Below are 115,343 nucleotides of genomic sequence, written 5' to 3' on the forward strand. Positions count from 1 at the left end.
TCCAAACGTCGTGATCGGCGTCATCGGTACTTCTGATCCGCTCGTCGAGCCCGCTGAGACCGGGCCGCTCGCCTTCTCGTTTGCGCTGATCAACACCACCAACACCAATGCGGACCTGTACACGGTCCAGTACGTGCCGTTGCTCCATCCGGACGCCACCAACGCTGACGACCGCATCGATCTGTCCAGCAAGGTCTTCGCCTCGGTCACGGGCACCAGCGTGGCTAATTTCTCAGGCCAGAACGCCGCTTCCGGCAATCATGATTTCTACCTGATCAATTCGCCCGATGATGCTTCCAAGCAGCTTCTGGTGATAGGTTTGAACGGTGGCACCGCCAACGTCAGTACACAGGGCTTCGGCATCAACAACCAGAGCATCAATCCGAACGAAACGCTGCAGGTCGATTTTGTGACCGGCGGTAACCTGAACGCAGGTAGTGCCTCGCAAATCCAGTACGGCAGCCATCTCGAGACCATCACGCAGGCCGGGTTCACGATCAACCAGATCACGCCTTCCAGTCCGGAATTACGGGTGGACATCAGTATCAGCGCCTTTAACAATACGGGCAACGAGCAAGGCTCGGGCTTCTTTGACGGCACTGCCACGAGTGCCGTTGACATCGTTAGCCTCAAGTTGACGGGTCAATCAGGGTTTGCTGCCACCATCACCACCGATGGCACCTATATCACGGCAGGCGGAAGCGTCACCGTCACCGGACTGAGCGGGAGCGGCAACATCGTCACCATCACCGGGCTCGATAACGTCACCACCGTCGATATCACCACCAGCAGCCCAATGGATCGGCTGCAGGTTACGGGGGTCGATGCGAACGAAGGGCTCGACATCACCGAGTTCCATTTCTCGACGACGAATACCAACGCCTACAGTGAGGAGGTAGGCTCATTCATTAACTTTGACGACGATGGGCCGACGGCGGTGATCGTGGCGACCGGCAACAGCGTGGCGATGGACGAGTCGATCGGCGAGCGGCCGGCGAACTCGGCCGGCGCGGCGGATGCCAACGACACGGCGGATGACAATGTTGCGGGCAATCCGTTCCCGCTGGGCTACGGCACGCCGATCGGGCTGCTGTCGAATGTCGACCTGGTCAACACCACGACGTCGACGGGCTCGGACAATGAAGGCGCGACGACGCATGTGACGCTGTCGATCGTGGGCGGCAACGGAACGGATTCCTTGCTGCTGACGACGGACAACAGTCAGATCTCGCTGTTCAACGAGAGCGGCGTGATTGTCGGCCGGGTGGACAATCCGGACGGCACGTTCAATGCGACCGGGACGGTTGCGTTTGCGATCTCGATCAACGATCTGGGCGAGGTTACGGTCGCGCAGTATCTGTCGCTCAAGCACCCGACTTCACCGGACAATTACGACGAGTCGGTTAATCTCGGCAGCCTGGTGAACGCGGTCGTGACCGTGACCGACGGCGATGGCGACATCGCCACCCAATCGATCGGCATCGGCAACGCGCTCCAGTTCCAGGACGACGGGCCGACGGCGGCGATCGTGGCGACCGGCAACAGCGTGGCGATGGACGAGTCGATCGGCGAGCGGCCGGCGAACTCGGCCGGCGCGGCGGATGCCAACGACACGGCGGATGATAATGTTGCGGGCAATCCGTTCCCGCTGGGCTACGGCACGCCGATCGGGCTGCTGTCGAATGTCGACCTGGTCAACACCACGACGTCGACGGGCTCGGACAATGAAGGCGCGACGACGCATGTGACGCTGTCGATCGTGGGCGGCAACGGGACGGATTCCTTGCTGCTGACGACGGACAACAGTCAGATCTCGCTGTTCAACGAGAGCGGCGTGATTGTCGGCCGGGTGGACAATCCGGACGGCACGTTCAATGCGACCGGGACGGTTGCGTTTGCGATCTCGATCAACGATCTGGGCGAGGTTACGGTCGCGCAGTATCTGTCGCTCAAGCACCCGACTTCACCGGACAATTACGACGAGTCGGTTAATCTCGGCAGCCTGGTGAACGCGGTCGTGACCGTGACCGACGGCGATGGCGACATCGCCACCCAATCGATCGGCATCGGCAACGCGCTCCAGTTCCAGGACGATGGGCCGACGGCGGCGATCGTGGCGACCGGCAACAGCGTGGCGATGGACGAGTCGATCGGCGAGCGGCCGGCGAACTCGGCCGGCGCGGCGGATGCCAACGACACGGCGGATGACAATGTTGCGGGCAATCCGTTCCCGCTGGGCTACGGCACGCCGATCGGGCTGCTGTCGAATGTCGACCTGGTCAACACCACGACGTCGACGGGCTCGGACAATGAAGGCGCGACGACGCATGTGACGCTGTCGATCGTGGGCGGCAACGGAACGGATTCCTTGCTGCTGACGACGGACAACAGTCAGATCTCGCTGTTCAACGAGAGCGGCGTGATTGTCGGCCGGGTGGACAATCCGGACGGCACGTTCAATGCGACCGGGACGGTTGCGTTTGCGATCTCGATCAACGATCTGGGCGAGGTTACGGTCGCGCAGTATCTGTCGCTCAAGCACCCGACTTCACCGGACAATTACGACGAGTCGGTTAATCTCGGCAGCCTGGTGAACGCGGTCGTGACCGTGACCGACGGCGATGGCGACATCGCCACCCAATCGATCGGCATCGGCAACGCGCTCCAGTTCCAGGACGACGGGCCGAAGATCACGGTGCCGTTTGACGGTGACCCCGGTACCGCAGGTATCCAGCACGAGACTCTGGCTAACGTGCTCAACGCGTCGGCCACCGGAGCCTTCGGGTACGATATCGGCGCGGATGCCCACGCGGCCGCGTTCTACACGGGCGGCGGTTCCGACTTTGTCGACCAGAATGGTGCACTTGCCGGCGTGCAGATCGGACTCACCGGCACGATCACAGGCGGCGGAGGAGGCAACGTCCTTACCTCGAATGTGACGCTTGCGTCGGAGAGTCTCACCTCCGCGACGTTCAACTTCACCTTCACCTACGACAAGGACCCGGCGGCAGGCGTCCAGGCGGGCACGGCGGGCGGCACGCTCGTCTTCGACAAGGTTGCCGACACCTATACCATCAACCTGACCGATCCGCTCGAAGGCTTCAGCTTCGACGTTATCCACACCAGTGAGCTCTTGTCCAAGGAGCCCACGAGCAACACGGGTCACCCGCAGATCGTGGTGGAACGGTTGCAGGCGGATGACCCGAACACGCCCGATGACGAAGACTTCTACGTGCAGTTCACGGGCAACGCGATCAACAGAGCCAACCCGTTCCGCCTGACGAACAATGGCGAGGGGTCATCCGCTGACGCCACGTTCACCGTGGGTGGTCACGAGATGGTGAGTAACACCAATGAAACATGGGTGTCTGCGACGCAGAGCACCAACGGTGTCGCCGGTGACACGATCCAGAAAGATGAACTGCTCACGTTGCGGTTCTTCAACAGCAACGTCGGTATTCAGAGCGAGGCTGTCACCCCGACAGCGACCGCCGGCACCATGGCCATTAAGTTCGACGGCATCGGCAACAGCGAGGACCTGATGCTGATCCTCGATCTGATCGACAAGAACGGTGCCGACAACATCGCCGGCACCGCGGACGACAACTCCACGATCACGCGGGCCGTGTACGTGTCAAACGCCGACATCTTCAAGGCGGGTCAGGTCCCGGCCGCCTACAGCAGCGAGTTCACGCTCGACAACAACGACGGCCTCGTGATCATCGAGCAGAACGACTACAACGCAGCCGGCGAAGACTACGTGTTGCAGGGTGCGCAGATCATGCAGTCGGGCAACGGGATCACCGGCAACAACACCGCGATCGACCTGATCAGGACGACCGGCGCTGGCGGCGCCAGCAATGCGACCACCAATCTGGTGAACTTCGACGCCGCCGACAACGACGTGCTGAAGATCACGGACATCGGCTTCACCTCGACGGTGACCGAGACGCCAGAAGCCCAGCTCGCCTTCGCCTTCCAGGTGGAGGACGCGGACGCGGATCAGACAGCGATGCAGCACATACTCGTTGACGTCGCCTAACACTTGACCAACGGGGGCAGCTGGCGTTGCCCCCGTACTGCCATTGCACGAGGTGTCATGTCGGATACCAGAGATTAAATGATGAAAACCAACGAACAGGCCCCTGCTCTTCAGGTAGTGATGAAGGAGGCCGGACGCGCCATCTGGCCACTTATCTGGTTCAGCGGTGGCATCAACGTGCTGATGCTGACCGGTGCGCTTTATATGCTCCAAGTCTATCACCGCGTGTTGTCCAGCCACAGCGTGGAAACATTGGTGATGCTTTCGCTGATGGCGGCAGGGGCGCTTGCGACAATGGCGGGTCTGGAGGTGGTGCGCGGGCGTCTTCTGGCAACCGTCGGATCCTGGATGAACGCGCGGTTGGCACCCGTTCTCCTGACCGCATCGGTAGAATATGCCGCTTCAGCGCCTGGCCAAGTCAATGCCCGTCCGCTGCGCGACCTTGATCAAGTACGGAATTTCTTCACCAGCCCCAGCATTTTCCCGATCCTTGACGCGCCTTGGGCGCCACTGTTTTTCGGCGCCATATTTTTCATGCACCCTTGGCTGGGTTGGTTGGCGCTGGGCGGCGGGATCGTCCTATTTTCGTTGGCATTGCTGAACGAATGGCTCACACGCAAACCGTTGACCGAGGCAGCAAGCGCACAGTCGCGGGCATACGGCCAGGCCGAGGCGGCGATCCGCAACGCCGAGGTCATTCAGGCAATGGGGATGTTGAAGCCACTGCTGGAGGGTTGGAAGGCGCATCAGGACCAGGCAAACAGAGGACAAGTGCTTGCTGCCAACCGTGGCGGCGTCATCGCGGCGATCGCGCGTTGTCACCGGCTGGCCCTGCAAATGGGCATTCTGGGCCTTGGGGCTTATCTCGTACTTCGCAACGAGGCTTCACCGGGAATCATGATCTCCGCCTCAATCCTGATGGGTCGGGCTTTGTCCCCGGTCGAGCAGGCGATCGGCACATGGAAGGCCACGGTGGGAGCGCGTGCCGCTTATCGGCGTCTCACCGCAGTTGCCGGTGAGCACCCGGAGGCCACGCCGGTTCTGCCATTACCGCGACCGAAAGGTAAGTTCGAGGCCGACAACATTGTCCTTGTCCGACAGGGAGGCGAGCACATCCTGAAAGGGATCAGCTTTCGCCTCGAGCCGGGTGAAGCAATGGCGTTGATCGGCCAGAGCGCGGCTGGCAAGACGAGTCTGGCGCGAATATTGGCCGGTGCCTGGCGTCCGTCCGCAGGGCGTGCGTTGCTGGACGGCATGGACGTTGCCCAATGGGCGGCGGAGGACCGTGGTCATTATGTCGGTTACTTGCCGCAGGATATCGAGCTCTTCGCCGGTACCGTTGCCGAAAACATCTGCCGCTTCACCAAGCTCAGCCCAGTGATCTTCGACAAGGTTGTCAAGGCTGCGCAGCTGGCAGGAGTTCATGACCTCATCAAAGGCCTGCCGAAGGGCTACCTCACCGAGATCGGCGAATCCGGCGCGGTGCTGTCAGGAGGACAGCGCCAGCGCATTGGGCTCGCGCGAGCACTCTACGGCGACCCGGCCCTCATTATCCTCGACGAGCCCAATTCTAACCTCGACCGCGAAGGTGAGGACGCATTGATCGCAGCTCTCAGCGCAGTCAAGGCGGCTGGCACGACCGTTATCCTGGTCGCGCACCGACCGAACATCATGGAGACAGTTGACAAGATATTGGTCCTCAACCGGGGCCAACAAGACCTCTTCGGTCCACGTGACTATGTCTTCAATGAACTCGCCTCGCGCATCCGCAAGGTAACTCAGATGCCAACGATAGTGGCGAACTAAGCAAGGAAACGGAAACAGCCATGAAGGATATGAAGGTCGTTCCGTTGCCCGTTTCGCCACCCGCCGCCCCAGTTCCCCTGCGTCTCACAGGTGTGACGCTCACCGGCTTCGCGATCATGTTCCTGTTTTTCGGCATGGCCGGGGGTTGGGCGACGATTGCGCCGTTGGAAAGCGCCGCAGTGGCACCGGGCGTCATCAAGGTTGCCGGCGACCGCAAGCTCATCCAGCACCTCGAGGGCGGCATCATAGCAGAGTTGAACGCCGCCAACGGTGATATCGTCAGGGCGGGTGAAATCCTCGTCCAGCTCGACAACACACAGGCGACGGCGAAGCTTGATCTGATCCACAATCGGATAGCAACGCGTGAGGCGCTGGCCGCTCGTCTGCGGGCTGAGCGGGATGGCAAGGTCGAGATCGAATTTGATCTGGGGCTGCTCGCAAACCCCGCTAAAGCCGCAAGGGACGCGGTGGCCTCACAGCGTGACGTGTTCGCAGCAAAGCACCACAACTTAAAGGACGAGCGGGAAATCCTCAACCAGCGCCGTCGCCAGACCGAGGAAGAGATAACGGGACTGGAGGAGCTTATCATCACCGAGGACAAGCAGATTGAGGCGATCGAGAGTGAAACCAAAGACCTTGAAAGTCTCCTCAAGCGCGGGCTAGTCACCCGCGAGCGGAACCTGATGCTCAGGCGGCAACAGCGGGAGATCGAGGGGGAGCGCGCGACCAACGTCGCGGCGATCGCTCGTGCCAGAAGCGCCATGGCCGAGATTGACATGCAAATCCTGAACCTCAACACGGTGCGGCTGAACGAGGCGGTCCAGGAATTGAGCAAGGTCGAGGCGGAGTTGTTTGACCTCAGACAGGAAGAGCGTGCCGCCAAGGACGTGCTTGCCCGTACCAACGTCGTTGCACCAGTCGACAGCATCGTCATGGACCTGAAGGTCCACACGACGGGCGGTGTCGTGAAACCCGGTGAGACACTGATGACAGTCGTGCCCCTCGGACAGCAACTCGTGGTCGAGGCCATGGTCAGGCCAGAGGACGTCGAGACGATCGCCCCTGGACAGCGCGCACGCGTCAGTTTCCCGGCCTTTGCCCGCTACAATCTCCCTCCACTCGACGGCGTCGTGGAGATCGTGTCGGCTGACCGGATGGTGGAGGAGCGCACCGGGGCACCCTATTTCGCCGCGACCGTGTTGATCGATAAGAGCGAACTCGCCAAGCTGGAGGGCCGTAAGCTGCTGCCCGGCATGTCGAGCGAGGCGATGATCCGGACGGGTGCTCGCACCGTGCTTTCTTATCTGGCTGAGCCTATCACACAGAATCTCCGCCGAGCGATGCGCGAAAAATAGTTTCGCGGTATATTTCGTAGCCGAGCCTCGAAGAATGGATCGATGATGCCATAATTTCTGGGCTCGCCTCCTTGGCCCGTTTTGCTCGCGTTTTTCGTCGAGATATCGACGCCGTCTGCAACGCCATCGACCTGCCCTGGAGCAATGTTCAGGCGGAAGGTCAGATCAACCGCCTGAAAATGATTAAACGTGCAATGCATGGCAGGGCAGGCCCTGAACTTCTTGGAGCAAGGATGACGCCGATCAAAATGGCCGATCTCCACACAAAGTGAGGCAGACCCCGTGCCTGCCGCCCAAACCCTGCGCCAGGCCGATGCGTTAGCGGACATGGTGGTGGAGGAATTACGACGCCGACGTATCCTTATGCCGGCGCGCGCGGCACTCGAAGCCATCACGCATGTGGCGATAAGGCGCGGTGTTCGCATCGCTCACCGGGCCTTGGCTGGCGGACTGTCAGAGGTCCAGAAGGTCGAACTGGACAAACTTCTCGACCCGCGTGAGGGGACGGGTGTGACCGTTCTTGCCTGGGCGAGGTCACCAGCATTGTCGCCAGCCGCCGTCAACCTCGACAGGATCGCCGAGCGCATTCGCCTTCTTCGGTCGCTGGCCCTGCCGGTGACGTTGATGGAGCGCATTCCGGCCAAGGTCTTCAATGAATTCGCCGCAGAGGGGATGCGGATGAGCGCGCAGCATCTGCGCGACCTCAACACCGAACGCCGGCATGCCGTCCTGGCCGCGGCGGTGTTGCACCTTTCCCGCCATCTGACCGACGGCGCCATCGACATGTTCAAAAAACTCATGGGCATCTTGACTCGGCGAGCCGACAACCAGGCAGCCGCTCGCGTCACCCGGTCTGTCCGGGAGGTGCAGAAGCCGCTGAAGGACGTCTCGAAAGCTTGCCATGCGATCATCGAGGCCAGGGAGAAAGGCGAAGATATCGCCAAAGCGCTTGAACAGGTCATTCAGTGGCCGGTCTTCGCGACCAGTGTCCGGGCGGTCGATACGCTGATCGCGCCGGATGTCATCGACGGTAAAATCGAAATGCTCCAGCGCTATCCGACGATCCGGAAAATGGCGCCGGAATTTCTCTCTACCTTCGTGTTCCGCGGTCACGCCGTGGCGGCGAATCTCTTGCGGGCGCTCTCCGTGGTCGCGGATCTCTATCGTACCGGCAAACGGACGATACCGGACAACGCTCCCATTTCCTTCGCACCGAAAGGCTGGATGCCCCTTGTTCTGCAGGATGGCAAGATCGATCGCAGGGCTTACGAACTCTGCCTGTTCAGCGAGCTGAAACGCCGGCTCGATGCCGGTGATGTCTGGGTCGAGGGAGCCAAGCGCTTCCAGTCCTTCGAAAGCTTCCTCATCCCCACGCCGACATTCGAGCTGATGCGCGAGGAAGGCCCGCTTCCGGTTGCCGTCGATACCGACGTGGAAACTTACCTCCACCAGCAACGGCAGATCCTGAACGACGGACTGAGCGACCTTTCCCGTCTGGCCGCAGCCGGCCAACTCGACGATGTCGAATTGACCGGGGCGGGCTTCAGCGTCACGCCGCACAAGGCCATGTTTCCTGACATCGCGAAGTCACTGAAGCCGAAGGTGGAAAGCCGTCTGCCTGCGATCCGCATCGCCGATCTGTTGCTTGAGGTGGACGCCCGCACGGGATTTTCCAACACCTTCACCCATCTGCGCAGCGGTCGGACGGTTGACAACAAGCTTGCGCTCCTCACCGCCATTCTGGCGGACGGCATCAATCTCGGCCTCACCAGAATGGCGGATGTTTCCCCCGGAATAACCATGCGCCAGCTCGCCTGGGCGCACGACTGGCATATTCGCGAGGAGGGTTACACCGCCGCGCACGCCATTCTCGTCAACGCCCAGAGGCAATTGCCTCTCGCAAAGCTGTGGGGCGACGGAACCACATCATCCTCCGATGGTCAGTATTTTCCGACAGGAGGGCACGCCGAAGCGATCGGCGACCTCAACGCCCGCTATGGCCCCAATCCCGGAGCGAAATTCTATCGGTTCACCTCCGACCAGTATGGCGCTTTCTACATCATCGCCATGAACGCCAACGCGAGCGAGGCCATTTATGTCCTCGATGGTCTTCTCTATCATGGTAGCGATCTCGCCATCGAAACCCACTATGTCGATACCGGCGGGGTCAGCGATATGAGCTTCGCCCTCTGCCATCTCGTCGGCTTCCAGCTCGTGCCCCGGCTACGTGGTCTCAAGGATCGCAGGCTTTATCTCTTCCCAGGCGACACACCTCCCGAAAACTTGGCATCGCTCGTCGGCGAACCCATCAATGTCGAGCGGATCAAGGCAAACTGGAATGACATCCTGCGCCTCGTCACGACGATCCGCTCCGGCCAGGTCCGGCCTTCGACCCTGCTGGCGAAGCTGTCCGCATTCCCGCGCCAGAACGGACTGGCGCTTGCGTTACGCGATATCGGGCGCATCAATCGGTCCATCTTCCTGCCCCAATAGTGGCAGAGCCCCGAAATGCGCAGGAACGCGACCGCCGGACTCAACAAGAGCGAAGCTCAGAACACCTTGGCCCGCGCGCTGTTCTTCAACCGTCTCGGAGAACTGCGGGACAGGACCTTCGAGAGCCAGTTCTATAGGGCGTCAGGACTGAACCTTCTGATCAATGCCATCGTCTACTGGAATACGCTTTATCTCGAACCAGCTTTCGCCGAGCTCAACCGGGAAGGCATCGCCACGCCGCCCGACATTATCAAACACATCACCCCGCTCGGGTGGCAGCATATCAGTCTCACCGGCGATTACATCTGGACCCCGACGGACAGCATCGATCTCAGGCCACTGCGGCGCGAAACATCTATCCTCGCAGCGCGATCACCGTATGTTCTCAAAAGTCGGACAGATTCATCACTTTCGTGTCGTGATGCCAGTACGTCCTCGCGCAACACCGAGCCGTCGGACGCAGCTATCAGAAGCGCTTCGCGAAGCGCATAGAGAGGGCTTGTTCCGATGTCGCCGTAGACGACACCGAGCGCGCCAAGCATCAAGATTTTAAGATTCGGCTGGCCAGACGAGTCTTGGGCTGTCGGTTGCGTGGGATCGGCGCCGCTGTCAGCGTCGGCGTTGGCCATAAGAACTACTCCATCCAGAACTGGCGGGCCGCGATAGTTCTACTGCAACGCATAAGCAACTGTTTCGTTGCCGCAACCCGGTCATGATCCATGCGCGCGCCGCCTACCAGCCCGAAGCCTTTAGGAACCGATGTGCTATTTTCCGATACCGCCTTGGTAGGCGGAAATCAGAAAGGGTGCGGTGTCTCTGGCCGCGACTGAATCATGCTCAATCGCCTTCGCCGCACAAAGATCATCGAAGATGCTCTGAAGAAGCCGCAATGGGATTGATTTTTACGCTGTTTTCGAGATCGCGAAGGCCCACGTAAAGCTGTTTGACAAAGTCTGAAATTAGGCATGAAGTCATTGTCCGAGACGGGGCACCATAGGCAGCTTTGTCTATCGCGCTCCGCCGGGTGATGAGACGATGGATGCTGCGCGGCACAACGAGCCCGATCAGTCGAGTACCGCCCCGATATTGAACGGCGCGGACGGGTTCGGCTCGTTGTTCCACGTCAAACTTTCGCATGCACCAGACAGAAGCCTCGCGGTTGGCCACCCAGCCGCTTGTCTGGCCGCTGGTGGCACCCCCCGATTGCGCTATCGTGCTCCTCCAACGTCTGGTTCAACTAGCAAGCAGCAATCCACGTCTGAGCTGCGCTCGAGCGACCTTGCGCGGACGATGGAAGAATGCCGTAAAATAAAATCGAAAGGCAACTGCCATGCCCGATGACAGCAAGCATGAAGGCGGAGTGATCTACCACATACCCGGCCAGGACTATTTCGACATACGCGGATTGAGGCGCCACGCCGGCGCCTTCTCGCTTTGGGCTCTTGGCGTCGGCGCCGTCATCTCCGGTGACTTCTCCGGCTGGAATCTGGGCTTTGCTGTCGGTGGTTGGGGTGGCATGTTTATCGGCACCATCCTGATTACCGTCATGTATCTCGGCCTTACCTACTCGATTGCAGAAATGAGCCCGGCCCTGCCGCACACCGGCGGCGCGTATTCCTTCGCACGGACGGCCTTCGGTCCGTGGGGCGGTTTCATCACCGGCGTGGCGGAAAACATCGAATACGTGCTGACACCTGCCGTCGTGGTATTCTTCATCGGCTCCTATCTGACCGGGATCTTCGGCACTCCGCTCGGCTTCCAGCCGGCTTGGTGGCTAATCGGCTACATCGTTTTCGTGGGCCTGAATGTGCGGGGGGTGGAGCTCTCATTTAACGTGACAGTGATCGTCACACTGATCGCCCTTGCCATTCTCGCATTCTTCTTCGTGAGTGCCGTCCCGTTCATGGACTTCGGCAAATATGCAATGAACATTGGCGTCGATCCCACGACCGGCACAGCCGTCGAACTTCCGGACGGCGGCGGGCCGTTTCTGCCGTTCGGCGTCTACGGCGTTCTGGCCTCGATGCCCTTCGCCGTCTGGCTGTTCCTGGCGATCGAGCAACTGCCGCTCGCCGCCGAAGAATCGGTTGACCCGAGACGGGACATGCCACGAGGCATCATGCTCGGCATGTTCACGCTGATTGCGACAGGCTTCCTGGTGCTTATCATCAATCCGGCCATTCCAAGCGGCGCGTTCAAGCTTGGCTCGTCGGGCGAGCCTATCCTCGACGGCTTCCGTGCCATCTATGGAACGGGTTGGGCAAAGATTCTCGCACTGTTTGCCGTCGCAGGACTGATTGCCAGCTTCCACGCCATTATCTTCGCCTTCGGCCGGCAGATCTATTCGCTGTCGCGCGCCGGCTACTTCCCGCATTTTCTGTCAGTGACCCATGGCGCCCACAAGACACCGAACACGGCGTTGATCGCCGGTTCACTCGTCGGCTTCCTCGTCATGCTGGCTGTGTGGTTCACCCAGGGCGGCGAGCAGGCGGGCTCCTTCATCGGCGGCGTGCTTCTGAACATGGCCGTGTTCGGCGCGATGTTCTCTTACCTGTTGCAAGGGCTGACGTTCATCCAGCTTCGACGCGCCTTCCCGAACATCGAGCGGCCGTACCGCAGCCCGTTCGGCGTACCGGGTGCGGTCCTCACTGTTGTGATTGCGCTTGTCACGATCTTCTTCCAGCTCACCGATCCGCTCTATCAAAAGGGCGTCATCGGCGTGGCAATCTGGTATGCGCTCGCGATCGCATACTTCGCCGCTCATGGCCGCAAGACGCTGGTATATTCGCCGGAGGAGGAGTTTGCGGTTAAGCAGCGCGAAGGTGCAGCATCCATCGACCGCGACCTCGCCTAAGCAAATATGGTCGCCACCAGAGTTCCGGTAGCATCATGGCGCCTGAAGCCATTTTGCGGCTTCACCGTCAGACTGGCGGGTGCGCAACAGTATGCCCGATCATCACTATGCCTGCCAACATCAGGCATACGGCCGCGATCGCGCAGATCATACGAGCAGTTGGGAGATATCGGTTCATTCGGTCGAAACCTTCAAGGTCGCGTCCATCTTTTGTCATATGGATATTCGTGCCCGGCGCGACGAGAACCGAAGCATGAGATAACCTGCGATGCCAGAAACGCACGAGCCGATCAGGATGCCGAGCTTGGCCCGATCCTGAATCGCCTGGTCTTCGAAGGCGAGTTGCCCGACGAAGAGGCTCATCGTGAAGCCGATGCCGCACAGAAGCGCGATGCCCAGCATCTGCGGCCAGCTCGCGGATCGTGGTAAGCCCGCAAATCCGGCTCGCACCATCAACACGACGGCGCCGAGGACGCCGACGAGCTTGCCCGCTGCCAATCCCAACCCGACACCGAAAGTGACGGGTTCTGACAGCGACGCGAGCGTGACGTCCGTCAAGGAAACGCCGGCATTGGCGAAACCAAACAAGGGCACGATCACGAAGGCAACGGGACCCTGAAGGCCGTGTTCCAGCCGATGCAGGGGTGACTCCGAGTGTGACGCCTCGGGCATTCCTCGTGTCAGCTTCAGCGGGATGGTCAGGGCCAGAAGAACGCCTGCGATTGTAGCATGGATGCCCGACTGGAAAATAAGGCACCAAAGTGCAGCCCCCAGGACCAGGTAGGCAGCGAGACGACTGCCCCCCAATCGATTCATCCCTATCAAGGCGACGAACATGACCGCCGCGCCGCCAAGGGCCCAGTAGTTCAGGTCTCTTGCGTAAAAGAGCGCAATGATCACGACCGCCCCGAGGTCGTCGATGATGGCAAGGGCCGTCAGGAAGACCTTGAGAGTCACCGGAACACGCGGGCCAGCCAAAGAAAGCACGCCAAGCGCAAAGGCGATGTCGGTGGCCGTCGGGATCGCCCAACCATGTGCTGCGGTGGGATCGCTCCGATTGAAAGCAGCGTAGATTAATGCGGGAACGACCATGCCGCCAACCGCCGCAGCACCCGGCAGGATGCGGCGCGACCAACTTGAGAGCTGGCCATCCAGCATCTCACGCTTGATTTCCAGGCCGACGAGCAGGAAGAAAAGCGCCATCAGCGCATCGTTGATCCAGTGCTGCAGGCTCATCGGCCCAATAGAGACGTGCAGTGCAGCGAAATATGCGGAGGCCAGCGGCGAGTTGGCGATAACGATGGCCAGCAAAGCGACGATCATGAGCAGCAGGCCTGCAGACGTCTCGCTATCGAGAAATCGGCGGAAAGTAGAATGGATCAGGCCCTGGCCGCTCGGACGGTGTGACAAAGACAAAGGGTCACGCTCCCGTGTGAGAGTTGATCAAAGTCTCCGTCGTTTTCGGGAATCCCGTGGCGCACGCAGCACACGCCATCGCTTGCAATCTAGGTCATTGAACGCAGTCGTGCCACTAAAATCGATGTTATCGAAGCTAGATTGCTGCCGGTCGCGCGATGGGGTTGTTAGGGCTGTTACTGTCGCGGTTCTCCAAGCTGAGGTTGATTGTAACAACTCGATTTAGGAAGGTCGCCCGATCAAAATGAAGGAGTTCGGGATGGGTGAGAAACGCACGCGCGTCTACCACACCCTTGTTGAAGGTGCGAAAGACGGTCTTACTGACAAAGGGTTCTCCGAATACGTCCTCGAGACCTGACGAAAGACCTCGAGCAAGCGCATCGTGCGCGCTTCGCTCCTCGCGCTTACCGATCCCGACCTTCACGATCGGCACCTTCTTGATGTCGTCTACGCTTTGGCCGTCAAACACCGCCTCGACAACCTCGGCATCGCGAAAGATGACGCCGAAGACGACGACATGACGAAACCGACGCACTTAACCGAGGCACCTGCCCCGCCCGCGGCAAATCTATCCTCAACGAGTACCCTGGAATTCAGATGAAGAGGCCGAGAAACCGCATTTGGGTCATCATCATCTTCGCCGTGTGCCTCGTCTTGGCCGTGGCTCAACTTGCGCTGTCGATCGCTATCTATTTCGGACGGCTTCCTTAGAGCGGTTCATTGCTTTTCGGAATCGGTGCGGATTCTCAAATCTGCCGAATGTGATTCATCATGGATGCTTGAATCGAGGCCAGCATCGATGACGCAACCCTATTCGAATGATCTTCGTGAGCGCGTAGCGGCTCCAGTTGCGGCGGGTCAGAGCTGCCGGGTGGTGGAGCCGCATCGCACCTTCACCGTGGAGCGTATCGATCAGACCTCGCATCTGACGCTGCATCGGCTGGAGGATGAGCTGGCCGCCCGGTGTGACCGTCTCCCGCAATGTCATCTGGCAATTCATGCGCCGTGAAGGCCTGAGCTTCGAAAAAACGCTGTTCGCCCTTGAGCAGGGCCGTGCCGACATTGCGGATAGCGCATTCAAGGTGATTTCGCGGCCGAAGCGGACCTTGAGACGCGCATAAGCTTCGACTGATCCGCATTCGCGCAAATCGCCAATCGTCGAGATGTTCGCCTCGGCGAGACGGCAGGAGATGTATGGGCCGAGGCCGGCGGCGAACTCCGCACGATCTCGACGCCGACAGTGGACGCAAGCGGCACGGTAACCGGCAACAGCGGCTACACGATACACGGAGAGCTTGATAAACTGGCTATGAACATCGCCGTTGCGCGCAACATGGCCGGCGTGCGTTATTATATCGACTATTATGAGACGTTGCGCCTTGGCGAACGGATTGCGGTATCGATAATTGAGGAGCACCTATCGCTCTACCCGGAGCCGGTGATGATGCGCTTCACCAGCTTCGATGGCGATCAGGTGAGAATAAGCAGCAATGGCGACACCGCAAGCGTGCACGTGTATGACGCGACCGGGGCGCGTGGCGCATCAGAGAGTTGGTATGCGCGGTACGAGGACTGACGCATTTGGGCGGCGGGGCGGCCCGCTTTGCCAGGCGAAAAAACGGCAGTCTAACGTTTTGGTTCGAATGTTCAGAACGCCGAGCATCGGGGAAGCATGTCGGCTTCCGGGCCACATTCACGCGGGTCGATCCAGAGGAGCCACTGGCGGTTTGTGGCGCAAAGGAGCCATCTCGGGCTGTCTTGGCGGGCGACCGATTCCCTGAGGTTTATCGATGCGCGCCGCGGCGTGACGGCTGCCACCGAGTGCGTTGCGGTCCGCTTCGCTCAGCTTGTCGATATCGATCGTCATCGGGTACCTCGCGTTCGACCTCGCACCAAGCTGCCGCCGGCCTACCTCTGCGAGCACCGCAATGTTCGGCGCTCGATTACTTTTCCATCAGCTATGGCGTCGATCAGAAAATCTGACTCGGGCAAACGCAACTCAATGTTGTCAGTCCTTTTCCACCGAACGGTCCTGAGCCAGTCGACTGTCCATTGCAAACGCCATCGTTTTTCGCCGGACGGAATAGGGCCCGGCATTGCGAACGGCATAATCGCAGCTACCACCTCAGAAAGCGTCGGCCCGCAAAATACCCCGCAACGGCCACAATGAGTATGGCGATTGGATACCAGGTGGCGACGAACAACGGACTGTCGTCGGGGCAATTGGAGGCGTAAAGCGTAGCGGCAATACCGGCGGAAGCCAATGCCGCGATTGCCCCGGCTTGACCGGGGTGATCCGGCGCACCATGGCGCATGACCAGAAAGAGGAACACGGTCGGCGCTAACGAGAGGATCGGGATGACCGTCAGGCAATGCAACGCGTTGTGGCCAACCAGTCTGCTTTCCCACAGATCGGCTGGGGTGACAATCAACTCGATGGTAGCGGCGGCGATCAGCAGCGTTGGTGCCAGCAGCAGTAACCAGCGCCGAGCCGTTGCGCCCTCCCCTGGACGGATAAGGCTCTCCATCAGCGATGCCGCCACAAAAAACAGTGCCAAGGTGGCAATGAACTTGAATGCGAAGCGCGCAGTCAGGATGGCTTGAGCAAAATCAGGTCGAACACCCAGGACCGAAAAGAACACCAATCCCGCCACCAATGCGCCAGCAGCTGTCGCCAGAGCAAGCGCCCTCGAGAGATTGACGGGCCGCCGTGTGTCCTCTGATATCAGATTGATCAGGTCTTCCGTGTTCACTCAAGTACTCCGTTTGCGGCTGGCCTGACGAGAACCATCCCGTTTTGTCGTGCGACCTTGCGCAGGATTGGCTATCCTAGCATGATCAACCATCTTGCCATATCCGCAAGCGGATCTCGACCTCACGTTCGACATAACGCCATTCTTCGGTCGCCCGCAATCGAAGGAGCATGGCATCAAATTGAGGGGCGCTTTCCTCGGCGAATTCGAACCACGTGAGAAAATCGAAAGGCTCGCCAAGATCATGACTGTGATAGAGGCGTCGAGCGACCGCAGGCAAATAGTCCATCCCGATCTGAAAATGCGCCGACCTCTCCTGAATGATGGCCCTGCGCTCGTCCTGAGCAAGAGACCACCAAAGATCCGACTTGCGGATCGGGATCAAGACCGCAAGGCATGCCTTTGCGCGGCCCAGCGGAGGTTGGCGTTCTCCAAGCCGATCGAGTTCCACACGGGTCGTGTATCGCGCGCTGCCGGCTGTTCCGCGCAGAACCCAGGCAGCATGAGCAGGTAATATGACCTGATTGGTGTCCATGACACTAAGACGAGGCGCAACATCCAGACTCTTGCCAGCAATGGCGCGCGTTGCCTCGACCTGCCATTGGCCACTCTCACCAGCCACGAAGTATGTCGGCTTCACCATCCTGACCTACCAGCGCAACATTATGTGGCCAAGCAAAGCACCGGTTCCGGCAACTATCGAAATGGCGATCGGATACCAGAGCATTACAAAGAGCGGACTGTCATCATCGCAATTTGTTGCGTAGAATGTCGCGGCAATCCCTGCCGCTACGAGCCCGGCAACAGCTCCCGCGACCGCCGGTCGGGTGGGGGCAGCGTATCGAAGCGCGTAGAGAAAACAGGCAAGAGGACCCACCGATAAGAAAGGGATAATCGTCAGGCAGAGGCTGGAATTATGCCCGATCATGCGCGTCACCCATGTCTCAGACGGCATGACCAACAGTTCAAGGATCGCCGCTGCACTCATCAACAGAGCAGGAATCAATAGGCCCAATGCCGTCAACCGAACCGGGACGCCCGGTCTTCCAATCCGGAGCATGACTATCCCACCCGTCAAGGCAAGAAATCCCGTGATCACGAATTTGAACAGGAAGCGGCCGGACTCGATGGCCGTGCCAAAGTCCGCACGCAAGCCGATGACCGCGAAGAACGAAATGGCGGCGATCAAAGTGGCGGCAGTGGCAGCATGCATCAGGGCATGATCAAGATTCAGTCGAACCGGCGTATCCTGCACGAGCAGTTCGATCAACTCCTCAGTCTTCATGTCACACGCCCCGAATAGAGAGCAGCCAACCCCTTCAATGCCCTATGCAGGGAAACACGTACCGCCACCTCCGTCATTTTCAGCCTATCGGCCGTTTCCCGAACGCTTGACCCTTCAATCGATATCGATTGAACGATCGTTCGTTGCGGATCCTTGAGCTTGCCCAGAATCTGCTCGATATCGATGCGATCGGAGGCTGCGATGCGTTCGTCTGTTTTAAGTGTAGCAATGACGTCCTCAAGCGGTACCGACTGCCTGCCACGGCGCCGCAGGCTATCGACCACCTTGTTGCGAACGATTGCCGATAGCCATGGCCCCAATGGCCGTGACGGATCCCATGTCCCCCGCTTGAGATGGATAGTAAGCAGCACTTCCTGAACCACGTCCTCAGCCTCGCTGGCCGGCGCACCGAACTGGTCACAACGCTTCCGCGCCATCACCCGTAAATGTGGTGTGAGGGCCGTCAGGAATTTGCGATAGGCATGGCTGTCGCCCGCAATCGCGGAACGCAGCCAGGATGCCCATTCCTTTTCACGCGCCAGATCGTTCATCCGACATATCCTTCTTCGGCGGTTCTCGTGCAATTGTTACAGAGACCAGCCGGATTTTTTTGCGTGTGGGATATCGGGCCAAAGCGCGCAAGCGTTTGAACGTTCATGTCATCGATCATGAGATAAGATCGTCTGACTGTGATTGGGTTCCAGCAGTGCAAAAATGGGTCTGATAAGGCCTTCCAGAAGGTCTCGTTCAGGACGCGTGCGCGCAAGCACGCGAATGCCAAGCAGGGTGCCGAGGAGGGTGCCGGCCATGTCGGATGCATTTGAAGAGCGATTGATCGATCCGTCTTCCTGGCCTCTTTCGACGCAGCGCTTGAAGAAAGCCTCAACCTGCACCAGGACTTGAGCCACCACCCGCTGAAACTCATCATCATGGGGTGCTACCTCGAGCGCGGAATTGACCAACATGCAGCCTTTTCGCTTGGTATCGCTCAACGACCGCTCAATGATTTCGTTGAAGAATGCGCCGATCGCCTCACGCGGCGGCTTCGTCTCAAACCGGCCGACACGGTCGCCGAAGCTCCGTTCGACATAGAAATCGAGCGCTTTGCGATAAAATGCGTGCTTGTCGCCAAAGGCATTGTAGATGCTTGCGGTGGTCAGCCCGATTGCCTGGGCCAGATCACGGAGTGACGTTGCCTCGTAGCCATGTTCCCAAAACCGCTCTACAGCCAGCAGTAATACTTTTTCTTCATCAAACTCTCTGGGTCTGGCCATATATCCTGTCTCCCAGAACATGGATCGAAACGGGCGACATGCCCAAGAGCATTGCTAATTCTTTTTAAGACATCCGATCTAAAACTCAACCGTGTGTGGTTGATAATTGTGCGAAAATTGGCGCTGCTTTCGGGATTGCGACGACAAGGGATATGCAGCCTTCGTTAATTCGAAGATTCAGACGTTGACCATGGCGTTTCCAGTCGACTGCGTCCCCGAAGTTGGAGAATCCAGTGTGATGTCTCGCCGCTTGAAACGCTCGAGAGCATTCTGTCTGGTTGGCCCGCATGATTGTGCCGGGCTCCAACCTTTGGCGACTTTCTAATTCAATAATCTCAACGTCAGGCTGTTAAGGGCGGAGAGCAGCCCGACAACGGCAACCCCGAAGATCACGTAGCGCAGTTCTTCGAACGGGGTGCCGCTCAGATAGTCCAGACCATACTGCCACGCGAGGATGATCACGATGGTAGCCATCAGCGCCAGCAAAAGACCGAACAGATGGCGCCAGAATCCTCTCCCATTCTGGGTCATGCTCCCGTCTCCTCGCGGAAACTATCGATCTTGAAAATCAGCAGATCATCGCGGCGTTCGATATTTCCTTCGAGCACCACCGGTAAACCGGTCATGTCGAGCAAGGCCGCCGGCATCGGTCCTCCGTCCTTTGAAGCGAGAAGAAAGAAAATGTGGCCGTCCACGGGTGCAGTGGAAACGAAGACCGGTGGAACACCTCCGGAGATACACAGATTGGCGCAGGCCTTGTGCGCGAGGCCGGTTCCCGGCTTCATGGCGCCAGCACTGCATTTTCCGTCGCAGATCTCGCCCGTCAAACGCCACGAGCCGAGATTCTCCGACACGGGCGTAACCGGCAGGGCTGGTATTTGCAGTTTGGCTGCTTTCAGGTCGTCTTCGCCGCCGATCAGCAGCATGACCAGGTCTCCACGCTTAACGAAGATGCCACCTGCCTGTGCGGTTTTGCCCGCAAGTGGCAGCGCCCTGTCGTCAACCCCGAACTTGCCCGAGCCCGCCAGCATGACGGCGCGCGCGGGCTTTGTACCGTCGGCGGGAACACGAAGAATTGGATAGGGTTTCACCTCCATGGTGCCGACCAGATGCTCTCCGGAGAGTTCATCCGCATAACTGCCCGCCCCTGGACTTTCGGTATTAAGGGACAGCAACGCCGAAGTCGTCGCCATGGCGGCAATGAAGAACACAATGAACCCGATCATCAGCACCCTGACATCGGCTGGGACCTTCTTGAAGTAACCGACAAAAAATCCACGTTCTAAAGGCTTCAGCATCAAACCGTCCCTTCCTTTTTCGGCGCGGCAACCGCGGGAAGCAACTCCGCGGGGATCGCCAACGGCTCCAGCTTTGTGCCAAGAGGCAAAGGTTCCGGATCAACCAGAACGCTTGAGCCCTCCAGGCGAAGGCGATATTTGCGGATCCGCTCCCGGAACGGCGGTGGCGAACAACCGTCCTCGGGGCGATATTGATAGCCATGCCATGGGCAGGTGATAAAGCCGATGACGACCTTGCCTTCGCCGATGGGCCCGTTCTGGTGCGAGCAGATATTGGATACGGCTGAAAGACCACCCTTTGAACGGAAGACGGCAATGCGCTCGCCGCCCGGTGCCGCCCCGATGATCGCCCTGCCTTCGGCAATCTCGCTGAGGTCACCGACGATCACCCAAGGCGCCTCGGGGGCCTTTTTCGACGCAGCCGCGTCAGCCGATGTCTCTCGCCGACCTGCGATAAGGTGCAGGACGCACAGCGTAGCCAATCCGCCGAGCGACAAAAATGCCAAAGCAAGATCCCGGCGATCGATCAGAGCGCCGAGCGCCACATGCAGGATGACCGCAGCATAGGCGAAGTAGACGCTCATGTGGATCGCCTTCCACACCGGCGGCGTCAGGAAGGAAAGCCAGAAATCGTGGCTGGTTACCGCAAGGACCGCCAGAATGACGAGCGCGAAGACGCCGAAGAGTTCGAAAGGAAAGCCGGCGGTGCTCGTGAAGCTGGTATTGCTGGTGAAGAGCGCCGTGAGCTGTGGTGTTGGACTAAAGGAGAAATACCATCCGAGCACATAGTAGGCATGCGTGGCTGCAATGATCGCGGTCATCACGCCAAAATGGCGGCGATTGTAGAGGAGCGGAATGAAACGGGCATCGATCCGCGCCAGCGGCCCGATTGCGAGGACGATGGTCAGCATCAGCAGGGCCAGAGACCCGAAGGCACGCATCCGTTGGATCGGCAGGTCGGTATCCCGGAGCGCAGAGGATATGACTGGGCCCAGCCGCAGGAAAATAAGGATGTAGATGAAGATCCCGGCCAGCATGACCGCGTCATAGATGATCTTGGTCCTGTTCCAGATGACCGGCTTGTAGGAGAGGCTCACGGTTGCTTATCCCCCTGTGCTGCAGTGGCATCCAGGCGCACGGCTGGCGCATCGGCCGGCAGTTTCGGAACGCTCGCGAAGATAACGACAAGCATGATCGGGAGAACGACCGCAATGCCTGTCCAGATCACAATGTGAGCGCGACGGTGACGGCGCTGCATGCTAGCGTTCTCCCCTGGAAAGATTGGCCCACCGCCAGACGACCAGCGGCCAGAGGAGAACGAGCCCAGGGATAAGGAGCGGCCGAACCGCATAGGCGTCACGTGCTCCCGGATCGACCTTGTCGAATCCGAACAGCAGAAAGGCGACGGCGACGGCAAGACCGATGCCGGCCCAAAGCATCAATCCTGCGGAGACGGGATCGGACATCGAAACCATGGGCCCCTCAGATGCGGCCGGTCGCCGGTATGGCCGCACCAGTGACGATGCCTCCTGCAGGCGAAATGAGGAACCCTATGAGCTTGGCGATATCCGTTGGCTGAACCCAGCTGTTCGTCTTCGCATTCGGCATCGCCGACCGGTTTTGCGGCGTGTCGATCGTGCCCGGCAAAATACAGTTGGCGGTAATGCGCTTGTCGCGGTTTTCCGCGGCGATGGCTTCCGTAAGCCGTATCACCGCCCCTTTCGATGCTGCATAGGCGGCTTGATTGGCGCCGGCCTTTAGTCCCGGCGCTGCCGCGACATGGACGATGCGGCCGTAACCTGCCTGCTGCATCGGTTTCAGGACCGCCGCACTAATTGCATAAGCCGTTCTGGCATTCATGTGAAACAACTGATCCCACTGGTGCACACCCGTCTCATCGACCGGTCCTGTCTGGAAGCCGCCGACGGTATTGGCGAGCGCGTCGAGCCGGCCAAATCTCGCGAGCGTTTTTTCGACCGCCTCCTGGCATGACGTCAAATCGGCGAGATCCATGCCGCCGATCAGTAGGATTTCGCTACTCTCGGGCAGGCTATCTGCCAATTTTTCCAAGGCTTCCGAATTATGCTCAACGCAGACGAGCCGCGTACCGTTCGCCGCAAGCTCCCTGACGACGGCGCTTCCAAGGTTTCCTGCTGCGCCCGTAACCATGACAACGGGGCTTGTTCCTGTTGCTTCACTCATGATGGTCCCGCCCTTTCGAGTTGTGGCCGCCTGCAAAGGCCTGCCCCCGTAATTCGCGGCAGCACATGGTTTTGTTACATGTGTTTTTAGGAAAATTCCCGCCCGCTCGGCGACGCCCAGAAATATCGATGCGGCTGCGAAAAATTTCAGGACCGGCTGTAACGAACCACCTGACGCGACCGTAAAGGTCTCTGTCGGACGAAGGGTGATGGGATCTCGAGGGTTCTGATCGGCGTCCTCCTGAAGGAGCAAACGAATGAAGCGCGATGCTTACGGTCTCATGACCAGCACTGACAGCAACGAGGCACAACGGGCATTCGAGAATGCCGTATTTGGTCTGGCGGCGCATCGGCCAAGTACTGGTGTGGCCATCCAGTCAACTTTGGCAGCCGACCCCCATCATGTTGCCGGCCATGCGCTGAAGGGCTTTGCAAATCTGATATTGGCGCGGTCGGAGCTCGACGAACCGGCTACCAAGGCACTTGTTGATGCGCAGGCAGCGCTGATGGTCAGAGGCGGAGGAACCGGTGACGAGCGCACCCTTGTGAAAGCACTGGAGGCCGCCGTCGAAGGCTCGTTTTCGCGTGCGACGGATATTCTCGACGACGGTTTCGAGGATCGGTCGGTGACGTTCTTGCCTTTTAAGATTTCGCAGGCTCTGCGTTTCATGCTTGGCGATGCCCGCGGGATGCTACGGGCCAGCACGCGTGCAGTCGCCCGCCTTGACACCAGCACGACGGCGAAGGGCTTTATTCTTGGTTGCCACGCGTTTTCGCTTGAAGAGCATGGTCGGTATGCCGAGGCGCTTGCCGCGGGGCAGCTTGCGGTTGCTCTGCAGCCCGATGATTCCTGGGGCCTTCACGCCGTCTCGCATGTCTTCGAGATGCGGGGCGATACGGAAGAAGGCATTGATTGGCTCGAGGCGAACCGCAAGGCCTGGTCGCGCTGCAACAATTTCTCCTTTCATATGGCTTGGCATCTCGGTCTGCTACACCTGGAACGCGGCGATCATGATCGGGTGCTGCAGATCTACGACGACGACGTTCGCCCACAGCAAACCGACGATTTCCGAGACATGGCGAATGCTGTCTCGCTCCTGTGGCGGATGGAGCAATCGGGAGCTCATGTCGGTGATCGCTGGACCGATCTGGCAGAAATAGCCCATCGTCGAAAGGCGGACACGACCTTGATTTTTGCAGCTCTGCATAATCTTGCCGCCATGGTTGCCGTTGGCGACCGCGATGGAGCTGTGGAGCTTGTATCGCATATAGAAGCCAAGGCGCTTGGCATGGATGACCAGGGCCGCGTCGCCGCCGAGATCGGTGTACCGATGGCGCGCGTTCTCACGGGTCTCGATGCTCCGGCGGACCGCCACATGCTCGAACGCATGGTGGCGAACCTGCCAAAGATCGGCGGCAGCAACGCACAGCGCGACTTTTTCGTCCTCGCGCTCGCCAGGGCGATGGCGACCGACGGCAATAATGTCGGTGTTTCGCGTATCGGCCAGATTCGCCAGCGGCTGAAGGCCGACGACCGACTGTTCAAATCCATCGAACATTCGGTTGGCATGAGTTTGTCTGCCTGATCTCACTTCAAAGAAAGGAAAAACACGATGTCCATGATGGAAACGCAAAAGACAAGCGTCTTCCCTGAAATTCAACCGAGCCTCGGCCGGACGATTATTCTTTCCGGACTTGCCGCCAATATTACCTGGGAAATCTGGGCACGGCTGATCACGCCGTTGTGGGTTGGCGGACCGCTGGAGCCGGCTGCTCTTGTTCAATCGGTGTTTGGTTTCAACAATTTGTTGCTGGCCGAAATGATCCACGCGATCGTCGGTGTCGTTTTTTATCCGATCGGCTACCTGTTCATCGCCCGGCCGTTGCAGCGGCTGATCGTCCCCAAACTGCCATTACTGTTGACAGGTATCGGCTTCGGCATCGGTCTTTGGATCTTCGCCCTTTACGTCATGGCACACCTGTTTGGCGGCCAACCGGCATTTCTCGGTTTTGTTACACTCACCTGGGCGTCGCTGATCGGCCACATGCTGTTTGGTACGGTTGTCGCGTTCGTCGTCCGCCGCATGGAACGCTAGACCTGTTGGGACTAGGCCTGCCCGGTTCCGCCAACCAGCGGGCAGGCCTCTCAACATATTGGTTTTCATCACCAAGTCTAACACTGAACACAATTCAGTTGACCAAATTCGAGAGATTTATAGTGACCGCTGAAAGCTTCGTAACGCCGAGAGTTGCCGACATCGTCGCCAGGACGCTTCATGCCCATGGCGTCCGTCATGCCTTTGGCATGCCGGGCGGAGAAGTAGTCACGCTGATAGACGGCCTGGAGGCCTCAGGCATCGCCTTTCACCTTGCACGCCATGAAACCGCGGCGGCGATCATGGCGGCAGGCGCTTGCGCGATGACGCAAAACCCGGAACTTCTAGTGACGACGGTTGGCCCGGGCCTTGCCAATGCGGTAAACGGCATCGCCGACGCTGCCCAGGAGCGCGTCCCTTTGATCGTCATATCCGGCATTGTCGACCGTCCGACCCGCGCGCGTTACACCCATCAGGTGATCGACCATGCACAGTTGCTGCGACCGCTGGTCAAGGCTTCTTTCGAGATTGAGCCTGAGAGCGCTGCTTCCACGGTCGCTCGTGCACTCGCGCTTGCCACGACGGAGCCGATGGGTCCCGTCCATCTTGACCTGTCTCCGGCGATGGCTGCCGCGGTCTCGCCAACCTTGAATGTCATTTCGCCTCCGAAGCTTCTGAAGCCCTCGGTAACAGTGACGGATCCAGCCGTTCACACACTTTCCGAAAGGATTGGCCGGGCGCAACGACCACTTTTTATCGCTGGTCTTGACGCGGTGCGAGATCATGCCGGTCCGGCACTCCAGCACTTGGTCGAAAAAATTGGCGCACCGGTTATCACAACCTATAAGGCCAAGGGCATCATCCCCGAGAACCACCCGCTGTCGCTTGGCGCCGCCGGATTGTCACCGCTGGCGGATCAAATTCTACTGAACCTGGTCCGGGATTCGGATATGGTCCTGTTGATTGGATATGACCCAATCGAAATGCGGCTCGGCTGGCTGGATTTCGTCGGAGATCCAGCAAAGCTTGTGGAGATTTCCGATATTGCCCCGGACCACGGCATGCATCATGCCGGAACCAGAATCCAGACTGCACCTCGACCCTACCTACTGGCGCTGGCCGATATTCACGCGGGGCACAAGACCTGGACGACTGGCGAACCCGCCGCCGTGAAAAACGAACTTGCCCGTTTATTCGCAAGCAATGGCAGCTGGGGACCGCATGCAATTATCGAAGCGCTCAATGCAGCTGCCGGTCAGGAATCGATCGTCACCGTCGACAGCGGGGCGCATCGGATTCTCCTGTCGCAGAAGTGGATTGCGCCGCGGTCGATGTCATTGCTGCAATCGGCGGGCTTTTGCACCATGAACGCGGCCTTGCCGCTTGCGATCGGTGCCAAGGTCGCCGATCCATCGCGTCCGGTTTTCGCCGTGATGGGCGACGGCGGTCTTGAGATGGGAATCGGCGAGCTAGCTACGTTACGCGATCTTAATCTGCCTATCACCATCGTGCTTTTTCAGGATCGCAGCCTGGCGCTGATTGCCCTGAAGCAGGCATCCGCCGGTCTGAAATCGGCCGGCGTCACGCTCGGCGAAACTGACTTTGCCGCCGTCGCGCGAGGTTTCGGCGGTTATGGTTTCAATGTGGAGAATTGTGATGACTTCCGTAACGAGCTTGAGGCAGCCCGCGAGCGCGAAGGCTTTACCCTCATCGCCTGCAAATTCGATGCAACCGCCTACGACGGCGCCTTCTGAACCCACCCAGGCGACAGGTTCAGCCCCCCAGAAGGTCAAGCGCCCCCGTGATCCGCGGCTCGACTTTTTCCGTGGTGTCGGCATGCTGATTATCCTTTTGGCCCATATCCCAAACAACGGGTGGGCATTGTGGATTCCGGCGCGCTTCGGTTTTTCCGACGCCACGGAAATGTTCGTCTTCCAGTCGGGAATGGCCTCGGCCATCGCCTTCGGCTCGACCTTCGATCGCAGCGGTGCGGTTGCGCTCATTGCCCGCGTCGCTCAACGTGTCTGGCAGATTTTTTGGGCCCACATTGCGGTCTTTGTCGTCGTTGCTGCCATCATGGTTGTCGCCGGAACCCGCTATGACGGTGTCACCTATGTCGATAGTCTTAACCTCGTACCTTTCATGAAGGACCCGGGCAATCTTCTCGTCGGCCTGCTGACGCTGCGTTATGTGCCGAACTATTTCGACATTCTGCCGATGTACATCGTCATTCTGGCGTTGATGCCGGGAATGATCCTTGCATCAAAGGTCCATCGCTTTCTGCCATTCGCCATGATGGTTGCCTTGTGGCTGGCGACCCAGTTCGACCTGACCGGGCTGCCGGCGGAGCCCTGGTCGGATCGCCGATGGTTCTTTAACCCCTTCGGATGGCAGTTGCTGTTCTTCACCGGTTTCTTCCTGATGCGCGGCGGCCTTCCTGCCCCCGGCTTCGACCGCAGGTTGATGGCCCTTGCGGTTGCCGTCGTGATCCTGACCGTGCCGTTTGCCTGGGTACGGTTCCACGATGCGCATCCAGCCTTCCAAATGGCCGCTACCAAGCTTTTCCCCCTCACCGACAAGACCGACTTCGGCCTGCTGCGCTTCGTTCATTTCATGGCGCTCTGCTATATCGCCGTACATCTCGTCGGTAAGAAAGGCTCGCGGCTGCGCGGCCCTGCCGTGCGCGTTCTGACGGTAGTTGGTCAGCAATCGCTCGCCGTCTTCATCACCGGTATTGTGATTGCCCAGCCGATCGGTATTGCGCTTGATCATGCCGGTCGCACCACTTCTGCAGAGGCAATTGGAAACCTGATTGGCTTCGGCGTGCTCGTAGGAACCGCCTATCTCGTACGCTGGTTCAAGAGTTCCCCCTGGAAATCGTGAGAATCCCTAATGTCTGACCATCAAAAACCCGCCAGCCTCGAAGGTCTGCGCATTCTCGACCTGTCGCGGATTCTCGCTGGACCAACCTGCACGCAGCTGCTCGCCGATCTCGGTGCCGACGTCGTCAAGGTCGAGCGGCCTGATACTGGCGACGACACCCGCAGTTGGGGGCCGCCCTTTGTGCCGGATGCCGACGGTGGCGACAGTGATCTCAGCGCGTATTTCCTGTCAGCCAACCGCAACAAGCGATCAATAGCCATCGATCTCGCCAGCGATGAAGGTGTTGCACTTGTCGAGCGGCTGGCGGCTGTCTCGGACGTGGTGATCGAAAACTACAAGCCGGGCGATCTCTACCGGCGCGGACTCGGCTATGAGGATATTCGCAAGATCAAGCCGGATATCGTCTGGTGTGCGATATCCGGTTTCGGTCAAACCGGACCCTATGCCGAGCGAACCGGCTATGATTTTCTCGTCCAGGCGATGGGCGGCATCATGAGCATCACCGGCGAAAGCAATGCGGCCGGTGGCCGGCCCCTCAAGGTCGGCCTTGGCATCGCCGACGTGATGTGCGGCATGTATGCGACCGTCGGCATCCTCGCCGCTCTGCGCCATCGCGACCGCACGGGCGAAGGCCAGTATATCGATCTGGCGCTTTATGACACGCAAGTTGCCTGGCTTATCAATGCCGCGACGAACCATCTGGTTTCGGGAAAGGTGCCAAGTCGGATCGGCAACCGGCATCCCAACATCGCTCCCTACCAGACCTTTACAACGGCTGCTGGTGAAATCGCCATCGCAGTCGGAAACGATCAGCAGTTCGCCCGCTTCTGTACGGCGATCGGCTGTCCCGATCTGGCGGGCGACGAGCGGTTTCGCCGCAACCGTGATCGCGTTGTTAATGTCGATGCACTGGACCGGCTTGTGACCGAGGCTCTACAAGCCGACACCGCCGAAAACTGGGAGCAGCGCCTTGTCCATGCCGAAATCCCTGCGGGCCGGGTCGCCACGATCGATCAGGTCGTGACCAATCCGCATACCTTGGCGCGTGAAATGATCATGCCCATGGAAACAGTGGACGGACAAACCGTCCACCTGCTCGGCAACCCACTCAAAATGTCCGCAACTCCGGTTCGTTTCGATCGGGCGCCGCCGCATGTCGATCAGGATAAGGACGCCATCCTTCGCGAACTCACGATGCTCGAAGCTGCTCGCCGGACTTAAACTGTCGCTTGATCGTGTCGCGAAAAAGGTCTTTGCGAAGGACGCCGGAATGGGTCGTCTTGCCGATGACAGGGCGACGTGCCGACAAAGTTGAGGGCGAGCGCTTGATTGCCATCTCGCTTCTGACGCACTGTATTCGCGATCTCGTTGAGCCTGGCGTCACCTTCGCTCTGGGCGGCCGGCGTCGTCGTCATCAACCTGAAAAGGTCCCTATCCGCAACCGGGCGGGTAGGTGGTTCATGTTGGCATCGGGACTTACGGATCAGGTTGTGCCCTGACCTTATCCCAGTTTGCGTCGGCCTTTTTGATATACCCGCTGACGTCCTGCCTCCACGTCTTGAGGACGCTGTCATTGTAGTTGAGGTAGAGCTTGCCATCGACCACGGTAAAGGCTTGGGGTTCGGTCGACGCCTTGTGGCCTTGCGCCGTTCCAAAGGCGCAATAACCGCCATACTGCGGAGCAAAATGTCCCGGGTTGGCGGCGAATGCACCGCGATGTGCGGCGGATGCAAAGTGGAACGTCGCCCCTTGGTAGGTTGCCGTGTATTTGTCCGACCCTTTCACCGGCTTATGGTCGGTGAAATAGGCGACGGGATCATAGCCGTTGATGGCCACTCCATTCGTCGTAAAAATCTCCGCGGAATAGCCGACAGAGGCGAAGGAAAGTGCCGCCGCAAGCGGCAGAATGGGACGTAATGAGATCGTCATGGTGTTATCCTTCTGTTGAACGAAAGCGACCTGCCTTCTTCGTCACGGGATGCGTAGACGTTACATCCAGGCTGTTCACACCTTTGTGTGGAGAGGGATGGACCGATTACACACCTGTCGCCAATCCGGGACAGACAGCCATGTCATAAGCAGTTGGTCCAACGGGCCAATTCCTTACGCGCCAGGGGGCTTTGAAACAGTCTGCACAACATTGCGACAAATTGGAATGAGTGATTACCGTCTCGTTCCCACGGCTAATACCACCGTCGAGCGGAGCACAACCCGGTTGTCCGTTGCAATCCGATCGACCACCGTTAAGATCGCGTCATCCACCCGGCGACGGTCATTGTCATCGAGCGTGGCATAAGCACCCATGTAGCCGTGCAACTCTCGAACGTCGTCAAGATAGGACTGGCCAGCGGGCCCCTCCCAGACGACCTCGATCTCTTCAATCTCGAGCGCGGAGAGGCCTGCTCCCTTGAGCTCCGCGCGCAGTCGGTCCGGGTCCGCAAGCGTTGTGAACCCCTCGGGTGGCGCCGGCGGTGCCATATTCGGGTAAACGGCACGAAGCGCTTCCGCCATAACAAGGAAGGGGCCACCGCCAGGCAGCTTGCGCCACGTCGCAACGCATGCTTTACCGCCCGCGCGGGTCACGCGAACTTGTTCCGCAAGCCCTCGCCGCCAGTCAGGAAAGATGCTGGCGCCAATCAGCGAGAAGGTCGCATCAAAGCCTTCATCTTCGAGGACGAGCTTCTGCCCGTCCATCAGCCGGGCGCCGCTTGCCGGGAAAGGAGCGAGCCGTTGCGACAGAAGATTCACCATACCCGGCGCATTGTCGACAGCGAGCACCGCCGCGCCGCGCAGGGCCGCAGGCACACTCAGCGCTCCCGCCCCAGCTGCAATGTCAAGTACCTGCGTTCCCCATCGAATGTCTCCGACCCGATCCAGCGCGGCAGCGGCGATCTGGCCTGTATTGCGGTTCGCCGTCATCTCGTAGACGCGTGCGAAATCGTCCGTCATGTGGGGATGTTCGACAGTTGGCTCTGCCCGGGGAATCCAGGTTGATTCCGCATCACTTCTTACCGTCGGCCTGTCTGAATTCTGCATCTTAAACTCCCTCGTGTGGAACAATCAATTCATCGGCTCACACAGTGATCGACGCTGGCTGCTCAGTTTGATAACAGTCTGTCGTCAAGGTCATTGGTCTTTCCCTTGATACTTGGTAGCGACACTCCTGTTACGTCTGTCCGCACTGGAGCATCACATTTCGGGACTTCACGACCGCGTATGCGTCTGTCTGAACATGAGTTCATTGCGAACACATCGAGAGCGCCACTTCAATTCCAGCTCCCGGATTTTGCGGTCCTTCTCGGACACTTCCCTGATCATCTGCTCCATGCGGGCGTCGGCCGTGCGCGATATCTCCCAGAGAGCAGGGCGGCGATGATCAGCCGTGACATGACATGAGCCTCGGAACGGAAGGGGAGAGCGTTGACGACTTTCGTGTCCTCAGTCGCGGTCGACGAGGATCTTGCTGACCAGCGCCACGATCTGGTCGCGATGCGCCCAGGCTACCATCACGCTCAGCGCGAAGAGCACGATCGCGGGGACGGGCGAGCCCGGCAGCACGAAGAGATGGGTCAAGGTGGCGCCAACCATGATCGCGGCGAGCAGAAGCGCACCGAGCGAGGCCACAGCCGGGACGAATAGCGCGGCCGCGCCGATCAGCTCGAGTGTTCCGGTGAAATACCGAAACCACTGCCCGAGCCCGATCTGCTCGAAGTTCTGAACCAACATCGGCAGGCCGTAGAGGTTGGCGCTGCCGGCGGCGATGAAGGCCGCAGCAAGGAGAAGCTTGACGCTCCACAGTCCGATTTGACGCCAGCGCGGCGCGGGCTGCTCTGCCCGGGGGATCCAGGTTGATTCCGCCTCATTCTTTATCGTCGGGCTGTCTGAATTCTGCATGGTAAACTCCCTCGTATGGAACAATCAATTCTACGGCTGCGCATGCGTCTGTCTGAACATGAGTTCATTGCGAACACATCGAGAGCGCCACCTTCAATTCCAGCTCCCGGATTTTGCGGTCCTTCTCGGACACTTCCTTGATCATCTGCTCCATGCGGGCGTCCGGCGCGCGCGATATCTCCCAGAATGTCACGGTGAAAATCACAGGTACGGTGGCGGCAGTTCTATCGTCGATAGCTGCCAGTTGATCTGACTGCTGCGATGGACTTTCCGTCGCGACACGGCCCCAAAGCTTGAGAGTGCAACCGGCGCCTGTATCGCAGCGAACGAAGGCTTCCACCGCCGCTTCGCGTCGGACAACGGTGCGGCGAAACGCCGTGCTTTCGACGTGTATGCGAAACGTGGATCCATCGATGACATGGGGAAGCATCGCAACACTCGACACGGTCTCGAACACAATCCCGGGGCGTATCCGGGAATAATCGATCGCCAACTCCCGATGCGCCTGAACCAGATGAGCAATGCTCGGAGTGATCGCCTGCCCCCAGACGGCCGCGCCTTCTCCGAAATGATGAACAATAGCATGGCCGATGTTTGGACATGTAATTGACTGCAGCATGAGGGTGTTCCTTTGTAATCCTCGAACGATCCGTCAGCATCGCGTCGGATCAGGTTTCGCGACCTTGCTGCCTGCTAATTCGTGGGAATGCAGGCGGTTGTTACAAAGGATCTTCGTTTTTTTGCAGCCCGGTTCATTTGGGAAAGCCCACCGCTGTCAGGCCAGCATCAAGCATATCGGCCCGTGCCTCATGGCCGTCGTTATGGATGCACATGACACTGTCGCCCCGAATGCAGTCCGGGACATCGTCGCACTCGATGCTATCCAGCGTGACTTTCTTCGCAGCCTTCATGTCGCATTTGGCGCGCTCACGCAGAATGGCCAAGCTTTTGAGCGCATCGCCTTGATGGAATTTGGTGCCAATCGCCCGACCGGCGAGCGGAAATGTCTGATCCGCGGTCCCATGAAAATGTACCATTGGAGGAAGATCGGCGACGCAGTCATCCGGTTTTGGAAGAGGATTCCAGAACACGCCGGAGAAAGTCACCATCGCCGCGGCTTTCTCCCCCTGCTGGCAGGCGGTGTACCAAGCCATCGATGCGCCGATGGAAAAACCACCGATCACCGTCCGGTCCGGGGTAAAACCGTAGCGTTGCCGCAGGTCATCAAAGACATTCGCGATGAACGCCATTTCATCGCGACCCTGGCTGGGGCCGTGTGGAAAAGACCACCTCCCCTCGATGCCATCGACGGCTACATAGGCCAGATGATGCGCGAGCGTCATCTCGATCAGGGAGCGTTGCTGCATCTGCAACCTAGCGGAGCTTTTGAAACCATGGAAATAGACAAAGACGCCGCGAATGTCGCCATCTTGCGGCAACTCGATCCGATAGTTTCCGTCCTTGACCGTACAAGCAGTCTGCGCTCCGCAGAGCATTGCGGAAGAAACAGTAAGAGGCATGACGGCGATGAGGAGGAGAGCAGCGAGCGGGCATGTGCGCATGAAGGTATCACCGGTGCTTATAATGAGAAGTCTGTCAGAGTCCTGATGAGTGGCGAGCAGTTTGCGCAAGACATGTGCAATAGCGTGCGGGACCGCGTCTTCACGTCTGGTGTGTTGTGCCGACGCTGCAGGGAAAGTCTGGATCTCAGGTGCAGATCGTCGGCGTAAGCGCGCCCACGCCCCTGGCTTGTCGACGCAGGTTTCGTCGAAGAGCGGCTCTCGTCCAATGGCGACAGGTCCGACCTGCCAGGTCAAGCATTGCTTTTGCCGTCAGGCAGGTCAATGCCGATCGCAGCCTGATCCTCGATACTGCCATTCCGGAAACCATAGACGGCCGCGGTTCGGACGAAATGAGCGAGCCGGTCCAGCGAGACATCTGCGCTGTCTTGAGAAGCACTAACCGTTCCGAGGAAGTTCGCCATGCGCGATGTGGTTACCAGTACCAGCGAAACCTCATCCGGGCCATCATTTCTCATTGCGTGCGGTTCGTTCGGAGCAACTTCTATAATTTCACCCAGCCCATACGTCTGCCAGCTTCCTTCGAGCCATGCAGTAAATCTTCCTTTGACGATTACCATCGTTTCCCGGTCGCCGTGCCTATGAAGCGGTACGACCGTACCCGATGGCGCGATACTTCGGATGACGACGTAATCTTTCCGGTTTCGAGCCGAGAGGTCGACAAGCGGCCCCATGATATCGCGCATTTGCGCTCGCTGCCCCTCGAAAGTCGCGGATCTTGTCATCGAATACACTCCTTTATGCAAGTAAGGACGCTTCGAAGTGTTCTACCGAGCGCAGCGTGATTGGTGCCCATAAATTGTTCCTCAAGTTTGGTGGCCCTGCGCGCGGAAACCAGAAACGTTCCGGCCGCGCGGTGACCGGGAAGGAGGTGGGAAGTCCGTGTCACAGCAGGTATTTCGCGCGCGGGTCGCTGATCGTTACATCGGACGGCAAAAAAATGTCACCTTGTCCTGTGTGAATTCCGTCCACGTCGCTTTCGTCTCCGCCCTCGGCCAATCGGCTACGCGTTCCTTGCCGTGACCGCTTCTGAGTTCAGCCATTCGCGAAGTTCTGACCCGTTAGGAAAGGCGGACGCAGTGTCGGTGACGCCTTGGCGGTTTTGCCGCAACGGGGCTGAAGGGCCAGTTCGCTCTTGGCCTTTTGCTTGGTGCAGTCTGGGGTCCCTGCGTCGGCCCGAGGCGTGGCGCTGCCTCGGTTCTCGCGGCACAGGGGAAAGATCTCGGGCAGGTGGCGAGCGTGATGACCGCTTTCGGCATAGGGGCCGCCGCCCCCCCCCTGCTCCTCCTGGGTCTCGCATCCCGGGAGGTCATGATCCGCTGGCGGGACAAGTTGCTGCGTGCAGGTCAAGGCGGCAAGGCGGTGCTCGGTGGTCTGCTCTTCGTTATCGGACTTCTGATCCTGACTGGCCTCGACAAGCGGCTGGAACCTCTTTTGGTGGAGGTCTCTCCTGCGTGGCTCACGCAGCTCACGACACGCTTTTGATCGATAGGGGGCGGGGCAGGAAACAAATAAGCGAGATGGCCGATTATCAGTGGCCGGGCAGTCTTTCGATTCCGCACGACTCGCTCCCGCAAGCGTCTCGGAAATCCTCTGTTCCTCCATCCGATGGGCTGAAAATCCTGCCATAGGCGGGAGGCTCTCCCAACTCAAGATACATCACCGCTTCGCAGCTGCATCGGTGATTGCGTTGAGGGCGGTCGTCATCTTGTCCATGATGTCCCGCTTGTTCTCGATCCCGTGAGTGTCAGCGATCCGCGACGGCGGCCAATACCCGATCTGCACCTTGTTGCTTGCATCTTGCCAGACCAAGACGCGTAGAGGCAGATCAAGCCCCGCTGTCTGCCGGCCTTCCATCAGCGGCGTCCCAAGAATCGGATTGCCAAAGATGAGCACTGTCGTCGGCCGCAATTTGAACCCGCTTGCATTGGCGGCGGCGGCATGATCGACAATAGCGACGATTTTGGCACCGCGCTTTTCAATCTCGGCCTGGAGATGTCGTACCGTTGTTGCGAAATCGACCGCGCTTTCCTTCACGATTAAATCCGGGCTTTCGGCGTGAGCAGCCTGGTTAGCGACTGTCATGATGATCATCGCGGCCGTGGCAACAAGCGCTCGAAACATTCCATCCCTCCTTGGTCCGATCTTAACGTCGAACCCGATCAAGTTTCCCGCCTCGGTGAACACAATCACGCGAACTTCGGGCAGAGAATATTGTGCATATTAGAACATATGATCTAAAAAATCATGCCCTCGTTTCCATAAGGCCGGCGACGAAGCCCTCTGGGGGCGCAGTTACGGATCCTTTCAATGATCGGAAACTATGAGCTTGTTTCAGATGTTCGCGCGCCATTGTCGAGTTTTTGGGAGCCATTGCGCAAGCGACGGCTTTAAGAAGCAATGCGGCTTTCCCGACGCCGATTCCCATATAACTACTAAAGGATCGAGCGGCCAATGGCTGAAGCGGCCTGACGTCTTAGCTCAGGCCCTGAAAGGCTTGGGCGTTGCTCTCTCCCTTTTTTTCGTGAGCCCTGCCATGCCGCAATCGGCGAATGGCGACATTCATGTTGGCCGCTTTTCCCAAGGTTCGCTGTCAAGCTGGAGCAGCCGCTCATTCAAAGGCGAAACCAAGTATGAATTCGTCAAGGATCCCGATTTGGGTTCAACTGTCCTCGCCGCCACGGCTGACGCCGGGGCTTCGGGCCGCTACAGAAAGATAAAGATCGATCTCACCAAGACGCCGTTTTTGAACTGGTCGTGGAAGGTGACGCAAATCTTTCCGGACGTTGACGAGAATGTGAAGTCCGGGGACGACTTTCCGGCTCGCATCTATGTGGTGATCGAGCGTGGCCTTCTTGGGACGCGGTCACTCGCTCTCAACTATGTGTGGGCCAGTCGACATCGTGTGGGAAGTGAATGGCCGAGCCCCTACACCACTCAGGTTCTGTTAATGGCGACCGACAGCGGCACACAAGGGCTCGGATCGTGGGTTCGCCATAAGCGTAACCTCAGAGAAGACCTGAAGGGGGCATTCCGCGAAGACATCACGGAGATCGACGCCGTTGCAATTATGACGGATGCCGACGATCACAAGGGACGCGCACAGACCTATTACGGCGACATCTGGTTCAGTGCCGAATGATGGGTAGTTTTGCTACCCGGTCGGTAGCCATCGACGAAGCGCTGATCGATCCAGCGCTTGAGCCAAAGAGCAGGTGGGCCTTTGAACCATACGGGGCCGCGGATCATCACTGCCGATCTATGCCCGAGCCCGATAATGGCGAGGAACCGTCGTTGCGGCACAAATGGAATCGGCGGCGTGCCCGACAGGGCGGCGGCGAGATTGGCGAACAGGATGGGCGCCTGCCGCACGGCATAGACACCAGCACGCGGCAGAGAACGCCCGTCAAATGCCACGCAGTCGCCGACGGCAAAGACAGAGGTATCCCCAGCAGATCTAAGGAAGCGATCCACGATCAATGCCCCGTCACCGTCGACTGGGAGGCCAAGCCTGGCCGTAAGGTCGGGGGGCATCAGGCCCGTGGCATTGATGATGATATCGCAGTCCTGGGGCGTTCCACCATCGAGCAAGACGCCGCATTCCTTGATCGAAGTGACCGCGACCGGCCACCGGACGTCGATGTTGGCCGTACGAAGGTGACGCAAGAGCGCCGCTGCGGCACCGCGCGGAATGCGCCTTAGCGGCTCGGAACGGCTGTAGACCGTGATATCCATGCAGTGCCCATGCCGGTCGGACAGGGCACGAAGGTTGGCGGCAATCTCGATGCCGGTCACGCCGCCGCCGACCACTGCGACGCGAAGCGGATCGGTGTCGGCGCCGCGCCAATATTCCTCGATCCGTTGTCGAAGCTCAACGAGGGAGCGAACCGGTTTCACGGCGTAGACAGATTGTCCCATCCCGGGCAACGGCGGCGGCACGCTTCCCAGATTGAGCGAGAGGAGGTCGGCTCCGATCCGTCGCCCTCCTTCGAGCACCACCTCTCGCGCACTGCGGTCGAGTGCGATCATCGTACCACGATGAAGCGTTGCGCCAGTGCCGTTTACCAGCGCACTGACGTTGACATGATCCGCTTCTGGCGGGAAAAGCCCGCCGAGCATTCCGGTCGCCATGCCAGAGTACCAGAAGTCGTCCTGCGCGACGACGGTGACCTCAGCTCCTAAGCGTACGAGCGCGCCAATATTCTTCAAGATATGGAGATGGGCGTGGCCCGCCCCTACGAGTACGATGCGCTTGCTCACGGGGCCTGCCAGCGTTCAACCATGGCGACCGCCGACCGGGCGATGCTGCGAAGCCGGTCTTGATCTCCACCCGCTCGCGCCAAGACCCGAAGCGTGATGACGGCAGATAAGATCAGACGGGCTGTCGCGCGCGCGTCTCTCGATTGCTGATGGTTCGGGCTTGCAGGAAGGCGTGCCAGCGCGCGATAGAAGCCGTCCTCGATTTCGCGCAGGCTTTCCTCAATCAGCTCAGCAAGTTCCGGATCCCAGGGTGCCACCTCCATCGCCGCATTGACGAGAAGGCAGCCACGACGGTCTTCTAGCGAAGCCTCTATGAGACGGTCGAAAAACGTTCGGATCCCGCTGATCGGGTCATCGCTGGCATCAAGCTCCGCGACCCGTCGCCGCGCATAGGTGTCGAGGTAAGTTTCCAGACAGCGCTTGAACAGGGAACGCTTGTCGCCAAAAGAATTGTAAAGGCTGGCGCCGGTGATCGACATCGCGCTCGCTAAATCCCGCACAGATGTCGCCTCATAGCCGCGACGCCAGAACTGGTCCATTGCCGCAGCCAACACTGTCGGCTGATCAAATGCTCGCGGTCGTGCCATCTGATTTTCTCCCGACCCACTTCATTTTTCCAGTCCCGGCCAGATTGTGATCCAATAGTTTTAGATCGGTTGATACAAAACGCAACGGTTTCTCGACTGCCGCAGCCTAAACTGGCCTCGGATTCATTCTGAGCCGTGAATCCATGCGGGGAGGCGATGTAACCCCGGACACTCTTCCGCAACGGGGCTCTGTAACTTTTGACCCCATCGAAGCGAATTACAATATGGTCGCTGTAATCGGCGGCGTGACCAACGAGAGAGTCCAAGCATGCGTGGAATGTACCATCGGATGCGCTCGGTGATATTGAGGTGCTGGTTGGTGATCATTGATGCATTGATCGGAACGGCGACGCCTGGTTTTGTTTCCGCGAGAATTCAGTCTGCCATCGCTCGGGAGCAGCAGAACGGCGAAATTCTGATTGGTTGGGTCCAGGCGGCAATTATTCTCGTTTGGGGCTTGCTATACGCGGTTTCGCGCAAGACGTTTCCAGCGGATGCCTCATTCGAGCCGGTACCCTGGACACTTGCTTTCTATGCGATCTTCCTTTCTGTCCGGCTTTGGCTCGCCTACGAGCGCCGATCCGGCGACTGGTTGGTCGCGATTTCAATTATTGTCGACATCGCCGTTCTGATGCTTCTGATCTGGAGCTTTCACATTCAATATAGGCAGCCGCCGGCCTTTTACCTTAAAGCACCGACGCTTCTTTACATTTTCATCTTCATCACTCTGCGGGCGTTGCGTTTTGAGGCGCGCTGGATCTTGTTGGCGGGATCGGCAGGCGCTGTCGGCTGGTTGCTCCTTGTGTTGTATGCGATCACAAACGAGGGAGGCAAAGGTCCGATAACCCACGACTACGTGCTGTACATGACGTCTCCGACCGTGCTGCTGGGGGCCGAGTTCGACAAGATCATTTCAATTCTAATGGTGACGATCGTCCTCGCCGTTGTATTGCAGCGCGCGCGTAGGCTCTTGGAGCGCGCTGCGATCGATCATGCAACAGCAGCTGAGCTTTCTCGCTTCGTCGCTGCTGACGTGGCGGAAACGATCCGTGGAGCCGAGACGTCGATCCAGCCCGGGCAGGCGGAAATTCGGCCGGCGGCAGCTGTGTTCATTGATCTACGCGGCTTCACAGCTCTTTCCCATCAACTCCCGCCGGCGGAGCTGATGAGCCTTCTGGGTGACTATCAGAGGCGGGTAATACCGTTGGTGCAGTCGCATCGCGGATCGATCGACAAGTTTTTAGGTGATGGGATTCTGGCGACCTTCGGGGCGGTCCTTCGTAGCGAGACGTACGCGGCGGATGCGCTGCGAGCTATCGATGTAATTGTCTATGACCTCAACGAGTGGCGATCGCAGCGTCGAGCGGCCGGCTTGGCGGCGCCCGCCATAAGCGTTTCGCTGGCGACAGGCGACGTGCTTTTTGGCGCCATTGGGGACGAGACGCGCCTCGAATACACCGTTATCGGTGATGCGGTGAACACGGCGGCCAAGCTCGAAAAACACACAAGGGTGGAGCAGGTAACTGCTCTGACTGACTTGGCAACCTCCAAGCTGGCACTTGCCCAAGGATATTCCGCACCGCGGTCGCGGGAAATTCGCAAACACCGCCGCATCAACGGCATCGAGCGTCCCCTGGATCTCGTCGTGATTGCAAAATGACGTGCTGAACTCTGGTCCGATAGATCTAGGGACGAACGTGCATATGCACCTACCAAAACATCACGTCTCACCAGCGGGATCGGGCTTTTTATCCATCGGTGGCGGCGCAGAAATTACGACCCTTGGTTGATTGGCACTGCGGCAGGCAATCACAATGGCGCGATCACAAGACTCTCGGCTTGCCAAGTAACTCTGACATCGTCAGTTTTAGATCGAATGATCTAAAACTGCTAATACGACTGTTGAAACGAAGGAGCCGTACGATGAACATTGCTTTTCCTCATCTTCTTCCGCGCCAGGCTGTCCCCGAACTGCGGGTACCAGTCGTCGGGGGCCGCATTTATGACATCCGCAAGGAAGCGCCGGCAGCGTTTTCGCTGATTGTTTTCTACCGTGGGCTCCATTGCCCGATTTGCAAGACACAGCTCAAGGATCTCGAGGCGAAGCTTGGTGAGTTTGAGCGTCGAGGCGTCACGGTCGTTGCAATCTCAACTGACAACGAAGAACGAGCGATCCAGACAAGTCTTGATTGGCACCTGCCACAACTCCACATCGGTTACGAGCTGCCCCTGGCGGTCGCTCGCGAATGGGGGCTTTATATTTCCCGGGGCCATGGAAAGACGTCGATTGGGGTTGAGGAGCCCGATCTCTTTGCCGAACCGGCAATCTACTTGGTGCGGCCGGATGGTACGCTCTATTTCGGCAGCGTTCAGACCATGCCGTTCGCACGCCCGCATTTCGCGGACATTCTCGGAGCGATCGACTACGTGTTGAAGAACAATTATCCCGCGCGCGGTGAGGCCGATGTAACTTTTGAACCCTTGGAAGCGAAGTAGAAACAGAAGAGTTATCATTTCGGCGCCGTGGGTGGCAGCCGTCCACCCAGGGAGCACCGTTTGAAACATGGATCGTACCGGAGCAATTCGCCGCCCGACCAAGACTCTAGGCGCCGCTTTCCTTTTTGCGGCAATCATTATTCTGGGCCTGCTCCTCAAGGATCATCTTGATCTCGCGGAGATCACGGCCCGGCTTGTCGCCGCGAAGGACTGGATCAGATTGCATCCGGCTCTTGCGGCGCTCCTGTTCGCCGTTGTCTATGTCGCCGTAACCGGCTTGTCGCTGCCCGGTGCAACGGTTCTTACCCTCATCGGCGGCAGCTTGTTCGGTCTCTGGGCAGGAGCCCTGCTCGTCTCCTTTGCCAGTGTCATCGGCGCGACGATCGGCATGATCGTCGCGCGCTATTTTCTTCGCGACACCATTGAGCGACGTTTCCCCGACGTCGTTGCCAAGGTCGATCGCGGCATAGCAGCGGACGGCGCTCGCTACCTGTTTGCCTTGCGTCTCATTCCGGTCATCCCCTTCTTCCTCGTCAACCTAGCGATGGGTCTGACGCGCATGCCTGTCCGCACCTTCGCCTGGGTGAGCCAGCTCGGGATGCTCCCCGGAACAATCGTCTACGTCAATGCGGGCAAACAACTCGCCTCGGTCCAAACCGCAGGCGACATATTAAGTCCGCGCATCATTCTCGCATTCGCGGCCCTGGCAGCCTTGCCCTTCGTTGCCAAGGTGGGGAGCAACTGGTGGAGCCGACGCAATGCGCTGCGAAATTGGCGGCAGCCTGACCGGTTCGACTACAACCTCATCGTGGTCGGTGCCGGTTCGGCTGGCCTCGTGACTGCTTACATCGCCGCAACCGCCCGTGCCCGGGTCGCACTCATCGAACAGGGCGAGATGGGCGGCGATTGCCTGAATACCGGCTGCGTCCCCTCGAAGGCGCTGATCCGGTCCGCAAAGCTCTCAAAAGAAGGCGCGCATCCGGAGCGCCTGGGGCTCAAGGGGCATTTGGAACCCGATTATCCGGCGATCATGCGCCGGATCGAGCGCGTGATCGCACGCGTGGCGCCACATGACTCGGCCGAGCGATATCGCGATCTCGGCGTCGACGTGGTCAAGGGCCACGCCAGGATCGCCGACCCCTGGACCGTCGAGGTCGATGGGCGCCGCATGACGGCGCGACGGCTGGTGATTGCAACCGGCGCCGAGCCTGCTATCCCGCCGATACCTGGGCTTGCTGATGTCGAGCCCCTGACCTCTGAAACGTTGTGGGGCCTGAGAGAGAGGCCAGATCGGCTGCTCATTGTCGGCGGCGGTGCGATCGGCTGCGAGCTCGCGCAAAGCTTCGCCCGGCTTGGATGCCAGACAACGATCGTGGAAGCTTTGCCGCGATTGCTCGCCGGCGAGGACGAGGATGTCAGCGAAGCGATAAGAGGGCTTCTTTTGGCGGACGATGTCACCATCATCACCGGTGCCAGCGTTGGTTCGTTCGTGCAGGACGGCCAATCCCGGAAAGCACACCTCACAAACGGTCAGGAAATCGGCTTCAATCGTGTTGTTGTCGCCGTTGGCCGCCGTCCGCGTACGCGAGGGTTCGGTCTCGAGGAGCTTGGTCTCCTGGAGGAAGATCGCCTCATCGTTGATGACCGTCTGAGGACTCGCCTGCCCACCATATACGCAGCCGGTGACGTCATCGGGCGGCTGCAGTTCACCCATGCCGCTGGCCACTATGCCTGGTTCGCTGCGATGAACGCCCTCTTTGGAGACCTCAAGACCTGGAAAGCACACACAAAGGCGTTCCCGGCGGTGATCTACACCGATCCGGAAATCGCTCGCGTTGGGCTGAGCGAGGTAGAAGCACGAGAAAAAGGCGTTGCTTACGAAGTGACCCGATATGACCTTGCCGAACTCGACCGGGCGATTGCCGACGAGGCGAATGCGGGCTTCATCAAGGTCCTGACGACACCGGGCAAAGATCGGATTTTGGGCGCCACGATCGTCGGTGCCCGCGCCGGCGACATGCTCGGCGAATTCACACTCGCGATGCGGCACGGCCTCGGCCTCAATGCGATCCTTCGAACCATCCACCCCTATCCGGGCTGGATGGAGGCGGCGAAGGCAACGGCCGGTGAATGGCGTCGCGCCCACGCGCCGGCCTGGGCATTGAACGTGTCGGCTCGTATCCTTCAATGGCTGAGGGGGTGACACGATGTTCGACCGTCATCTTCTTCCCTTGCAGAAGCGACTGCTGGATCCGCCTGCGGCACTGCTCGTGAAACTGGGCATTTCCGCCGATACCGTCACGGTACTCGGCTTTGCTGTTGGGGTGTCCGTCGTTCCGCTTCTGGCTTCAGGTCAATACGCGGCTGCGCTTATCGTGATTCTCGTCAATCGCGGCCTCGACGGCCTCGACGGCGCGCTCGCGCGACGGACGCAACCGACCGATCGTGGCGCGTTTCTCGATATAGCGCTCGACTTCGTCTTCTACGCACTAGTGCCGTTCGGGTTCGCTCTTGCTGACCCAGGAGCGAACGCGCTGGCTGCGGCAACCTTGCTGGTCGCGTTCGTCGGCACCGGCAGCAGCTTCCTCGCCTTTGCCACTATCGCAGGCCGACGGGGCCTGTCGTCTACGAACTACCCTGCGAAGGGCATCTACTATCTCGGCGGACTCACGGAGGGGGCGGAGACAATCGCTGTATTCGTGGCGATGTGCCTCTGGCCCGGAGCGTTTCCTGCAATCGCATATGGTCTCGCTGCCTTGTGCGTCCTGACCACGGTCACCCGCTGGTGGTGGGGATGGCGAGCCTTTGCGCCCGATCTCACGTCCGGCGCAAGCGACCAGCAGGAGCCAAGCGTCACCAAAGCCCGAAAACTTAAAACAACCGGAGATAGATTTACATTATGACACGGAGGAAGAGACTCGGCCCATTGGGCGTTCTGGCAGCGGCGGGGCTGGCGCTGGTTTGTGGGTTAGGCTCCGCCAATGCCGGTACGTGGGACGAGTTCGTCTCAAAAGCACGCGGTCAGACGGTCTACTGGAACGCGTGGGGCGGTGATGAACGGACCAATTCCTTTATCGATTGGGTTGGACAGCAAGTTCAGACCCGATATGGCATCACGGTCCGGCAGGTAAAGCTCTCCGATACCGCCGAGGCGGTCTCGCGTGTCGTCGCGGAAAAAACCGCCGGTCGCGACGACAACGGTTCTGTCGATCTCATCTGGATCAACGGCCCGAATTTTCTGTCGATGAAAGACAAGCAACTCCTCTACGGGCCGTTCACGCAGTTTCTGCCCAATTATCAATATGTCGACACGGCTAGCAAACTCTCGAACGTCACGGACTTCACGATCCCCGTGGATGGGATGGAGTCGCCCTGGCGTCTCGCCCAGGTCGTGTTCAATTACGACTCTTCCCGCGTGAGCGACGTGCCGCGCACGATCAAGGACTTCGTGGCATGGGCGAAGGCACATCCAGGCCGCTTCACGCATCCCGACGTACGCGACTTCATGGGCGCCACCTTCCTCAAGCAGGCGCTCATCGAACTGGCGCCTGATCGAGGCCGATTGCAACAGCCAGTGACCGACGCGGATTTCGCCAAGGAAACGGCGCCGCTCTGGTCCTGGTACGAACAGTTGAAGCCGTTGCTTTGGCGGCGCGGAGAACAATTCCCGTCGAATGGACCCGCCGCGCGGCAACTCCTCAACGACGGGGAGATCGATCTCTCCATGTCGTTCGATCCTGCTGAGGCTGCGGCTTCGGTCGCGTCGGGCCTGCTGCCCGACACAATACGCACCTACTCGCTCTCCGGCGGCACCATCGGCAATACGAGCTTCGTCGCCATCCCTTACAATTCGCCGCACAAGGAAGCGGCCATGGTTGTGGCCAATTTCCTGCTCGATCCGGCGACCCAAGCCCACGCTCAGGATATCCGGGTGCTGGGCAGCTTCACAGTGCTCGACCTCGACAAGCTTTCGACGGAGCGGCGCCAGCTCTTCGCCGACCTGCCGACGAGCCCCGCACTGCCGACCAACGCGGACTTGGGACCGGTTCTCCTTGAACCGCACCCCTCCTGGATGACGAGGATCACCGACGAATGGATGCGGCGATACGTCAAATAAGGTTCCGCATAAGCGGCCTGATCCCTTTCCTGCAGGGACCGAACCTGCGGCAGGCAGTTGGGCTCCTTCTTCTTTGCGGGCTCGGCATTCCGATTGCGGCAGGCCTGATCTTCACCCTCCTTCCCGCATTCGGCTACCTGCCGTCGATCGGAGGCCATGCGCTGGGCGTGCAGCCGTGGCGGGAACTGTTCGGTTATCCTGGCTTTGCGACGAGTCTTCGGATCACAGTAACGACAGGCGTCACGGCAACCGTCCTCGCGTTGATCCTCGCGTTCTGCTTCTGCGCGGTCGTCCACGGTCGAATGCGCGATCGCGGCGCCGACGGCCTTCTGGCCCCGCTGCTCGCTGCACCCCATGCGGCGATGGCGATCGGGCTCGCCTTCCTGATGGCCCCGAGTGGCTGGCTTGCGCGGCTCGCGAGTCCTTGGCTGACGGGCTACGCGGTGCCCCCCGATATCGCCATCGTTCAGGACCCGTGGGGCATGGCCCTGGTCATCGGCCTCCTCATCAAGGAGTTGCCGTTCCTGTTGATCGTCATCCTTGCGGCCCTGAACCAGATCCCCGTCGATCAGCAGATGCGGGCCGGTAGCGCCCTCGGCTACGGACCAGGCATCGTCTGGATCAAAATCATCGCGCCACAGGTCTACGCGCAGATCCGCCTGCCGGTTTACGTCGTCCTGGCGTTTTCGCTCTCGGTCGTCGACATGGCATTGATCCTGGCGCCGACCAACCCTGCGCCGCTTTCCGTCATGGCGCTCAAATGGTTCATGTCGCCCGACGTTTCGCGAACCCTTCCGGCCGCGGCTGCGGCCACCCTGGAGTTGCTGGTTGTCGTTGGAGCGATCGGTCTCTGGCGGGTCAGTGAGCGGGGCGTCGCCGGCATTGGCCTCTGGTGGACGTCGAGGGGTGGTCGTGGCGTGACCGGCGAACCGGGTCTGAAGGTGGCTGCGGCCCTCGCTATGATCGTTCTCATGCTGGGGCTAGGTTCCCTCATCGCGCTCGCCGTCTGGTCCGTGGCCTGGAGATGGCCGTTTCCCGATGCCCTGCCATCGACCTGGAGTCTTGATATCTGGAACCGCCAGGCTCACGCTCTCATCTGGCCGCTGGGCAACACCGTGGCGCTTGCAGCTGTCACGACCGCTGTTGCGCTCCTCCTTGCCGTTGCCTGGCTCGAAGCGGAGGATCGAAGCGGAAGGCGCCGCCGCGCTACGCCCTGGCATCCGATCTATATCCCGCTTCTCCTTCCACAGATCGCGTTCCTGTTCGGAACACAGGTGCTCGCCCTCAAGCTTCAGCTCGATGGAACATTTCTGGCCGTCGCGTGGGCGCATCTCCTGTTCGTATTTCCTTATGTTTTGCTGGCGCTCGCCGACCCCTGGAAAGCGCTTGACCCCCGCTATATCAGATCCGCCGCAGCGCTCGGTGCCTCCCCGACCGGTGCCCTGATCCGCATCAAGCTGCCGATCCTGCTTCGGCCGATTGCCATCGCCGTGGCAATCGGCTTTTCCGTCAGCGTCGCACAATATCTGCCGACATTGTTTGCGGGCAGCGGGCGCATTGCAACATTGACGACCGAGGCGGTCGCGATGGCAAGTGGTGGCGACCGCCGGGTCGTCGGCGTCTTCGCCTTCCTGCAAACCCTTATTCCGTTCGCCGCCTATCTGGTGGCGTTGGCCGTTCCACGGATCGTGTTTGCCAACCGTCGATCTCTATCGGGGCGCTCATGACGAATGCACTAACCCTTCGCTCCGTGACGATCTCAATCGGCGACAGGAGGCTCGTCTCGAACCTTGACCTTGACGTCGAGCCAGGCGCCGTCGCATCCGTCATGGGGCCAAGCGGATCGGGCAAGTCCACGCTGATCTCCTTCATTGGCGGCCATCTGGATCCGGCTTTCAACGCGACGGGGAAGGTCCTGATCGGGGCGCGTGATGTGACCAACTTGCCACCGGAACGGCGCGACGTCGGCATCCTGTTTCAGGATGACCTCTTGTTTCCGCATCTCTCGGTCGGCGCCAATCTCGCCTTTGGACTTGCTCGCTCAGTCATGGGACGCGACGCAAGGCTTGCACGTGTCACCGAAGCCTTGGTGGAGGCTGACCTCAGCGGATTTGAGGACCGCGACCCAGCAACGCTATCCGGCGGACAGCGCGCCCGCGTCACCCTGATGAGAACACTCCTGGCGGCGCCGAAAGCCCTGCTTCTCGACGAACCATTCTCCAAACTCGATTCAGACCTGCGACGCGACTTTCGTCGTTTTGTGTTCGACCGCGCTGTCGCCAAACGGCTACCGGTTCTGCTCGTCACCCACGACTCGACAGACGCCGAAGCTGCCAATGGCCAGATACTGCATTTGGGGAGGGCCTGAAAGTAGGATACTCTCGCACGCGCTGCCGGTCCTTCAAGGTGGAGTAGAGACGGTTGAACACCGATCCCGCGGCAGGCTGTCGCCGTTGAGGGCGTTCTTCGCGGCGAGCTTGGCGCCATAGGCGGCCATGTAGACGAACTGGTCGCGACCAGTGACGTCGCCGGCGGCATAGACGCCAGTCTTGGTTGTGCGCATGCGGTCGTCGACGACGATGCCGCCCTTCGGCGAAATGCCAACCCCGTGCTCGGCAAGGCCAAGACCTTCGATGTTGGGCGTGCGTCCAGTGGAGATGAGCACCTGATCGGCGTCGATCGTCGTGTCCTGGCCATCTCGGGAAACCGTGAGCGCAACACGCCCTCGGTCTTACGGATTGCGCGATAGGCAATGCCGGAGACGACGGTGATCCCCTCCACTTCGAAATACCCGGTGAGCGCGGCGCCGATCTCGGGTTCGGCCTCGGGAAACAGGCGGGACCGGCAGACGAGCGTCACGTGCACGCCGGCACGGGCGAACATCTGGGCGAGCTCCGCGCCGATATAATATAGCCACCGCCGAGGACGAGCAGCGAGCGCGGCAGTGCTTCAAGGTCCAGGCATGCGTATCAGTTTGAGTGCAGCGCCGTCTCGAGTGGCGCTTGATATTGCGCTCTCGCGGTGCGCGGAGATCGTTCACACACACGCTCGTCCTTAGCGGGTATTAATGCAGAAATGACCACGGAACCCCCTAATGTCGTAGTAGCAAGCGCGCCGCCTGCTTGAGGTGCGAAGCGATGGAATCCTGAAGCTCCGGTGACGCAACGCTGCGTGCCATTGTCACGCCTCCGGACAGGAGCGCCATCAGTGACCACGCCTTCCGACGCTTCTCCTCCTCAGTTCTTCCTTCCAACTTGTCGGCCAACTGTTGCGCAACGCTTTCCAGCGCCATGCCGTATGCCGTTTTTGTATCCTTGCTAGATCGTGTCACATCGGACGTCAGGCTTTGCAACCCACAGCTATTGTCGGGTGAGCAACGGAGCAGTTCGCCAAGATAGAAATCTATGAATGTCTCGGTCCAGCGGTCTCCCTCTTCCGCCTGCAACTTTGCAATGGATTCACGAAGGTTATCCAGTCCTGCGACTGCCGCGGCCTCGAAGGCAGCGTCTTTCGATTTGAAATGTCCGTAGAATGCACCGGAGGTGACGCCGGCCTCTTTCGCCAAGCCGTCCACGCCAATGCCACCGAAGCCTTGCCGGCGAAAACCCCTTCCCGCTGCGTCGAGAAGCTTCGTTTTTGCTTCTTCTTTGTGATCGGACTGATACCGCATGTCGAACTCCATAATAGCGATCGTTATTTTATGCTTGACGCTATAACGATCGTTATCCTATCAATAGGATCACGGTCGTTATATAACGTGCCGTTACGCGAGGCAATGCCTCATGTCCCCTTCAGAAACAGGAGCTATCATGCCCATCAGTCTCACGCTTACCGAAGGCGTCATTCCTGCGGACAAAATGCATGTCGTCGTTGCGAAGATAACGGAATCCTTCCTCAATCATCATGGGCTTGGGGGAAACAAGGTGATGACCCCTAACGTCACGGCGCATCTCAATGTTTTGCCCAAAGGACAGACTTTCTCTGCTGGAAAACCGGTCGAAGGAGCTTGGATCGAAACCAAGACGCCATCCTTTGCTCTCGCAAGCCACGACATTCAAACCGCGTTCTTCGGTGAAGCTACACAGATACTCCATGATCTCTCTGGTGGCACACTTGCCAAGGATCGCATTTGGTCGAATGGGGTCCACGCTGTCGACGGTACGTGGAATCTCGATGGCAAGGCAATGACGAACGCCGAGCTTGGGCAGGCCGTAGCCGCGGGCTGACAAGTCGAGACAACCCGGCCGTCGAGGTGTCTAGGCGGCCGGGATTATCAACATTCAAATTTGTGCGGGACTTACTGCAAAGCCAAAAGCGAGGATCAGTATTAGGCCATCGGCTTAGGCCATATCGGAAGGCTTGCGCCAAAGCGCCTTTTCCTGGAATCCGCGTCAGTTGGGGTTGCGGATCTTGCCCGAAACGATCGATGCACTTCGGATCCGTCAGCCCTTCGATAAGGCGAGAGCTCGGCGTTCATGATGATCGCGGCTCAAGCGGAGCTCGATAGACGATGACCCGACCGCTCGGCATAATCTGGGAGAGGAAATCGAAGTCCCGGACGTTACCAGTCAGCACACTCGCGCCCAGTTGTCGTGCCTGCAGGAAAACAAGTGCGTCATTGACGAAGCGGCGCTCATGTCCAGCACCCTTTGGCAGGTTGCTCAAGCGAAAGAGCAGACCCGCCAACACGCCGGCCTGTCCCCAAATGGCTGCATCTGGAGCATGAAGTCGGTGCTCCGGAATATCTTCTACGGTCGCCGTGATCGTTTCGAGGACCGCTTTTGTAGAGGCGTGCTTTGGATCCAGCCGGCCGAAGGCATGAGTCAGCTCAGACAGGCAGACTGCCGAATGGTGGCATAGGCGATACGTAAGCAGCATATCAACCTCCACGGGCGAGCGCCCTTGAAGCACATCCAGATAGACGCTGGTATCTAGAAATAGAGCCCCTCCGATTGCCGGTTCGTCAGCAGCCCATAGGATATCTTCGTCGCGCCTGCGCTCGAGCGTTCCGACATGCTTCTGGGGCTTTAGTGATCGGAGGGTCTCAGAAAGATCAAACCCCAAGATCGATATCCGTCGGGATGGTGCCCTTGCGGCCCACCAGACGCGCGCCGAAGTCATCTTCAAGAGCCAGCCGGGAAAGCGCCAATTCCAGCAGCTCAGTGTCGGAGGTGACATGGGCGCGCTTCTTCGCCGCCTCGATCAACTCCGAGGGCACTCGCCCCGACAAGCGGGTATTCTTCGCCGTGCCAAGGAGACCGACGGCCTTCGCTTGCTCGAGCACGAGCTTATTGCGAGCCAAGGCGACCTTTGCTTCTCTTTCCGCAGCAGTTCGTGGTTGGGTACCCATAGGATTCTCCCTGTGTTGAACATAATATGGATTGCGTTGAACTGGAAGGCAAGATTCAATAGTGGTCGGCGAGTGGGAATCACGAAACGCCAACCGTCCAGACGCAGCGGCTGGGCTCTTGTGCGTCGTACTGATCGCCTCGTCTCGGTCACGATCGGCGGGCTGCCGATCACGCTTTCGGCGGGCGCCGGCTCGCTGGTGGCGTGGCCTCCTCTTCGGCTGGTGGCATGCGCGGTATCCTGGCCGGGCTAATGCTAATGCACCGGTGGTCGCAACGCAGATCATGTGGGATCCACGACTGGCCGCCTTCTGCGCGTTGGTCGGCCTCACGGCGGGACCACAGGCCCTCGCCGCGCTCGCGACCGACGGCCCGACGATCCTTGTGGCAGGCGTGGTCGTCACTCTCGTTCCGCTGATAGTCGGCCTCGGCGTCGGCCATTTCCTGCTTGGGATCAATTCGGTTGCGCTCGTTGGCGCGCTTGCCGGCGCACACACCCAGGATCCCGCCATGCTCTCGGCGAGTGATCTCGCGGAAAGTCCTGCGCCAGCACTCGGCTTCACGGTGCCTTATGCAATCGGCAATATTCTTTTGACAAATCTCGGGCCGGTCGTAGCGTTAAGTTGAGCTGCATGGCATCGCCCCCGACACTGACGACATTCGGAGAATAGAAAGGGTGAGAAAAAATGAAAGCTAACGTCGTCACCGCGCTAATTGCCCCTTTTGTCTTCGCCACCATGGTGCCCACTTCCGTGCTTGCCAACGACACCAGCGCCGTCCTCGGCGCTGGTGGCTTGGAACTCACGACGTCCAAAGACATCGTCATGGCGAGCGAAGATCTATATTTGTCGGCGAGCCAAATCCGGGTGCGCTACGCCTTCCGCAACGAGAGCGATCGGGACATCACGACGCGGGTCGCCTTTCCGCTACCGGAGGTCGATCAGAACGAAGGTTCGGAGATGGTGTTTTTGCCGGCGGAAGACCAGGAGAATTTCGTCGACTTCCACGTGACGGTGGATGGGCGGCCTGTCCAACCAAAACTGGAGCAGAAGGCGGTCACCGGCGAGGGTGCCGATGTGACGGCGGCGATCACCAAGGCCGGCCTGCCGGTCAATGCGCAGCTTCCAGGATGGCAGGAAAAGACACGCGCCTTGCCGCATGAAGTCCGGCAACATCTCGTCAAGCAAAGGCTCATTGAGGCAGACGATCCCGGCAATCGGTCGGCCGATTTCGACCCTACCTGGAAGCTGCGAGCAACTTTCCACTGGGAGCAGACCTTTCCCGCTGGCAAGACCATCACCGTCGAACATCGCTACAAGCCGATCACTGGCGGTGTCTCCTCCTTCGACGAGAGCCAGTTCAATGATTACAAGAGTTACTGCCTTGACAACCAGGGTAAGGCAGGCGTCCGCCGGCTAGTGAAGCAGGCACAAGCGGCTGCGCAGGCAGACCCGCAAAGAAGCCCCAATATCGGCGGACCCTCCGAAGTGGAGTATATTCTGACCACCGGGGCCAACTGGAAGGGGCCGATCGGAGACTTCCACCTGACGATCGACAAGGAGAATCCGAACGCAGTTCTGACACTGTGCCTGAGCGGTCTCAAGAAGACCGGCCCGACGGCGTTCGAGCTGAGGCGGATGAATTTCACGCCAAAGGAAGACATCCGCTTTGCGGTTTTTGACTGGCGGTAGCTCGTTTCGGGAACATCACAATTCAGGGATCAAAACGGGCCCGTTGCACTCGCGCCGCGTAACAGGCTCCGAAGTCAGGAACCGGACGCATGGCCTGTTACCGAAGGGCCGAGCTGTCAAATTCAGAAGACAACTGAAGCGCGCAGAAGAGACGTGGAGTGAAGGTCATGCCGATCATGGCAATGACTGAGAATTTAATTCTGAACCCTTGGCTTCAAACGAGAGAGGCCCTGTCGGATACGAGTCAGGGGACGTCTATTTTCATCGGATGTTTGCGGATCGGCGGCTCGACGTAAGCGCCCGGCTCATTGACATTTCGCGCCAGCAACCTCGAGGCAATACTTTCGGCAGCAGCCTCCGCTCCCTCTTTCGAATAGAAGTTGCCGCGAACCTGCACGGAGGCGGCGAGCAATCGCATGAACGCTTCAAGAAGCTCTGCCGATGGCGGCTGCGGATCTTGCCAGAAAAGATCGATGGATTTCGGATCCGTCAGCCCTTCTATATCGTAGATCGTAACGCCGAGCGTCTTCACCGGCTTACCCGCCTGCAATGCCGAAAGGGCGGCTGTGGAATTCACCGTTACCATGCCCAGGCATGTCGAAATCAATGCGGAGAGATCACCGCCATCGATAACCTGCACGCGGCCCGACACTCCAAGCGACCGGGCGGTGGAATTCACATAGTCGTCCCAGTCGATAAGCCCATTGTCGAGCGGATGGATTTTGACGACCAGCTGCGTATCTTCGGGCGCATGCTCGGCAAAGGAGCGCAAAATATAACGGATTGCGTCCCGCTGGCTGCGGAACGGCGAATGGGCGCGCAACTGATAGTCTGTCTCAATCTGCAGCGGATAGACAAAGAAGGCCGCGGCTCCGGAAGACAGCCGGCGAACCTCGAAATTCGCCTTTCGCCCGCGACCTCGCCCCATTGCGAGCCTCCTCAGCCAGCCGGCATATTCGGCGAGCGGATGAAACAGCCCGTGCCGCCGGTAATGGGGATAAAAGAGCGAGAAGAAGACGGTCGGCAGGTAATAAAGCAGATCGGCGATCGCTTCCGAGAGGAAAGTATGACTGTAGCGCCTGTTCCAATCCGGCTCCGGCAGCCCTTTCGCAGCCGCAAGGATATGATCCGGATCGACGGGAAACCGCGAATTGGACGAAAGACCTTCGCGCTCGATCGTCACCCAGTCAGGCCTCAGATGCCCCATCTCGATGGCATAGACCGAAACGCCCATCGCGCGGGCTTCGGCGATGGCAGCGCGGTGGTAGGGCCTTTCCTCTCCGTGGACGATGAGGTCGGTAATCTTGCGGTCCGCCATGAGCTGACGAACATAGCCCGGCCAGGCTGCGACGGGACCGCGATAGTTTACGGCACCACGCCTGCGCCAGAATAGCCAGTCTCCGCTGTTGAGGTTGACGCGAACGCACGCGCAGCCGGCTGCCTCAAGACGGTCCGCGATCCGGCAATAGAGGATGGACGACGGCCCCTGGAGAAACAGGAAGACGCGTTTCGCCTTCTCCTCTGAGCGGACCGGCACGATCATTCCGCCGGCAACTCTTTGCTGAGGCCGGCATAGCGCAGCAGCGTTCCGAGCAGGTTCCACGGAGCTTCTTCCCGCGGCGGGACCGGACGCTGCGAATGGGCGCGCGCGCGACCAAGCGGCACAATCATATAGTCGGTACGAGGATCCGGAAACGGATCAGCGAAAGCCTTCAAGAGCGGCGCATGATCTCCGTAGAAAAGCAGCCAGACTGGCCGGTCCAGCGTGTCGAGGTGATGGGCCAGATTTCCAAGCGCGTGATCGGCGCGGCGAAGAAGCTCGGAATAGATCTCCACAGGGTCCGTGAGATCACCGACGCGACCGGCCTCCCACGGTCCATGGTTGGCCATCGAGGCAACGAACAGGAAATTCTTGATGTCCGGATCCTTTTCGATCTCGCGGATCACGTTCTTCGTCAGCGCCTGATCGCTGACATAAGGGCCGTCGCGCTCCAGATTGTGGTCGAATTCGTCGAGCATCATCATGTGATCGAAGCCAAGCTGCGGCATCGCCTTATGGCGCAGGAAGAAGGTGCGGTCGTAGGGATGAATGAACTGCGTCTTCCAGCCGGCCTCCTTCAGTTTGTTCGGCCAAACGACATCCGCATACTGGCTTGCGCTCAGATAGGGATAGCTCGCATCAATATGCACGTCGTCCGGCTGAAGGCCGCTTAAGACTGCAAATTCGGTGCGAAGCGTATAACCGCCCTCGAAGACGCTCGTCATGCGGCCCCATTGCGCTGCCCGCTTGCGCAGCCGATCAAGGTTGGGAAGCTTAAGGTTTTTGACTTCGAAATGACGAAGATCGATGAAGGACTCCGATTGCCAGATGACAATGAGCGGCGGCTCCTCATCGCCGTCCGGATCCCAAAGGTCGTGCAGCGCCGATTTCAGCATTTCGGACAGCTCGTGCACGATCTTCTCGCGGCGGCGGCCGAGCCATATAATGAAATGCAGGACGACAGACGTGAACGTGCCGAAACGGACGGTATTCTTCTTGATATCAATTGGTCCGACGAGCTGCTGCGTGGCCCGCGATACCGGTCCGTTCACAGGACCGTAGAAAAGCGCCAGCCACGGGCCGAAGGCAACGGCAAGCCCGACCAGCACCCAGAACGCCTGTGCGCTGTCAGGCAGGATATGCGGCTCGAAATAAAAGTAGAGCCCGGTCACGCCGAAGACGTAAAGCAACGAGAACATCCAGAAGAAGATGTTCAGCGAGGTCGCGTAGAAGATCTCCTTGTATTTGAAGACATCGACGACGAGCGCAATGTCGGAGAAAATCAGCGGCTCGCGGATGAACTTGAACTTGGCACGCGAAATCCCGGTGAAAATCACGAAGAAGCTCATCGTCGCCTGCATGGCGTAGATCGGCCGCCACGTCACTGAGAAGAACCCCGCAAAGACCAGAGCGATGACAGGAAGGCGCGCGGCAAGGTCGAGCGCATGGCGTGCTGGCGTTCGTTCGATGTTGTTCTGGCGATAGACGGCCGACGGCATCGCGAACCAGTCCGTCGCATAGACGAAGATGCACGTCAGGGCGAAGCAGAAGGCAACCAATAAAAAAGGGGCATCATGTAAGCGCAACGGAACCATCGATTTTCTATTACCGGCAACACATGCCAAATCCGATTAAAGCTTGGGCGTGTCAATGCCCGATGATATCCCTGTCTTCAAATGCACAGTCGATGACATCGCATGCGTTTCCTTTGCGCCACGCTTCAATCGATGCCGGTACCAGAGCGAAAGCAACGGCTTGATGAACGGGCCCAGATAGGCAAGCGCCATGAGAGACGACGTAAAGTGGATCTTTGAGCGGCCGCGGTCGATACCGGCGACAATGCGCTCTGCAATTGCTTCTGCCGACCAAGGCTTCACCTTGCCCATCAGAACTTCGGCCTGCCATGGCCGCATCGTCATCTCACGCTGATACTGCGGTGTCAGCGTATCTGGCGGAAAGCAGATGGAGATGCGGACACCCGTTCCGACGGCTTCCGCCTGCAAGGCTTCAGCAAAGCCGTTCAGCGCCGATTTGGAAGCGCAGTAGGCCGCATAGCCATGAAGGCCGATCAACGCGGCACCCGACGACACCACCATGATCGTGCCCTGCCCCCTCGCCTTCATGCTGTGATAGACTGAACGGGCAGCATTTGCCGTACCCAGAAGGTTGGTGGTCACCTGCTGGTCGAAGACGGCGGCCGGAAGAGCGTCGAAGGCAGCCGGCTCGACAATGCCGGCAGAGGAAACGAGCACGTCGCAGAAGCCGTTCGCGGTTTCACAGGCTTTGACCGCAGTTGCAAGGTCCTCATGCCTGGACACGTCAGCCGAAACGGCAAAAGCGCTTCCGCCCTTCGATACAGCCTTGACGTCTCGAACCGCCGCTTCGAGGCGTGCTGCATCGCGCGCGATCAGCGAAACACGCTCACCTCTGGCGGCGTAGGCCTTTGCGACTGCTAACCCGATACCGCTGGAACCGCCGGTTACGATGACATGCATTGCATCGTCCTGCCTAAGGCTTACCCGCCATCTGGTTCATCGGCAGGAGCTTCATCACCTTTTCGAAGTCGATCGAACCTAGGCCGAAATTGCGGTCCTGTAAATCTTTCAGCCGCTTCGCGGTCGCTGTGACAGCATGCGCAATCTGCTCATCCGTGTGATTGCAGGTAATAAAGAAACGCAGCCGCGCCATGCCCTCGGGAACTGCCGGATGGATGATCGGCAGTGCGTTCACGCCCTCTTCGAGAAGATCGTTGGACAGCTGCACGGCGCGAACGGAATCTCCAACGATGACGGGGACAACGGAGTAACCGGTCGCAAGGCCGGTATCGAGACCGGCTTCCTTCGCAAGTTTCAGGAAGAGCGCGCCGTTGCGCCGCAGCCGCGCGGTACGCTCCGGCTCTTTCGTCAATATTTCCAGGCCGGCCAATGCCGCAGCTGCCAGTACCGGCGCTAGGCCTACGCTATAGACAAAGCCGCCGGCCTCCGCCTTCAAGACGTCCGCTAAGGCCTGGCTTCCAGCTATGTAACCGCCGCAGCTCGATGTGGTCTTGGAAAGCGTCCCCATCCAGATGTCAACTTCATGTGGGTCGATGCCGTAATGTTCGAAGCTGCCGCGGCCGGTTTTTCCGAGCACGCCGAGGGCGTGCGCCTCATCGACCATCAGCCAGAAGCCATAACGCGACCTTAGCTCGACCAGTGCCGGCAGATCGGCGATATCGCCATCCATCGAGTAGACGCCTTCGACAATCACCAAAATGCGCCGGAAGTCGGAGGACAGCGTCTTCAGAACAGATTCAAGGTTCTCAACATCATTGTGCTTGAAGAGACGGCGGGTCGCGCCCGATTGCTTGATCCCGGCAAGCGCGCTGTTATGGATGAACTCGTCATGGATCACGAGATCCTGCGGGCCCATCAAACAGCTGATCGCAGCGACATTGGTCAGGTAGCCGCTGACGAAACAGACCGCAGCATCGACGCCATAGACCTTGGCGAGCGCGTGTTCGAGTTCGACATGCACGGGCCGCTCTCCGGCCACCAGGCGGCTTGCCGAAGCGGAGATGCCAAAGCGATCTATCGCCTCTTTTGCCCGCTGGTTGACGAGGGGATCGGTATTGGTCGCGAGGTAATCATAAGAGGCGAAGTTGGCGAACTCCTTGCCCGACATGACTGTCGTTGCACCCGCCGCCTTGTCATGCGAGCGGTAGAAGGGGTTGCCGATGCCGGCCATCTGCGCCCCGATCTTCTGGGTCATCACCCGCTGGTATTCCGGCAGTTCATCGAATCTTGTCACTTGGCGAACCGGCGGCTGGGGATGGCGGCTCATCCGGGCTGCCCGGTTTCTCCCAGACGACTCGTTGGCGTGCCGCATCTGATCGAGCAGTCCCGTTTTCCGGTCCTGCGCTTTGCCGTCTGGATTGTTTGTCATCTCACATTGCCGCTTTCTGAACGGTTCCAGAATGGCTCTGGATCAGCTGGCTGACAACCTGCTCGGCTTCGCCTGCTCCCTCGTTTCCACTGCTACGGCTAGCCACGCGCTCCCGGAGACGGGCCACAACATCGCCGATGGTCGTGCCATCGCTGATGCCGCTCAGCGGAATGTCGAAACCGGTCTTCTGCTGGAAGCTCATGCCGAGTTCCATCGCCATCAGGCTGTCAAGGCCGATATCCTTCAGCACCTTTTCCGGCGTGATCCCATCTTCGGTGACACGCAGGATCGCCGCGATTTCGGCGGCGACCAGCTTATGGAGAAGGGCCTGGGCTTCATCTGCGGTCTTTCCGGCAACCATCGCCTCGAGATCGATGGTTTCGCTGTCATTGGCCGTCTGGCTGCTTCCCGCCTGGCGCATGATCGTTTCGAAGAGCGATTTCCCGGCAATTGGCAAGAGCCGCGCCGCACTCCAGTCGACCTCGGCGATCATGACGGTCGCACCCTCGATGAGGCCCCGATCGGCGAGAATGTAGCGCTCGACCTGCTCCAGCGCATCGCCCGCCTTCAATGCCGACTTGCCGATCCGCTTCGAAAGCACCTCGTTTACCTCGGCGTTGCGCGCGAGGTACCCTTTGTCTGCAATCGCGCCGAAGCCAACCGCCAGACCGGCAAGGCCGGCTGCGCGGCGTTGGCGCGCCAGACCTTCCAGGTAGCCATTGGCTGCGACATAATTCGCCTGGCCCGGATTGCCGAGCATGGTCGTCGCGGACGAGAAAAGCAGGAAGAGATCGAGGTCGTCATCTGCCGTCAGCCGGTGCAGGATTTCCGCGCCCTTGATCTTGACGTCAACGACGGGCCGGTTGCGTTCTGCCGTGAGGTTTGAAAGCAAGGCGTCGTCAAGGACCATGGCTGCATGGACGATCCCCTTCAGAGGCGCCTTGGTCCGCAATTCGTCAAGCAAAGCGGCGACTGCCTTCTCCTCGGTAATGTCGCAAGCATGCACGCTTGCCGTGACACCCTTCTTTGTCCATTCGGCGATCGCTTTGCGGGTCTCGTCGTCGGCAACGCCCTTGCGCGAACAAAGCGCGATCTTCCGGGCGCCTTTCGAAACCAGCCAGTTTGCGGTCGCAAGGCCGAATCCACCGATGCCGCCAGCCACCAGGAAGATGCCATCGGAACCGAAATGAAGCGCCTTGCCGGGTGCCGGCAGGACCTTGTCCTTGCCGATGACCGGCGGACGGACAACGATCTTGCCGATGTGGCCGGCATTCTGCATCAGTCGGAAGGCGCTGCTGATCTCGTCGTAGCCGAAAGCGCGATAAGGAATCGGCACCAGCTTTCCGGCAGAGAACAGCTCTCCGATTTCGGTGAATATCCGCTTCGTGAGTTCCGGCACGTTGACGAGGAGTTGATCGGCATCGATGCCAAAATAGCTGATATTGCGGCGGAAGGGTCTCAGCCCAATCTTGCGGTCCGAATAATAGTCGCGCTTGCCAAGTTCCAGGAAGCGGCCGAACGGCTTCACGAGTTCCAGGCTGCGCTCCATGGCTTCGGAGAAGAGCGAGTTGAGAACCAGATCGACACCGGCGCCATCGGTAAGGCTGCGGATATCGGTCACGAAGTCGAGGGAGCGCGAGTCGAAGACATGATCGGCGCCAAGCGTTTCCAGGAAACGACGCTTCTCGAGCGTTCCGGCAGTGGCAATCACCGTCGCGCCCTTCAGTTTTGCAATCTGCAGGGCAGCCAGGCCGACACCGCCTGCGGCACCATGGATCAGGATCGTCTCGCCGGGCTGAATGCGGCCAAGCTCGACCATGGCGTAATAGGCCGTGAGGAAGGCGACCGGCACAGTTGCTGCGGCGACCGTATCCATCCGTTCGGGCAGCTTGGTGACGCCGTCCCGGCGAACTCTCACATGCGTCGAAAAGGCGGCCGGGCCGATACCCATCACCTTGTCGCCAACCGCCAAATCGCTGACGCCCCTGCCCGCTTCGACAACACGTCCGGCAAACTCCATGCCGATCGTGGCGCCGGCAAAGCCGTCTTCCAATGCCTCCTCGGGCAGCAGGCCCATCGCCCACATGACATCGCGGAAGTTGAGACCTGTTGCCTCGACCGCGACGACGATCTCGTCGTCGGATGCGGCCGGTACGCCACAAGCTTCCCAAGCGACACTGTCGAGGCGTCCGGCCGAGTGCTGGCGGATCGTAGCCGCGGCATAGCCGCCGGTCATCCGTGCAGACGAAGCCGAAGGCCCGGCAACGGCGCGCAGTTCACGGACCTCGCCGGTTGCCGTGTCGAGCACCCATTCGCGGTTTGCGCCATGCGATCCAAAGATCGAATTCACGATGCTGGAAAGACGCCGATCGCCGGCCTTCGCATCGAGCATGTGGACGTCCAGGAATTCATACTCGTTCTGCAGCACGCGCGCGAAGGCCCAAAGTCCGGAGTTCGCACCGTCGGTCCCCGCGCCGGAAAGCGGCGAGCCGCCGGGCGCAGTAATCAGCAGCTGCGGCCGGCTGTTTTGCGCAGCCTCGCCGGACTGCATGTAGACGGCAAGCGCTTCTGCAAACGCCGCAAATGTGACGAGCCGATCCTGTGACAGCTTCGATGGGTCTTCCTTCGATGCGCACTCGGCATAATAGACCGCACGCACCGGCTGGCCCGCAAACTTGGAGAAGGCTTCGGCATAGGCGGACCTTGGCTGGTCGGCCGCAACGGATATTGTTGCCACCCCGCCGAAGTCCGAGGCGTGGTTTGCGCCTTCCCCGATCACAAGCAACGGACCATTATCGGCTCCGGCAGCCGATGGCTTTTCGGTAACTGCCTTCGGTTGCGCAACCAGCGAAACGAGCCGGCCCTCCGGATACTCGGCTTCCTCGACTTTCGCATCCGCAAACCCAAGCGAATGCGCAAGGTCCTCGATCTGCCGGGCGGTTCCGAGCTTTCCGATCGGAAATTCCGGAGACTGGCTGCCTGCGAACCAGCCGTCCGACAGGCCGAATACGAAGTCGTTGAAAGCGGAAGGCGCGCGCTCGGTAAGGACGAGCGCCGCGCCGTGAGCCGCTGCCTTGCGCACACCAGCCTGGAGCGCCTCGTCGCTGGAAAGATGCTGCTGGCTCTGATCGCCGGCAGCGACAACCAGATCGACTGCTGCCTGATCGCCGAGCTGATCGGGGTCTGCGACAATGACATGCGCACTGTCTTCGAAGGCAAGTTCCAGCGCGCGCCGGGTGTTTTCGCGCGGTTCGGCAATGACGAGCAAAGCGCCGTGTTCGGCTGCCGCCAGGGCAAGCTTGCGGCTGAAGGCGGTCGAGATCGACCCGGCTTCCAGAATCCGACGGGTACCGCCTTTTTTCGCCTTCAGCACGCTATCGACCATGCCGCTTACGACGGAAAGGCGCCGCAAACTCAACGGCGAATGGACGAGAACATGTTCGAGCGTCGCTTCGCTGACTGACTTCGAAGACGGAATGTCGGCGCTCTGTTTGAGGGCTGCGATCTTTTCGAGAGCGTCTCGATGCGCATCGTTGATGAGGACGGCCTCCGCGATGCGGCCGGCATCTTCACCATAGAGTTCCCGCAGAACCTCGCCGACCGGCGGCAGCGTGAATTCTGTCGCAACGGTCCATTTTCCATCACCGGAAGAGGCAATGCCGGCATCTTCGAGGCTGAAGAGGCAGCTGGTGAGGAAGGATCTGAACGCGGCATCGCCGGGAAGATTGCCAACTGCAATTGAGCCATCCTTTGCCGCGACCGCAAGCGCGATCTCATGACAGGCGCGATAGACGGCGGCGTCGAGCAGAAGGGTTGCGTTATTCAGCGCCACGTCCGGGGCGCCGGCAATGACAGGGAGTGCACGAATCTCGGAGGTCGCAGCAAAGCGCGTTGACGGAACGCTCTCATAGTGGAACGCAACGGAATCCAGCGTGTGGTGGCGCCTCAGATATGTCCGGCGGAAGCGGCAATCGTCGAATGCGGCGACCTGTGTGCCGGCATCGTCGAACATCCGAAAACGCACTTTGATCGAATTCTGGCTGAACCGCTCGATCCCGATCGTCGCCTTGACGACCGGCCTTACGGAACGCCTGACGCGAACCGAGCCGAAGCGCACGGGGATATAGGGCGCGCCTGCCTGGTCGCCCGACAACTGATCGAAGAGCGCCACCAGACCGTGAAACGCAGCATCGACCGACATCGGATTCAGATTGTAGCGCAGGTAAGGATGGGCAGGCTTTTGCGCCGTCTTAAGATCGACCTCTATCAGACCGTGCCCGAAAGCGACGGCCTTCGACAATAACCGGAAATGCGGACCATATTGCAGGCCGAAGCGCTCAGCCGTCTCATATGTCTTTTCCGCCGTTAGAACCGACTTGACTTCGCCGGCGACGGGAGCTGCGCGCTCATCGGCCACAGCGTCGATCGTCTTGCGCACCCGGGCAACGGCATGAACGGTCCAGTCGTCATTGCTCAGCCGCTCGCGCGAGCGGATTTCGATGTTGCCGGTTTCGGGAGAAAGAACCGTCGAAAGTTCGGCGATGCGGTCATGCCGCAGTTCCAACGGCCGGACGATCTCCAGATTTCCGAGCTCGACCTCGTCCGTATCATAATACTGCTGAGCAGCCGTGACGGCGATCTCGATGAATCCGCTGCCAGGCATGATCGCCTTGGAATCCACGACATGCTCTGCAAGGTCTGGCATCAGGTTGGCATCGACATGGTTCTTCCAGCTCGATCCGTTCGGATCCGTCCGCCAACCGAGCAGCGTATAAGGCACACGCTGATCGCGGCCGAAGATGTCGATCTCGTCGCTCGTCGGCTGTGGACGCAATTCCACCTTCTCGAACGGCAGCGGCGGAAGTTGAATGAAGGCATTGCGACTGGCGGCATTGCGTGAACGAAGCGGAGAAACGCCATGCGCGACGGCACGCGCGAAGGACTGCGCAACCGGATCGCGGCCGGTTCCGCTTTCGCGCAAAAGCGTCGGGATTACGGCCGCTTGATGCGAAATATTCTTGGCGATGTCCGTCACGTAGTTCGAAAGGATCGGCCGCGGCGAGATTTCGATGAAAAGGTTGCAACCCATTTCCATCGCGGCTTCGCAAGCGTCCTTGAAAAGCACCGGATCGCGCACGTTGCGCCACCAGTAAGCCGTGTCGAGCGTCTGCCCATCTGCATGGCTGCCCGTGACCGTGGAAATGAACGTGCCGACGCCGGCATCCGGCTCGAGATCCGGCAGATCGTCGAAAAATGCATCCTTCGCCCGATCGATGATCGGATGATGGAACGGATAGTTGATATCGAGCACATGCGCCACGATCTGCGCCTTGCGGGCGGCGTCGCGGAAAGCTTGAACCTGGTCTGATGGGCCGGAAATCGTTACTGAATTCGGGGCGTTGATGGCTCCGATGCAGATATCCTCGAAACCGTTCGCTTTTGCAAAGGCTAGCGCGGCATCCGCGCCCATGACGACGGCTGCCATCTTTCCTTCGCCAGCGAGCAGGTCCTGATGCTGCGAACGCTTGGCGACGATCGCCACCGCTTCTGCGGCCGTCAACGCCTTGGCGGCGTAGGCGGCGGCAATCTCGCCGACCGAATGGCCCAAAACAGCATCGGGCCTGAGACCCTGCGCCGAAAGGCAGTCGGTCAACGCCGCCTGCACCGCAAACAACATCGGCTGCGCGATCTTGGTGTCCGCGAGCCGTTCCTGCAGGTCTTTGGAAAAGAGCAGATCGGTCAGCTTTTCGCCGAGGTAATATTCAAAAAGCGCGCTGTAGGACTGGAAGCATTGGCGGAAATGCGCATTTTCGCGATAGGCGTCCACGCCCATGCCCGGCCACTGCGAGCCATTTCCGGCAAAGACAAATGCAACCCGCACGCCGTGGCCAGGTACCTCCCCGCGCTCGCCAGCTGTCGGCTCACCCGCTAGATGAGCCTTGATTGCCGAAAGCACCGCATCGCTATCTTTCGCTTTGACCGCAAAACGGTGGCGCATGGCCTCACGGTTCGCGGCCGCCGAAGCGACGAGTTGGCGCGCCTCCCGCGTTTCGGCCTGTCCAAGACGCTGCTTGTAGTCCTCAAGCAGGCCCTCGAGTGCCGAGGCGCTGTGAGCGCTTGCCATGAAGATGACGCGATCACCCTTCGCCTGCGGCTCAGGCGGCGCGACAGGATCCGGATCGCTGATGACGACATGGGCATTGGTGCCGCCAAAACCGAACGAGTTCACGCCCGCAAAACGCGGGGTTTTCGCAGGCATCAGCTCGATCGCAGAGGTGTTGACGCGAACGTTCAGGCTCTCGAAATCGATGTCCTCATTGGTCCGTTCGATATGAAGAGTTGCCGGCAAGAAGTTGTTTTCAAGGGCAATAACTGCTTTCAGCAGACCGAAGAGGCCGGACGCCGGTTCGGTATGACCGATATTCGACTTGATTGAGCCGATCGGGACCGGCGCGCGACGGTTTTTGCCGATGACGCTGCCGATCGCCCAGACTTCTGCCGGATCACCGACACGTGTACCGGTACCATGGCCCTCGATGAAGGCGATGCGGTTCACATCGATATTGGCGCCTTCGTAAACCGACTTCAGGAGCGCAGCCTGCGCCTCGCGCGACGGGAGAGAAATGCCATTGGTACGGCCTGACGAATTGACGCCCGTTGCATGAAGGCGGGCGTAGCTGCGGTCCCTTTCGCGCAGAGCCTTGTCGGTGCGGCGAAGCACCAGCACGACGCCACCTTCAGCGCGCACATAGCCGTGGCCATTCGTGTCATAGGCACGGCACAGCCCTTCCGGCGACAGCATCCGAGCCTGCGCAAAGCCGACGAAGGAAAGCGGATGCGCCAAGAGATTGATGCCGCCGACGATCGCCGTATCAATGTCGCCGCGATCGAGCGCCCGCACGGCCTGGTCGAGTGCGACCAGCGACGACGAACAGGCTGTATCGATCGTCATGCTTGGGCCTCGCAGCCCGAAGATATGCGAGATGCGGTTCGAAACGATCGAAAGCGTATTACCCGTCATGAAATATGGGCTGCCGGTCGCAGGATCCTCGACGGCCAGATTGCCGTTATCGAGGCTCGATGCGCCCACATAGACGCCCACCTGCTCGCCACTTAAGGAAGCTGCAGGAAGATTGGCATCCTCAAGCGCACGCCAGACAAGGCTCAGCAAGATCCGCTGCTGCGGATCCATCTGCATCGCTTCGCGCTGGGAAAGACCAAAGACAGCCGGATCGAAATGATAGACGTCGGTAAGAACGCCGGCGGCGAAGGTGTAGGTCTTGCCCTGGATGCCTTGATGCGGGTGCCAGTAGCGGGCGAGCTGCCAGCGCTCGGCCGGGATTTCGGTGACGGTGCACGTCCCGTCCTCGAGAATTTGCCGCAGTTCATCCACGGAAGAAGCGCCTGGAGCAACGCTTGCGCGCCCGATAATCTCAATCGTCATGTTCACCCGGTGTCGTTATGGCGGTAGTCGGCAGAGGGTGGATATCAATGCCAGCTAAAGTTCACATCATAAAAGATACGGCTTGTCACCCGAAAAAATCGTATCTGTGGTTGTATTCCCATAACTTTCAATAACAACCGTAACCGATTGTAAACAAAGGAAGGAGCTCCATCGTTTCCTCACGAAGCCCCTTCGAAAAGCACAGCAATGATCAGCCGCTAGATCTAATCGTTAATGTTATTGTAAACTCCGGCGCTCTGCGCAGCAATACCGACCGGTTGCCCGACAATACCCAGGAACATACGTAGATCAACTGCGGGATGACGCGAGATATAAATAACATCGCGATTCTTGACTGGGAACGTCTGTCCGACGATCAAGCTATCCGGATGACTCATGTCGAAACGGTAGACGATCGGATAGCGGCCGACGCTGTCAGGCGCCAATCCCTTATTCAGCAGTTCATGGAACCGCTGGCTTCCAAGCAGGCTCATGACGACATCCGGTTCCTCATAGCGGAACAGGAAGTATCCTTTTGCATCCGTTGCCAGGTCGTTGCCACCTCGACCGAGTGCTACCGCCTCAAGCAAGTTCAGATCGTTCGCACCGAAATTAATGCGTGCATTGAGATTGGCAGTGCCAAGAATTGTAAATGTCCGCGGGTCCTTCGACACGAAAATCCGGTCGCCGGGCTGGACGTAAATGTCCTCCGACGGATTTTCGATAATCGATTTCAGAAGCGCGGTGCCGGTTTTCTTGCCACGAACGAGCGTAACGTAGGCCTCGTAGGGCTGCGCCTGCGAGCCCCCTGCCTTTGCAAGCACTTCGGTGATCTGCTCGCTGACCAAGCTCAGCGGCACCTGGGATGGCTTGCCGACCTCACCAGAAACCGTCACGTTTCGCGACGCCGTGCTGACACTCGTCACGATGACGTCCGGCTCGACGGCTTTGTTCGCCAGTGACGCAAGAATTGCCTTACGGGCTTCTTCAAGTGTCTTGCCCTCAAACTGGACCGATCCTGCATAGGGAATTGCGGCCATACCATCTGGCTGCACTACGATATCGAGGTTCGTCTGCTTCGATTCCGTCGTCGAGAAGAGCCCGTCGCTGCCTGCTTCGAAAATCGTAACCTTCAGGTGGTCCCCGACACCGATCACCACGCGGCCAACGCCACCACCGATGCCAAAACGGCGATTCAGAGCAGTCGTCACATAGTTGGAAACGAGAGTGGCAGAGCGGCTGTCAACGTCGACGATATCAAAAACGGCAGCGTTACGGCGGCCGACTTCTGCAGCGGATCGCCCAGCATCCTTGTTAATTGTATCGGCATGTGGCCCCTGCGAAGGCAACCCCTGGCAGCCCGCCAAGGCGAGGCAGATCAACACAATACTCGATCGAACCAATTGATTTCCCTCAACATCGACAGAACCGCTCTTGCTGGTCGCCGCCGAACTATTTGCAAAAGATTCTAATTGGCACCTGCAAAGCACACTGAACGTCTCACAACAAGCCAATTGGCGGACCGATCCCTAAAAAAATCACAGCTGCGTTATCAATGCCATAGTGCAGTAACGGCTCGACCACCCTCCCGCAAGCAGCCCCAGCCAACTATCTACAATTTGAGTTAAAGGCGCTTAAACAAGCCGGAGTGCGCCAAATCTTGCCGGTCCGCTAAAAGCATCGCGATGACGACCGCGGCGCTTGTGTCCATGCAAGGTCCCCGGTCCAGTTGCTCGGTTGCTAAACTATTATTGACTGCTCAACCGATCCATGCGGCCAACGCGACATAGCGGCAAGATGCCAAGGATCCCAGGTGGCGCGATCTGCGCCCGCGAAGCCGCACTTAAAGCCACTCGCCCTGAACGAAGCTGAAACCCGCGGCGCGGCTTCCAGAGCGTTGGGGTCCTTGTGGGCTCTTTCAATCATCTCGGAGAGTTGCTCATAATACTTGCGCAACTAAGCTTCCATCCTCGCCGAAATCCAAGATATGTTGCTTAACGCGGGCATGAATAACCGCTTTGGCTTGTTCCGCATCTCGCAAATCCACCGCATAGCTATTGCGCAGCAGATACCAGAAGCGTCGAAGGTCGGCAGCTGATACAGCAGTTCGTCCAGGCTGGAACTGTTTTTCGAAGGTACCTGGTTGCTCACAAACGAAGCACGCGGCCATGTAGTCTGAACGACCAAAAACATAGACTGGCTTTTCGTGCAGCAGGGCCTCGGCACCAACGCCGGAGTTTATCACACAGATAGCAGCCGATTTGGCGATGATGCTGTGAATGCTGCCGGTGGCTGAGATGATCCGGCCGGCGCTTTCGTTTTCTCGGATATACCTTCCGATCACTGTCGAGCCACAGAGCGGATGGCGTTTTACGACAACGGAGTAGCCGATCTTCTCACACGTGGTTACGACTTCCTCCATCATTTCGATGGGGCTGCAGTACGCCAATTCCTGAACTGAATCGCCCACCATTTGAAGAGCGATGAAAACAAATCGGCTGGGCAAAATCTCCGCAGCATGAATTGGGTCTTGAGCATATTTAGACAGGTTGCGGGAAATGGTTTGTTCTTGATCTCGCTGAAAAAAGTTGGCGGCAGTCGTAGCGTCCACCTCATCGAGCGGCAGTTCGGCTAGGCTTTTTCTTGAGAATTCCGACCATCCGGAGTAGCCGCCGGTATCAAAGCTGAAGCGTGATGGGCGGTCGGTCTCCTTGAAGTGAAGACCATTTCGATGCCCGGACACCGTGTGATACGAGAAGAAAGGTACCGGCAAGTCTTCGACACCGTGCAGCTTGATCTGCCCCTTCACCCCGTAATCGAGACCGATTGCGTCGAGGTACTCCGCAATGGTCTGCAAAACAAACCTGATATCGGCGCGAAATCCGGAATAGTCGATCTTGTTGGACCGTAAGGCTGCTGATGGGATGATGATGACGGCATCGTGCGTCTGGGTCATCGGAGGGCTCAGCCCAGCGCGCGCTAGAATATCCTGATGTCCGCGTCCGATAAGGCCAGACATCGGGGCAAGTGCATCAATGTCGAGCCGTCCCTCCAACCGGCCTGCCGCTTTTTCCATCCCGCTCTTGCGAAGAGCTTCGACCACTTGCCTTGCTCCTGCCAGATCCAGGAGCCACATCGAAGCCTCGAGCGCCTGTTGAGCGAACCTCGAAAGAAGCTTTGGGTCATTGAGAATTACAGCACGATCGCGAACTATTCGCTCGATCACAGACCTGAGGATGTCATTGCGGCCCGCACTATCGGCTGCGGCCGCAACCGAAGCCGCGAACTGGAAGAGAGGTTTGTCGGAATCGTGCGAGAGCCGCGTCCTACCGTCGACGGCGAACTCCTCGTGCCTACGTTCCTCCAGCAACAAACTTCTCTTGAACTCGGCGACCTGAACCCGCGCAGGAAATGACTCTGCAATATAATCCAAGGCAGAGAGAGCTGCTTCATACTCTCCATTCCTGCGCAGAAGCGCCGCTTCAATAACTGGCAAGAGGTTGCGATCGAACCGAGGCGTCCTCATCAACTCGTCGGCGTATCGAGGATCAACGTGTCCGAGAACTTCGTAGAGGAATAACCGCATCGAATCCGCACCCGGCGTCTCCCGGTTGCTTAGATCAATGAGGATTTTGACTGCCTTTTCGAAATTTTTCTGCTGACAGGCAATATACATCCGGCCGTCGCAGATACGGCGGCGGTGCGCCGGCATCGGCAGAAAGCGAACGACGAAAGCAAGGGCAGCGAGGACCACGCCAAGGCCGCCGAGGAATTTCTTTCTCTCGATCAAATCTTGAACGTGTTCCGCCAATCGGTCGATCAGGTACTTCATTGCATCTCGGTCTAGTTGCTTACAGTCGCAAACGCGAGTTCGCGCCATCAGCTTGACGGCACTACGTCTTACATCCCGGACGTAACGCGTTGTGGTCCATCCCGCAACAGAAGCCTCTCCTGCATCATCGAGGATCGAGCGGGCCTGCCGTACCGACGTCCTTCCAGATTTTGCCGCCTTCATAGCGCTCCCGTGGGCCTTCGCGTCAGGAGATAAGAGCGCGAATGAGGGGAACCGTCGAGGTGGCCCTTTTTGTGTCTTGGCTACATCATGCAACTCAACACATAATGTGAAGCAACCCTCCGTTGCTAATACGCCTTGATGTCGAATACTCGGCTCTGCTACCCGGCACTTGGTTCAGACCGTCTTGTCAGATTGACGAGATCTTCTCGCCGCTTGACCTGTTAATTAATGCGCAATTGCATTGGTTCGAATACCGCCGAGGAGGTCTACGACGCAAGGTGCTTGCCATGCCGCTTCGTTTCGACTACCGGATTTGAAATTACGCGTGTCGGAGTTGACCCATTACCCTCCTCCACGCCGGTATGCTAGAAGTGTCGCAGAATGCGTGCGCGTTATGGCAATAGGATCGACGCAACCGTTTTTGGACAAGTTACGTCTTTGAGACCTCCTATTCGACGGAGCAGAAACGCGGTATCTCATGGCTAATGCAGTCAGATTAATCATCTCCTCGCTCTTTGGCAGTGCACTTCGCCAGTCGAAGAAAGAGCCTGCGTTTGTTTTAGGGCTGAGCGCGTGGCGCCCTTATCTTCGCGATTGGTTCGAGGGTAAAAAAATCTACAAATTCGGACGCAGCATCTCTTGGTTGCGATTCTATCTAACGGTGGTTCCGCTGATCCTGGCTGATCCCCGTTCTAAGGTCTATGTATGGGCATACAAACACCCGGACTTTATTAAGAATTTTTGTCGCGCTTGGGACGTTCCCTTGATTAGAGTTGAGGACGGCTTTATCCGATCGGTTGCTCTTGGTGCAACGCGGGCGCCTCCGCTCTCCCTGTGCTTCGACTCCTCCTCGCTTTACTTCGACGCGACTGAACCATCAGACTTGGAAATAATCATTCAGACGCACGACTTTGATACCGACACCGAGACAAGGGCGCGTGCGCGCAAGGGCATTGAAAGGCTCATTGCCTCGAAGCTCTCCAAATACAATAATTCTCAGAATGCAGCCGTTGAAGAGCTATACGGTCCAAAGCGTCGTCGCCGCGTTCTTGTTCTGGGGCAGGTCGAAGATGATGCGTCAATAAAGTTGGGCTGCAATAAGAAATTAAGCAACAACGATGTCGTTCGAATTGCGGCAGCGGAAAATCCCGATGCTCAGATTATCTACAAGCCGCATCCAGAAATACTTCATGGAACAAGGCCCGCCCAGTCGAACCCTGATGCGGTTCGAGATATAGCCCTTATTCTGGATGACGATATAAGTTTGGCAGATAGCCTTGAGACGGTTGACCATGTTTATACAATTACCTCCTTATCCGGCTTTGAGGCATTGCTACGCGGCATCAAGGTTACCTGCTTGGGGATGCCTTTCTACGCCGGTTGGGGCCTCACAGACGATCGTCAGATCTGCGAACGGCGAACGACCAAGCGATCGGCGGAGGAGCTCTTTGCCGCGGCATACATTTTATATGCCCGTTATTTCGACCCAATACGCCATTGCGAAATCACGTTCGAGGAGGCATTGGAGCTTTTACGATCAATGAAGCAACAACAACTCGACGATCAACGGCCCGCGCAAGTCGTTCCTGTTTGAACTTAGGCGGCACATTCCTTGGCGGCACTCCAAATAGTGCTGCGCGCTAGCTTTTTTGTGCCAGCCAGACAAGATGCCCTGCTATTAGGAGCTTCTGAAAGTTCTTTTCTTCAGTTTAATGATGGAAAAGGCATCGACTTGCGCTGAAGAGTCGCTTGGTACTTTCCCTTTAATATTCCCATAATCTTCTCCCCAACTACGCTCGTAGCGCCTTGCTTTTCCAGACATGCTTAGCGAACGCAATAGGACGCCTTGTCGCCGCCTTTCTCATAAAGTGGCGGGCAAGGACAATATCCCCATTATTTTGAGCAAATCGCCACGCGAGCATATCCATACGAAACAACCTCATCTCACAGAAACGATCGCCGTATCGCCTAAAAAGCGTCCGATGCTTGTCGAAAATGATCTGATTGCACTCTCGGATTTCGAGGGCTTTCCGACCCTCGTCGGATTTGTGATATGCGCAAAGCGGTTCGGTCTTGGTAGCGTTATAAATTCGTCCGCCATGCATCTGAAACCGGATAAAGAAGTCGAGGTCCTGCATTCGTGGCAGGCGCTCGTCAAACCAACCAACATCCTTGAATGTGGCAGCCGGCCCTATCAGGGTCCATAGGTAGGCACGCAATTGGGATCCTATTAAAAGAGATTTCAATTGGTCACCATCTACCTTTTGGACGCGCCTGCGCCGCAATCCACCGGTCCAAACCCAGTCGTAGTTACAAGTAACCCAAAACGGATTTCCGCCGTTGGTTTGTTCAAGCTCGGCGAGCTTTTCGAACTGTTTTTCGAGTTTCAACGGGTACCACTCGTCACCAGCGTCAAGCCATGCGACATACGGGCTCTCAATAGCAGCCAGAAGGACGTTTCGTGTATACGGGCGCCCACGGTTTTCCTCATTTTCTATGATTTCAATCTTGAATGAGAAACTAGCGGCAACTTCTCTCAGCTTTGTTTTCGTAAGGGCGTCCGAACCATCATCGGCAATTACCACGCGGACTTGCCCCGGCCAGGTCTGGGCTTCAATTGAACGCAAGCTTAAGTCGAGCCCTGCGGTGTCATTAAAATGCGGTATGAGGATGTCGAGCTCGGCCATCAGGCAGCCTTCCCAATAAGTTTACCTATCAAGCTCATCCAACGATGACGATAGTTGTCCACTGTAAAATCTGCAACCGACTGCGGGCCATTCTCCGCCAGCGCCTGGCGCAGTTCATCATTCGCCATCAAAAGTCGAAGACCTTCGGCAAGTCCATCTGTTCCGGACCGCTTGCGAACAGCTACGCCGTTGTAGCCATCTTTGACGAAATTGCTTAACCCCGGGCAATCATCATAGAAAACCACCGGCGTTTTGAGATAGAGTGCTTCCGCCGGGGCTAGGCCAAATCCTTCGTGGTGGGCTGGATGGCAGAATATCGAGCTTTTTGCGTACACCTCGCCCAAATCACTGTGGTGTCCAAGAAGTTTGAAACTCTCACTTATTCCCAAGGCCTCGACTTCGTTACGCAAGTCGTGGCCCTGCGGCCCCGTCCCGAACAGGTGGACTTTCCAATCTGGAAAGTCGGCAGCAACCTCTCGCCATGACCTAACCAACTGAAGATAATTCTTAACAGCAGCAAGACGCCCCGCAGCTACTATTATCTTCTCGCGCGTAGGCGCCGGAGTATGCGATGAAAACTCCGGCGAAATATAATTCGGGATGGTTACAATCTTATCTTGAAGATGGGGCGGGAACCAGTTGCGAAAGTCGTCAAACAAAACATGGATGGCGGCCGCATTGTCGAGTGCCTTCAGCCGCATGTCCCTATCGAGCGGATTGGGATCCCATCGCGCAGGCGACTCATAGTCCTCCTTGGGTACATTGTGGTTCGTAGCAACGACCTTTGTATTTGTCTTCTCACCTGCAACGAGTGTAACCGTGTTTGCGGACGGCAGAAGGCTTATTGCAAGGTCGGGCCTATTATATCGAAAATAGTTTTCTAATTGCTCAAGGAAAAAGTCGTGTTTAACAATCCAGTTAGCTCTATTACGCCAAGATTCGGGTACAAAGTTAAATGACGGCAGTGCTTGAACTCGCCTCTGGGCTTTTGTTTTAGTTTTTCCGCAAAGATTTATAACTTCAACTTTCGGATTCACGGGATAAAAGGGGCGCTCTGGTTTCTCGTCGAAGTGAAGACATGTCACCCGAAAGCCCTCATCTGAGAGCATATTGGCCAGCTCGCAATAAATCCTCTCGGCTCCACCGCTACGCCCCGCCAAAAACCTTATGACTATGACTATATGCCTGCCGGTCTCGAATTTTCGCAATACGATACCCCCGTACGTTGATATGGGCGGCATCCTCCATAGCAAGGGGGAGCGGGTCAAGTAGACGTTGAAAATCTTAAACAGGAAAGGCGTACTTGAAACGCGGCTCGGGGAGAGACTACGATTGGAAAGAATATGCAGGAGCTACTTTGAGAGATTCTTCACACGACGACTTTTTGCGCAAGTCGTATAGGCGGACCTATGAACTTCCGTCCGATCAGCCAACCTGCGACGTCAGTGTTGTCATCCCAACCTTTAACAGATCGAAGTTTCTTCACAGAGCGCTCTCGAGTGTGCGAGCTCAAACTGTGACGCCTGCCGAGGTTATAGTAATTGATGATTGCTCTAACGAGGCGGAGGCGTCGGCAACGGAGCAGATCGTCGGAGAATTTTCTGAGCGGTTGAATTTAGTATTGTTGAAGAACAGCACGAACAGAGGAGCAAACTACTCCAGAAATATTGGCATACACATTGCTAAACATAAATACATTGCTTTTCTTGATAGCGACGATTTTTGGATGCCAGAAAAACTTGCCAGACAGATGGCAATACTTGAGACCAAAAAAGAGGAAAAGAAAGCGACACTTTGCGTCACTGGCCGGTACAGGGTCTCTGCAGAGAGTGGACAAATACTGGCTCGTCAGTTTGTACGAGCGAGCTTCAGTCGCGAAGCGATTATCCGATCAAACTTTATCGGCACACTATCTTCGGTTCTGGTGGACGCGTCATTGGCGCGAGCCGTCAACGGCTTCGACGAATCGTTGCCTGCTTGCCAAGATTGGGAGTTTTTTATTCGCATTTCGGAGAGCGTCAATTTTATCTCGGTTAGCGCTCCCTTATGTGTATACGTTGAACACCATGAAAATAGAATAAGCGCTAGCAACAGGCATCGCCTTCGTGGCCATCTTTTCATAAAGCGGAAATACATTAACAATTTGGAAGACAAAGCTGACCTCTCGGCGTTCTATCGCAATGTTGTGGAGGAGTTACAGCTTCTTGGGCGAAGTCGCTTAGCAAAAAAGCTCTATATTAGAGCCATGACTCAAGGTATCTTCCCGGCCTGGAAGCAGTCACTTGCGGAAGCGTTGCTGCATACCTACTACGCGTGGCGTCGAATGCCGATCTTAAAGACAGTCAGATACTTATCCTACAGAGAGAAACTTGCAAGGCTCGAGAGCAACATTGGAGAGATTTCACAGCTCCGTAGAGATCAAAGCTTTATCTCCACAGCGTTCCAGCGTTGGTAGACACATGACCACCGCTTTCGCGTTGATAGCGCGTGATGCGGTGCTCGTGGCAGCCAGAGCGTGGTAGGCAGAACGATTTCAGCCTCATGTACAGAGCGCCGGACGGCGCCTGATAGTTTGTAAGCGCGCAGGCGACCCCACGTAGCTCGATATCGCTCATTTTCCGCATGAATCATGCGGGGAGTCCTATGAGCGTCTTTGAGATCATGTCGGCTGTCTTCTCCTCTGCAAGTCAGGCCGCGAACGGTTTGTTCATAGACGGCGCTCGGGCAACGGCGGGATCTGGGAACTACAGCGGCGCTATCGAGTGGTCTCGGCTTGGCTCAAGCAGACGAGCGGCGGCTATCGCCGCGCGTCAGGGATCAGCCGACGATAAGGAAGTAGGTCTGTCCTTCCAAGTTGGCGATGTGAGCACAACTGCGAACGAGGCGCTTTTGGAGGCTATGATATTGCTTCACACTGGGCGGCTGAGTCTGCCAATGCTACCGGCATTGACGACCTATGCCGACAATACTGCCGCAACGGCGGGCGGTTTATCAGTCGGAGAACTCTATCGGACTGCGACCGGAGCGCTTGCAATTCGCTTCTAGCGTGTGTCGAATCTGTATTGATCCGATCGCCCTTTGACCTGTAAAGGTGGCTTAATATTATGGAGGGCCACGTCTTGAAGATTGCATTTGTCATCCAAAAGATTGCCGCTCGCAGTGGTGGCGCTGAGAGAGTGCTGATCGAAACAGCCAACGAATTGTCCCGCCGCGGTCATGATGTGCGCATCCTGTCTCACGAAAATCGCGGCGTTGATCCATTCTATAAGCTTGGCGAGGGAGTTAGACACACAAACCTTTTCGATCGTCCGATAGAGCGTAAGGCCAAGGATCGATGGAAGAGACGGGAGACCTTCCGTGAAAACCTTCCCGTATTCTTCCCGATCCGCCATGTGAAATGGCATATGACGCATGGCGGGTTCATCAGGGAACTCAAACGGTTCATTAAGAACGAGCGGCCCGACGTTCTGATTCCATTTTTGCCCGCCGCGATCACCCCCTGTGCCTTGGCAGCGAAAGGGACTGGGGTAAAGGTTGTCGCTTCGACGCATAACGAACCAAGTCAGGATTACGATAACCCGAAGCGCTGGGACGCGAACCCCATCGACATCAAGCTTCGGCGCAAAGTACTTGAATACTTGGATAAAATCCTTGTTCTACTACCATCGTACAGGAATTACTACCCGGAAAACTTGCATAGCAAGATCGACGATATGCCGAACCCCGTTGCGCCAGTCGAGCCGAGCAGGCTGGATTCCGTTACACGAGAGAAGCTTATTCTTGGCGTCGGCCGTCTAGCGGGGGTTAAACGATTCCATGTTCTTATCGAGGCATGGCCGCACCTTGAACAGACGTTCCCCGACTGGCGGGTGGAGATATATGGCGACGGTCCGGAAAAGGCAAACCTTCAAAGCCTGATAAACAGGCATGGTCTGAAGGATAAAATATTCTTGAAAGGAGTCACCTCCCTGATCGGCGACATCTACCTTAAGGCGTCTGTTCTCTGCCATCCTGCCGAATATGAGGGCTTCCCTCTGGCAGTTTGCGAGGCGCTTGCTCACGGACTTCCAGTGATCGGATTTTCTGATTGCTCAGGTGTGAACAGTCTCGTTCACCATAATACAAACGGGATTTTGATTGAGGCCGGCACTAATCGCGTGAATAGCATGCAGTCCGCCCTAGCTGAGCTATTGCCAGATCGGGAACGTCTCTCTAGGTTCAGCGCCGCCTCTCCTGGGAGCGTCGCTCAATACCGGCCCGATCTCATTTACGATAAATGGGAGAGAGTCGTGAGCGAACTTGTCCCTGAAGAGAACGACGAGGCTTGGTCCGAACGCACAGTGGGGGTTTGATGAGTACGAAAGAACAGCGCCAGCAGTTGAAGGCGAAAATGCCGGCCGCGCGGCTGAGCATGCAGCATACGGAGAATTGCCGCGTTTTGCCGAACCGCGGTGAACTGCTCTATCGGCTTCCGAATGGTGGCGTAGTGGCAGAGATCGGCGCGGCCTTTGGCGACTTTACGGCGCAGATCTTCGAGCGCAACAAGCCGAAGCAGCTTCACCTCATCGATGCATGGGACAGCGATCGCTATCGCGCGGGCATGGAGGATATCAAGACGAAGTTCAAGGATCAGATCGACGCCAATCGACTGAAACTTCATCAGGGCCTTTCCATCGAAAAGCTGCCCGAGTTCGAGGATGGGTTCTTTGATTGGGTCTACATCGACACCAATCACTCATTCGGAACCACTTGGAAAGAGCTGCAGATCTGCGACAAGAAGGTAAAGCGCGGCGGGCGTATCGCCGGGCACGACTTCTGCACCGGCAATGTCGTCGATCCTGTGCCTTATGGCGTCGTCGAGGCGGTGACGAAATTCTGTGCCGACTATGGCTGGCAATACGAGTTCCTGACCGTCGAACACCACGGTCATTTCTCTTTCTGCCTAATGCGCCTGTAACCAGCACGGAGATCCTCGATCGTGACCCTCGACGAATACGCAATTGAGTACGGGACTGACAAGGCGTCGACCCACCACAACTACACGGCTATCTATGAGCGTGTGTTTTCTCCGGTGCGGGAGAGCACCAAGGGCCTGCTGGAAATCGGCATTGGCGGTGTGAACTATAAGGGTGTCGCTGGCAGTTCGCTGCGCATGTGGGCCAGTTATTTCAGTAATGCCCAGGTGGTCGGCGTCGACATCGACCCGTCGGCCGACAAGGACTACGGCGACCGGGTATCTGTCGTGATTGGCGACCAGACGCGCCGGTCTACGCTTGACAAGGCGCTCGGTTTGCTTCCGTCGGTGGACATCATCGTTGACGACGGCGCGCACATCAACAATCTCACCGTCGCCACCTTCGAATACCTCTGGCCCCGCTTGCGGCCAGGCGGAATTTACGTGATCGAGGACACAGTCTGCGTTGGCGAGCTGCGGCTCGGAAACACGCGCGCCCAAACCGAGCAGCTTGTTCTCACGCTCCTGCGTGGCTTGGAAGTCAATGGCCGGATCATGGCGAAGGGCAACGCTGCCGATTTCTACAAGATCAACCCGGACTACGTTTTGAACGATTACGAACGGTGGGTTGAAAGCGTCGAACTCTATCGCGGTGTGTACGTGATCCGCAAACGCGAAAAATAATGACGACATACAAAGCAATCCCTATTGAGGGCGTCACTGCCCTCAATAGCCATTTCGGCGGGGTCAAATGGCATGGAGGAAGTCTTTCACTAGATTACTCCATAACTGACAAGCCAATGATCGTCCGGGCGATGATCAAGGATTGCGTTATTTTTCGACTGTTGACTGATTGCTCTCTTCCGCCTGAAGAAGTGGAGGACCAACACGGTCTGTCCAGAGATCATTTAGCATATGCTGTGCGAGGGGCATATTTCCACAGCCACCACGCTGAATCCGTCTTTGATGGCAATGTTGGTCACTACCGGTTTGTCACACAGATGAGTGTAGTGGATGTGTTGTCTCGGTCGCGGCCGGTCATTAGGGCTCTAGGCGTTCTAAGTTACGAAGACTGAAGCATGAACCCCGCTGTACGGGCGGGGTTTTTCTGTATTCATGTCGAGGCGGCGCATTTACTGCAGCAAAAGCGATCGCTTGTCTTGAATGAAGACGGTGTTGCTATTGATACCCTTCAGAACGTGCAACGGGATTTTGTACCGAATAGACGTCGCTTCATTCAAAACCTTGGAAGCATCATACGGGTTCAGGCGGAATACTTTTCCTATGTTCCGGTCCAGATCGTCAGCGCCAAATTTTCTTACATGGTCAAACTGACCGAACCTCTTTGTCCGATCGTCGTTTGTGATCTCATTAAAATCGCATTCGTACCGTCCAGGGAGGATAGGCAGACAAAAGATATGTACGCCGTTGGGTTTTAGCGACCGATGCAGGTGCCAAAGGACCGATGTAATGTCGCACGGGATGTGTTCCATGACGTGAGAGTGAATGATTACATCATAGGTTTCGTTTAGTAGTTTTTCTGTGTCCGTGATTAAATCGAAGCGTCTGACCATCAGATCTTCTGGGTAAATTGACGGCCGCAGGTCGATGGCGTCATACCCCTCTCCGACGATTGCTCGGATGTTGCGACCTACGCCTGCTTCTGGCGCGATATGCAGTACCTTATGCCCCTCCTTGATAAAGCCTTCCTTGTTGAGCACAAGCTGGAGAAGCCGGCTCCTTTCGAGGCTGTTGCAGGAGGCACAGCGGACCTTGGGCCTGCTTTTGATATCGAGGAATTCGCTTCCGCCGCAGACGTTGCACTCGTAATGGGGATCGGCTGTCTCGTGTTTCACGGGTTCAGCGGTCGTCCGGGTGTTCATGTCGTGTTCCTCTCATGCATTGACTTGTCGACTGCTTTTAGTCAAAAGCGGCATGTCGGCACAACAGAATTGTGAGCCGTCGTAAACGATCATTCCTGCCTGGAAGTAACTTTGCAATGGTGGAATACAAGCGCATCGAAACTGACGCCCCTGCAACATTTATGGAATCCAAGTTAAGGAGAGCCGGCTGGAAAGATGGCGCCTTTTTCGCAGAGTTTGACCTCGGGAAGTCTGGCAACACTCTCGTTGCATTATTTTCCAAGCCAATCACAACAAGAGTCCATGAAACGCTAGCCGTAACCGACATAGAACCTGGTGAGCATCGAGGCGTTAGCCGAGATCACATGATATACGAAGTATTCGGTTCAGTGTTTTGGCGGGATCACGTCTTTTCCCTCAGAAGCCAAGAGGGCACTGTAAGGCATTTCCGCTTCTTGGTTCGGGGGCTGTGTATTGACGTGCTCTCTACCGAGCCTCCCTTTATACGATTAAGTTCCAATGTGCAGCCTTCCACCCACCTTAATGGGGATTGAAACTCCGCATTGACGACTACCCAAGCCCCGCCTTCAAACGGGGTTTTTCTTTGCCGCCTAACCTCAAGGAACATCGTCATGACTGAATGGCCGACACAATCGGGTGTGCGGAGCTTTTTCGGTGAGCCCGGAAGCCCGCAGGCAACCGCAGGGATGGTCGATCTCGCCTATCCGATGAAGATCGCGTGGGACAAGAGCCAGATCATCCGTCGTTTCCGCTGCCATGCGAAGGTGGAAAAGGCGCTGGAAGCTCTTCCAGCTGGCTGTGGACCGGCCCGACCTCCGGCGATTGCGTACCGTCAACGACGTCGACAAAGGGCACCACTACCGTGATCCGCAAATGAGAGAATTTTGTCTTGCATTATGCCGATTAACAAGATTCTCCAATTGCAGTCAGCATTTCAGTTTCGGTCGCGAATATTGTAATAGGCCATGACGGACACGCCCCAAGCAAAAAGGCATCCTAAAAAGACGAGCGCAGACACCATGAGCCGGCTCGGGTGCTGTGCCTTTTCAGACAGTGTTGGCTGGATGAAGGCGGCCAAATATCGCTGCTGATTATTGGCATCGATGCGCGCTTTCTCGAGGCTAGCAAGAGAGCCGGTATAGGCCTTCTCGGCAAATTCCCGCTCAGTCTCGAGATCCTCATATTGCCGAATCCGGTTTGCAACATCGCTGCCGCCGGCTCCACCTGCCGTCCCGCTGCCGAAACGCTGTTTTTCCTGCGCCAACTGTTTTTCAAGACTGTCGATCTGTGTGGTGAGCACGCGCATGCGCGGTGAATCCGCTGCCATTCGCGTACGAGCGGTCATCAAATCGGTGTGAAGCTGGGTAAGCTGCTGTTCGAGGGAGGCAACTAGCTGGCCAGCCAGCTTTGCCGCTTCTACTGGATCGGCCTCCTGAGAGACATCGCGGAAATTGCGCAGGGCATTCCGCGCTGCAGACAGACGGCCTTCGGCGAGCGCCACTTCGTCTTGGGACGCTTTCAGAACACCATTTCTTGCCTTGAGCGAAAGATCATTGATAAGCCTCTCACTCTCGCCGATGATAACGGATGCGATTTTTTGGGCGTTTTGCGGATCGAAGGCCTTAACCGTCAGGTTGAGAATGGACGAGGTGTGATCGAAATCGACATGTACCATCTTTTTCCAATATTCGAGCCGCTCCTCAATCGGCAGGCCGGCGGCCATGCTGAAATAGAAGTCGGCGCCGTGGCGCGCAAAGGCGGCGTCGAGATCGACGGCCTTCTCGACGGCCTCGATCATCCGCTCGCTCTCGACGTAATCGAGGAGCATATATGAGTCCGCCCCGGTCGTGCTGCCGCCAGTACTTTGCGTAAACATGCCAAGGATATCGCTGCCTGCCTTGCCGTCGATGCTGCGTACGGCAAAGGCAGCCGAGCTATGATATTGGTCGGCTGCGACAAAGAACATGTAGAACGATGCAAGCACGGTCGGAAGCGCGACGGCCAACGCGAAGCTGCCGGCGATAATTAGATGCCGCAGCTTCAAATGCCCGACTTTCACAGAGCCGTGCAGGGGTTTCGTCTGATCGGGCTGCGGCGTCTCTGGTTTTGCGGGACGCACCTCGAATTTCAGCAGATTATCAAGCAAAGCAATGCTTGGCCGTTTAGCAAACGCCGGGAGCACGGCCGTCTTGCTCTCTGAACTTGGCGGATTCGCGCTTGTCATCAGTTGCCCTTCATGTTTCGCTCATGAACTCGAATAGCATCTTCCACATCATCGAAGTAGGTGAGTTTGCCATTTTCGAGAACCACACCACAATCACAGTACTCACGGATCGTGCTTGTGCTGTGGGAAACCATAATAACGTCAGAATCTTGCAATCGATGTTTGAAGACATCATGACATTTTTTTTTGAAGTTTGCATCGCCGACTGCAGTGATCTCGTCAACCAGATAATAATCGAAGTTGACGCCCATGCTGACACCAAAGGCTAGACGGGCCTTCATGCCGGAGGAATAAGTACCAACCGGGGCGTGGAAAAATGGGCCTAGCTCGGCAAAATCGATAACATAGTCAACCAGCTCTTCGGTATCGACACCGTAAATGCGCGCGACAAAACGAACATTCTGCTCGCCGGACATGTTTGGTTGAAAGCTACCTTGAAAACCGAGGGGCCAGGAAATCTTGCCTTGTCTTACTATGCGCCCCCGATCGAGCCGCAGTGAGCCCGCGATCAATTGCAAAAGCGTCGATTTTCCCGCACCGTTCCGGCCGAGCAGGCCGACACTCTTGCCACGCCTGATAACAAGGGAGGCGTTCTCGATGATTGGCTTCTTTACGCCCTTGGTCTTCACATATTTGGTCGCGCGTTCAAGTCTGATCATCGGCCTCTCGCCACTGCTGCGGAATTCGTGAAGACAAAGAGACCGCCGAATATCGCCGCAAAGACAACAGAATAAAGATAGAACATATCGAGTTCCGCCGCCCGGTATTGGGGGTAGAAGCCTTGGCGGAACAGCATGACCGCATGAACCAACGGATTAAAAAGTACGATTTCACGCATAGGACCCGGAAGCGCGTCGGGCAAGAAAAAAACGCCAGAGATCAGAAACATCGGTCGATTGACGATGTTGAAGACCTGTTCGTAGAATGGAAAACGTAAGAACATCACGGTGTTAAATATGCCCACCCCGAGACCCAACAATGTCGCGGCAAAGGCCGCCTCGAGGATCGCCGGCCAATAGAGCTCGGGAGGTTGATGCATTGTCATAATGATCGCGCCGAGAACACAGATGGCGACGAAGACCGTCGTAGCCGCCTGAAGGATATAACGAGCGACGATGGTATCGATCGGGGCGACATTTGGATAGCTGAGCAACGTCCGATTAGATTTGATAGCGCCGTTCAAAAAACCGCACATTGCGGCGTAAAACTGGAATGCAATATAGCCGGTTGCAAAAAACAGCGGAAAGCTTGTCCCGAGAGCCGGCAGTCTTGCGATTCCCATGAAGATCACCGACATGAAAGCGATGTGGGCCGCAGGGTCAAGGATCGCCCAGAGGTAGCCGCCGGGCTTGTTGCCAAAGCGGGTCGACATTTCGCGGATGACCAATGCGACAACAACGCGAATATGGGTCGTCATATAATACAAATTGGCGCCTCCGACCGAGCCGCTTCACCAGTCCGGCAGCAACATCATTCCCTTGCAGGTGAGAATTACCTAATCGGACCAGCTTAGTCCACCATTAATCAGATCAAACATGACGCGCAACAGGGCAATGGTCTTGTCGTTCAAACACGATTTTTCGAGCTCCAGCATGCATCTCGGCAATTGCCGTTCCAGTACTTCCCCCAATCGCAATGCTATTGCCGTTCTTGCTATCAATTTGACGAGCGCCCGCTTAACTCCAGAGCGGCTTCCGCAGCTCATCTATGCTAAAGCAAGAAGTCCGCGAGATCGAAGCCTCTCCAAATCTACTTGATGAACCGCACTTTGGCCGTCCTAAGCGCCAATGGGCGGGAGGTGAAAGGACCGGCCAAATGGCTTGAATTCGAAGCTCCGAAAGGCTGTCTTGGCGCGCGATGATGTGTATTCACACAAAGAAAAAGTCGTCACTGGAAAGGCCGCTGAGGGTCAGGCCTTTCAGCGTGACGATATTATTGATGTCATAGGTAATGACGGTGTCAGCCCCGACCTGGCTAGCCGACGAAACCACCGAGGTAAAGTCGTCGAAGATACTCGCGGCGAAACATATAAGGTCGTCCGACGCTGCAACAAAGTCTTCAACTATGTCCTTACCGAAATTTGCGAAGAAGACGAACGTATCGTCACCGGCCCCTCCGAGGAGCGTGTCATTTCCGCCGGCGCCACTGATCCGGTCGTTCCCGGTACCGCCATTGATACGATTGGAACTTTCATTGCCATAAAGGGTATCCGCCTGGCTCGAACCCATCAGGTTTTCAATCGAGGAATAGCTGTCTCCAGCAGCATCCCCGGTGTTCACCGAGCTGTTCAGCAAACTGACCTTAACGCCCGCAGTCGCGGTAGCATAGCCAGCGGTGTCGACGCCGCTTCCGCCAACAAGCTGGTCGGCGCCGGCGCCGCCGATCAACCAATCATTGCCTGCGCTGCCGTCGATACGGTTGGCGTCTGCATCGCCGTACAGCGTGTCGGCGAATGTCGAGCCAGCCAGGTTTTCAATCGAGGAATAGCTGTCTCCAGCAGCATCCCCGGTGTTCACCGAGCTGTTCAGCAAACTGACCTCAACGCCTGCAGTCGCGGTAGCATAGCCAGCGGTGTCGACGCCGCTTCCGCCAACAAGCTGGTCGGCGCCGGCGCCGCCGATCAACCAATCATTGCCTGCGCTGCCGTCGATACGGTTGGCGTCTGCATCGCCGTACAGCGTGTCGGCGAATGTCGAGCCGGCCAGGTTTTCAATCGAGGAATAGCTGTCTCCAGCAGCATCCCCGGTGTTCACCGAGCTGTTCAGCAAACTGACCTTAACGCCCGCAGTCGCGGTAGCATAGCCAGCGGTGTCGACGCCGCTTCCGCCAACAAGCTGGTCGGCGCCGGCGCCGCCGATCAACCAATCATTGCCTGCGCTGCCGTCGATACGGTTGGCGTCTGCATCGCCGTACAGCGTGTCGGCGAATGTCGAGCCGGCCAGGTTTTCAATCGAGGAATAGCTGTCTCCAGCAGCATCCCCGGTGTTCACCGAGCTGTTCAGCAAACTGACCTTAACGCCCGCAGTCGCGGTAGCATAGCCAGCGGTGTCGACGCCGCTTCCGCCAACAAGCTGGTCGGCGCCGGCGCCGCCGATCAACCAATCATTGCCTGCGCTGCCGTCGATACGGTTGGCGTCTGCATCGCCGTACAGCGTGTCGGCGAATGTCGAGCCGGCCAGGTTTTCAATCGAGGAATAGCTGTCTCCAGCAGCATCCCCGGTGTTCACCGAGCTGTTCAGCAAACTGACCTTAACGCCCGCAGTCGCGGTAGCATAGCCAGCGGTGTCGACGCCGCTTCCGCCAACAAGCTGGTCGGCGCCGGCGCCGCCGATCAACCAATCATTGCCTGCGCTGCCGTCGATACGGTTGGCGTCTGCATCGCCGTACAGCGTGTCGGCGAATGTCGAGCCGGCCAGGTTTTCAATCGAGGAATAGCTGTCTCCAGCAGCATCCCCGGTGTTCACCGAGCTGTTCAGCAAACTGACCTTAACGCCCGCAGTCGCGGTAGCATAGCCAGCGGTGTCGACGCCGCTTCCGCCAACAAGCTGGTCGGCGCCGGCGCCACCGATCAACCAATCATTGCCTGCACTGCCGTCAAGCGAATCATTTCCGGCATTGCCCCGAAGGGTATTGGCCATTTCGTTGCCGACAATGGTGTCGTTGCCGGAGCCTGCCTGAACATTCTCGATCAACGACGCAAGATTGTTGTGATAAAGAAGAGCGTTGAAAATGTTACCGCGAGCGTGGCCGCTATTCGGGCCACCGTTCAGATCGGCCAACTGGCCCTGGGAAAAGACCGAGTAGCCGCCTGGTCGCAGGTCGATTGTAAGGCGGGTGGTGTAGGCGCTCAGATCATAGGTGTCGACACCGCCGCCGTCCCAGATAGTTGCAAAGATCCTGTTGTCATCGGGCGTGATGGCCACGACGCCGTCGACATAGGTGACGCCTTCGTTCGGCTTCCACTTATAGATGGTATTGCCACTGTTGGTCGTATAGTCCGCACCATACATTTCCTGTAGGGCGGCGATGTCGAGCATCATGAAGGACTGTGGCGCGCCATTCTGCTCGTAATCGTAGCCATTTACGTCGTCTCCGATATACGTACGGTAAGTCATGATCGTATATTCGACAGAATCGTAGTTGCTGGGCACGACCGTCGGATTGCTATCCGGTTCGTGAGCATGTTTCAGGCCAAGAGCATGACCCAGTTCATGCGCCAACGTATGTCCTGCATAGTTGCCGAACTCCGGAAACCGATAATCACTTTCTGTGCCTGCATATTCCGTCCCGAACCAGACATCGCCACCCCAGCTATCTGTGCTTGGATAATAGGCTCCTGCCGTCGGGAGACTGGGGTCCGACGACTGAGCGAATCGCACCGATGCGGTGTCCACGTTCCCGACGGCAAAGTTGGCGTTAGTAAAGCCTTCTACAGAAAAACCGTCATTCGCCGTGTTTCCATAGGATTGCTCCATGAGGAACAAGGCAGCAGACTGCTGCTGTGAGGAAATTGAAGAGAAACTGTAGTCTTTCTCGCCATTGTACGAGTACGAGGTCGAGCTGGTGGGAAATGCATACGTTATCGTTCCGTCCCACGCATAACCGCTGAGAAGCCCGTCAATCCTCTGATCTCCAGTCAAGCTCACATTCTCTGTGGAAGTAATAATGCCCGTCATTAAATCCCCGCCCGCTCATTCTACTCTACCGTGCGTTATGTCGTTTCACCTCCCGACTCGCAAGAAGAAAATCGCGACCACTTCACGGCTAAAGGGGAAGAAACTATAAACTCGTGAACAGATTGAGGTTGGTTCGAATTCTACGCTTAGAGACCGCCCTCACTCGCCTTCAATGCCCGCGATCGCCGCAATAGCGGAATTCTCCAGCGCAGTTATTTAGGCATCTCGCTCCTTCGACCACAAAGCTCCGGCAGAACGATCCTTCTCAGGAGTGCCTCGAATGTGACCATCCCGGGGTCATCCAGACTTTGGCTTTTCTCGGGCCACATCCGTGCCCGACCCACACGGCATGGACGTCCCCTGAAACGCAAGAGCACCGCCTCTGCTGCCTCGACGGTAGCAGCCGCTATGTCGGGCCAACGTGCTAAGCCATCAATAGACGCCGCAACCGCATCGACGGAATCGATAATGGTCTTGTCACCGAGCCGCGATTTTCCAAGCTCCAGCATGGCATCGCGAGCGGACCTCAACAAAATCGCAGTCTCTGACGCCGGCAGTGGGTCGGTATGTGATCTTGTTTGTTGCGACATTGCAAAGAGGGCGGCGCTGAGAAGCGTGCCAAGGCTCGATCCTGTGCTTTCGCCCGCGGCCGAGGCAAGCGTGCCAAAGGCCTCAGTTAAGCTTGTGCCTCGGATATCGACGCCTGCGAGAGCCCTTAGCAGCCGTGTCAACATGGTTCCGGTGTCACCATCGCCCAATTCCCGGTCCGCAGCATTAAGCGGCTCTTCGAGAATTGTCATTGCGTTGGCAGCGCGTTGAAGAAGATGCCACAGGTCATTCGATGTGAGGCAAGTCATTGGACCCTCCAGAACGGGCAATTCGCCTGAGCTGCCAGCAGTTTCTCAAGCTCGTCAGTCAAGAAGCATAGGGTGATCGACAGACCGGCCATCTCCATTGAGGTGGCAAATGGACCGACCATGGGCATGACAACGTGAAGCCCCTGCTCCGCAAGGACTTTTCCAGCGCGCTGATAGGCGATGTACAGTTCCTCCAAAGGCGTTGCCCCAAGACCATTCACCATTACGGCCAGGCGACTGGAATCCGTCTCGTCAGGCCGCTCTTCGAGAAGTCGACTAATCATTTCGTCGACGAGCACGTTGGCAGACGCCATTGGCTTGCGCCACAGACCGGGCTCTCCGTGAATTCCAAGGCCAAGCTCAACTTCGTCATCGCCGAGCTCGAAAACTTCGCCGGTCGCCCCCGGCAAGCGGCAACCCTTCATTCCGAGGCCGATCGTCCGCGTGCGCGCCACCGTCCGCCGTGCAATCTCCGCAACGTCCTTCAAGCTCGCGCCGGCTTTTGCGGCGGCGCCCGCCGCTTTATAGGCGAACACGATGCCCGCAACGCCACGCCGCTTTGATATTTCCTCGCGGCTGGCGCTTGCTATGTCGTCGGTCGCAAGCACGGTCTCGATGTCATTTGCCGCGGCAAGCCTGCTCGCCATATCGAAGTTCATTCTGTCACCGCCATAGTTTCCGTAGAGGAGCAAAACTCCGCTGCCACCGTCGGCCAGGTTGATCGCATCGACGCAGGATTGCAGGTTTGGTCCTTCAAAGACGTTGCCGACGGCACAGCTGTCGGCAAAGCCGTCGCCGAGATAACCGGCAAACAAAGGCAGGTGCCCGGCACCGCCACCCGTTGCAATCCCCACACGCCCCTTTGAGACACCATCGCGGCGTGCAAGGGTGCGCCCGTGCTTCCCCTTCCTCACGATGTCCGGGTGAGCCATGACGAGTCCTGTCAACATGTCGTCGACGTAACTCTCCGGGGCGTTGATGAACTTCTTCATTTGCAGTCTCCGTATTTGACGACGCAGAGGCGATTATTGATTTTCGGGAAATCTCAGGCGGGCTTGGCGAGCAAATCTTGCCTTGATCGAGCGGTCTTCGACCCTTCCGCGCGCCTGGAAAGCCAACGTTCAAGGTTGCGGACGGCCAGAGATGCCGGCCAGGCGATGATGAAGTAGCCACACGCCGTCACGATAAAGATATGCAGAGGAAGAAAGCTCTCCGACATGATCGCGCGCGAGGTAAGCGTCAGTTCGGGCACGGCGATCAACGCGCAGATGGAGCTGTCCTTGAGAAGGGAAACCAGGTTGATGAGCAGCGGCGGAAGTACCTTACGGACCACCTGCGGCAGCAAAATGAGCCGGAACGTTTGCCAGGGTCTAAGACCGGATGCCATCGCTGCCTCTCTCTGACCAGAGGGGACCGCGGCGAAGCCAGCGCGAAACACTTCTGCGAGGTAGGCACTGTAGACGAGCGCGAGGCCGAGAATACCGGCCAGCAACGATGGAAGCGCAATGCCCGCTTCCGGAAGCGCGAAGTACAAAAGGTACAGGATGACGAGGATTGGCACTCCGCGCATGACCGAGACATAGGCGTCAGCACTCAGACGAAAGATCGGCGAGCGTCGCGTGCGGATAAACTCGATGGCGATTCCAAGCGGAAACGCCAGCAGGAAACCGCATATCGTCAGAATACAACTGACCCAACCAGCATCCAGCAGGCGCGGTCCCCAATCCGGGAAATTCTCAAATATGGTGCTGACAAACGAAATCATCTCAGTACGCCGTCCTCTGCTCGACCCAGCGGACTGCCTGGCCAAGGCTAAAAGTGATCACCAGGTAAACAAGAGCTGCACAGCCATAGACCAGCGTCGTCTGGAACGTCTCATTGACGAGTTGCCGGGCATTGAACATCACTTCCGGCGCCGCGATTGCTGCAACTAGAGATGTATCCTTGACGAGCGCGACCGCGTAGTTGCCGAGCGGCGCGAAGGCGATGCGCAGCCCCTGCGGCAGGATAACGAGGCGGAAGGCTTGAAGAGGCTTGAGGCCGATCGCGGCGGCGGCTTCGCGTTGCCCCTGGGGAACCGCCTGAAAACCAGCCCGAAATATATCGACGACCACCGCAGCACCGATCAGGCCTAACCCGACGATGGCAGCCGTCAGAGCCGGCAAACGCACTCCAACGGCGGCAAGACCGAAATAGAGCAGGAAAAGAAACGTGAGGCTCGGGATATTTCTCAAGAGCTCGACGTAAGAGCTGATCGCAAGATCGACATCGCGCCGCGGCCAGAGGTGACGGATCGCCGCTAGCGCCAATCCCAGTCCCACTGCAAGGACAAGGGCCCCGGCCGTCACCTCTAAGGTCACCATAACACCAGAACCTAGTGCCGCGACGATGCGGACAAGAAGATCATGATCCATCAGGCGACCTCCCGAAGGCCCATTGCCGAAAGAAATTGCTTCAGGCGTGGGTGCTGCGGCTGGTCGAGAAGCTGCGGCGCGGGGCCCTCCTCGATGATCACACCGCCATCCATGAACAAGATGCGATCAGCAACCTCGCGGGCAAAAGCGATCTCGTGGGTGATGAGCACCATCGACATGCCTTCGCGCGCAAGCTCCTTAATAACCGTCAAGACTTCGCCGACGAGCTCAGGATCGAGAGCCGACGTCGGTTCGTCGAAGAGCAGAAGCTTCGGCTGCTGAGCAAGCGAGCGGGCGATCGCTACTCGCTGCTGCTGGCCTCCCGATAGGCAATGGGGCATTTGTGATGCCTTTTCGCTCAGGTGCACTTTTGCGAGCACAGCGTCGCAAAGCTCCGCAGCCTGCTTGGAGGGCATCTTCCGAACCTTCCGAGGTTGCAACGTGATGTTCGACCGAACGTCGAGATGCGGCCAAAGATTGAAGCTCTGAAAGACCATTCCCATGTCGGCTCTTTGCGGAGCAAGCTCTGCATCGCTCATGCGCCGACCATCTTCGTGCTTGCCGATCAGTCGGCCTTCAAGCCGAATTTCGCCGCTTGAGGGAGGTTCCAGATAGTTGATCGCGCGAAGGCAGGTGGATTTTCCAGAACCACTCGGGCCGATGATCGCGATACATTCTCCCCGTGACAGTTCGAAGGACACGCCTTTGAGAACCGGAAAGCTGCCAAAGGACTTTTTGAGATTGGCGACTGAAAGCAGAACAGGGTTTTGCATGACTGCGACCTCAGGAGTTGCGATGAGCGGCTGGGCCGCTCATCAGCACTAAAGGAGCTGATCTCATTTGGAGCAACTCGGCGGCGTCCAGCCTTCCGGCCGATCGACCCCTACCCTGAAATTGTCGGGAGACGGGGTGTAGTTGGCGTCGTTGACGTTGCCATATCGTTTGCCGATGACCCGGACCTCGCAGCTTTCCCAAAGCTTGCGGATCTCGCCGCTCAGGGCGTCGGCAAGGGCCTGGTTGTCCTGGCTGAGGCCGAAGACGTATTGCCTGCCGATCCTGGTCAGCAGCGGAAAATCGGGATCGTTATCGGTGAACGGTTTGTTCGTCAGGCCCCAGCCGGGATTCATGGCAATCGCGTAGTCGATCACCGGCGGATCGCCGACCAGCGCGTCGATACGCCCGGCAAGAATGTCGCGGATCGCGGCGTCGGAGCTATCGTAAAGTGACAGCTGAAGACCGGTTATGCGGCGCAACTCCGGCAGAAAAGAAAATCCGGTGATTGAGCCGACTTTCTTCTGCTCCAAACTCTCAAGGCTATGCCACCCTGCATCTGTCTTACCGGTGATGCCGTTCCGGAAATAGCCTGTCGGGTCCGTCAAAGAGAGGGTTGCGGCACGTTGTTCCGTCCAGGCAACGTTTCCACCAATCAAGTCGACGCGGCCGGTCTGGACCGCGGCGATCGCGCCCGACCATTCCATGGGAACAGGTTTGACCGCCAGACCGAGGCGTTCGGCCGCGATCTGCAGGATCTCGCCATCATAGCCGACAAGCTTGCCGTCGCGCGCGACAAGCCCAGGCATATCGCCTGTGATGGCGACCGACAGCATCCCCGGCTCGCTCAATCTGTAGGCGGAGGTATCTGGACCGGCCACCGCGGGGACGGTAGCTGCAAGCGTGATCGTAATGATGGCCGGTAAGAGCTTTCTTGCAACGTTCATTGAAGTTCCCTTTCTTGGTTCTCTGTTTTGGTTAGATCGATGACGCGGCAGCCGATGACGGGACCGGATCGAAGCGGGCCAGTGACAGTCCGTCGATTGGTGTTGGTGAGGTGCCATCGAGGCAAAGTTCGGCAAGTACCGCACCGACGGCAGGGCCGAGCTGGAAGCCGTGACCGGAGAAGCCAAAGGCGTGGAACAAGCCCTCGGTTTTAGGGCTCTTCCCGACGACCGGTAGCCCATCCGGCATTCTGCCTTCGATACCTGTCCAAGTCCTGACCACGAGGACATTTGTAAGCTGCGGCACCATGGCGACTGCAGCGCGAGCAGCGTCCATGCTGACATCTGCGAGCGGCCGAGCCCGAAGACAGCCGGCGTCTGCGATACCGAGGCCGGCGCCGAATACGACGCTGCCGTTTTGGGTCTGGCGAAGGTAGATGGATCCACCGCAAATCCCGAGGTTCGGCCCGATCAGCGGCGCAACCGGTTCTGTCACGCACATGTTAGGCGCCATGACTTGCTCATCGACATCGTCGCTGAACCAGCGCGCGATCCTTGCGCCCCAAGCGCCGGCTGTATTGATCAAGCGGCGCGCCTTGATTGCTTGGGTTTCGCCTTTGACCGAAAGCCGAAATCCAGTGGCAACTTTCTCAGCCTGCTCCAGCTCACATTGCTCACGGACGATGGCACCCAGCTCCTTCGCTTTGCGCGCAAAGGCCGGCGCCACAAGCCTTGGATTTGCCTGTCCGTCCGCAGCACAGAGCGAGGCACCGCTATAGCCGCCGGCGAGATAGGGATAGCGGGACCGCAGGTCCGCAGCGCTCAGAATTTCGAGATCGATGCCGTGGTCCCGCGCAATATCGCGATAGGCAAGAAGGCTTTGCATGTCTGCGTCGTTGCGTGCGAGTTTCAGGTGCCCGGTAGCCGTGAACTCGCAGTCGCTCCCTACGAGCTCAGCCAATCTTCCCCAGATCCGCCGGCTTCGGCAGGCAAGCGGTAGCTCCGCTGGATGGCGGCCCTGTTGCCGGACGCCGCCATAGTTCACGCCGCTTGCCTGAGCGCCGCATCGTCCACGCTCCAGAAGAATCACAGATGCGCCCTTAAGTCGGGCATGCAAGGCGGCTGAGCAGCCTGCAAGGCCGCCGCCGACGATCGCGACGTCGAAGCTCGTCATCGACCACCTCCTGCAAGGATAGAGAGCGGAATCGGTTTCAGTGGCGCCTGGCCACGCAGGCGCCCAGGGGCAGAAATGTCCACACACGCCGTCGCGGCGATCAATTCACAGGCGGCCGTGCCGCAAAGGCGGCCTTGACAGCGCCCCATGCCCAAGCGGCTGAACGCCTTGATACGGTTGATGTCCCCCTCACCCGTTGTGGCCACGGTTTCGCGGATTTGCCCGGCCGTGATTCCCTCACAACGGCAGACGGTGGTTTGGTCAGAGATCGTGACGGCGAACTGGTGCGGGAAGGGAAAAAGATGCTCGTCGAGCGCACGCCTGAACGCGGATAATGAGTCGATCCTCCCGCGCAAGACTGCAGCCCGTTTTTGAGCGCCACGGCCAATGTCTTCGAGCAGACTTAATGCTGCGAGTTCTCCCTCCCATTCAGCAACCTCACTTCCACGAACAGCCGCCCCGTCGCCAGCGATGTAAACGTGCGGAACCGATGTTCGTCCCGCACCGTCGGTCACTGGCAACCATTGCCGCTGGTGACGATCGAAGTGAAACGAGAGCCCAAGCAGATCAGCGAGCTGCGTTTCCGCTCTCAAACCGTATCCAATCGCGACAGCATCACAGTCCAACTGCCGTTGTTGAGCACTTTGCTCATAGCGGATGCCGGTCACGCCACGATCGCTGGTGACGATTTCGATCGGCGCTATCGCTGTTTGGACCTTGACGCCCCTGAGAAGCAGCTGACCGACATAAAATAGCCCCCTGGAGAGGTTCGAGATATCGGTCAGCAGAGCTGGAAGTGCCATGATCTTGGAAAATGGCCTGCTTGAGTCCAGAACGGCTACGACCTTCGCGCCAGCCTTCGCATATTGGTATGCTACGAGATAAAGGAGCGGACCTGTCCCGATGAAGACGATGCGTCGACCGATGACGTTGGCCTGCGCCTTCAACGCGATCTGCGCTGCACCGAGACTGAAGGCGCCCGGCGCCGTCCAACCCTGAATGGGGATGATCCTGTCCATAGCGCCGGTGGCGAGGAGAATCCGCCCGAACGGTATGCTTTTCAGGGTCCCGGCGGTCGAGAGATGAAGTCTTCTGTCCTCAATCGACCAGACGAATGTCTCTGCTTGATATTCGATCGATGGCGCAATTGCCTCGAACGTCGACTTCAGCCGGCGGGCCCGGGACGCGTCGAAACCGTAAAGCTGCGTTTCGCTCCGGGCAAATGCTGGAGGCGGACGACGAAAGATCTGTCCGCCTGGACAGGCATTTTCGTCGATCACGAGCGGCCGCTCGCCGGCCCCGGCGAGCGTTTTTGCCGCGCTGATCCCGGCGGGGCCGGCTCCAATAATCACGATTGGGTCATCTGAGTTCATCGCACGCTCCCCGGCTGGGATGTCGCGAGACGCATGCCCGGCGTAACGCGTTCGGTGCAGGCACGGACGCGCTCCCCGGATACGTGCCAGAGCCAGCAGTCCTGGCAGGCGCCCATAAGGCAAAAGCCTGCGCGTCTCTCGGACCTGAACTCAAAATGGCGGACGAAGCCCTTCCCCGATAGCAGCGCCGACAGGATCGTCTCGCCTTCATAGGCGTCGACAGGATGGCCATCGACCTGGACGATGAATCTCTCGCGGATAACGTGTGGCAGTCTTTGAAACATTTGCGGAGCCTTTTCGGTGGTCCGTCGATAATGAATGTGCTTCAAAGATATTTTCCCATATTGTGGATGTCAATTACACACACTATCGTATAATGGTGAGATAAATCATGACGTGCCTTAAACTTAGGCACGCCTTCAGGTAGTATTTAAGAGGGAGTGTTCATTGAAAATGATTGTCACGGAGTTGGCGGAGTTCTGCCATGCCACCACCACGGCACCTGATGCATTCAACGCCGCGCAAAAGGCGCTGCTGGACCTGATAGGCGTCGCCGCCGCCGGAGCTTCCACCCCGGCCGGATCGGCGTCTCGCGATGCGGCGCGGGAATTATGGGGAGAAGGACCAGCGGGCCTATGGTTTTCCACGCGACGCTTGCCGACAGCCGGTGCGGCCTTCGCGAATTCCACCTATGCCGCTGCGCTGGACCTCGACGATGGCCATCGAGGGGCAGCAGGACATCCGGGCGCTGCGATCATTCCAGCCGTGCTTTCGGTTGGCGAGACCGTTGCCTGCAATGCAGATCAGCTTCTCACTGCTATTGCGCTCGGCTATGAGGTTGCCATCAGGGTTGCTGCGTCTCGAAATATCGGCGGCCTGCGCACAACCGACAGCGGCCTTTGGTGCGGTTATGGTGTCGCGGCGGCCGCTGCCTGGCTTCAAAGTCTTCCTGCATCGTCGATCGCCCATGCCATGGCAATTGCCGGACAGACGTCGACCAGCCAATCCGCAACCGGCTGGACGCGCTCTGGTCACACCGTCAAAGAGGGCATTCCGTGGGCCACTGCCAACGCATTGAAAGCGGTCGCATTGGCAGCTCATGGCCATCGAGGACCGTTGGACATCCTTGACGAACCGGCACAATATGATCACTTGAAGCTCACCGGTCGGCTCGGGCGGGACTGGACCATAGGTCAGGTCTATTTCAAGCGGTATAGCTGCTGCCGCTGGGCGCACGCAGCGATCGATGCGGCACTTGAAATCAAGCGGACGCATTCATTGGCGTCTGAAAATATCAAGGCGATAACCGTCGAAACATTCGAACGCGCATTGACGCTTCCGAACCAATGTGAACCGGAAACGAACGAAGCGGCACAATATAGCATTCCATTCTGTATCGCGCTCGCGCTGGTTCACGGTCCCGTGTCTCTGTTGCCACTTGACGACCGCCACCTGGTTGACGACCAAGTGTTGGCGCTTTCGCGAAAAGTCCGGCTGACCGCAGCGGAAGACTACAGCCGATCCTTTCCCGAGTCGACGCCGTCGCGTGTGACTCTGACGACAAGCGTCGGTCAATATACTCAAGAGGTTATCACGCCACTCGGCGAACCGGCAAACCCACTCTTACTGGCAGACCTGGAGGCAAAATTCGATCATCTGAGCCATCTATCACCAGCGCGCCCTGGTCAAATGCAGATTATCAAACAAGCCATAGCCGCCTTAGATGCCAGTGCGAACCTGAAGGAGCTATTCGCGGCACTCGAGTTCGCGTTGTAGTTTTGCGCGCCGAGCCGCTTTTGCTATAGGAGTCAAGAAGACATCATCGGACGAGGATAGCATGGCAAAGGAAGAGGTCGCGGCAACGGGTACACAACTACTCGACAGGGGCGTCGCGATCTTGAAGTTCCTTGGTGATGCCGGCCAATCCGGTGCAAATATGGCGACGATAGCGGAGGTCATGGGACTGAAGCAGTCGACGGCCCACCGCATTGTCAGCGCCTTGGAACGGCATGGCCTCATCGAGCGTGAGCGGGAGACGCGCCGTTACCGCCTCGGTCTCGCGCTTTTTGCCCTAGGAGCGACCGCAGCGGATGGAACCGGACTGCGCAAGGTCGCGCGCCCGGCGCTCATGCGCCTGTCGGCAGCCACGGGGGATTCGGTCTTCCTAATGGCGCGGGCGGGTTTTAATACCATCTGTGTCGATCGCCAGCAGGGAACCTACGTCATCGACAGCCTGACCGGTCACATCGGCGGGCAGATCCCGATGGGCGTCGGCCCGGCGAGCCAGGCGATCCTGGCCTTCCTGCCGCCACCGGAAGCTGATGTGGTCATTGCGACCAATGCGCCGCTTTATGGTCATTACAGCCATTTAAGCGTGGCTAAGGTGCGGGAAGTGCTGGTGGCAATTCGGAAGCAAGGTTACTCGGTCGACCAAGGGGAGCTTGTGGCCGGCATCTCGGCAATTGCCGTTCCCATACTTCCCCCTAAGCGCGACGCAGTTGCAGCTCTTGCCATCAATTTGACGAGCGCCCGTTTAACTCCGGAGCGGCTCCCGCAGCTCGTCAATATGCTAAAGCAAGAAGTCCGTGAGATCGAAGCCTCGCTAAATCCGCTTGATGAACCCTATTTCGGCGGTGCCGAAGCGCCAATGGGCGGAAGGTGAGAGAATCGGACGAGGTTTCACGGGTTGCATGCAGCCATACGGACCAGTTACGGCATTTGCTGCTGTCTAGTTTTCAGGTTGCATTAAATATGCGATTCTCGTAAAGAGTTTATATGCGCAACAACCCACGACCCGCTACGATGGACACGATTCCCACCGAAGGCTTTGATGCGGCAGTGACCCTGACAGACCATCTCGACCACCTGCCCGACAAGAAGCGCCGCGAGCTTGCCCGGGTTCTGCAGATCCTGTTTTTCGAGGTCGAGCAGTTCCGTGCCACCAAGCTGTCCGGAAAAAAGGCGGCCGGCAGGGTGCTCAAGGTGATGCTCTACGGCTCGTACGCCCGCGGCGACTGGGTTGAGGATCGCTCAAGCGGCTACCGCTCCGACTATGACCTTCTGATCGTCGTCAACACCAAGAGCTTTGCCGAAGAGCATGAGCTGTGGGAGGCGCTGGAAGAACGGCTGTTGCAGGAGCAGATCAGCCACCGGATCGAAACACCGGTTATCCCGATCGTGCACTGCCTCTCGGACGTCAACGACCAGTTGGCACGCGGCCGACCGTTCTTTACCGATATCGCCAAAGACGGCATCGTGCTCTACGAGGAGCCCGGCCATCCCCTCGCCCAGCCGAAGGCGCTGACACCGGAGGAGGCAAAGGCCGAGGCACAGCGGTATTTCGATCAGTGGTTTCCGTTATCGCAACACTCAGTGAAGCTTGCGGAGACAAGTATTCAAGATCACGTGCTGCGCCACGCAGCGTTCAATCTCCACCAGGCGGCGGAGACAGCATATCACTGCGTCTTACTGACTCTGACGCTATACAGTCCGAAATCGCACCGCATCAAGGTGCTGCGCTCGCAAGCCGAAAGCGCCGATGCGCGGCTGGTCGCCGCCTGGCCGCGCGATACCCGCTTTGCCCGCCGCTGCTTTGAGCTTTTGTCGCGGGCTTACGTCGAGGCGCGGTACTCGTCGAAATACGCAATCAGCAATGAAGAGCTGCAGTGGCTTGTCACGCACGTGAAGGACTTGCAGGCGCTCGTTGAGGATATCTGCAAGGAGCGTCTCCGCACCTGACGGCGAGCGGCTGGCGATCTCACAGACGCTTGCGAAGCATCAATCGTTACGTCGGCGACTGAACCGCTCCTTCCTCCACAGGCTTCATCGCATGTTTGTCACATACACGTTGAGATTTTATTTACCGGAAAGAACCCAGTTGCATTCTTCATTTCCACCATCCTAGTTTGCAGAGAATTTTGATCACGTCGTGATTCTCTGAGGGGCATTCTTGCGTTCGTTCCGGTCTGATCTTGCAGCTCTGGCTGCCATGCGCGCTCGTTGCGCACGAGAATCTGGCGCAGCAACGACTGGGAAATGTTGCTTTGCTGCAGGAGCAACAACTCCTTGCACTCGTCGGTAATTCTTCTCGCCGCGCCGCGGTTCGCTTTCCTGGATCGAATCGACACGACACTTGGTCTCGAACAACTTCATAGGATCATGCGGAAACTTTCCGAAAATTCGATCAACAGCATCAATAAGCGGAAACCGACGCCCTGCGCGATTGCCACGACGCTGTCTTGGAATGCGGTGAGGATGGCGGGTGGACGTGGAGGTGGTGAACCGGACCTGAGGCACAGCCGCAACAAAAGCCGGTAAATTGGTTGTCGAACACCCGCACCAGGTTTATCTTGTTGCATCCTCGGTGCCCTCAGGGGGAGGTCATAGCGGTGATGCTAGTAAAAAATGTGATGATCACAAAGGTTGTCGGGGTATCACCGGATAACAGTGTCAGGCGAGCCGCCGAGGTCATGCTTATTAATCACATTAGTGGTGTTCCGGTCATCGATGATGCGGGTTGCCTCGTCGGGATCATCAGTGAGGGTGATCTGCTGCGCAGAACGGAGTTAGGGCGGGGAGCCATTGCCGAACTCGGAACGTCGGCACTTACCGCCGAGGAGAAAGCCACGGCTTACGTTAAGAGTAACGCGTGGAGGGTTGCTGACGTCATGAGCCGCGACCCAGTGGTCGTGGAAGAGGACGCGTCGCTTGGGCAGGTTTCTGGGTTGATGCAGCAGCATGGCATCAAGCGCATTCCCGTGATGAGAGAGGGCGTGCTGGTCGGCATCATCAGTCGTGCAGATCTTCTGAAAGTGATTGTCACAGCCGACCTAGACGAAACCGCGCGAGGTGACGAAGCCATCCGTCGCAGCATTGCGATACGGCTCAGCGAAAATACGGGTCTTCTCGGAAAAGACGTGACCGTAGCCGTAACCGACGGTGTGGCTCACCTATGGGGAAACGTTGACACGGCAGAGTGCAAGAAGGCGGCGCGCGTTGCTGCCGAAAGTGTTCGCGGCGTGAGAGGAGTGGTTGAGCACTTCTCCGAAGATCCGAAAGGATTTGCCATCACGCCTTCGGATTAAACCTCAAGTACCTTCGATTTTAACTGTGCTTCGGATGCATTTTGTGCGAATATTAGCACGCTTGAATATTTGCGGCTTGGCACGAAGCCGTTTTGGAGAGCTGAGCGGGGCATAGGAAACAGAGGCATGCGGGATAGTCACGAGCGCGCCAGCGTTTCAGGCTGATGTCCAAACACGCTGCATGTGGCAAATAATCGGTCGATAACGACCGCGCTACGGATTGTGCCTTGCCGCCAGCATCCCTTCCGCCATGCCGGGGCGTTCACCTCAGTCGCTAGCCAGTTAAAAAAATCGACGATTTCTCACCGTGGAAGATCTTACCGTAGCAATCTGGGCTCAGAGGAGGAGGTACCCATGGTTTCGCTCAAGACGGCACGAGATGCAAAGGGCGCTGTAAACGAGAACATGCCAACGGGCGGCCCCCTTTCGACGGAAGAATTGCAGTCAATGGATGCCTATTGGCGGGCATCGAACTACCTCTCCGTTGGCCAGATCTATCTTCTCGACAATCCGCTGCTCAAAGAACCGCTAAGGCGCGAGCACATAAAGCCACGGCTGCTTGGTCACTGGGGCACGTCGCCAGGTTTGAACATGCTCTACGTTCACCTCAATCGCGTTATCAAACGCGATGATCTTGACATGATTTACGTTATTGGACCGGGACATGGCGGACCGTCGCTGGTCGCACATGCCTATCTCGAAGGCACCTACAGCGAAGTCTACCCCAACATTGGCCAAGACACGGAAGGCATGAGAAGGCTGTTCAAACAGTTCAGCTTCCCCGGCGGCATCCCCAGTCACGTTGCTCCGGAGACACCCGGCAGCATCCACGAGGGCGGCGAACTGGGTTATGCCCTCAGCCACGCCTACGGCGCGGCGTTCGACAACCCAGATCTGATTGTCGCCTGCGTTGTCGGCGACGGGGAAGCCGAAACGGGGCCACTTGCGACAGGCTGGCATGGCAACAAGTTCCTAAATCCCGCTCGCGACGGGTGCGTGTTGCCGATCCTGCACCTAAACGGCTACAAGATCGCCAACCCGTGCTTCCTTGCCCGCATTCCTCGCGACGAGCTGAGAAAATTTTTCGAAGGCATGGGGTACACACCGTATTTCGTCGAGGGCGATGACCCCGCGAGCGTGCACCAGCAACTGGCAGGCGTACTTGACACCGCAATGGCTGATATCCAGGAAATCTGGGCGGATGCGCGCACCAGAGGCAACGTGAAACGTCCCATGTGGCCGATGATCGTTTTCCGCACACCCAAGGGCTGGACCTGCCCGCCTGAGATAGACGGCAAGAAGTCCGAGGGCTATTGGCGGTCGCACCAGGTGCCGATGGGCGACATGGACAAGCCAGAGCACATCCGCATTCTCGAAGGATGGATGAAGAGCTACCGCCCCGAGGAACTGTTTGACGACGGAGGCCGGTTCAAACCGGAGCTGGCAACGCTTGCCCCGGCGGGGCATCGGCGAATGAGCGACAACCCGCATGCCAACGGCGGATTGCTGCTGCGGGACCTGAAGATGCCCGACTTCCGGGACTACGCGGTATCCGTGCCGAGCCCCGGGGCAACCATCGCCGAGTCGGCGCGGACGATGGGCGCGTTTCTCCGCGATATCATGAAGATGAACATGGAGAGCAACAACTTCCGCCTGTTCAGCCCCGATGAGAACAACTCCAATCGCTGGCAGGATGTGCTGGAAGTCACCAACCGCTGCTACATGGCGGAGATCTATCCGGAGGATGATCATCTGGCGCCCGACGGCCGGGTGATGGAGGTACTCAGCGAGCATCAATGCCAAGGCTGGCTGGAAGGCTACCTGCTAACCGGCCGGCATGGCTTCTTCTCCTGCTACGAAGCCTTCATCCACATCATCGACTCGATGTTCAACCAGCACGCCAAGTGGCTGAAGGTCTGCCACGAGATCCCATGGCGGCGGTCGATCGCCTCGCTTAACTACTTCCTGAGTTCCCACGTCTGGCGGCAGGACCACAACGGTTTCAGCCATCAAGACCCAGGGTTCATCGATCATGTGGTCAACAAGAAGGCAGATGTCGTCCGGGTTTATCTGCCGCCGGACGCCAATACGCTGCTCTCCGTGACCGATCACTGCCTGCGCAGCCGCAACTACGTCAACGTCGTTGTCGCCGGCAAGCAGCCTGCCCCGCAGTGGCTGACGATGGATCAGGCCATCAAGCATTGCAGTGAAGGCCTTGGCATTTGGGAATGGGCAAGCAACGACAAGGGCACCGAGCCTGACGTCGTGATGGCATGCTGCGGCGACGTTCCAACGCTCGAGACGCTTGCGGCAGTCGATCTGATCCGGAAGCACCTGCCGGAGCTGAAGGTGCGCGTCATCAACGTCGTGAACCTGATGAAGCTGCAGCCGCCGAAAGAGCATCCGCACGGACTGTCGGATCGCGATTTTGATGCGCTGTTCACGAAGAACAAGCCGATCATCTTCGCCTTCCATGGCTATCCTTGGCTCATCCACCGGCTCACTTACCGCCGCACTAACCACGGCAATCTGCACGTCCGCGGCTACAAGGAAGAAGGCACGACGACGACGCCGTTCGACATGGTGGTGCTGAATGAAATGGATCGCTTCCATCTGGTCGAGGACGTGATTGACCGGCTGCCGCAACTGGGTGCGCGCGCTGCCTATTTCAAACAGGCAATTCACCACAAGCTGATCGAACACCGGCAGCACATCGAAAAATATGGCGACGACGTGCCGGGAATCTCGGGCTGGATGTGGGGACAGTCGGCGGCCTTGGGAGAGCTGCGATCGACAGAGGCAGACAACGTCTAAGCCAGGAGGGCTGGACGTGAAAGTATTCGTGATCAGGCATGGGGAGACCGAGTGGAGCCTGAGCGGGCAACACACGGGCACGACAGAAGTCCCCTTGACGGACAACGGACGACGACAAGCGGAACGGATGCGGCCGCTGTTGGCTCGGCAACCGTTCGCGCTCGTTCTTGTGAGTCCGCTGCAGCGGGCACGGGAGACGTGTGACTTGGTGGGGTTCGGCGCCGAGGCCGTCATTGATCCGGGCTTGATGGAGTGGAACTACGGCGAATATGAGGGCCTGATGCCCCAGCAAATTCAGGCGAAAAGACCGGGTTGGTTGATTTTCCGCGATGGATGCCCCGGAGGCGAGACGCCGAGGCAAGTGGGTGCTCGAGTGGATCAAGTCGTGGCGCGCGCACAGGCTGCGGCTGCGCGTGCTTGCAGCGCGATGGATTGGCCTGCCACCGCGTGCCGGACAGCATTTTCTCCTGAATACCGGCACGTGAGCGTCCTCACCTACTACCACGAGATACCCGCAGTGAGGGTCTGGAATGGACAAGTCTCTGAGTAGTGTGCGGGAGAGCTGCCGGCAGTTGGTGATGGTCGTGCTTTCGAAGCGGGTGTCGTCGTTCTGAAGGGGAAAACGTTGATGGTAAAATCAATTCACGGCCACAGCACGCCCGAGGCGGCGAGACACGATAGCGACGCGGAGCTGGCGAATCCGAGCTCCGCGGTCGCGTTGCTTTCCAACGATCAGTACGGTGTGCTGGTCACAGCCGCCGGGGCCGGTTACGGAATGTGGCAAGGCCTCGACATTACCCGGTGGCGCGAGGACAGCACCCGCGATTGCTGGGGCCAATTTTGTTACGTTCGGGATCTGACCGACAACGACCTCTGGTCCATCGGAAAGCAGCCCTTATTTCGGCCCTCGAATGTCTACGAGCACGCCTTTCATGGAGACAGGGTCGAATTTCGATGTCATGCCGGTGACATCGAAATCTTCTGGAAAATCTGTGTCGCAGCCGATGTGGATGCAGAAGTGCGCATGCTTACAGTTACGAACCATGGCGCACGAGAACGAACCCTCGAACTGACAAGCTATGCCGAAGTCTGCTTGAACAATCGTCGCGCGGACATGTCGCATCCGGGCTTTGCCAAGCTTTTTGTCGAAACTCGGTTCGACGAGGCGACGGGCACCCTGTTTGCGCGTCGCAGGCCCCGCGCTGCAGGCGAGAAAGCCACTTGGGCCGTTCACGTTTCTTCATCGACCCTACCGCTTTCCCAAGCGGTCCAATATGAAACCGATCGGCTGAGATTTCTTGGCCGAGGCCGGACAACAGCCAATCCCGTCGTATTCGACGCGGGTGCATCGCTGTCCGGAACGACTGGCCCTGTCCTCGACCCGATTTTCTGCCTGCGGCGGACGGTTCGTCTGGCGCCAGGCGCCGACGCACGCGTGGCCTTCGTCACAGGCGCTGCGGATGACCAGTCAGCCGTGCAGCTCATCGCCGAAAGATATGCCAAGTTCGACACGGTCGAGCGAGTGTTCTCCGAAGCTTCAGAGAAATACGAAAATGAGCTTCGCACGTCGAACCTGAAGTCTGACGATGTCTCGCTGTTCAATCGGCTGGCCGGGAATGTCGTATTTGCGAACCCGGCCATGCGGCAGGCGGCTGGGCCCCAGAGAGATCGATTGGATCGAACCGCTCTGTGGACTCATGGTATCTCCGGCGACCTTCCGATCGTGCTTGTCCGAGCCAATGGCGACAGGGATGATGCCTTCGTTAACCAAGTGGCGATGGGCCACGATTTTGCCGGTCGGAGGGGCCTGAGATACGACCTGGTGCTGCTCGACGAGGGTGGTGCAGCCAGCGCCAAGCGACAGACTGAAAAGCTGCAGTCAGGCCCGCAAGCCGAAATGATCGGCAAACCTGGCGGAATCTTTGTGCTTTCCGAACCCGATACCGAAAGCGATCACGTGGCGACCATCGCCGCGGCAGCGCGCATTGTCCTGCTGGGAAGCGGCGGTACACTTGCCGATCAGCTCAACCTGCCCTCCCCCGCTCTGTCACCTCTTTCGCCGATGTTAGCCGTTCGGGTAAGCGGGCAACCTGCAGCCCCACATTCTGACTTGGTCGAGGATTTACAGCACTGGAACGAATTCGGGGGCTTCACGCCCGACGGACGCGAGTATGTCGTGCGCGTGGATGCGGTCAAACCCCGAGCCCCCGCCTTGCCACCGGCGCCTTGGACCAATGTGATCGCAAACCCCGATTTTGGCTGTCTGACAACCGAAGCCGGTCTTGGCTACACCTGGTCAGAGAACAGCCAGATGAACCGGCTGACGCCGTGGTCGAACGATCCGGTTACGGATGCGCCGGGCGAGGTCCTCTATTTGCGGGATGAGGAAACCGGCGATGTCTGGACGCCGACGCCCCTACCGCTCGGTCCCGGTGCGGTCGTGACTGTTCGTCACGGCCAAGGTTACAGCCGGTATGCAAGTTACAGTCGTCATCTCAATCAAGAGCTGACGGTATCGGTCGCGCCGAACGATCCGGTCAAAATCATACGCCTCAGGCTTAGCAACGAGGACACCCGCGCTCGGCATGTCACCGCAACCTATTTCGTCGAGTGGGTGCTTGGGACGCAGCGCGAAGAGACAGCAACGCGGATCGTCTGCGAGCGTGATGCCAGATCCGGTGCGATCGTAGCCAATAATCTCTGGGCCGGCGATTTTGCCGGAAAGCTGGCGTTTGCAGGCGCCAGTCAGCCGGCAAGGTCGGCCACGGCCGACCGTACAGAGTTTCTGGGCAAATACGGTTTCGTGTTTCAGCCGGCTGCCCTGGAGCGAATAGATCTGGCGGAACGTTTTGGTCCGCTACTGGATCCCTGCGCTGCGCTGATGGTGGATATCTCCCTGCCCCCCGGCGAAAGCAGAGAGGTTGTCTTCGTCCTTGGAGAGGCTGCCGGCCTCGATGAGGTCCGTAGGCTCGTCCAGGAGCATGCCGACCTCGTTCGCGCGGCCGCGGGCCTGTCGGCTGTCTCCCGCCAGTGGGATGACATTCTGAACGCCATTCAGGTCTCGACGCCGGACGCGGGCTTGAACTTGATGATGAACCGCTGGTTGTTGTACCAGGTTTTGGCATGCCGCGTATGGGCGCGCACGTCCAACTATCAGTCTGGCGGCGCGTATGGATTCAGGGACCAACTGCAGGACGTGATGGCACTGGTCTACAGCATACCGAGCGAGGCCCGCTCACACATCCTGCGATCGGCGGCGCGCCAATTCGAGGAGGGGGACGTCCAGCACTGGTGGCACCCACCGTCTGGCATCGGCGTGCGCACTCGGATAACCGACGACTTGTATTTCCTACCCCTTGTCGTTCACCACTACGTTTCCACGACAGGCGACGTTCAACTCCTCGATGAGATGGTTCCATTCATCACGTCACCGTTGCTGAGAGACGACCAAGAGGAAGACTTCAACCAGCCAGCGACCAGCGAGCAGTCCGGCACCGTCTACGAGCATTGCGTCCGTGCGCTGGAGCATGGCTACCGTTTGGGCAGTCACGGCCTTCCCCTTATGGGAACGGGTGACTGGAACGACGGCATGAATAAGGTCGGCGCCGAAGGCAAGGGGGAGAGCGTGTGGAACGGCTGGTTTTTCCTCACGGTCCTGAAATCATTTGCCACGATTTCAGCATCACGCGGAGATCAAGGCCGCGCCGCGTGGTGCCGCGAACGGGCCGAGGCTTTGCGCATAGCCCTTGAGACCAACGCCTGGGACGGCGGCTGGTATCGCCGGGCCTATTTTGACAATGGCACGCCGCTCGGGTCGTCCCTGAACGACGAATGCCAGATCGACGCCATCCCGCAAGCCTGGGCCGTCATTTCAGGCGAGGCCGATGCGGAACGCGCTTCGCAGGCCATGCGTACGGTCCACGACCGGCTTGTACGCAGCGAGGACAAGCTGATCAAACTCTTCGATCCGCCTTTTGACGAAGGCGTGCTGCAGCCCGGTTACATCAAGGGGTACGTGCCCGGCATCCGCGAAAATGGCGGCCAATATACGCATGCGGCGACCTGGGTCGTCTGGGCGACAGCTTTGCAAGGCAATGGCGATCTCGCCTTGAAGCTTTGGAACCTAATTAATCCGATTTGTCATGGAGCGACGAGAGATCAAGTCGAACGCTATAAGGTCGAACCATATGCGGTCGCCGCCGATATTTATGGCGCGCCACCGCACACGGGACGTGGCGGATGGACGTGGTACACCGGAGCGGCCAGTTGGTTTTATCGTGTGGCGCTCGAGGCGATCCTTGGCTTTCGCCAGCAAGGACAGTTTCTGCGGTTCGAACCATGCGTTCCGGCAAGCTGGCCGGCCTATGAGATCATATACCGATATGGATCGACGACCTACCGCATCCGTTTCGACAACGCGAAGGGCATCGGCCGAGGTGTGCACTCCATCACCCTGGACGGTGAACCTATCGCGAATGGAACGGTCGCGCTTGAAGAAGATGGACTGACGCACGATGTCCACGTCATGATCGGTTAGCGTCATGCCCGAAACGCTCTCGACCGACGCCGCTCTCGACCGCCTGCCAACGGACCAGGACCTCGGCCGGCTGCAATTCACGACCCTTTTGTACTACCTCCAATGCACGAACCCTGACAACGGCCTGGTGCGCGACAAGACAGCACCGAACGCACCGGCAAGCATCGCGGCGATCGGCATGGCGCTGGCGACCATCCCCGTGGTTGTAGAACGCGGCGTCCTCATCCGCGAATTTGCGGCAAAGATCACCCGCAACCGCTTGAGATACCTGATGGCATGCCCGCAGGGGCCGGAGCCGGATTCATCCGGCTACAAAGGCTTTTTTTACCATTTTCTGGACATCGAAACGGGGCGCCGGGTGTGGCAATGCGAGTTGTCGACGATCGACTCGGCTTTCCTGTTCGCAGGCGCCTTGACCGTTGCCACCTACTTTGATGGCGACACGGCCGCCGAAGTGGAAATCCGCCGGCTCGCGATGGCGCTTTACGAGCGTGCAGACTGGAACTGGGCCTGCGATGGCGGTGCAACTTTAACGCACGGCTGGCGTCCGGAAAGTGGCTTCATCCCCTACAGGTGGCGTGGCTATGATGAAGGCCTGCTGCTCTACATCATCGGTCTCGGATCCCCAACTCACCCTTTGCCGCCCGAGTCCTATGCCGCCTACACCGAAACCTACGAATGGCGAAATATCTACGGCCGCGAGCTGCTGTATTCGGGGCCGCTGTTTACCCACCAGCTGTCGCACATGTGGATCGACTTTCGAGGCATCCGCGATGCGTTCATGCGCCAGCATGACACCGACTATTTCGAAAACAGCAGGCATGCGACATATGTCCAGCAAGAATACGCAATCCGCAACCCGATGAACCTTGTTGGGTATGGCAAGCATTGCTGGGGGTTCACCGCCTGCGACGGACCCGGTTGGGGCAAGCGAACGATCGATGGGGTCGATCGGGAGTTCTTCGACTACATTGCCCGAGGCGCCCCCTTCGGACCCGACGATGGGACCGTGGCGCCCTGGGTCGTTGTCGCCTCGCTCCCCTTCGCGCCGGAGATCGTCGTACCGACAGTGCGCAATTTTGCGCGGATGCACCTCGGCATGACGCGGCTTTACGGTTTCAAACCGTCGTTCAACCAGACATATGCCGTGGAAAATGGTGCGACCGGATGGTGGGTAAGTCCCTATCACTTTGGCATCGACCAAGGTCCGGTGGTGCTGATGATCGAAAACTACCGGACCGGTCTGTTGTGGAACATCATGCGCCGATGCAAGCCCATCGTGACGGGATTGCGCCGAGCAGGTTTTTCGGGGGGATGGCTCTAGGTCGGGTGTGTATCGTCTCACGCGGATAGAGCCGACTGCCGCCCTCGTTTCAACGCAGGGGTTGGGCTTCAGGTGAGGCGCCCGATTTCGGGGGGTCGAACGTATCGCGATTGTAGTGAACCGCAGAGCTCTAATGTTCATTCAGCGCATCGCCGGCTATCTCGTTCACCCCGAAAGCCGGCTTTTCGGCTTCAAGCGAAAGGAAGGCGCTCTCTTGGCTGGAGACTGGTCATCGTTGACGTGGCTGCGGGACATGACCTCTGGGGCTGCCCTATCTTACGCGCTCGGCCTTATCAGCTTGCGCCAATTAATCCATCATGAAAAACGCCGGCGGCGGCGGCGGCGGCGGCGGCTGGCCGGTCGATCGATTCTCCTAATCCTCGCTCTGGCGATGATCCTGCCCGCCTGTTTTCCGATGCAATCCTTTGCGCAGTCGCCGCTTGGAGCGGGCGCGCCGGAGGTGGAGTTCGGCGCGCGGAAAATGTTCTTCATGCTTTTTCTGATGCTTGGCCCGATCAAGATTCTGGTGCCCTTCGTGGCCATCACAAGCAACTGCAACCCTCGCTTTCGGCGTTCGATGGCCAGGAGAGCGATCCTCTTTTCGGCGGCCGCGCTGGCAATCGCCGGCTTGCTTGGACGTACCATGCTTGAGAATTTCGAAATCTCACTGCCTGTTCTGGCGATGACCGGAGGCATCATCTTGTTTCTCGTGGCCTTGCGAACCGTCTTGCAGCAATCTGTCAGCTTGCCGGATCGGCCGACTGAGCCTGGCCAACCGCCAGATCTGAGACTGGCCCTTACACCGCTGGCGTTTCCGACGATTGTCACGCCTTATGGTATCGCCGCGGTAATCGTTTTCGCGACGTTGGCGGGCGGCCGCAAAGCGGAAGGCCTCACCGTGGCTGCTATCGTATTGCTGATCCTGGCGCTGGACTGGGTGGCCATGATTTTCGCAGAGACCATTCTGAGGTGGATAGGAACTTCGCTTCAGGTATTGGCAGTGGTGCTCGGGGTAACCCAGGCAGCTCTTGGTCTGCAGGTCATCCTGCATAGCTTACGCATGATTGCCTGGTAGAAATTTCGCTCGCGGGTATGGCTCGTGCAAAGCCCACTGGCTGCTTTCGGAAGTGGGTGCAGCAGTCATACTCTTCATCCGCGGTGACGCGCTGAGCGGCTGAGAGTTCACGTCCTCCCCTCGTCACGGGGAACATCCGTCTTGATATGGCGCGTGGACTTATCTGCTCGCCCCTGGGAGCAAATCTGAGCATCCAGGAAGGCGCTCCGTGCCTGCAGCGCGCCCGCACGCACGAGAGAATCACGACACCAGGCCGCCGCTTCTCCCTCTGCCGCCTCGACAACCTTCACGGCCTGCTGAGCCTGGTGGGCGGTGGGAACAGCAAACTTGATGCCGTTCTCGTCGAGCGCCCTCTTAATCATTATGAAAGCGCGCCGCCTGATCGCAAACTGCACGCCGGGCTTGGTCATGAGCTTGAGCTTCAGTACGATTGCAAAGTCGCCGAAGTTGTGGCGCCCTGCATTTTCAGTGGCAGCAGCGTGTCTGCGGCGAACCTCAGATCCGGTGCGGCCAAGATCCGATTTGGAGCGGCAAGCGCGCCTTTTTCTTGAAGGCTTAAGTATCAATCCGAGTGGCGAGGTCTACGGCATCAAAAGAATGGACGAGGGCGCCAAGTGCAACCCCTGAGTTTGCTTTCAGGACGTTGTGATGAGCGCAAGCGTATGGCGCGCGATCATCAGTTCCTCATCCGTCGGCAGAACATAGAGTGCAACGCGGCTTGCCGGAGCGGAAATGAGAGTCGCGCCCGCTTCATTGGCCGCGGGATCGAGTTCGGCGCCGAGCCAGGCAAGCCGTTCGCTGATGCGGGCGCGGATTTGGGCTGAGTTCTCCCCGACGCCGGCTGTAAACACGAAAGCGTCGAGACCTCCGAGCGCGGCGGCAAGCATGCCGACACTCAGCCCACAGCGGTGGACGAAGTGATCGATCGCGAAGGCGGCACGCGCGTCGGCGCTGACAAGAAGATCGCGCATATCGCCGGATATGCCGGAAAGGCCCTTCAGGCCGGACGACCTGTAGAGGAGATCGGCCACCTCCGCTGCGGTCATGCCCTTTTGATCGATCAAGTACAGCACGACACCGGGATCCATCTGTCCCGACCGGGTGCTCATCGGCAAGCCGTCGAGCGCAGTGAAACCCATCGTCGTCTCGACGCTTCGCGCCTCCTTCAGCGCGCACATGGAGGCGCCGCTGCCGAGGTGGGCAACAACAATGCGTCCATCCGCAATGCCGGGGGCGACTTCAGTCAACCGGTCGGCGATATATTCGTAGGACAGGCCGTGGAAGCCGTATCGGCGCACGCCATGCTCGAAATAGGTCGATGGCAAGGCGTAACAATCCGTATGCGGGGCGTGACCGCGATGGAAAGCCGTGTCGAAACAGGCGACCTGCGGCACATCCGGATTGATCTCCATCGCGAGCCGTATCGGCGCCAGGTTGTTTGGCTGATGCAGCGGCGCAAGCTCCTGGAAAGTGGCGAGCGTGTCCAGGATGTCGTGGTTGATCAGGATCGGTTTTGCGTGGTCCGGACCGCCATGGACCACGCGGTGACCGATTGCCCGGAGCGTGAACCCCTCGAGGGTCTGTAGCCAGGCGCGGGTTTCGGCGATGGCCGCCGGCAGGTGGTCGACCACGTCTGGCGTATATCGGCGATCGACAAGCACGGTACCGTCGGCTGCGCTGGCCAGTAGATGTGGTCGAGTGCCTATACCATCGATCTGGCCCCGAATGCAGCGCCTGGGGCTGGCATCCGCCATCTCGAAGATCTGGAATTTCAGGCTCGACGAACCTGCATTGATGACAAGAATTGCGTCCATAGCTCAGGCCGCCACTTCTATTTTACGCCGCTTGGCCGCGACGAGGGCCGCCACGACACGCGACGTCAGCACGATCGGTACACGGACGCCGAGCGCGACTCGCGCGGCGTCAGCGTGGGCGAGGATGCGGCGTGCCTTGCGCAGGCCGGTCGCGGAAGCCGTGCCCTCGCGCATCAGTTTGTCCGTGTGCAAGCTGCCCTTCATGACGAGTTCGCCCCTTCCCTCTCGGATCAGCGCAACCGCCTGTGCCGCTGCGCCGTGGCTATGCGGCGCGTCGGCGATTCCGTAGTCTTTCAGACCAAGCCGGCGCTCCGCCAGAGCGGGAACGATCAGTCTGTTCTCGGCGCCTTCAAGCGCGCGTCGCGGAGAGGTCCGGTCGCATGGATGCGCCACGACCGTGACGGCGGGGACAACCTCCCAACCAGCGGCAATCAGGTGGTCGTACGTGGATGGCTCAGGTGTCGTCGTGGTCAGGTCGGTCACCGGGAAGCTCCCCTTGGCTTCGATCAAGATGTGCTGCGAGCGCGGGCAGTCTTGCTGATTGGCCTAGCGATCGGGATCGCCGCCAAGGTCCGCCGTGCCGAGACTAAACAGTTCGGCCACGCGTTCGAGGCGCTCGGCTGCCGCGTCCTTGGCGCCCGACTACTCTAGCACCTCGCGCAGGATCTCGAAGGCCTTTCTACTCGTCTGTGTCCGCCGGCAGGAGTGCCGGAATCGCTGCAAGGGACGCAGCCTCATCGATCAGCGGTATGAAATACTGCTCTCACATTGTAACGTCTTGAACTCAGCCAGCGAATGATTGAGCGGGCGCTCTCGGCAGGCGTCTCCTTCACCTTTGTCACTGCGGATGCCGTCTATGGTGTCGGTGATGTCGAACGCACCCTACGCAAAGCGGGAAAGAACCATGCTCTTGGCGTCAGATCCAGACCATGAGCTCCCTGGGACGAGCCTCGGCTTGCTCGGCATCACCGGCGGATCAATGCTAACGGAGGTCGTTCCTATTTCATGACATACCCGAATTGTCGATGCCGACGAGAAGCTTGTCCGCTGCCGCCGTCAAACATCCTTCGCGACCTCACCAGGAAAAGCAATTTGTGACGAAGCGAGGATACGCTTGGTGCAGATAAATCGAATCATCGAGCTGTTCCCAATGGATGTCACCGTCCTGACGAGATCGCAATTCCGACTTGTGAATCCCGCCCGCCACGAGCATGGCGTCAATTCCCGAACGATTCGCGCCGAGGACATCGGTGTTTAATCCGTCCCCTATGCAGACTACGGAAGACGGCGGCAGCGCCAGAACGCTGAGTGCCTTTGCATAAGCCTGCTGATGTGGCTTTCCGAAATACCATGCCTTTCCGCCAATTGTCTCGTAACGCGCGGCAATCGCGCCTGCGCATTCCAGGCGCCGGTCGCCGATCAGCACCTCAAGATCAGGATTTGCGCAGATCATTGGGAGCCGAAGATCATGGCAGGCATTAAGCAGCGCATCCCTTTCCGAAAGGGTTTCACCCTCGACCGTCCCGGTGACCAAGACGAAGTCGGCATTCTCGAGTGCAGTGACGGCACATTTGCCCGTGCCGGTCAGCAATTTTGATAGCTCGTCCGGACCTATATGATAAAAACGACTTCCCAATCGCGGGCGCCCTCCGCTTTCAGATCCAGATAAGGCTTCGAAGACCAGTTCACCGGACGTGATCAACGCGTCATAGAGCGCGTCGGTAATTCCCATCCCGACGAGCTGGTGTGATACCTCCTGATTGCGGCGCGGCGAATTCGACAACAGAACGACGCGTTTGCCGCGGGCGTTAAGATGAGCAAGGCAGTCGATTGCTCCGGCAAAAGCGGTCTGCCCATTGTGGACCACGCCAAACAAATCGATGATGAAACCGTCGTAGGCTTCCGAGAGCTCAGAAATGCCCGTGAGAAGAATTGGCCTATCGAATACCATCGCGCTTTGCGTCCCCGTCTAGATTGCCGGAGCCTGATGGTTGCCGCCCCTCGGCAAAAAGGTATGACGCCATTACGCAGAGGATCAGGGCACCGCCGAGAACAGTCAGAATTTTCGGGCGATCGTCAAAGAACAGCCATACCCATAATGGCGAAAGCGGCGCTTCCAACGTCGTGATCAATGCGACTTGAGCGCTTGGCAGGCTGCGAGCCCCCACGCTGAAGAGGATCAGGCCGAGCGCCATTTGAAACAGGCCGAAGCAAGCAAGGATCGCCACCTCCCGAAGAGACACCGTCAGGGATGTCGACATCAATGCAGCAAAGATCATCGTCATGATGTTCGAAAGCATGACCACGCCGAGGACGGAGCGACCCTGGTAAAGTCGAAGTGCAACCGCCATGAGCGCCATGGCGACCGTCATCACAACAGCAAGCATGTCACCCACCAGGCTCGCCTCGGACGCGTAGGCGGAGCCCCAAAAGATCACAGCCGCGCCCAGCAATACACCGACGCAAGCAGCCGCTGAACGCGCCGAGAGTGGTTCATCGACCAGAAGCCGAGAAATTATGCCGATGACGAGCGGAAGCGTGGCAAAGATCAACGCGACATTTGCAACAGAGGTGTGTCGCAGGGCAGGAATGAAAGCCAGCATCGCTGCCGACGACAGAATTGAGGCGACCAATCCCAGGCGGCCGATTGCCAGCGTTTCCCAGATCAGGACGGGCTCGCCCCTCAAGAGTGCGAAGCCGCCAACGAAGACGGCACCAAAGAGGCTGCGCCAAAAGAGGATCGTCCAAGCCTGCGTGGCAAGCATATGCATAAAGAGACCCGCAGTGCTCCACAAAACCGTCGCCCCGAATATGCAGAAAGCTGCCCTCCTGTGGCTCGTCATCATCGACCCCAGCCCCCAGCCGCCCCAACGGGAGAATTGACGTAGCGGCGTCGGCAACCGGCGCCTAAACGAAGCAGAACCTCCTGGGGATTTGTTTGCGCAGTACGCGCCAAATCGTCGACCGAGAAATGCGGACCGACAACTTCGACAGCGATACCCGGCCGGCAAAGGCTTTCAGGAACGTCAGTAAGGTCGAGCGTGACATATTCCATTGCCACACGACCGATGAGCGGTGCTTCATGCGGACCGATGCTGACGGAAATCCGGTTCGCCGCAGCGAAGGGAAGGCCATGCGAATAACCGAGTGCCAGAGTACCGATGCGCGTAACGCGCGATGTCGCAAACGTCGCGGCATAGCCCACTGCTTCACGCTTGCTAACGGTTTGAACCGCCACCAGTGGCGCGCAGAGCCTGACGACGGGACGAATGGGGCTCGGATCGGCCGTCGGCATTTGCAGGCCATAAAGAGCCGATCCGGCGCGAATGATGTCAAAGTGAAAGCGCCGGCCGAGCCAGATCGCCGCCGACGCGCCAAGGCTTCTTCTTCGTGGCCTTAACATTTCGCACATCGAGACGAAGCGGTTCCATTGCAGCGCGTTTGCGGGCGCGTCACGCGTCTCTGCGCAAGCAAGGTGGCTCAGCGCGAGAGCCGGGACATGCGTCTCTGTTTGCGCCAGTCTGCGCACGTCATCGAAGGTCAAGCCGAACCTGTGAAAGCCGGTTTCCAGGTTGACCGCATATGGAGCCCTTTCGACGGATAGAGCCGCACAGATCGCATCCTCCGGCGAGTTGCACACGGGCACCAGGCTTCGCTTATGATACGGAGTCGGGTCTGCCGCATAGCCCGGCGCCAGTACGTAGATCGCTGCACGTGGCAAGATGCGTCGCAGCTTTTCGGCCTCGCTTAGATCGGCCACGAAAAAAGACTGGCAGCCAGCGGCAGCCAGGCCGCTGGCAACCGCCTCCAGCCCGAGACCATAGGCATCGCTTTTGACCACGGCCGATACGGTCGCCGCAGTCAGAGCGGTCAAAACGCGGAAGTTCCAACCTATGGCACACAGATCAATTTCCAACTCTGGCCCTGAAGACATCATGCATCATCGATTACAATTTTTACGGGCTTTAATTCTCTATTGCAATTTCCAGGAAAGGCAAGCATATTCTACCATAGAGAGCTCGTTGATCATGTATGATCGCTATGCGAGCGTCGCTAACTGGAGGATTGGCAATGCAAAAAGAAACGCAACGGGTAAGAATATTGATCGTCGGCAGCGGTGTGCTGGGAGGCGATGTTTTGGATCTTCTCGCGCAAAGCGGCGAGCACTATGAGATCACGGTGGGCGCGCGACGGCCCGAGAGCGCTCTGCTGCGCGTCAATCTCGCTCTCTACACGGCCATGAATCTCGGGCACACGCCGCATGTAACCGTCGTGCCTATGGATCTCATGAATGTTGAAGCAACCGCCGCAGAGATCGAGAAGCTGAGGCCGGACATCATATTCAACGCGACCACTCTCCATTCATGGTGGGTGATTACCAAGCTGCCGAAAGAAGCCTATGAGCGCGTGGATAAAGCACGAGGCGGCGTATGGACGCCGATGCATATGGTGCTTATCCGCCGGTTGATGAAGGCGGTTCGACTTGCAGAAAGTAACGCTATCGTCGTCAATGCGTCCTACCCCGATGTCGTCAATGCGGCACTCGCAGCCGAGGGCTTGGCGCCTGCCGTCGGCATCGGAAACATCGCCAACGCGGTGCCGGGTGTTCGCCTGGCTGCAGCCTATCTTCTGGGGCGCGATCCGTCATCGATCGACGTTCGTTTCTTTGCCCATCACTACCTGAGTTACCGCATGCCGAGTACGGGAACGGCCGCCGGCGCTCCGTATCATTTGACCGTTTACGCCGATGGAATGGAAGTCTCGCCTGACGATCTTGATCACGAAACACTTTTCAGCCATGTCGCGGGCCGCTTCCGCCGCATCAAGGGCCTGGCCGGGCAATCCGTGACAGCATCCTCGGCGACCGCCATGCTGCATGCGGTCGCGCGACGAAAGGGAGACGTCGTTCATGGCCCTGGGCCGCTCGGGCTTGTCGGAGGTTACCCGGTGCGGGTTGCAAAGAACGGGTTCTTGGTTGAGTTGCCAAACGGACTAACGCTTGACGATGCCATCGACATCAACCACCGATGCCAGAGATTCGACGGCATCGAGGCGGTTGATGATGACGGGACGGTGCACATAGTGGAAGAGTCTGCCGAAATAATGCGCGAAACCCTCGGCTATAGCTGCACCGCATTCAGACCGGACGAATGCGAGGATCGGGCACACGAGCTTGCCACGCGCTTCGCCGAATATGCCCGACGTTCCGGTCAGGCAGACCTGACGGCCACATGACGCAGGACCGGGTCCACCGGTGCGTAGTCATGATAGGCGTTCGTGGCGGGGCGCCCGACGGACAGTGCGGCCTCCATCAAGCGACACCCGAAAATGAAAGAAAACGCCGTTTGCGTCGGCTCGTCGGCGGAAAAAGACTTGCATATCGCGTCCGGCGCACCGGAGGTGTCGCTCAACGCCCGTTGGACACCTTCTTTACCGTCAAGCAAGTGCCGGAGACGATTGAGGGTATGCAGGCGGGCTTGGCTCGACGGATAGACTGCCGCGGCCACGTCCACGCACTCGTGCGGCAAGAGGGGATCTGTCACAGGATGATTGGTATGGACGATAGCCGGCCCCTCAAGGGAAATGACGCCCGCTTTGGGAGAGATCTCCACACCTCCGACAGCGCCCGTCTCGTCCCCGAACAGATAGCAGCGGCCGCCCATGTGATCGATCGACCGCAGAACAGCAATGGCATCTTCAACCCGTCTCTGCCTGATGATCAGGCGCCTGGCGACCAGGCTCGGGATGCCAGTTGCCGATCGATCCAGCATCAGGTCATTGGTGACGAAGGCAAAGCCGCGGTTGTTGAAGCCGACCCAGCCGAGCGTGCCCGGTGACGTGATCATTGTGTATTGAAGACCCCGCTCACAATGCACGATAAGAACAAGCTGCTCTTCGGTTCCGACCGGCCCGTCCCAGTTTTGGCCAACAACTGCGCCTGCCGATGTCGAGACGGCCACGCTTGTGCAGCCCGTCGGCGCCGGCTCATCAAAAAACTCGAAGCCGTTCAGGCAATAGATGTCGAGCGGAGAAAATCCTGCACCCGCTGCAATCCCCTTAATTTCCGCAGCGATCTGCGGATGTTG

The 115,343-nt window shown here is 58.4% G+C and carries 90 protein-coding genes and 11 pseudogenes (2 of these 101 cut by a window edge); 43 read left to right on the forward strand and 58 right to left on the reverse strand.

Translation table 11 applies throughout. The features are described 5' to 3' along the window. From N2599_RS29135 to N2599_RS29155, 5 genes and pseudogenes are all read left to right on the forward strand, one after another. Positions 1–4,042, forward strand: partial view of a beta strand repeat-containing protein gene (locus N2599_RS29135; RefSeq protein ID WP_260308491.1) — the 3' portion only. Its footprint begins 335 nt before the window's first position; 4,042 of the gene's 4,377 nt are visible here — the last part of the coding sequence; the start codon falls outside the window, past its left edge; its stop codon occupies positions 4,040–4,042. 81 nt (positions 4,043–4,123) lie between these two features. Next, positions 4,124–5,848 carry a type I secretion system permease/ATPase gene (locus N2599_RS29140; protein WP_027512792.1) on the forward strand — a complete coding sequence of 575 codons (1,725 nt, stop codon included), beginning with the start codon at positions 4,124–4,126 and terminating at the stop codon, positions 5,846–5,848. 20 nt (positions 5,849–5,868) lie between these two features. Next, positions 5,869–7,203 (forward strand): HlyD family type I secretion periplasmic adaptor subunit, encoded by a 1,335-nt coding sequence (locus N2599_RS29145; RefSeq protein WP_100772839.1) that lies wholly within the window; start codon positions 5,869–5,871, stop codon positions 7,201–7,203. 20 nt (positions 7,204–7,223) lie between these two features. Continuing rightward, positions 7,224–7,475: pseudogene (locus N2599_RS29150) on the forward strand (transposase); the annotation flags it as partial. A gap of 13 nt (positions 7,476–7,488) precedes the next feature. Further along, positions 7,489–10,065 (forward strand): annotated as a pseudogene (locus N2599_RS29155) (Tn3 family transposase); the annotation flags it as partial. Here the strand turns inward: N2599_RS29155 and N2599_RS37950 are convergent. Continuing rightward, on the reverse strand, positions 9,996–10,325 hold the full coding sequence (locus N2599_RS37950) for a KUP/HAK/KT family potassium transporter (protein WP_156915347.1): 330 nt from the start codon (positions 10,323–10,325) through the stop codon (positions 9,996–9,998). The pseudogene N2599_RS29155 and the gene N2599_RS37950 sit on opposite strands and share 70 nt — an antisense overlap. Positions 10,326–11,026: 701 nt before the next feature. On the opposite strand from N2599_RS37950, the gene N2599_RS29165 reads away from it, so the two are divergent. Next, complete coding sequence (locus N2599_RS29165; RefSeq protein WP_051336757.1) at positions 11,027–12,550, forward strand: amino acid permease; 1,524 nt, start codon at positions 11,027–11,029, stop codon at positions 12,548–12,550. A 213-nt stretch (positions 12,551–12,763) separates the two neighbouring features. Here N2599_RS29165 and nhaA read toward each other — a convergent pair whose 3' ends face one another. Then, the gene (gene nhaA, locus N2599_RS29170) at positions 12,764–13,966 is read right to left on the reverse strand and encodes a Na+/H+ antiporter NhaA (RefSeq protein ID WP_027512788.1); all 1,203 of its coding nucleotides are present in this window, start codon (positions 13,964–13,966) and stop codon (positions 12,764–12,766) included. 259 nt (positions 13,967–14,225) lie between these two features. Between nhaA and N2599_RS29175 the strand changes: the two are divergent. Both N2599_RS29175 and N2599_RS29180 read left to right on the forward strand, forming a co-directional pair. Then, a pseudogene (locus N2599_RS29175) lies at positions 14,226–14,567 on the forward strand (hypothetical protein). A 198-nt stretch (positions 14,568–14,765) separates the two neighbouring features. After that, positions 14,766–15,033 (forward strand): annotated as a pseudogene (locus N2599_RS29180) (IS630 family transposase); the annotation flags it as partial. A gap of 53 nt (positions 15,034–15,086) precedes the next feature. On the opposite strand, the pseudogene N2599_RS37955 reads toward N2599_RS29180, so the two are convergent. Beyond that, a pseudogene (locus tag N2599_RS37955) lies at positions 15,087–15,254 on the reverse strand (hypothetical protein); the annotation flags it as partial. Here N2599_RS37955 and N2599_RS29185 point away from each other — a divergent pair. After that, positions 15,207–15,542, forward strand: a complete 336-nt coding sequence (locus tag N2599_RS29185; RefSeq protein WP_167333935.1) for a hypothetical protein — start codon at positions 15,207–15,209, stop codon at positions 15,540–15,542. The pseudogene N2599_RS37955 and the gene N2599_RS29185 sit on opposite strands and share 48 nt — an antisense overlap. Positions 15,543–15,659: 117 nt before the next feature. Here N2599_RS29185 and N2599_RS29190 read toward each other — a convergent pair whose 3' ends face one another. The 12 genes from N2599_RS29190 to N2599_RS29245 all read right to left on the reverse strand — a co-directional run bounded on the left by N2599_RS29190 (position 15,660) and on the right by N2599_RS29245 (position 22,778). Further along, a complete protein-coding gene (locus tag N2599_RS29190; RefSeq protein WP_156915345.1) occupies positions 15,660–15,833 on the reverse strand; it encodes a hypothetical protein in 174 nt (57 codons plus the stop codon). 250 nt (positions 15,834–16,083) lie between these two features. Further along, complete coding sequence (locus N2599_RS29195; protein ID WP_027512785.1) at positions 16,084–16,719, reverse strand: NrsF family protein; 636 nt, start codon at positions 16,717–16,719, stop codon at positions 16,084–16,086. Between the two features lie 85 nt (positions 16,720–16,804). Then, entirely contained in the window at positions 16,805–17,362 is a 558-nt protein-coding gene (locus N2599_RS29200) for a chlorite dismutase family protein (RefSeq protein ID WP_027512784.1), read from the reverse strand. Between the two features lie 6 nt (positions 17,363–17,368). Beyond that, positions 17,369–18,004 (reverse strand): NrsF family protein, encoded by a 636-nt coding sequence (locus N2599_RS29205; protein ID WP_027512783.1) that lies wholly within the window; start codon positions 18,002–18,004, stop codon positions 17,369–17,371. Then, a complete protein-coding gene (locus N2599_RS29210; RefSeq protein ID WP_027512782.1) occupies positions 18,001–18,555 on the reverse strand; it encodes a sigma-70 family RNA polymerase sigma factor in 555 nt (184 codons plus the stop codon). Before N2599_RS29210 ends, N2599_RS29205 begins: the two co-directional genes overlap by 4 nt. Positions 18,556–18,663: 108 nt before the next feature. Next, positions 18,664–19,278 carry a TetR/AcrR family transcriptional regulator gene (locus N2599_RS29215; RefSeq protein ID WP_027512781.1) on the reverse strand — a complete coding sequence of 205 codons (615 nt, stop codon included), beginning with the start codon at positions 19,276–19,278 and terminating at the stop codon, positions 18,664–18,666. Positions 19,279–19,599: 321 nt separating this feature from the next. Next, on the reverse strand, positions 19,600–19,809 hold the full coding sequence (locus N2599_RS29220; protein ID WP_027512780.1) for a hypothetical protein: 210 nt from the start codon (positions 19,807–19,809) through the stop codon (positions 19,600–19,602). After that, on the reverse strand, positions 19,806–20,576 hold the full coding sequence (locus N2599_RS29225; protein WP_027512779.1) for a hypothetical protein: 771 nt from the start codon (positions 20,574–20,576) through the stop codon (positions 19,806–19,808). Before N2599_RS29225 ends, N2599_RS29220 begins: the two co-directional genes overlap by 4 nt. Beyond that, on the reverse strand, positions 20,576–21,673 hold the full coding sequence (locus N2599_RS29230; protein ID WP_027512778.1) for a Rieske 2Fe-2S domain-containing protein: 1,098 nt from the start codon (positions 21,671–21,673) through the stop codon (positions 20,576–20,578). The genes N2599_RS29225 and N2599_RS29230 overlap by 1 nt, the downstream gene beginning before the upstream one ends. Then, positions 21,670–21,834 (reverse strand): hypothetical protein, encoded by a 165-nt coding sequence (locus N2599_RS29235; RefSeq protein WP_167333937.1) that lies wholly within the window; start codon positions 21,832–21,834, stop codon positions 21,670–21,672. Before N2599_RS29235 ends, N2599_RS29230 begins: the two co-directional genes overlap by 4 nt. A gap of 1 nt (position 21,835) precedes the next feature. Further along, entirely contained in the window at positions 21,836–22,051 is a 216-nt protein-coding gene (locus N2599_RS29240; protein ID WP_027512777.1) for a hypothetical protein, read from the reverse strand. A gap of 7 nt (positions 22,052–22,058) precedes the next feature. Beyond that, positions 22,059–22,778, reverse strand: a complete 720-nt coding sequence (locus N2599_RS29245) for an SDR family NAD(P)-dependent oxidoreductase (RefSeq protein ID WP_037143328.1) — start codon at positions 22,776–22,778, stop codon at positions 22,059–22,061. Positions 22,779–23,034: 256 nt separating this feature from the next. Between N2599_RS29245 and N2599_RS29250 the strand changes: the two genes are divergently transcribed. The 5 genes from N2599_RS29250 (at position 23,035) to N2599_RS29270 (ending at position 28,977) form a co-directional block, all read left to right on the forward strand. Further along, the gene (locus N2599_RS29250) at positions 23,035–24,363 is read left to right on the forward strand and encodes a tetratricopeptide repeat protein (RefSeq protein ID WP_027512775.1); all 1,329 of its coding nucleotides are present in this window, start codon (positions 23,035–23,037) and stop codon (positions 24,361–24,363) included. Between the two features lie 27 nt (positions 24,364–24,390). Further along, positions 24,391–24,873: a hypothetical protein gene (locus N2599_RS29255; protein WP_027512774.1), complete on the forward strand. Its 483-nt coding sequence runs from the start codon at positions 24,391–24,393 to the stop codon at positions 24,871–24,873. 122 nt (positions 24,874–24,995) lie between these two features. Then, the gene (locus N2599_RS29260) at positions 24,996–26,627 is read left to right on the forward strand and encodes a thiamine pyrophosphate-binding protein (protein ID WP_027512773.1); all 1,632 of its coding nucleotides are present in this window, start codon (positions 24,996–24,998) and stop codon (positions 26,625–26,627) included. After that, positions 26,599–27,756, forward strand: a complete 1,158-nt coding sequence (locus N2599_RS29265) for an OpgC family protein (protein ID WP_027512772.1) — start codon at positions 26,599–26,601, stop codon at positions 27,754–27,756. Before N2599_RS29260 ends, N2599_RS29265 begins: the two co-directional genes overlap by 29 nt. Before the next feature lie 9 nt (positions 27,757–27,765). Then, on the forward strand, positions 27,766–28,977 hold the full coding sequence (locus N2599_RS29270) for a CaiB/BaiF CoA transferase family protein (RefSeq protein WP_027512771.1): 1,212 nt from the start codon (positions 27,766–27,768) through the stop codon (positions 28,975–28,977). A 255-nt stretch (positions 28,978–29,232) separates the two neighbouring features. Here N2599_RS29270 and N2599_RS29275 read toward each other — a convergent pair whose 3' ends face one another. The 6 genes from N2599_RS29275 to N2599_RS29300 all read right to left on the reverse strand — a co-directional run bounded on the left by N2599_RS29275 (position 29,233) and on the right by N2599_RS29300 (position 33,790). Continuing rightward, positions 29,233–29,685 carry a YHS domain-containing (seleno)protein gene (locus N2599_RS29275; protein WP_027512770.1) on the reverse strand — a complete coding sequence of 151 codons (453 nt, stop codon included), beginning with the start codon at positions 29,683–29,685 and terminating at the stop codon, positions 29,233–29,235. A gap of 234 nt (positions 29,686–29,919) precedes the next feature. Next, positions 29,920–30,705, reverse strand: a complete 786-nt coding sequence (locus tag N2599_RS29280; RefSeq protein ID WP_037143325.1) for a class I SAM-dependent methyltransferase — start codon at positions 30,703–30,705, stop codon at positions 29,920–29,922. A 489-nt stretch (positions 30,706–31,194) separates the two neighbouring features. Then, positions 31,195–31,650 carry a DoxX family protein gene (locus N2599_RS29285; RefSeq protein WP_051336756.1) on the reverse strand — a complete coding sequence of 152 codons (456 nt, stop codon included), beginning with the start codon at positions 31,648–31,650 and terminating at the stop codon, positions 31,195–31,197. Between the two features lie 64 nt (positions 31,651–31,714). Then, a complete protein-coding gene (locus N2599_RS29290) occupies positions 31,715–32,269 on the reverse strand; it encodes a hypothetical protein (protein WP_027512768.1) in 555 nt (184 codons plus the stop codon). A gap of 133 nt (positions 32,270–32,402) precedes the next feature. After that, entirely contained in the window at positions 32,403–33,467 is a 1,065-nt protein-coding gene (locus tag N2599_RS29295) for a CE1 family esterase (protein ID WP_245209304.1), read from the reverse strand. Next, the gene (locus N2599_RS29300) at positions 33,464–33,790 is read right to left on the reverse strand and encodes a cupin domain-containing protein (protein WP_245209303.1); all 327 of its coding nucleotides are present in this window, start codon (positions 33,788–33,790) and stop codon (positions 33,464–33,466) included. Before N2599_RS29300 ends, N2599_RS29295 begins: the two co-directional genes overlap by 4 nt. Before the next feature lie 529 nt (positions 33,791–34,319). On the opposite strand from N2599_RS29300, the pseudogene N2599_RS29305 reads away from it, so the two are divergent. Further along, positions 34,320–34,715, forward strand: a pseudogene (locus tag N2599_RS29305) (cytochrome c biogenesis protein CcdA); the annotation flags it as partial. Positions 34,716–34,889: 174 nt separating this feature from the next. On the opposite strand, the gene N2599_RS29310 reads toward N2599_RS29305, so the two are convergent. Then, a complete protein-coding gene (locus N2599_RS29310; protein WP_027512765.1) occupies positions 34,890–35,354 on the reverse strand; it encodes a DUF302 domain-containing protein in 465 nt (154 codons plus the stop codon). A gap of 199 nt (positions 35,355–35,553) precedes the next feature. On the opposite strand from N2599_RS29310, the gene N2599_RS29315 reads away from it, so the two are divergent. After that, positions 35,554–36,372: a DUF3047 domain-containing protein gene (locus tag N2599_RS29315; protein WP_084606618.1), complete on the forward strand. Its 819-nt coding sequence runs from the start codon at positions 35,554–35,556 to the stop codon at positions 36,370–36,372. Here the strand turns inward: N2599_RS29315 and N2599_RS29320 are convergent. Continuing rightward, positions 36,342–37,490 carry an NAD(P)/FAD-dependent oxidoreductase gene (locus tag N2599_RS29320; RefSeq protein WP_051336755.1) on the reverse strand — a complete coding sequence of 383 codons (1,149 nt, stop codon included), beginning with the start codon at positions 37,488–37,490 and terminating at the stop codon, positions 36,342–36,344. The genes N2599_RS29315 and N2599_RS29320 overlap by 31 nt on opposite strands. Beyond that, a complete protein-coding gene (locus tag N2599_RS29325) occupies positions 37,487–38,077 on the reverse strand; it encodes a TetR/AcrR family transcriptional regulator (protein WP_027512763.1) in 591 nt (196 codons plus the stop codon). The genes N2599_RS29320 and N2599_RS29325 overlap by 4 nt, the downstream gene beginning before the upstream one ends. Positions 38,078–38,396: 319 nt before the next feature. On the opposite strand from N2599_RS29325, the gene N2599_RS29330 reads away from it, so the two are divergent. The 7 genes from N2599_RS29330 (at position 38,397) to N2599_RS29360 (ending at position 47,058) form a co-directional block, all read left to right on the forward strand. Further along, positions 38,397–39,737, forward strand: a complete 1,341-nt coding sequence (locus N2599_RS29330) for an adenylate/guanylate cyclase domain-containing protein (protein ID WP_209444084.1) — start codon at positions 38,397–38,399, stop codon at positions 39,735–39,737. 263 nt (positions 39,738–40,000) lie between these two features. Beyond that, a complete protein-coding gene (locus tag N2599_RS29335; RefSeq protein WP_027512761.1) occupies positions 40,001–40,573 on the forward strand; it encodes a peroxiredoxin-like family protein in 573 nt (190 codons plus the stop codon). A gap of 67 nt (positions 40,574–40,640) precedes the next feature. After that, positions 40,641–42,776, forward strand: coding sequence for a dihydrolipoyl dehydrogenase family protein (locus N2599_RS29340; protein ID WP_051336753.1), 2,136 nt, complete (start codon positions 40,641–40,643; stop codon positions 42,774–42,776). Between the two features lie 4 nt (positions 42,777–42,780). Further along, entirely contained in the window at positions 42,781–43,476 is a 696-nt protein-coding gene (locus N2599_RS29345) for a CDP-alcohol phosphatidyltransferase family protein (protein ID WP_063829623.1), read from the forward strand. Continuing rightward, positions 43,473–44,690, forward strand: a complete 1,218-nt coding sequence (locus N2599_RS29350) for an ABC transporter substrate-binding protein (RefSeq protein ID WP_084606617.1) — start codon at positions 43,473–43,475, stop codon at positions 44,688–44,690. Before N2599_RS29345 ends, N2599_RS29350 begins: the two co-directional genes overlap by 4 nt. Next, positions 44,666–46,417, forward strand: a complete 1,752-nt coding sequence (locus N2599_RS29355) for an ABC transporter permease (RefSeq protein ID WP_245209302.1) — start codon at positions 44,666–44,668, stop codon at positions 46,415–46,417. The genes N2599_RS29350 and N2599_RS29355 overlap by 25 nt, the downstream gene beginning before the upstream one ends. Then, the gene (locus N2599_RS29360) at positions 46,414–47,058 is read left to right on the forward strand and encodes an ATP-binding cassette domain-containing protein (RefSeq protein ID WP_027512758.1); all 645 of its coding nucleotides are present in this window, start codon (positions 46,414–46,416) and stop codon (positions 47,056–47,058) included. Before N2599_RS29355 ends, N2599_RS29360 begins: the two co-directional genes overlap by 4 nt. A 63-nt stretch (positions 47,059–47,121) precedes the next feature. Here N2599_RS29360 and N2599_RS29365 read toward each other — a convergent pair. Together N2599_RS29365 and N2599_RS29370 are read right to left on the reverse strand one after the other, a co-directional pair. Then, positions 47,122–47,650: pseudogene (locus N2599_RS29365) on the reverse strand (FAD-dependent oxidoreductase); the annotation flags it as partial. A 131-nt stretch (positions 47,651–47,781) separates the two neighbouring features. After that, positions 47,782–48,372, reverse strand: a complete 591-nt coding sequence (locus N2599_RS29370) for a TetR/AcrR family transcriptional regulator (RefSeq protein ID WP_245209301.1) — start codon at positions 48,370–48,372, stop codon at positions 47,782–47,784. Positions 48,373–48,499: 127 nt separating this feature from the next. Between N2599_RS29370 and N2599_RS29375 the strand changes: the two genes are divergently transcribed. After that, a complete protein-coding gene (locus tag N2599_RS29375; RefSeq protein ID WP_027512755.1) occupies positions 48,500–48,916 on the forward strand; it encodes a hypothetical protein in 417 nt (138 codons plus the stop codon). 247 nt (positions 48,917–49,163) lie between these two features. Here the strand turns inward: N2599_RS29375 and N2599_RS29380 are convergent, their stop codons facing one another. Both N2599_RS29380 and N2599_RS29385 read right to left on the reverse strand, forming a co-directional pair. Further along, positions 49,164–49,754, reverse strand: coding sequence for a type II toxin-antitoxin system VapC family toxin (locus tag N2599_RS29380; protein WP_027512754.1), 591 nt, complete (start codon positions 49,752–49,754; stop codon positions 49,164–49,166). Next, positions 49,744–50,040, reverse strand: coding sequence for a hypothetical protein (locus N2599_RS29385; RefSeq protein ID WP_027512753.1), 297 nt, complete (start codon positions 50,038–50,040; stop codon positions 49,744–49,746). Before N2599_RS29385 ends, N2599_RS29380 begins: the two co-directional genes overlap by 11 nt. A gap of 265 nt (positions 50,041–50,305) precedes the next feature. On the opposite strand from N2599_RS29385, the gene N2599_RS29390 reads away from it, so the two are divergent. After that, a complete protein-coding gene (locus N2599_RS29390; protein WP_027512752.1) occupies positions 50,306–50,665 on the forward strand; it encodes an aspartate-alanine antiporter-like transporter in 360 nt (119 codons plus the stop codon). A 59-nt stretch (positions 50,666–50,724) separates the two neighbouring features. Continuing rightward, positions 50,725–51,729 carry a DUF4424 domain-containing protein gene (locus N2599_RS29395; RefSeq protein ID WP_051336752.1) on the forward strand — a complete coding sequence of 335 codons (1,005 nt, stop codon included), beginning with the start codon at positions 50,725–50,727 and terminating at the stop codon, positions 51,727–51,729. 244 nt (positions 51,730–51,973) lie between these two features. On the opposite strand, the gene N2599_RS29400 is transcribed toward N2599_RS29395, so the two are convergent. From N2599_RS29400 to N2599_RS29430, 7 genes are all read right to left on the reverse strand, one after another. Continuing rightward, positions 51,974–53,272, reverse strand: coding sequence for a capsule polysaccharide biogenesis protein (locus N2599_RS29400; protein ID WP_027512750.1), 1,299 nt, complete (start codon positions 53,270–53,272; stop codon positions 51,974–51,976). Next, a complete protein-coding gene (locus tag N2599_RS29405; protein WP_375714139.1) occupies positions 53,269–54,894 on the reverse strand; it encodes an LTA synthase family protein in 1,626 nt (541 codons plus the stop codon). Before N2599_RS29405 ends, N2599_RS29400 begins: the two co-directional genes overlap by 4 nt. Before the next feature lie 6 nt (positions 54,895–54,900). After that, on the reverse strand, positions 54,901–55,764 hold the full coding sequence (locus tag N2599_RS29410) for an SDR family oxidoreductase (protein ID WP_063829622.1): 864 nt from the start codon (positions 55,762–55,764) through the stop codon (positions 54,901–54,903). 13 nt (positions 55,765–55,777) lie between these two features. Beyond that, positions 55,778–57,193, reverse strand: a complete 1,416-nt coding sequence (locus N2599_RS29415) for an aminotransferase class I/II-fold pyridoxal phosphate-dependent enzyme (protein WP_027512748.1) — start codon at positions 57,191–57,193, stop codon at positions 55,778–55,780. Position 57,194: 1 nt separating this feature from the next. Further along, positions 57,195–64,637, reverse strand: coding sequence for a type I polyketide synthase (locus tag N2599_RS29420; RefSeq protein ID WP_027512747.1), 7,443 nt, complete (start codon positions 64,635–64,637; stop codon positions 57,195–57,197). A gap of 224 nt (positions 64,638–64,861) precedes the next feature. Next, complete coding sequence (locus tag N2599_RS29425; protein ID WP_027512746.1) at positions 64,862–66,040, reverse strand: polysaccharide biosynthesis/export family protein; 1,179 nt, start codon at positions 66,038–66,040, stop codon at positions 64,862–64,864. Positions 66,041–66,576: 536 nt separating this feature from the next. Then, on the reverse strand, positions 66,577–68,469 hold the full coding sequence (locus N2599_RS29430) for a capsular polysaccharide export protein, LipB/KpsS family (RefSeq protein WP_027512745.1): 1,893 nt from the start codon (positions 68,467–68,469) through the stop codon (positions 66,577–66,579). A gap of 661 nt (positions 68,470–69,130) precedes the next feature. On the opposite strand from N2599_RS29430, the gene N2599_RS29435 reads away from it, so the two are divergent. After that, on the forward strand, positions 69,131–70,246 hold the full coding sequence (locus N2599_RS29435; RefSeq protein WP_084606614.1) for a capsular polysaccharide export protein, LipB/KpsS family: 1,116 nt from the start codon (positions 69,131–69,133) through the stop codon (positions 70,244–70,246). Between the two features lie 196 nt (positions 70,247–70,442). Here the strand turns inward: N2599_RS29435 and N2599_RS29440 are convergent, their stop codons facing one another. Then, positions 70,443–71,339, reverse strand: coding sequence for a glycosyltransferase family 2 protein (locus N2599_RS29440; RefSeq protein ID WP_027512743.1), 897 nt, complete (start codon positions 71,337–71,339; stop codon positions 70,443–70,445). Next, on the reverse strand, positions 71,339–72,547 hold the full coding sequence (locus N2599_RS29445) for a glycosyltransferase (RefSeq protein WP_027512742.1): 1,209 nt from the start codon (positions 72,545–72,547) through the stop codon (positions 71,339–71,341). Before N2599_RS29445 ends, N2599_RS29440 begins: the two co-directional genes overlap by 1 nt. A 95-nt stretch (positions 72,548–72,642) precedes the next feature. On the opposite strand from N2599_RS29445, the gene N2599_RS29450 reads away from it, so the two are divergent. The 4 genes from N2599_RS29450 (at position 72,643) to N2599_RS29465 (ending at position 76,977) form a co-directional block, all read left to right on the forward strand. Next, positions 72,643–73,794: a glycosyltransferase family 2 protein gene (locus N2599_RS29450; RefSeq protein WP_051336751.1), complete on the forward strand. Its 1,152-nt coding sequence runs from the start codon at positions 72,643–72,645 to the stop codon at positions 73,792–73,794. Between the two features lie 664 nt (positions 73,795–74,458). Continuing rightward, positions 74,459–75,691, forward strand: coding sequence for a glycosyltransferase family 4 protein (locus tag N2599_RS29455; protein ID WP_167333936.1), 1,233 nt, complete (start codon positions 74,459–74,461; stop codon positions 75,689–75,691). After that, positions 75,691–76,296 (forward strand): class I SAM-dependent methyltransferase, encoded by a 606-nt coding sequence (locus N2599_RS29460; protein ID WP_027512738.1) that lies wholly within the window; start codon positions 75,691–75,693, stop codon positions 76,294–76,296. Before N2599_RS29455 ends, N2599_RS29460 begins: the two co-directional genes overlap by 1 nt. 21 nt (positions 76,297–76,317) lie before the next feature. After that, positions 76,318–76,977, forward strand: a complete 660-nt coding sequence (locus tag N2599_RS29465) for a class I SAM-dependent methyltransferase (RefSeq protein ID WP_027512737.1) — start codon at positions 76,318–76,320, stop codon at positions 76,975–76,977. A gap of 449 nt (positions 76,978–77,426) precedes the next feature. Here N2599_RS29465 and N2599_RS29470 read toward each other — a convergent pair whose 3' ends face one another. After that, entirely contained in the window at positions 77,427–78,176 is a 750-nt protein-coding gene (locus N2599_RS29470; RefSeq protein ID WP_027512735.1) for a class I SAM-dependent methyltransferase, read from the reverse strand. A gap of 611 nt (positions 78,177–78,787) precedes the next feature. On the opposite strand from N2599_RS29470, the gene N2599_RS29475 reads away from it, so the two are divergent. Next, positions 78,788–79,042, forward strand: coding sequence for a hypothetical protein (locus N2599_RS29475; protein WP_156915344.1), 255 nt, complete (start codon positions 78,788–78,790; stop codon positions 79,040–79,042). A gap of 68 nt (positions 79,043–79,110) precedes the next feature. Here N2599_RS29475 and N2599_RS29480 read toward each other — a convergent pair whose 3' ends face one another. The 13 genes from N2599_RS29480 to N2599_RS29540 form a co-directional block, all read right to left on the reverse strand. Next, positions 79,111–80,400, reverse strand: a complete 1,290-nt coding sequence (locus N2599_RS29480) for a KpsE/RkpR family capsule polysaccharide export protein (protein ID WP_037143315.1) — start codon at positions 80,398–80,400, stop codon at positions 79,111–79,113. After that, positions 80,400–81,059: an ABC transporter ATP-binding protein gene (locus tag N2599_RS29485; protein ID WP_027512733.1), complete on the reverse strand. Its 660-nt coding sequence runs from the start codon at positions 81,057–81,059 to the stop codon at positions 80,400–80,402. The genes N2599_RS29480 and N2599_RS29485 overlap by 1 nt, the downstream gene beginning before the upstream one ends. Further along, positions 81,056–81,826, reverse strand: a complete 771-nt coding sequence (locus N2599_RS29490) for an ABC transporter permease (RefSeq protein ID WP_027512732.1) — start codon at positions 81,824–81,826, stop codon at positions 81,056–81,058. Before N2599_RS29490 ends, N2599_RS29485 begins: the two co-directional genes overlap by 4 nt. Before the next feature lie 442 nt (positions 81,827–82,268). Continuing rightward, positions 82,269–85,076, reverse strand: a complete 2,808-nt coding sequence (locus tag N2599_RS29495; protein ID WP_260308493.1) for a M10 family metallopeptidase C-terminal domain-containing protein — start codon at positions 85,074–85,076, stop codon at positions 82,269–82,271. 212 nt (positions 85,077–85,288) lie between these two features. Continuing rightward, on the reverse strand, positions 85,289–85,933 hold the full coding sequence (locus tag N2599_RS29500; RefSeq protein ID WP_051336772.1) for a DAK2 domain-containing protein: 645 nt from the start codon (positions 85,931–85,933) through the stop codon (positions 85,289–85,291). Continuing rightward, a complete protein-coding gene (locus N2599_RS29505; RefSeq protein ID WP_027512846.1) occupies positions 85,930–86,925 on the reverse strand; it encodes a dihydroxyacetone kinase subunit DhaK in 996 nt (331 codons plus the stop codon). Before N2599_RS29505 ends, N2599_RS29500 begins: the two co-directional genes overlap by 4 nt. A 53-nt stretch (positions 86,926–86,978) precedes the next feature. After that, positions 86,979–87,698, reverse strand: a complete 720-nt coding sequence (locus tag N2599_RS29510; protein WP_027512845.1) for an amino acid ABC transporter permease — start codon at positions 87,696–87,698, stop codon at positions 86,979–86,981. A 1-nt stretch (position 87,699) separates the two neighbouring features. Beyond that, positions 87,700–88,347, reverse strand: a complete 648-nt coding sequence (locus tag N2599_RS29515; protein WP_027512844.1) for an amino acid ABC transporter permease — start codon at positions 88,345–88,347, stop codon at positions 87,700–87,702. Next, on the reverse strand, positions 88,347–89,120 hold the full coding sequence (locus N2599_RS29520) for an amino acid ABC transporter ATP-binding protein (RefSeq protein WP_027512843.1): 774 nt from the start codon (positions 89,118–89,120) through the stop codon (positions 88,347–88,349). Before N2599_RS29520 ends, N2599_RS29515 begins: the two co-directional genes overlap by 1 nt. 63 nt (positions 89,121–89,183) lie before the next feature. After that, complete coding sequence (locus N2599_RS29525; protein WP_027512842.1) at positions 89,184–90,065, reverse strand: substrate-binding periplasmic protein; 882 nt, start codon at positions 90,063–90,065, stop codon at positions 89,184–89,186. 31 nt (positions 90,066–90,096) lie between these two features. Then, positions 90,097–91,236: an NAD(P)/FAD-dependent oxidoreductase gene (locus N2599_RS29530; protein ID WP_037143379.1), complete on the reverse strand. Its 1,140-nt coding sequence runs from the start codon at positions 91,234–91,236 to the stop codon at positions 90,097–90,099. Further along, on the reverse strand, positions 91,233–92,609 hold the full coding sequence (locus tag N2599_RS29535; protein WP_027512841.1) for an FAD/NAD(P)-dependent oxidoreductase: 1,377 nt from the start codon (positions 92,607–92,609) through the stop codon (positions 91,233–91,235). Before N2599_RS29535 ends, N2599_RS29530 begins: the two co-directional genes overlap by 4 nt. Beyond that, positions 92,606–92,893, reverse strand: a complete 288-nt coding sequence (locus N2599_RS29540) for a (2Fe-2S)-binding protein (RefSeq protein ID WP_051336777.1) — start codon at positions 92,891–92,893, stop codon at positions 92,606–92,608. The genes N2599_RS29535 and N2599_RS29540 overlap by 4 nt, the downstream gene beginning before the upstream one ends. A gap of 169 nt (positions 92,894–93,062) precedes the next feature. Between N2599_RS29540 and N2599_RS29545 the strand changes: the two genes are divergently transcribed. The 9 genes and pseudogenes from N2599_RS29545 to N2599_RS29585 all read left to right on the forward strand — a co-directional run bounded on the left by N2599_RS29545 (position 93,063) and on the right by N2599_RS29585 (position 107,443). Then, on the forward strand, positions 93,063–94,385 hold the full coding sequence (locus N2599_RS29545) for an MmgE/PrpD family protein (RefSeq protein WP_084606634.1): 1,323 nt from the start codon (positions 93,063–93,065) through the stop codon (positions 94,383–94,385). A gap of 61 nt (positions 94,386–94,446) precedes the next feature. Beyond that, complete coding sequence (locus N2599_RS29550; protein ID WP_051336771.1) at positions 94,447–95,271, forward strand: IclR family transcriptional regulator; 825 nt, start codon at positions 94,447–94,449, stop codon at positions 95,269–95,271. Between the two features lie 140 nt (positions 95,272–95,411). Beyond that, positions 95,412–96,347: a HEPN domain-containing protein gene (locus N2599_RS29555; RefSeq protein WP_027512839.1), complete on the forward strand. Its 936-nt coding sequence runs from the start codon at positions 95,412–95,414 to the stop codon at positions 96,345–96,347. A 653-nt stretch (positions 96,348–97,000) separates the two neighbouring features. Next, a complete protein-coding gene (locus tag N2599_RS29560; protein ID WP_027512837.1) occupies positions 97,001–97,693 on the forward strand; it encodes a CBS domain-containing protein in 693 nt (230 codons plus the stop codon). Positions 97,694–98,047: 354 nt separating this feature from the next. After that, entirely contained in the window at positions 98,048–100,507 is a 2,460-nt protein-coding gene (locus tag N2599_RS29565) for a phosphoketolase family protein (protein ID WP_084606633.1), read from the forward strand. Positions 100,508–100,523: 16 nt separating this feature from the next. Further along, positions 100,524–101,057 (forward strand): annotated as a pseudogene (locus N2599_RS29570) (histidine phosphatase family protein). A gap of 78 nt (positions 101,058–101,135) precedes the next feature. Continuing rightward, positions 101,136–105,044, forward strand: coding sequence for a GH36-type glycosyl hydrolase domain-containing protein (locus tag N2599_RS29575; protein WP_027512835.1), 3,909 nt, complete (start codon positions 101,136–101,138; stop codon positions 105,042–105,044). Between the two features lie 4 nt (positions 105,045–105,048). After that, a complete protein-coding gene (locus N2599_RS29580; protein ID WP_027512834.1) occupies positions 105,049–106,368 on the forward strand; it encodes a glucoamylase family protein in 1,320 nt (439 codons plus the stop codon). Between the two features lie 133 nt (positions 106,369–106,501). Continuing rightward, positions 106,502–107,443 (forward strand): MarC family protein, encoded by a 942-nt coding sequence (locus N2599_RS29585; protein WP_245209305.1) that lies wholly within the window; start codon positions 106,502–106,504, stop codon positions 107,441–107,443. Positions 107,444–107,709: 266 nt separating this feature from the next. On the opposite strand, the pseudogene N2599_RS29590 reads toward N2599_RS29585, so the two are convergent. The 3 genes and pseudogenes from N2599_RS29590 to N2599_RS29600 form a co-directional block, all read right to left on the reverse strand. After that, a pseudogene (locus tag N2599_RS29590) lies at positions 107,710–107,951 on the reverse strand (mechanosensitive ion channel family protein); the annotation flags it as partial. 127 nt (positions 107,952–108,078) lie between these two features. Further along, a complete protein-coding gene (locus N2599_RS29595; protein ID WP_027512831.1) occupies positions 108,079–109,257 on the reverse strand; it encodes an acetate/propionate family kinase in 1,179 nt (392 codons plus the stop codon). Positions 109,258–109,380: 123 nt separating this feature from the next. Then, a pseudogene (locus tag N2599_RS29600) lies at positions 109,381–109,740 on the reverse strand (phosphate acetyl/acyltransferase); the annotation flags it as partial. Between the two features lie 300 nt (positions 109,741–110,040). On the opposite strand from N2599_RS29600, the pseudogene N2599_RS29605 reads away from it, so the two are divergent. Further along, a pseudogene (locus N2599_RS29605) lies at positions 110,041–110,181 on the forward strand (IS701 family transposase); the annotation flags it as partial. A gap of 151 nt (positions 110,182–110,332) precedes the next feature. Here N2599_RS29605 and N2599_RS29610 read toward each other — a convergent pair. The 3 genes from N2599_RS29610 to alr form a co-directional block, all read right to left on the reverse strand. Continuing rightward, a complete protein-coding gene (locus N2599_RS29610) occupies positions 110,333–111,208 on the reverse strand; it encodes a TIGR01459 family HAD-type hydrolase (RefSeq protein WP_051336769.1) in 876 nt (291 codons plus the stop codon). Beyond that, complete coding sequence (locus N2599_RS29615; RefSeq protein ID WP_051336768.1) at positions 111,195–112,028, reverse strand: DMT family transporter; 834 nt, start codon at positions 112,026–112,028, stop codon at positions 111,195–111,197. Before N2599_RS29615 ends, N2599_RS29610 begins: the two co-directional genes overlap by 14 nt. Positions 112,029–112,099: 71 nt before the next feature. After that, complete coding sequence (gene alr / locus N2599_RS29620; RefSeq protein ID WP_051336767.1) at positions 112,100–113,131, reverse strand: alanine racemase; 1,032 nt, start codon at positions 113,129–113,131, stop codon at positions 112,100–112,102. Positions 113,132–113,328: 197 nt separating this feature from the next. Between alr and N2599_RS29625 the strand changes: the two genes are divergently transcribed. Beyond that, positions 113,329–114,492 (forward strand): Rossmann-fold NAD(P)-binding domain-containing protein, encoded by a 1,164-nt coding sequence (locus N2599_RS29625; protein ID WP_027512829.1) that lies wholly within the window; start codon positions 113,329–113,331, stop codon positions 114,490–114,492. Here N2599_RS29625 and N2599_RS29630 read toward each other — a convergent pair. Further along, positions 114,468–115,343 carry the 3' portion of a C45 family autoproteolytic acyltransferase/hydrolase gene (locus tag N2599_RS29630; RefSeq protein ID WP_027512828.1) on the reverse strand. Its footprint extends 183 nt past the window's final position, so 876 of the gene's 1,059 nt are visible here — the last part of the coding sequence; the start codon falls outside the window, past its right edge — the gene reads right to left on this strand; the stop codon is at positions 114,468–114,470. The two genes, N2599_RS29625 and N2599_RS29630, sit on opposite strands and share 25 nt — an antisense overlap.

The organism is Rhizobium sullae, assembly GCF_025200715.1.
Taxonomy (GTDB): Bacteria; Pseudomonadota; Alphaproteobacteria; order Rhizobiales; family Rhizobiaceae; genus Rhizobium; species Rhizobium sullae.

Coding starts and splice junctions, on each gene's coding strand:
- N2599_RS29300 (WP_245209303.1), bottom strand. CDS start 33,790: ATGGTAATCGTCAAAGGAAGATTTACTGCATGGCTCGAAGGAAGCTGG.
- N2599_RS29400 (WP_027512750.1), bottom strand. CDS start 53,272: ATGATCGTGCCGGTCCGCTCAGAGGAGAAGGCGAAACGCGTCTTCCTG.
- N2599_RS29615 (WP_051336768.1), bottom strand. CDS start 112,028: ATGCATATGCTTGCCACGCAGGCTTGGACGATCCTCTTTTGGCGCAGC.
- N2599_RS29290 (WP_027512768.1), bottom strand. CDS start 32,269: ATGCTGCAGTCAATTACATGTCCAAACATCGGCCATGCTATTGTTCAT.
- N2599_RS29165 (WP_051336757.1), top strand. CDS start 11,027: ATGCCCGATGACAGCAAGCATGAAGGCGGAGTGATCTACCACATACCC.
- N2599_RS29395 (WP_051336752.1), top strand. CDS start 50,725: ATGAAAGCTAACGTCGTCACCGCGCTAATTGCCCCTTTTGTCTTCGCC.
- N2599_RS29280 (WP_037143325.1), bottom strand. CDS start 30,705: ATGACGGACGATTTCGCACGCGTCTACGAGATGACGGCGAACCGCAAT.
- N2599_RS29410 (WP_063829622.1), bottom strand. CDS start 55,764: ATGCATGTCATCGTAACCGGCGGTTCCAGCGGTATCGGGTTAGCAGTC.
- N2599_RS29485 (WP_027512733.1), bottom strand. CDS start 81,059: ATGATCAGACTTGAACGCGCGACCAAATATGTGAAGACCAAGGGCGTA.
- N2599_RS29505 (WP_027512846.1), bottom strand. CDS start 86,925: ATGAAGAAGTTCATCAACGCCCCGGAGAGTTACGTCGACGACATGTTG.
- N2599_RS29265 (WP_027512772.1), top strand. CDS start 26,599: ATGCAACCGCCTACGACGGCGCCTTCTGAACCCACCCAGGCGACAGGT.
- N2599_RS29595 (WP_027512831.1), bottom strand. CDS start 109,257: ATGGACGCAATTCTTGTCATCAATGCAGGTTCGTCGAGCCTGAAATTC.
- N2599_RS29340 (WP_051336753.1), top strand. CDS start 40,641: ATGGATCGTACCGGAGCAATTCGCCGCCCGACCAAGACTCTAGGCGCC.
- N2599_RS29520 (WP_027512843.1), bottom strand. CDS start 89,120: ATGCAAAACCCTGTTCTGCTTTCAGTCGCCAATCTCAAAAAGTCCTTT.
- N2599_RS29430 (WP_027512745.1), bottom strand. CDS start 68,469: ATGAAGTACCTGATCGACCGATTGGCGGAACACGTTCAAGATTTGATC.
- N2599_RS29255 (WP_027512774.1), top strand. CDS start 24,391: ATGTCCATGATGGAAACGCAAAAGACAAGCGTCTTCCCTGAAATTCAA.
- N2599_RS29225 (WP_027512779.1), bottom strand. CDS start 20,576: ATGCTGAAGCCTTTAGAACGTGGATTTTTTGTCGGTTACTTCAAGAAG.
- N2599_RS29540 (WP_051336777.1), bottom strand. CDS start 92,893: ATGTTTCAAAGACTGCCACACGTTATCCGCGAGAGATTCATCGTCCAG.
- N2599_RS29435 (WP_084606614.1), top strand. CDS start 69,131: ATGGCTAATGCAGTCAGATTAATCATCTCCTCGCTCTTTGGCAGTGCA.
- N2599_RS29440 (WP_027512743.1), bottom strand. CDS start 71,339: ATGGCCGAGCTCGACATCCTCATACCGCATTTTAATGACACCGCAGGG.
- N2599_RS29190 (WP_156915345.1), bottom strand. CDS start 15,833: ATGACGATCGATATCGACAAGCTGAGCGAAGCGGACCGCAACGCACTC.
- N2599_RS29555 (WP_027512839.1), top strand. CDS start 95,412: ATGGACACGATTCCCACCGAAGGCTTTGATGCGGCAGTGACCCTGACA.
- N2599_RS29470 (WP_027512735.1), bottom strand. CDS start 78,176: ATGAACACCCGGACGACCGCTGAACCCGTGAAACACGAGACAGCCGAT.
- N2599_RS29285 (WP_051336756.1), bottom strand. CDS start 31,650: ATGCAGAATTCAGACAGCCCGACGATAAAGAATGAGGCGGAATCAACC.
- N2599_RS29240 (WP_027512777.1), bottom strand. CDS start 22,051: ATGGTTTCGATGTCCGATCCCGTCTCCGCAGGATTGATGCTTTGGGCC.
- N2599_RS29245 (WP_037143328.1), bottom strand. CDS start 22,778: ATGAGTGAAGCAACAGGAACAAGCCCCGTTGTCATGGTTACGGGCGCA.
- N2599_RS29530 (WP_037143379.1), bottom strand. CDS start 91,236: ATGACGAGCTTCGACGTCGCGATCGTCGGCGGCGGCCTTGCAGGCTGC.
- N2599_RS29325 (WP_027512763.1), bottom strand. CDS start 38,077: ATGGCACGACCGCGAGCATTTGATCAGCCGACAGTGTTGGCTGCGGCA.
- N2599_RS29500 (WP_051336772.1), bottom strand. CDS start 85,933: ATGACTTGCCTCACATCGAATGACCTGTGGCATCTTCTTCAACGCGCT.
- N2599_RS29460 (WP_027512738.1), top strand. CDS start 75,691: ATGAGTACGAAAGAACAGCGCCAGCAGTTGAAGGCGAAAATGCCGGCC.
- N2599_RS29210 (WP_027512782.1), bottom strand. CDS start 18,555: ATGAACGATCTGGCGCGTGAAAAGGAATGGGCATCCTGGCTGCGTTCC.
- N2599_RS29360 (WP_027512758.1), top strand. CDS start 46,414: ATGACGAATGCACTAACCCTTCGCTCCGTGACGATCTCAATCGGCGAC.
- N2599_RS29560 (WP_027512837.1), top strand. CDS start 97,001: ATGCTAGTAAAAAATGTGATGATCACAAAGGTTGTCGGGGTATCACCG.
- N2599_RS29415 (WP_027512748.1), bottom strand. CDS start 57,193: ATGACAAACAATCCAGACGGCAAAGCGCAGGACCGGAAAACGGGACTG.
- N2599_RS29200 (WP_027512784.1), bottom strand. CDS start 17,362: ATGGTGAAGCCGACATACTTCGTGGCTGGTGAGAGTGGCCAATGGCAG.
- N2599_RS29375 (WP_027512755.1), top strand. CDS start 48,500: ATGCCCATCAGTCTCACGCTTACCGAAGGCGTCATTCCTGCGGACAAA.
- N2599_RS29310 (WP_027512765.1), bottom strand. CDS start 35,354: ATGTTTCGAGCGCTTGTTGCCACGGCCGCGATGATCATCATGACAGTC.
- N2599_RS29205 (WP_027512783.1), bottom strand. CDS start 18,004: ATGAAGACTGAGGAGTTGATCGAACTGCTCGTGCAGGATACGCCGGTT.
- N2599_RS29345 (WP_063829623.1), top strand. CDS start 42,781: ATGTTCGACCGTCATCTTCTTCCCTTGCAGAAGCGACTGCTGGATCCG.
- N2599_RS29235 (WP_167333937.1), bottom strand. CDS start 21,834: ATGCAGCGCCGTCACCGTCGCGCTCACATTGTGATCTGGACAGGCATT.
- N2599_RS29495 (WP_260308493.1), bottom strand. CDS start 85,076: ATGACGGGCATTATTACTTCCACAGAGAATGTGAGCTTGACTGGAGAT.
- N2599_RS29220 (WP_027512780.1), bottom strand. CDS start 19,809: ATGACCCAGAATGGGAGAGGATTCTGGCGCCATCTGTTCGGTCTTTTG.
- N2599_RS29545 (WP_084606634.1), top strand. CDS start 93,063: ATGATTGTCACGGAGTTGGCGGAGTTCTGCCATGCCACCACCACGGCA.
- N2599_RS29370 (WP_245209301.1), bottom strand. CDS start 48,372: ATGGAGTTCGACATGCGGTATCAGTCCGATCACAAAGAAGAAGCAAAA.
- N2599_RS29550 (WP_051336771.1), top strand. CDS start 94,447: ATGGCAAAGGAAGAGGTCGCGGCAACGGGTACACAACTACTCGACAGG.
- N2599_RS29270 (WP_027512771.1), top strand. CDS start 27,766: ATGTCTGACCATCAAAAACCCGCCAGCCTCGAAGGTCTGCGCATTCTC.
- N2599_RS29475 (WP_156915344.1), top strand. CDS start 78,788: ATGACTGAATGGCCGACACAATCGGGTGTGCGGAGCTTTTTCGGTGAG.
- N2599_RS29335 (WP_027512761.1), top strand. CDS start 40,001: ATGAACATTGCTTTTCCTCATCTTCTTCCGCGCCAGGCTGTCCCCGAA.
- N2599_RS29585 (WP_245209305.1), top strand. CDS start 106,502: ATGTTCATTCAGCGCATCGCCGGCTATCTCGTTCACCCCGAAAGCCGG.
- N2599_RS29515 (WP_027512844.1), bottom strand. CDS start 88,347: ATGGATCATGATCTTCTTGTCCGCATCGTCGCGGCACTAGGTTCTGGT.
- N2599_RS29420 (WP_027512747.1), bottom strand. CDS start 64,637: ATGACGATTGAGATTATCGGGCGCGCAAGCGTTGCTCCAGGCGCTTCT.
- N2599_RS37950 (WP_156915347.1), bottom strand. CDS start 10,325: ATGGCCAACGCCGACGCTGACAGCGGCGCCGATCCCACGCAACCGACA.
- N2599_RS29510 (WP_027512845.1), bottom strand. CDS start 87,698: ATGATTTCGTTTGTCAGCACCATATTTGAGAATTTCCCGGATTGGGGA.
- N2599_RS29535 (WP_027512841.1), bottom strand. CDS start 92,609: ATGAACTCAGATGACCCAATCGTGATTATTGGAGCCGGCCCCGCCGGG.
- N2599_RS29350 (WP_084606617.1), top strand. CDS start 43,473: ATGACACGGAGGAAGAGACTCGGCCCATTGGGCGTTCTGGCAGCGGCG.
- N2599_RS29625 (WP_027512829.1), top strand. CDS start 113,329: ATGCAAAAAGAAACGCAACGGGTAAGAATATTGATCGTCGGCAGCGGT.
- N2599_RS29525 (WP_027512842.1), bottom strand. CDS start 90,065: ATGAACGTTGCAAGAAAGCTCTTACCGGCCATCATTACGATCACGCTT.
- N2599_RS29575 (WP_027512835.1), top strand. CDS start 101,136: ATGGTAAAATCAATTCACGGCCACAGCACGCCCGAGGCGGCGAGACAC.
- N2599_RS29140 (WP_027512792.1), top strand. CDS start 4,124: ATGAAAACCAACGAACAGGCCCCTGCTCTTCAGGTAGTGATGAAGGAG.
- N2599_RS29215 (WP_027512781.1), bottom strand. CDS start 19,278: ATGGCCAGACCCAGAGAGTTTGATGAAGAAAAAGTATTACTGCTGGCT.
- N2599_RS29145 (WP_100772839.1), top strand. CDS start 5,869: ATGAAGGATATGAAGGTCGTTCCGTTGCCCGTTTCGCCACCCGCCGCC.
- N2599_RS29610 (WP_051336769.1), bottom strand. CDS start 111,208: ATGGTATTCGATAGGCCAATTCTTCTCACGGGCATTTCTGAGCTCTCG.
- N2599_RS29355 (WP_245209302.1), top strand. CDS start 44,666: ATGGATGCGGCGATACGTCAAATAAGGTTCCGCATAAGCGGCCTGATC.
- N2599_RS29275 (WP_027512770.1), bottom strand. CDS start 29,685: ATGACGATCTCATTACGTCCCATTCTGCCGCTTGCGGCGGCACTTTCC.
- N2599_RS29480 (WP_037143315.1), bottom strand. CDS start 80,400: ATGACAAGCGCGAATCCGCCAAGTTCAGAGAGCAAGACGGCCGTGCTC.
- N2599_RS29580 (WP_027512834.1), top strand. CDS start 105,049: ATGCCCGAAACGCTCTCGACCGACGCCGCTCTCGACCGCCTGCCAACG.
- N2599_RS29565 (WP_084606633.1), top strand. CDS start 98,048: ATGGTTTCGCTCAAGACGGCACGAGATGCAAAGGGCGCTGTAAACGAG.
- N2599_RS29250 (WP_027512775.1), top strand. CDS start 23,035: ATGAAGCGCGATGCTTACGGTCTCATGACCAGCACTGACAGCAACGAG.
- N2599_RS29385 (WP_027512753.1), bottom strand. CDS start 50,040: ATGGGTACCCAACCACGAACTGCTGCGGAAAGAGAAGCAAAGGTCGCC.
- N2599_RS29315 (WP_084606618.1), top strand. CDS start 35,554: ATGAGCTTGTTTCAGATGTTCGCGCGCCATTGTCGAGTTTTTGGGAGC.